Source organism: Pilosibacter sp. NGB245, from assembly GCF_057397225.1.
Map to the genome: position 1 here is coordinate 222,672 of NZ_CM171584.1, position 115,343 is coordinate 338,014.

The following is a 115,343-nucleotide window of genomic DNA, read 5'->3' on the forward strand; positions in this document are numbered from 1 at the left end:
GGTTCTGCAAAGAATGCCGCTTCCGCGCCGAACATTGCAGGCAGCAGGAACAGGGAGACGAAATATAAGCCCTTTCGGAAGAATGAGAGCGGCAGAGCGACCTGTACCTGACCGAGCCCGGTGAAACCGTCGACGATCTCATACTGGAACGCCAGCGGGATGATCGCCAGCGTGAAGATCCGGATCGCCCGGAGCGCCTCAGCGGAAACCGTCGGATCGGATGTAAAGAGACGGACGAACAGGCCGCCGACGGTGCGTGCGAGGATAAACAGCAAGGTGGTGTACGCCGCTGCCAAGATAAAGATATATTTCTGGGCACCTTTTACGCGGTCGGTGTTTCCTGCTCCGAAATTGTAAGCGAGGACCGCCTGGGTTCCGCTCGTGATGCCCCCGAGAGGCATAGTGACGACCAGCATGAAGCTCTGCGCGATCGTCGCGCAGGTGATGAGAAGATCGCCGCGTGCCGCACCGCCGTATTTCTGAAGGATCGCGTTCATCGTGATGATCATGACATTGTCCATCGCGATGATGATGAATGGGGTGAAGCCGATCGTCAGGATCCTGCGTATCAGCCGCCAGTCATAACCGCCGAAAGTGATGCGTACCGGCACAGTCTTTCCGAAGAGCGTTTTCAGCACGAAGGCGCAGCTTGCCGTCTGGGAGAGGACTGTTGCCGTCGCGGCGCCGGAGACACCCATGTGAAAACCGAAGATAAATACAGGATCCAGGACAATATTTAACACCGCACCGATGATGACGGAGTACATACCGGTTTTCGCAAATCCCTGACAGATGATAAACTGATTCATGCCGGTTGACATGAGCGCGAATACGGTCCCTGTCAGATAGATCGTAAAGTACGCGTTTGCGTAGGGCAGTGTGGTGTCGCTCGCACCGAAATACCGCAGCATCGGGATCCGGATCGGGTAGATACAGGCGACCATGAGGACAGAACACAGCGCGAGCATTAAAAAACAGTTGGCGAGGATCCGTTCGGCGGCCTTGTTATCGCCTTGTCCCATCTTCATGCTCATAAGCGGGGCACCGCCGATCCCGACGAGAAATGCGACGGAGCCGATCATCGTCACAACGGGACCGCAGACACCGGCCCCGGCGAGCGCCATATCGCCGGAAACAGGGATGTTTCCGATATACATGCGGTCAACGATGCTGTAAAGAACGCTGACAAACTGCGCCAGCATACTGGGGACCGCGATGCGGATCACAAGTTTTTTTATATTGTCACGGCCGAGATCATTTTCTGCTGCCATAATTACCTCCTGATGATTTACTCCAGGTCGAAAACAGGATGTGTGTAAGATCTGGTGTGATCCTGATCAGTGCAGGCTGAGATCAGCTGCATGTGGCTGTAAAAGACCTCTGAATGTGTCGGAACATGATCTTTTTCAGGATCACAGCCCATAGAGTATAGCACGATTTCCGGAAGCGGTAAATGGAATGAAAGAAGATTGTAAATTACTTTTTTCCGGGAAGAAGGATCTGGATGCGGCGGCATTTGTCAACAATGGGACAAAGAAATGTAAACTATAAAACAAAAACAAGTTGACAAATGGACGAAACATGCGTATGATATGGGAAGAGTCAATCATAACAATTCCATCTTGAGATACATATGCCGGAATGCGAATCCAGAAGATCCACAGTTCAGATCACGGCAGCGGAAACGATGGATGTTGGGAGGAAAATAAAAATGGAAAACACAGCAGCAAAACACCACATGTCAACTGCACAGATGACGGTGACAGCGCTGATGACAGCGATCACCTGTATTCTTGCCCCGATGGCACTTCCGATCCCGGTAAGCCCGGTACCGATCAGTCTGACAAACCTGGTGATCTTCTTTATGGCATATATTCTTGGAACAAAGCTTTCCGTAGTGAGCTATGTCTTATATCTGCTCCTGGGAACCGTAGGGCTTCCGGTATTCTCCGGATTTTCCGGCGGTGTCGGCAAGCTTCTCGGACCGACCGGCGGATATCTCATCGGTTTTATCTTCCTTGCAGCGATCTCCGGCTTCTTCGTTGAGAAGTTCCCGGCAAAGATCTATATGCATGTGATCGGCATGATCCTCGGTATGGCAGTCTGCTACGCGTTTGGTACAGCATGGCTTGCAGGTCAGCTTGGAATGAGCTTTGTCGCAGGACTCGGAGTCGGCGTGATCCCGTATCTTCCGGGCGATACCGCAAAGATCATCATCGCGATCATCGCAGGACCGCAGATCCGCAAGGCAGTATCCAGATTCATGTAGGTATTTCATAAAACTCATATACATCTAAAAAAGTCCGCAGCAATTTTTATGCTGCGGACTTTTTGATGACCGGGGAAATTCGCGGAATCTCCGATCCGGACAAAACCGGATCAATATCCGTAAGCCAGTGCGCCTCCATCAACCGCGAAATCCTGCCCGGTGATGTAGGTGGCACCATCGCTGATCAGGAACTTAGCCATTGCACCGAGATCCCTGGTATCGCCGAACGCATGAACCGGCATTCTTGCGAGGATCGCGGCTTTTCTTTCTGGAGTCATGACCTGCTTGTTCATCTCACTCGGGAACCAGCCCGGCGCGATGCTGTTGACACAGATGTTGTCGTTTGCCCACTCGATGGCGAGCCCGCGTGTCAGACCGCAGACCGCAGATTTGCTGACGCAGTACGGAACGACTTCGGTGAAGCCGAGATGCGCGGCCATGCTGCTGATATTGATGATGCGTCCTTTATGTTTGCTCTCTTTTAAATACGGGTAGCAGATCTGGCTCAATGCGAACAGACTTGTCACGTCCACATCCAGGATCTTTTTAAAGTCATCCATCGGGAAAACTTCCGCGCGTGCCTTTTTGGTGATCCCGGCATTGTTTACGAGAAAATCGAGACCGGATTTTCCTGCGATCTCTCCGATCAGCTTTTTCATTGCATCATAATCCGTGACATCTCCCTTTACATGGATCACGCCGGGAGCAGACGGCGCAAGACCTTCTTTTTCCTTTCCGGTACGGCTGATCACATATACGGTTGCCCCGTTTTCGGCCAGTACATTTGCGATCGCGTATCCGATCCCGCTGCTTCCGCCGGTAACGATACCGGTGCGTCCTTCAAATTCTTTCATGATGATATATGCCTCCTCAAAATCATAAAACAGATCGAAGATCTGTAGTTATAAGCTCTGGCAGCGATAGCTGTGACAGTTTTCGTTGATCAGATCCCAGTCGAGCTCGGCCCCGACACCAGGTTTGTCAGGTACATAGATATATCCGTCGCGGATCGGCAGATCACCTTTCATGGGAAGTCTGTAGTTATCTTCCGGGACAAAGTACTCGAAATATTTACAGTTCCGGATGCTGCAGCTTACATGCACGTTTGCAAGATCCATGTAATTCATGGTCGTTGTGTGGATCTCACAGTTTAATCCGAAGCTGTCTGCCATGTGAGCGATCTTTAAAGTCCCTGTGACGCCGTCCTTCCAGCTTACATCTGCGCGGACGATATCGGCTGCATGCTGTGCCACACTCTGCGCAACGCCCCAATGACAGCCTCTGGTCGTCTCTGTAGCGGCGATCGGGATGTCTACGGTCTTGCAGAGTTCGGTGTATTTGTAAAGTTCGAAATCGCGGAACGGCTCCTCAAACCATTCATATCCAAGCCGCTCCAGCTGTCTTGCGACACGGATGGCATCGTCCAGCGTATACTCGCCGACCGGGTCACTCATGAGCGTATAATCCGGACCAACGGCTTCCCGGACAGCTTCGTGGACTTTCATGTCAAATTCGACCGGTCCGCCCGGATGTGCCTTGTATCCTAAAATCCCTTTGCTCTTATAATAAAGTGCTTCATCGACATATTCCTGCACAGTGGCGTGGAAATTTCCGCTGGCATATACCGGAAGCTTTGTGCGGTAAGCGCCGATATATTTATAAAGCGGAAGACCGGCTGCTTTTGCACACATATCCCAAAGTGCGACATCCACCGGACCCGGAAGAAATACGGGAAAAAATGCTTCATGACGGTCAACATTCCACAACTCATAAAAGATCGCCTCATGATCGTGCGGATCACGTCCGAGCAGGATCGGAGCGATACTGTCGTGGAGATAACTTTCGGTTACACCGCCGCTGCGGGCAGCCATACAGGTTGCGGTCCCTTCGGTTCCGTCATCTGCGGTCAGCCGGATCGCGAAAACATCCCAACCCATTTTGGCGCCGCCCTGACGTTTTTCGTCGAAGAGACATTTATCGCGGGTTACCCACCATGTCTCGAACTTTGTAATGATCATAATGATTCTCCTGAAATGAATAAAGTCTCTGCACTGTAAGATAAAAACTCCATTCCGGAAGTTTTCAGCGCAGAATGTCACAATTACACAACATAGATATATCACAACGCCGAATTTGATGATTGAATTATATCACATATTGCACTATAATACAAATATAATATAGAAAATAAAGGAGAAAGTGCACAATGAGCAAGTGGAACGACGACAAAGAACTCTTTAAGCTTATGAAAGAAAAACTCTATACTCCGGTCGTAGGAGACATCCTTGATACCATGGGATATAATCACCAGTTCCTGCCTCCGGAGATCATGCCGTTAAAAGATGACATGAAACTGGCCGGGAGAGCGTGTACGATCCTGGAACATAATGTATATGAAGCACAGAAAAAGCCGTTTGGACTTCTGACGGAAGCACTTGACCAGCTGAAGGAAGATGAGATCTATATAGCGACGGGAGCGGGAAACAGTGCTCTCTGGGGAGAACTCCTCACGGCGACAGCCAGGACACGCGGAGCTGTGGGAGCAGTTCTTGACGGATATACACGTGACACTCCGCAGGTCCTTGCACAGAATTTCCCGGTATTTGCAAGGGGACGCTGGGCACAGGACTCTTCGATCAGAACGAATGTGGTGGACTTCCGCTGCACGATCGAGATCGGCCAGGTTACGATCCACGATGGTGACATTGTGTTCGGAGATATGGACGGTGTGCTGATCATTCCGAAAGAAGTGGAAAAAGAATGTATCGAGAAGGCGTTTGAAAAAGCAGCGGGTGAGAAAAAAGTCCGCAGTGCGATCGAAGGCGGGATGAGCGCGACGGAAGCGTTTAAAGTATTTGGCATCCTGTAATAAAGCGGACGAATATTAAAAACGAAGACAAAAAAGACGGGCTGCCGTGATCCGGAATCGGATAATCCGATACGGGATCACGGCAGCCTTTTGGTTTTATTGTCAGTTATCGTTTTCCATCATTTTCAGTGATTTGATCAGGGAGTGGTTGATGTGCAGGATGATCGCGTCCTGGACGGCATCTTCGTTCTCCCTTAAAAGCGCATCGATAATGGCGCGGTGCTGTTCAAGGTTGTCAACACGGTTCTGGTCATCCTTCAATGCGGCGTAGACGGCGAGACGCATCTGCTGGATCATCACAGACTGGTACAGGTTGATCAGGATCTCGTTCCCGGTGATATCGACCAGATAGGAATGAAAAGAGGTATCGATCTGAAATTCATCATAATCCGGACCGGCGGCCGCCTTTTCAAACTGCTTCAGATATTCTAAAAGTCTGCTCTTGGAGTACATGGAGATATATTTCCTACAGACAGTCGGCTCGATCAGCTTACGTGTCTGATAGAGATCGTCGATACTTTTTTCGGTAAAAGGAGTGATCCGCATTCCCTTGCGCGGGAAAATGTCGATCAGATTCTCTGCCTGCAGCATGAGCAGCGCCTCGCGGAGTGGCGTTCTTCCAAAGGATGTCTCTTCCAGAAGCTGCTTTTCATTAAGTTCCTGTCCCGGCAGGTATTCACAGGATACGATCTTGCGATAGAGATATTCATATGCCTGATTTGTCAATGCTTCTGCCATTGTTCTCCTCCTTTTTGGTAAATATGCTGTAACAAGCATATATAATTTTGTGACAAATTGCAAGTGAAAATTCACAGAAATCCATTGAAATATATCACAAAATAGTGTAATATGATGATAGATATATCACATAGCAAAAACAAAGACAAAATAATAACGGGAGGAACAGGAAAAATGAATGAAAATGAGACATATATCAAAGATATACGAATCTACCAGGCTGTCAGCAAACTGAGCCATCCGATCGCAGATTCCACTCATGATATCAGCAAGATCGCGTTTTACGTTCTTGAGGTTGAGACAAAGGGCGGAGTGATCGGTCAGGGATATCTTTTAAGCTTCCATTACAGCCCGAATGCAATTGAAGGCGCCTTAAAAGATATGAAGAATTTCGTACTCGCGAAAGATTATCATGTATATGAGGCCGCACAGGTCCAGAAGGATTACGAGATCGAAAGTGAGTATTTCGGAATCGTCGGACTTCAGAGATGGGCACTGGCGACTTTAAACGTAGCAATGTGGGATGCATGGGCAAGAACCATGGGACAGCCGATCTACCGGATGTTCGGATGCCACAGAAAACCGATCCCGGTATACGGAAGCGGCGGATGGATCAGCTACACGGACGAGGAACTTGTTGATGAGGTCGTAAACTATCAGAAACGTGGATTTACAGCAGTCAAGATCAAAGTCGGAAGTCCGGATATGGAGCGTGATATCCGCAGATTAAACCTTGTAAGAGAGGCAACCGGTCCGAATATGAAGATCATGATGGATGCGAACCAGGGTATGGACGTTCCGTCAGCCGTTAAACTGATCAGCAATGTAGAACATCTCGGAATTTTCTGGTTTGAGGAGCCGGTCGTTAATACAGACTTTGAAGGATATGCAACGATCCACTCAAAGACAAAGGTCAGCCTTGCAATGGGTGAGAGAGAGTACTCCACAGTTGCTCTCCGCGAACTGATCGGAAGACGTGCCCTTGATCTCTGGCAGCCGGATCTGATCCGTCTCGGCGGTGTTGAAGCATGGAGAGACAGCGCGGCACTTGCAAACGCTTACAATATTCCGGTACTTCCTCACTACTATAAAGACTATGATGTACCGCTTCTCTGCACAGTTGCAAATCCGTATGGCGCAGAGAGCTTTGACTGGATCGATGCGATCATCGATAATCCGATGGTCATCGACAATGGTTTTGCCCGTCCGCGTGAAGGCGAAGGCTGGGGCTTCCGCTTCCTGCATGAGTTCATGACAGAGGTAAAATAAGGAGTGATCTGAAATGAGAGCGATCGTTCTTCCGGAACCGTGGAAGGCTGTGACAGCCGAAAGAGAAATTCCGGTTCCAAAACAGGGAGAGGCATTACTGAAAATGGTCTGCGGAGGGATCTGCGGAAGTGACCTGGCTTCCTACCGCGGCCAGTCCGCATACGTCAGCTATCCGCGTACGATCGGACATGAATTCGCTGCCGAGGTTGTGGAAGTCGGCGAGAATCCATATGGGATCAAAAAAGGAATGCTGGTGACGGGAAACCCGTATTTCAACTGCGGGACCTGTTATTCCTGCCGGCGCGGTTATGTGAATGCCTGCATCCACAATGAGACGATGGGTGTCCAGAGGGAAGGAGCTTTCAGCGACTACTTCACGATGCCGGTCGAGCGGCTGTTTGACGGCGCAGGGATCGATCCGAAGGAGCTGGCGCTCGTTGAGCCATTCTGTATCAGTTACCACGGTGTGTCCAGAGCGGAATTAAAACCGGGGGACAAGGTGCTGATCTTTGGCGCGGGAGCGATCGGGATCCTGGCCGGTGTTGCGGCAAAAAGTTTCGGAGCGAAAGCTTATATCACGGATATTGCCGAAGAAAAGGTAAAAAAAGCAGTCAATGATTTCGGGCTGGACGGCGGATTTGTCAATGACAGCCCGGAAAAACTGACGGAATTTATCGGGACGGTCACAGGAGGAGACGGATTCGACGCAACGGTGGAAGCTGTTGGCGCCCCGGCAACATTCTTAGCTTGTGTGAAGGCAGTTGCCAGCCGCGGAAAGATGGTTGTGATCGGTGTCGCGAAGAAAAATGCGGATTTCAATTTCCTGGAAGTTCAGAGAAAAGAATTGAATATGTATGGATCCAGAGGTGCAACCTCAGACGATTTCCGGGCAGTATTAAAACTTGTCCGCGAAGGATTTGTGGATCTTACAAAACTGATTTCCAGAACATATTCCGCAGATCATGCGGAAGAAGCATTTGAAGATCTCGATAAAAATTATGGGGAAATCGTAAAAGCTGAATTCGAGTTTTAAACAGAAACTGTAAAAATGTATTTTATTTATGGGAGGAAAAAACTTATGAAGAAAAGAGCAATGGCAGCCGTATCAGCAGTAATGTGTGCATCCATGGTACTCAGCGCATGTGGCAGCAGCGCATCCACAAGCACAACCGCAGCACCGGCAGAGACAAAAGCAGCTGAGGAGACAAAAGCAGAAGAGACGACCGCAGCGGCAGCATCCGGAGACGTTGTAACGATCAACATCGGTTTTGAGAACACGACCGAGGAGCCGATCGGACAGGCTGTTGAAAAATGGGCAGAACTCTTAAAAGAAGAGAGCAATGGCACCATGGAACTCAAAGTATTCGCAAACAGCGCACTCGGAAACAAGAGTAAACTGATCGACCAGATGGTCATGGGTGAGAATGTGATCACGATCGCAGACGGCGCTTTCTATGCTGATTACGGTGTTCCGGATCTTGGTATCCTCTATGGACCGTTCTTCTTCGATAACTGGGATGAGGTTTGGAAACTGATCGACAGCGACTGGTACAAAGAGCAGTGCAGCAAGCTTGCGGATAAAGGACTCACCGTTCTTGGTTCCAACTGGGTCTATGGAGAACGTGAGTTAATGACAAAAGACAAAGCTGTTGTACCGGCAGACATCAAAGGTAAAAAGATCCGTCTTGCAAACAGCCAGATCTATGTAGAAGGCTTCAATGCATTAGGCGCTACCGCAGTGCCGATGGCTCTTGGTGATGTATACACAGCATTACAGAACGGTACTCTTGACGGCGTTGAGAACCCGCTTTCCACATTATACGGACAGAGCTTCCAGGAAGTTACAAAGAATATCCTTATGACAGGACATATCTTAAACTTCACAACATGGTGCATCGGAACAGATTACCTCAACACCTTAACACAGGAGCAGCAGGATCTGTTATTCAAGACATGTGAAGAAGCTGGTCTCTACAATAACGAGAAGCAGGAAGCAGCTAACGACGACTACAGAAAGAAACTGGAAGATGCAGGCGTAACATTCACAGAGCTTACAGACGAAGAGAGAGCGCAGTGGAAAGAAGCAAGCCTTTCCTTCTATGAGAAAGGTTCCCAGTTTGGCTGGAGTGATGGTTTGTACGATACAGTAAAAGCTGCAATCCAGTAGAAAGAGATCTGTCAGGGGCTGTCATTTTTGACAGCCCTGTAGATAAGGATGGTGAAAACAATGAAAAAATTCCTGGATATCCTAGACAGAATCGAGGTTGCAGTGGCATCTCTGGTGCTGGCAGTGCTGATTGGCGTTACATTTGTTGGAGTACCAATGCGTTACATATTCAGTCGGCCATTTACGTGGGAAGAAGAATTTCAGCTTGCATGTATGGTGTGGATCACATTCCTGGCAGCACCTGCAGCGTTCCGCACGAAGAGCCATGTGGCGATTGAAATTTTGGTGGACGCACTTCCCAAAAAGATACGTAAAGGAATAGAACTTTTAATTCCTGTAATCGTGTACGCAGTACTGATTTATTTCCTGTTTAGGAGCAAAGACTATATCAATGTTATGCTGCGTACAAACCGTAAGACGCCAATCCTTATGATCCCGTATGCATGGATCTATGCGATTGCTCCGGTTTCCATTGTACTTATGTTGATCAGCTATACAGAAGAAAAATATTATGAATTAAAGGAACTGTTTAAAGACGGTGGAAAGGGGGAGAACGTATGAATTCAGCTGTTGGTATTATGGCGATCATTCTCCTTGCCCTGCTGTTTTTTAAAATTCCGGTATTTGTGGCAGTGCTTGGAGCTTCCGTTGTTTATTTTATACTGACTCCGGGTATTAATCCGGCTGTATTTGCACAGCAGGCGATTACCGGTTCCGAGAGTGTGACACTTCTTGCAATCCCGTTTTTCGTATGTGCAGGTGTTCTCATGAACTACACGGGGGTTACAAAGAGAATCATGGATTTCTGTGCGGTCCTGACCGGAAGAATGTACGGTGGACTTTCACAGGTAAATATCCTTCTTAGTACATTGATGGGCGGACTTTCCGGTTCCGCACTTGCGGATGCCGCGATGGAGGCAAAGATGCTGGTTCCGGAGATGGAATCCAAAGGGATTGGCAAAGCATTTTCCACGGTAGTAACTGCGGCTTCCAGTATGATCACACCGTTAATCCCGCCGGGAATTGGACTGATTCTCTATGGCTGTATTGCGAATGTATCAATCGGTAAATTGTTCATTGCCGGTTTTGGTCCGGGTATTCTTCTTTGTATAACAATGATGTTTATGGTGTCCAGAATTTCAAGAAGACGCGGTTATCTTCCGCTCCGCAAAGACAAAATGACGGGGACGATGTTCTGGACATCCTTTAAGCCGGCAATTCTCCCGTTATGCCTTCCGATCATCATCATCGGCGGCGTTCGTCTCGGTATATTTACGGCCACAGAGGCCGGTGCTGTTGCAATCGTATATGCAGCTGCCCTCGGATTAGGCTACAGAGAGTTGGGACCGAATGAAATTCGTCAGGGCTTAAAAGAGACTCTTATGACAACGTCATCCATCATGCTGATCGTTGCGGCGGCGTCTACATTCTCCTGGATCCTCACAAAAGAGATGATCCCGCAGATGTTTACCCAGTGGATGATCTCTGTGATCCATAATAAATGGATTTTCCTTGTTGCTGTTGATATCTTCCTGATCTTTGTCGGCATGTTCGTAGAAGGAAATGCCAGCATGATCGTTCTCGTGCCGTTATTTGCGCCGGCCGCGACAGCATACGGAATCGATCCGATTCACTTCGCAATGGTATTTATTTTCGCAAACGCCATCGGTGCTTTCACACCGCCGATGGGAACATTAATGTTTGTAACCTGCGGTGTTACAAAGTGTTCCACAAAGGATTTCATCAAGGAAGCCGTTCCGTTTTATGCACTGTTATTCGGCTGCCTTCTGATCCTTACATTTATCCCGATTTGCTCGACCGGACTCGTAAACATCATTTATTAGGCGCAGAAATCATAAAAACTGATAGAAAACACGCTGGTTTCATGACCGCGCTTATCAGTATATGGAGCCGGATATGAAGGAGATGGAACATATCCGCCGGCAGGGATATACGCTCGTTGACTGCGAAGAGCAGAGCTACAAGCAGGAAGCGGCATGCCCGATCTTTGATTTTTATGGTGATATCATGGCAGCGCTGACATTTGTGTCGATCAAAGATGGAAATACGAGAGAACTGGTCAGAAGGATCTGTCTTTTACGACAATTTGCGGAACAGATCTCCAAGTCAGTGCGACAGAGATAAAAAGACCGGAGAATACAGTTGGCAAGTGGGCTGCTGCATGAAATGTGCGGCAGCCTGCTTTTTATTTACCAGGAAAAGAAATATTCTTGACATTTACCTATAAAACTATGTATGATAAGTTCTGCACTATACCAGTAGATCATGAATGATCAGAGGGGTCCGCAGACACAAAACAGAGCACTGGTCCGGGAAGGGACAGTCGATGGGCAGATCCCGCAAGTGTAGTGAAGGAGGAAACAAAAGACCATGAAACAGGTTCATGAAACATTAGACCGGATCCTTCCGGAGATCATCGCGATGAGTGAGGACATTTACCGCCATCCGGAACTTGGATTCAAGGAATTCAGAACGAGAGAAAAAACGATCGAGGCTCTGGATAAAGCAGGGATCCCGCATGAGGATGTTGCTTACACGGGAATCCGCGCTGTGCTGGATTCGGGAAAACCGGGTCCGAATATCGGTCTGATCACGGAATTTGACGCAGTTCCGACTTTCGGACATCCGTATGCCAGCGAGGACAGCTATGCCGCCCATACATGCGGTCATTACGGTCAGCTCGGCGTCATGATGAGTTTATTCCTGGCGATCAAAGAATCAGGGATGTTGAAAGATCTCTGTGGCAAGGTTACACTTCTTGTAACGCCGGCAGAAGAATTCTGCGATATGGATTACCGGAAAGAGCTGATCAGAGAGGGAAAGATCTCCCACCCATCAGGAAAACAGGAAATGATCGCCACAGGCGTGTTCGACGATGTGGATCTCATGCTTTCCTGCCATGCAATGGGGATCGACATGACAAAATATCATGCGGAGATCGGCTCCAGCTTAAACGGTTTCATCATGAAACGCGCGATCTTTACTGGAAAGGCGGCGCATGCGGGCGCAAATCCGGAAGGTGGTGTAAATGCATTAAATGCAGTCAATCTCGCAATGACCGGAATCAACTTCCTGCGCGAGACATTCCGCGCTGATGATGCGATCCGTGTCCATTTCTTCGTTCCGGAAGGCGGACAGTCCGTCAACACGATCCCGGCAAGAACGCAGCTGGAAATGTATGTCCGGGCGAAAACCGTTCCGGCGATCTTCGAGACGAACGCGAAAGTAACGCGTGCGATCCGCGCAGGTGCACTTGCGATCAACTGTGATCTGGAGATCCAGGATACTCCGGGATACTTCCCGCTTCATCAGGACGAGAACCTGACAGCGCTTGTGAAAAAACATATTCTGGATTACATCGATGAGAGCATGATCGCCCAGGGAACCCACGGATTTGCTTCCGGTGATATGGGAGATCTGTCACTGATGTGGCCGATCGTCGAGATCGGAGTTGCCGGATTTGAAGGCAGCATCCACGGAAAAGATTTTAAGACGGTGGATCCTGAACAGGCATATTGTGTTCCGGCACATTATTTTGCGGACACCGTGATCGACCTGCTGTCTGACGGCGGTGCTTCTGCATGGAAGATCAAAGAGGCATTCCAGCCGGTAATGAACAAGGAGAACTATCTGGAGACCCTGGACAGTTTGAATAAATCAACGTTTTACGAAAAGGAGAACAACTAATTATGAGAAAGAAAATCGTATGCAGCACACTGGCTATGGCACTGGCAGCTTCCATGCTGTTCGGATGCGCGAGCGAGAGCAAGACTGAGACAACAGCCGCAGCAGGAGAGACAACTGCAGCTGCTGAAACAACTGCGGAGGCAGCAAAGGCAGAGACAAACGGTGAGAAGTTAAAAGTGACACTTCTTGTTACCGGTTCTTTCGGCGATAAGGCATTCAATGATTCCGCGCAGGCCGGCATGGAAAAGCTTGAGGCTGAGCTTGGCGACAAGGTTGAAGTAAACATGGTCGAGATGGGCAGCGACAAGACAAAGTTTGAAGGTTCCATGTTAGACGCTTGTGAGTCCGATGCAGACCTTATCATCACAGGTCTCTGGGATATGAAGGAGATCACAGAGAAGGTTGCTCAGGAGTTCCCGGAGAAGAAGTTCATCATCTTTGATACAGATGTTGACTACACCATCGGCGACTTAAGCAACGTATACTCCATGAGCTACAAGCAGAACGAGGGCGCATTCCTTGCAGGTGTTCTTGCAGCAAGTGCGACAAAGTCCGATATGGAATACGCAAACGAAGACAACGTGATCGGTTTCGTAGGTGCAAAGGATACAGCAGCTGTTATCAACGACTCTGCAGTCGGCTTCATCGAGGGCGCTCAGTTCGTAGATCCGGATGTGAAGGTACTTGTTTCCTACGTTGGTTCTTATGTTGACTCCGCAACAGCAAAAGAGCTTGCGATCACTCAGTACTCCAACGGCGCTGACGTTGTATTCGTAGCAGCAGGTCCGGCATCCGTAGGTGTTATCGAGGCAGCTGCAGAAAGCAAGAAGTACTGCATCGGTGTTGACTCCGACCAGGCACTTGCTTACGAGGGCAAGGACGAGGCAAACTTCATCATCTCTTCCGCGATCAAGGGCGTTGGCGACAGCATCTACAATGCAGTTGAGAAGGCAGTTGATGGAACACTTCCGTATGGTGAATATCAGACCCTTGGTATCGAGGACGGCGTTGTAGGTCTTGCTGACAATGATATCTATCAGTCTGTTGTATCTGACGATGCAAAGAAGGCAGTCGAGGACGCAAAAGAGAAACTGCTTTCCGGCGAGGTCAAGGTTGATTCCGCTTACGGCATGGATGAGGCAACCTTAAAAGGCATCATCAACGGAGCACAGTAAAGGAAAACAGCTGAGACATGCACCCATAGTTTAGTTCACATCTCCTGTATCAGGCAGAAATGAAGCAGCAGGCGGAAAATACTGTTCCCGGGGTCATCCCGGAGCAGACCGCCCGGCGCTTTCCCTGTCCGCGGATCGCAGGAGATGTTGCTTTTTATCATCATGCATAACGGTGGGACAACTGCCGGAACATACAGGCGGATAAGAGCTTTACCTGGAGGAGAATGAATGGAGCAGGAGATCATTTTAGAGGCCCGGAATATCACAAAAGTATACCCGGGCGGCGTTGTGGCAAACCATAATGTCAATCTGCAGATCAAAAAAGGTGAGATCCATGCGCTGGTCGGAGAGAACGGTGCAGGAAAGTCAACTTTGATGAAAATGCTGTTTGGTATGCTGGCACCGACGGAAGGCCAGATCTTTGTGGATGGAAAAGAAGTACACTTCTCTTCATCCAGCGATGCGATCGCGGCCGGACTCGGCATGGTACACCAGCACTTTATGCAGGTCCCGTCCATGACTGTGGCGGAGAACCTGATCCTCGGTGCAGAGCCGGGAACCGCACTGAAAGTAGACAGGAAAGAAGCAGTGCGGATCACGACAGAACTTTCCGACAAATACAATCTGAAGGTAGAGGCAAAAGAAAAGGTCGAAGACATTTCTCTTGCCATGCGCCAGAAACTTGAGATCTTAAAGGCACTCTACCGGGGCGCGCATATCCTGATCCTGGATGAGCCGACAGCTGTGCTGACACCGCAGGAAACAGAGGAACTGTTTGAACAGTTAAAACTTTTAAGAGAACATGGCCACACGATCATCTTCATCTCACACAAACTAAATGAAGTCAAGGCACTCTGCAACCGCATGACGATCCTCAGGGACGGAAAGACCATGGGAACGTATGAGATCTCAGATCTTGATGAGAGGGAGATCTCCCGCCTGATGGTCGGCCGTGATGTCAGCCTGGATATTGAAAAAGAGGAGATGGAGTTTGGAAAAACCGTCTTTTCAGTAAAAGATCTTGTCTATGTGGACCAGTTCGGAAAGACGAGACTGGATCATGTCTCGTTTTCCATCAAAGAGGGCCAGATCCTCGGAATTGCCGGTATTGATGGAAACGGACAGTCGGAGCTCGTTGAGGCGATCGTCGGAACCTTAAAGCAGCAGCAGGGAACGATCACGATGAATGGAAAGGATATTTCTAATGCTTCGGTACTCGCCCGTCAGGAAGCAGGAATCTCCCATGTCTCAGAAGACCGTATGAAATTCGGAACGGCTCCGAAACTTTCCCTGGAGGACAACACGATCTCAAAGGTTTACTATACGGATAAATTAAAAACACACGGACTTCTCGACAGCAAAAAGATCAGCGAGTTTACAAACAGGATCTTAAAGGAATTCCTCGTAAAATACGATAATTCCAAACAGTCCATCGCGGAACTTTCCGGTGGTAATGTCCAGAAGGTCGTTGTTGGCCGTGAGTTTGACTATGAACCGGATCTCCTGATCATGAACCAGCCGACGCGCGGAATCGATGTCGGTGCGATCGAGTTCATCCGGAAAAAGATCGTTGACATGAGAAGCAGAAAGAAAGCGATCCTGCTCGTCTCCGCGGATCTGAGCGAGATCCTTTCCCTGAGCGACACGATCCTCGTCATGCATGAAGGCCGGATCGTCGGACATATCGCGGATGTGAAGAAGACATCGGAGAACGAGCTTGGTCTTTACATGCTCGGTGTAAAAGAAGATTCCAAAGAGCAGATCGGAGGTGCCTGCTGTGAATAAGAAATTTACCATCGTAAGACTGCTCTGTGCATTCGGGATCGCCATTGCCCTGTCTGTGGCAGTCATCTTCGCAGTCAGTGAAGAACCGGTGACAGCGATCTACAACCTGTTTTTGGGACCGCTGCAGTCGAAACGTCACTTTTTTGAAGTATTTGCGAGCAGTGTGCCGCTGATCTTTACAGGACTTGCGCTGGGACTTGTCTTTAAGTCCGGAAACTTCTCGATGATCGCGGATGCATGTCTGTATACAGGCGCGGTCGTGACCGCGGCGCTTGCCATCAAAACATCTCTTCCGTTTGCAGTCCACCCGATCGTCATCATGATCGCGGCAGCGGCAGTCGGTGGAGTGATCGGCAGCATCCCGGCTCTTTTGAAAGTGTATTTCCACACAAATGAACTTGTAACTTCCCTGATGTTCAACTATGTATTCTTCTATCTCGGGATTTACAATGTGACAAAATTCCTGGCAGACCGCGAGGCGGGAACCTTTGCATCAAAGAAATATCAGGCGACGGCAGCACTCGGAAAGCTGATCCCGGGGACAAATTTCCATGTTGGATACCTGATCGCGATCGCGGCCGTGATCGCCTTATACATTTTTGTATACAAGACGAAATTCGGATATGAAGTGCGCATCTCCGGAAGCAATCCGGAATTCGCAAAATATTCCGGGATCAGGACAAGCCGTGTCATCATCATGACCCAGATCATTGCAGGTGCTGTTGCCGGTCTCGGCGGTGCCGTGGAGCAGATGGGAATGTACCAGCGTTTCAACTGGCAGGATTCCCCGTCTTACGCATGGGACGGTGTCATCATCGCGATCCTGTCCGGCAACAATCCGAAAATGGTCCCGTTTGCCGCGTTTTTCCTGGCATACATCCGTGTCGGTGCGGACCTCATGTCACGCCGCTCTGATGTACAGAATGAGCTCGTTTCGATCATCCAGGCCGTTCTGATCCTGTTTGTAACGGCAGAGCGGTTCATGGCGGGATGGAAACAGCGCGAAGAAGCGAAAAAAGCACTGAAAGGGGAGGCGTAACAGATGAATCTTTTACAGGAAATTTTAAAAACATTAAGTCTCCCGGAGTTCTACTTCGCGATGTTCCGAAGCGCGACGCCGGTGCTCTTAACAACACTTGGCGCGATGATCTCGTCCAGATCGGGGACAAGCAATATCGCACTGGAAGGAACGATGCTGATCTCCGCGTTTGTCGGCGTTGTCGTCAGCGCCTTTTCCCACAGCGCATGGATCGGATTCCTGGGGGCGGTATTTGCAGGATTTGTTGTCAGCAACATTCTCGCCTACTTTATCCTGAAATTAAACTCCAATGCGGTCATTTCCGGTATCGCATTAAACACGTTTGCATCAGGAGGAACGATCTTCGTCCTCTATCTGATCACGGGGGAAAAAGGCGCATCCACATCCCTGGAATCTTTAAAACTTCCGAGTTTAACGATCCCGGTCGTAAAAGACATCCCGGTGATCGGTGCTGTCCTTTCCGGACATCATGTCCTGACATACACAGCACTTGTTTTAGTGGCAGTTGTATGGTATATGTTTAAGTACACAAGACTCGGTATGCATATCCGTGCGGTCGGGGAATCTCCGGATGCGGCGGAATCAGTCGGCATTCCGGTAAAGCGGATCAAATATATCGCACTCTGCCTGAGCGGGATCCTGACAGGTATGGCGGGCGCCTTCCTGTCCATGGGATATGTAGGACTTTTCTCATCCGGAATGACTGCCGGACGCGGTTATATCGCACTGGCGACGCAGGCGATCGCGGCGGGAAATGCAGTGATCGGAATGCTTGCATCCCTGCTGTTCGGATTCTGCCAGAGCCTTGCGAACTATCTGCAGAATTCTTCCATTCCGCTTCAGTTTATCCAGATGATGCCTTATCTCATCATCATCATTGCCTACACGATCTACTGCGCGATGGTAGAACATAACAAGAAAAAGAAACAGATGAAAGCTGCGGCTGGGAAGTGATCCCGGCCGGAGAGGAAACAGCTCCTGGGAACGGGAGCTGTTTTTAGAAGACAGAAAGGAGAATGAATCTATGGGTCATGTAACAGAACTTCACCTACATCTGGACGGCTCACTCCGCCCGGAGACAGTCTGGGAGCTTGCGAAAGAACAGGGGATCAGGCTTCCTGCGGAGAGCGCGGAAGAAGTAAAGTATAAAATGGAAGTGCCGGAAGACTGCAGGACACTGGAGGAATATCTGGAGCGCTTTGATCTTCCGCTTCTTGTCCTTCAGAGAGCAGACGCGATCGAGCGTGTGACTTATGAGCTTGTGGAAGATCTTGCAAAGGAAGGTGTGGATTATGCGGAGATCCGCTTTGCACCGCAGCTTTCCGTAAATGGCGGTCTGACGCAGGATGAAGTTGTCGAGGCAGCGATCCACGGTGCGGAGCGCGGCATGAAGGCCTATCCGGAGATCCGTGTCGGACTGATCCTCTGCTGCATGCGCGGAGCAGACAATGAAGCGTTGAACATGCAGACGGTGGAGACAGCGAAAAAGTATCTTGGACCAGTCGTGTGCGCGGTTGACATTGCCGGCGCGGAAGGCCTGTTCCCGACGGAAAACTTTGCACCTGTCTTTGCGAAAGTCCGTGAATACGGAATCCCGATGACGATCCATGCAGGAGAGGCTGCCGGACCGGATAGCATGAAGACAGCGCTTTCCTTCGGGACAAAGCGCATCGGACATGGAGTTGCGGCGATCAATGATCCGGAACTGATCCGGAGACTGATCGACGAGAATGTGACACTTGAGGTATGTGTGACGAGCAATTACCACACAAAAGTTGTCCCGGCGATCGAGATGCATCCGATCCACAAGCTTCTCGATGAGGGAGTCCATGTGACAGTAAACTCTGATAACCGGACATGTTCCAGAACGACACTTCAGAAAGAGAAGGAAGTCTTAAAGGAACAGCTCGGATTCAGCGACGAGGAGATCGAAAAGATGCAGGAATATGCCTGGGAGGCAAGATTCCTGAAATAAAAGGAATAAGATACAGGAAAGCGACAGAATGAACGAAAAAACTCCGGAAATTCTGTCGCTTTTTCTGTACTAAAAAATATATATTCCATTAAACGGAATGAAAATCGTCAAAAATATACAAAAATTGCCCCATGAAATTGTAGTGTATGCCAAAGATGGGAGGAAAAGTCACTTGACATTGCATTGAAGTGCGGAAAATGTTAAAATAGATAAAACTAATTTCAGTTTACGGAATACAATTCCACTACACGGAATGAACAAAACAAATGACGAGCGATGCTATACGGCAGCTGTTTGAACGCAGATAAGCATTCCCCCGCTTCAAGTGCGCGGAGCACTAAGCGGTGGGTGAGTGGGATGCTTATGTCAGTGGGAGTTGAAAGCTCCCACTGACAGATCGCGAAGCGACTGCGTTCATGAGCAAGTAGCGAAGCGGATTGCGAATGTCCGCTTTACTAGCTGCTGCTGCGACAACAAGTGGAGGCAATTATGCAGTTAGTTGATCGCGCACTGAGTGCGCTGGAGGTCCTGAGCCGGAACATGGATGGCTTGTCCGTTACGGAACTTGCAGAACAGCTGAATATCCCGGCAAGTTCTACCCATCGGATACTCACAAGTCTGAAAGGAAATCACCTTGTTGTTCAGGATGCACAGACAAAAAAATATCGTCTGGGATATAAAATCTGCGGTATTGCGGCAGGTGTTGTAAAGGGAAGTGCACTCACACAGACAGCACAGACATCGATGCAGAAACTTGCAGAAAAAATTGACAGGAATGTAGTCCTCTGTATCATGGAGCACGGCGTCGCCATGAACATTGCATGCAGTGAACGCGGCGATTCCAATATGTACATGATGAAGATCGGTCATGTGATCCCGTTTTATTCTACCTCTGCCGGCCGTGTGTTTATGGCGTATATGGACAGGAAACAGGCGCTTGAGATCCTGGAAAAAGAGACGAGAACAAAGACTACGCCGAATACAAAAACAGGGCTGCAGGAGTTAAATGCAGAGCTTGACCGCATCCGCGCCCAGGGATATTCCGTGATCGATGAAGAACTGCAGCTTGGTATCCAGGGCGTGGCGTGCCCAATCTTTGATATCAACGGGGAGCCGGCGGCAGCACTGGCATTTACTTCGCTGAAAGACGGAAATGAAGAAGAGATGCAGGAACGGATCCGCCTGTTAAAGGCATATGCGGAAGAAATTTCTGAGGCAATCCGGTAAAGAAAAAGGAGGAACGTTATGAGTGAGTACAGCGTAGAGTTAAAAGGCTTAAACAAGGTATACAGCAACCTCTTAAAAGAGGATACAGTAGCGTTGAAGGATATCAATCTTCAGATCCGGCCGGGTGAGTTTATCTCGATCATCGGTCCGTCCGGATGCGGAAAATCAACACTTTTACGGATCATCGGAAACCTCGACAAACCGACATCCGGCACGATCGAGTACCGTGACGGCGCAGACCAGCAGATGGGCTTTGTTTTCCAGGATTCTGTCCTGCTTCCGTGGAAGAATGTAAGACAGAATGCGGAATTTCCGCTTGTGATCCAGAAAAAACAGACGGAAGAGAATGAAAAAAAGCTCGATGAACTCTTAGAACTTGCAGGACTTTCCGAGTTCAAGACAGCGCTCCCGCGAGAACTTTCCGGCGGTATGAAACAGAGGGTTTCCATCGTCCGTGCGCTTTCCTACGATGCGCCGCTGCTCCTGATGGATGAGCCGTTCGGTGCGCTGGATGCCCTGACGCGGGACCATTTAAATGAGGAGCTGCTGAAGATCTGGCAGAAGACGAAAAAGACGGTCATCTTTGTCACACACAGCATTGAGGAAGCGACGTTCCTGTCAGACCGGGTGCTCGTCATGTCGGCGAGACCGGGACGCGTAAAGGAGATGGTCGAGATCGATCTGCCGCGCCCGAGGGGAGAAGCGACAAGAAATGATCCGAAATTTACAGAATACAATAAGTACCTGAGGGGGATCATCGGATGAAGAAAAATGGAAAACTTCAGGGTGTCTTAAGAACGATCGGGGAGTATGCACTTTCCGTCGGTGTCTTTATTGCGATCTGGTGGATCTACGTTGCAGTGAAACATGTACCGGCGTACATTCTGCCATCGCCGCCGAAAGTATGGAACAGTCTGGAAAAAATGTTTGTAAAGGGAACGGTTTATCCCCATCTCTGGACGACAACATATGAGGTCATTCTCGGGTTTGTGATCGGAGCGTTTCTCGGGATCGTACTTGGATATATATTTATCAAGGTCGATGCGTTGAAAACGATGCTGATGCCGTATCTGATCTTTCTGCAGACAGCGCCGAAGATCGCTCTTGTTCCGCTGTTCGTTATCTGGTTCGGGATCGGACTTGTATCAAAAGTTGTCCTGATCATTTCCATGGTACTGTTTCCGGTATTGTCAGGCATGATGCTGGGATTGGAATCGATCCCGCCGGATGTCAGAAACCTGATGAAGATCTTAAAGGCATCAAAATGGCAGATCTTTTCACAGGTTGAGATGCAGTATTCACTTCCGGCACTTTTTGCGAGCATGAAAGTGGGGATCGTCCAGGCAGTCATCGGAGCGATCGTTGCAGAATGGATGTCGGGAAAACAGGGCCTTGGCTACATTTTAACATATGCATCATCGACATATGACACACCGATGCTGCTCGCAGGCATCATCGTAACGATCATCCTGGGAATCGCGACATACCAGGTGATCAGCGTGCTGGAAGATAAATTCCTGTACTGGCATGAGTCAAAGAACTGATAAGGACTGCGCCTGTTCGGAAAAGACAAAGGAAGAAAGTTTTTGGAGGAGATTTGTGTGAATTTTACATCGGCTTCATCACCGACGATGAATGGAAAAATGCCGCATATCCAGTGTACGGCAGATGATATTGGAGAGATCGTGCTGCTTCCGGGGGATCCGGCGCGCGTATCGATGTTTGAGGATCTGCTGGAAGATTACAGGATCGTCAGCAATTACCGGGAATACGTGGTTGGGACAGGATATTACAATGGCATTAAAATTACAGTGTGTTCCACAGGGATCGGCGCACCGTCAACAGAGATCGCTGTGATCCAGCTGATCGCGCTCGGAGCAAAAGCATTGATCCGGATCGGCGGAACAGGTGTCCTGAAGGAAGAGGTGCCGTGCGGCGCTATGGTATTAAACACAGGTGCTGTCCGGAGAGGCGGTTCATCGTGCTTTTACGCACCATCGGAATACCCGGCGCTGGCATCGTTCGAGGTCCTGGACTGTCTGAAACGTGCGTGTGAAGAGAGAGAACAGCCATATTCCATGGGAGTCTGCATGTCGGTCGGCTCTTTCTACCATGGTCAGGGACGTCAGATGCCGTTTGAAACGGGATATGATGAAAATGCGGTCCTGGAACAGTATAAAAAATGGAACATCCTGAACATGGAGATGGAAGCGGAGACGATCTTCACGCTGGCGTCATTGAACAATGTTTTCTCGGGAAGTATCTGCGCGGTACACTGCAACCGGATCACGGACCAGTGGCTGGTGGATTTTGAACCTGCGCAGAAGGAAATGTGCAGAACGGCACTGGCAGCAGGAGAAAAATTATATAAGGAATATCTTCACAGAAAATAGCGGAAAAAGATACTGCGGATAACGGATCTATGATAATGACCCGGCCGGAGACGGCAGGGAAAATTATAAATGCCGGGAATATCACCCGGCGGGAGCAAATGTATCATCCATTATGAAAAGGAGAAAGAGAGTACTATGAGAAAGAAAATTCTTGCAACCGTACTGACAGCAGCCATGGCAGTGTCCATGCTTGCAGGATGCAGCTCTGACAGCGCAAACAAAGCGAGTGAGGCAGCCGCAACAACAGCAGCAGAGACAACTGCTGCGGAAGAGAGCAAAGCAGACGAAACAACAGCAGCCGAGGCAAAGGATGCAGGAGACTTAAAGACTGTTTCCATCCAGATCGACGGTTCCGCTGTTCCGTATTACGCACCGTTATATCTTGCACAGGAAAACGGATACTTCGCAGAAGAAGGTCTGAATGTAGAGTTTTATTATGCAGCAGCTGCTGATATCGTAAAGAATGTCGCAGCAGGAAATGTTGAGTTCGGTTTCCCGAATGCAGATGCAGTTGTAGCTGCAAAAGCACAGGGAATCCCGGTAAAGGTTGTTCACACAACATACCAGGAAGGTCTTGGAGCGATCATTTTCGGAAGTGATTCCGGAATCAGCACACCGGCTGACTTAAAGGGCAAAAAAGTAGCGGTAACAAGCCTTGGAAGCGCAAACTATTTCCAGCTTCAGGCAGCTCTGGAGTCCGCAGGACTTACCATCGACGATGTTCAGGTTGAGATCGTTGGTACAGGTGCGATCCTGACAGCTCTCACTGAGGGTCAGGTCGATGCGATCGTATTCTCCAAACTCAGAACGATCGAGTTAAACAACTCTGGTTTCGCTGCAAGCGAGATCACATGTGACCAGTTCCTTCCGTCCTTCGGAAACGTATTAGTTGCAGGCGACGCACTTGTTGAGAAAGATCCGGAAACAGTTGATGGCTTCTGCCGCGCATTAAACAAAGCGATCGAATACATCATCGACGGCCATGTAGAAGAGGCAGTTGATATGTCCATCGAGAAATATGCACCGACATTCGCAGAAAAGAGAGATGTTGTTGTCCAGATCTTAAATGATGTATTCGTAAAGACATTATGGCAGAGCGACTACACAGCAGAGAACGGAATCGGCGCATCTAATCCGGAGAAGTGGCAGGCACTCATCAATAAATCCAAAGAGATCGGCAACATCGATGAGACCTTCGATGCAGCAGAGCTTCTTTATACACCGGCAAAATAAGAGAGAACAAAGATTTCCCAGCTCCGGGCTGGAAGAGTTATGAGGTGAGAGATGTTTTACAGAAAATACAGAAAAATCATTCTTCCGGCATTGTTTCTGCCGTTGTTTCTGATCGTGTGGGAACTGTATATCCGGCTCTTTCATGTACCGAATTATCTGCTTCCCGGCCCGGCAGAACTGGCAGATTCAATGGTAAAGCTGTTCGTCAGCGGTGATATCATGAAACATATCCGTGTCACGATGGAAGAGATCCTTATGGGAACCGTGATCGGTATTGTGATCGGACTGATCCTCGGGTATATTATGGCGAAGATCCGGTTTATTGAACGCCTGATCATGCCGTTTGTCATCATTATCCAGACAGCGCCGAAGATTTCCCTCGCACCGTTATTTATCCTGTGGATGGGACTCGGCATCGAATCAAAGGCAGCCCTTGTTATCCTGGTCGTATCATTCCCGATCATGATCAACGAGGTGTCCGCGATCCGTTCCATTGAAGATAATGTATACAATCTGATGAAGGTGCTCAAAGCCAGCAAATGGCAGACATTCTGTAAGATCGAGGTTCCGTATTCCATCGAAATGATGCTGTCCGGTATCAAGCTTGCCCTGACACAGGCGATGACAGGTGCTGTTATCGGCGAGATGATCGGAGCCAAAGCGGGACTCGGATATCTGCTGACACTGGGAAGCGAGACATATGATATCAAGATGATCTTAAATGCAGTCATCCTCTTAAGCGTGATCGGTCTGGCGCTGTATCTGATCTCGGAATTTGTCGAGAAAAAGGCGCTTTACTGGAAAGTCATCGATAAGAGTGTGGTCGGTTAAAAATCAAAAGAAAAACAGGCAAGGTTCCCCTGCGGCGCATGATGCTGCAGCGGGGACCTTGTTTTTTCTTTAGCCGGCCATCATGTGGATGGGGAGAGATCGTTACTGCTCGCGTTATTCACCGGCTGCAGTCCGGAGTATTTTATGATGGTAAATCATATGGAATGATGATATACTTAACTTATATGCGGATCGCAGAATATCTGTAATTTTTCATGTCTGCAGGATACAATTCAGAACGGTCCATGCAAGAGTGCGATAGAAATGGAGAACGAATCTATGAAAAAAATGATTTCCTGGAACGTAAACGGCCTTCGTGCCTGCCTGGGAAAGGGATTTTTAGAATATTTAAAGGAGACGGACGCAGATATCTTCTGCATCCAGGAGAGCAAGCTGCAGGAAGGCCAGGTAGATCTGGATCTTCCGGGATATCACCAGTACTGGAATTATGCGGAGAAAAAAGGATATTCCGGAACGGCGATGTTTACGAAGGAAGAGCCGGTCGCAGTGACTTACGGACTCGGGATCGAGGAACATGACCATGAAGGCCGCGTGATCACGGCAGAATTTCCGGAATATTACGTGATCACCTGCTACACGCCGAACTCCCAGGACGGGCTGAAACGTCTGGATTACCGGATGCAGTGGGAGGACGCGTTCCGGACGTACCTGAAAGAGCTGGAGAAAAAGAAGCCGGTGATCTTCTGTGGCGATCTCAATGTAGCCCACAACGAGATCGACCTGAAGAATCCGAAGACGAACCGGAAAAATGCGGGATTCTCCGATGAGGAACGCGCGAAATTCACGGAGCTCCTGGGCGCCGGATTTATCGATACTTTCCGGTATTTTTACCCGGATCAGGAAGGGATCTACTCCTGGTGGTCTTACCGGTTCTCGGCGAGAGCAAAGAACGCGGGATGGCGGATCGACTATTTCTGCGTTTCCGAGGGCTTAAAGGACAGGCTGGTGGGCGCAAAGATCCATACGGAGATCATGGGAAGCGATCACTGTCCGGTGGAGCTGGATATCGACTGATAAATAGTGGAATGCTGAACGTCGGAAAATCAACGACGATAGATCGAAATAAAACAATGGCAGGTTGACATAACATGAACTTAGTAACGGCAGAACATCTGACGAAATCATATACAGAACGATTACTCTTTGACGATACCGATTTTTCCATCAACGAAGGCGATAAGATCGGTCTGATCGGGATCAACGGAACAGGAAAATCCACCTTATTAAAGATGGTGGCGGGACTTGAGGAGCCGGACTCCGGCCGGATCGTCCGGGGAAGAAATCTGGACATCCGCTATCTTCCGCAGAACCCGGTATTCCACCCGGGAGAGACGGTGTTAGAGAGTGTTTTAAGGGAAAATGAGGGACATGAGCACGTCTGGGACCTTGAGAGCCAGGCGAAATCCATGCTGAACCGCCTCGGGATCCCGGATTTTAACGAGAAAGTGGAACATTTGTCCGGCGGACAGAAGAAGCGCGCGGCATTGGCATCGGTGCTTTTATCGACAGCGGAGCTTCTGATCCTGGACGAGCCGACGAACCATCTTGACAGTGAGATGGCGGACTGGCTGGAAGATTATTTAAAGAAATTTAAGGGCGCGCTCCTGATGATCACCCATGACCGGTATTTTCTTGACAGCGTGACAAACCGGATCGTGGAGCTCGATAACGGAAAACTCTACAGCTATCAGGCAAACTATGAGGGATTCCTGGAACTGAAAGCGGAGCGCATGGACATGGAAAAGGCGTCCGAGCGCAAGCGCCAGTCGATCCTGCGGACCGAGCTTGCCTGGATGCAGAGAGGTGCGAGAGCACGTTCCACAAAGCAGAAAGGCAGGATCCAGCGCTTCGAGGCACTGCGGGACAAAAAGGGACCGGTGGAAGACGGAAAAGTCGAGATGGAGTCGATCTCCAGCCGCCTTGGGAGGACGACGATCGAGATCACGGATCTCTGTAAATCATACGGGGACAAGGTCCTGATCAAAGATTACACCTACTTTTTCTTAAAAGATGACCGGATCGGTTACATCGGACCGAACGGAAGCGGAAAATCGACGCTGATGAAGATGATCGCGGGTTGGGTAAAACCGGATTCCGGTACGATCGAGATCGGGCAGACCGTAAAACTCGGCTATTTCTCCCAGGAAAACGAGGACATGGACACGAGTCTCAAGGTCATCGACTACATCAAGAATGTCGCAGAGTATGTAAAGACGAAGGATGGCAGCATCAGCGCATCCCAGATGCTGGAACGGTTCCTGTTCCCGCCGTCTGTCCAGTACACGGTGATTGAAAAACTGTCCGGCGGCGAGAGAAGACGTCTGTATCTCTTAAAGATCCTGATGAGTGCACCGAATGTCCTGATCCTGGACGAGCCGACGAATGACCTTGATATCCGCACCCTGATGATCTTAGAGGATTATCTTGACAGCTTCCAGGGAATCGTGATCACGGTTTCCCATGACCGGTATTTCCTGGATCGTGTGGTCGGAAGGATTTTTGCGTTTGAAGGAGACGGAAAACTCCAGCAGTACGAAGGCGGATTCACGGATTATCAGGCAGCGAAGGCGGAGCGGGAGGCGAAGCTTGCGGAGAGCACGGCGGAGAATCCGGCATCTGCGAAGAAGTCTGCGGATAAGGGGAACGGGACAGCCGCAGAGGGCGATCCGGAAGGAAATGCGCCGCGGACAAACGTGAAACCTAGGGAAAAGAAGCTGAAATTCAGCTACAAAGAGCAGCGGGAGTGGGATACGATCGAGGACGATATCGCGAAGCTGGAAGAGGCGGTTGAGAACCTGGAAAAGGAGATCGAGGCGTCCGCAACGAACTTTACGAAGCTCAATGAGCTGATGAAGGAAAAGGAAGAGAAGGAAGCTGCGCTCGAGGAGAAGATGGACCGCTGGGTATATCTGAACGACCTGGCAGAGCAGATCGAGGCGCAGAAGAATAAATAATACTCATGTCGGGGAAAACGGGGGATTTAAAATGGCAGAATATCGAAACAGTAACAGAATCCTGTATCCACTTGGTGTCACGCAGGAAGAAAAAAGCGCTCATATCCTGGTACAGGGACACGGAGAGGAGGTTTTCCTGCTCTTATACCGGCCGGGCGAGAAGAAGCCATGTGAGAAGATCCCGTTTGATCCGAAACACCGGATGGGAGATGTCTGGTCACTGGAACTGGATCGGGCTGATCTTGCATCATTTGAATATAATTTCATGATTGATGGAAAAATTGTGGCAGATCCCTATGCGCGGATCCTTACCGGGCGTGAAAAATGGGCGGACCGGAAACGTGCCGGAAAGCCGGTGCAGTGCCGGGTATTGTCGGAAGCGTTTGACTGGGAAGATGATGCAAATCCGGAAATTCCGTATGCCGATACGATCCTCTACAAACTTCATGTCCGTGGATTTACAGCGCATGCGTCCTCGAATGTTTCTGCCCGCGGAACGTATGCAGGCATCGTGGAGAAGATCCCATATCTGAAAGACCTCGGGATCACGGCGGTGGAGCTGATGCCGGTGACGGAGTTTGACGAGGTCATGATGTCGTCATCCGGAAATGGATTTCATGATGCGAAACCGGAACCGACGGGATATATCAATTACTGGGGATATGGACCGTCATATCTCTATGCGGTGAAGTCGGCATATGCGTCTCACGGGGAGATGTCGGCGGAGAGCGAGTTTAAAACGCTGGTAAAAGAGCTGCACAGGGCCGGGATCGAATGTATTCCGGAACTGTATTTTACCGGAAAAGAACTTCCGGGGGAGATCGTATCGGTCCTTCGCTACTGGGTAGAGGAGTATCATGTGGACGGCTTTCACCTGTTGGGATTCCCGAATCTTTTGCTGGCGGCGGAGGACCCGTTCTTAAAGAGGACGAAGCTTTTTGCGGAAAACTGGAACGAGGTGATGGATCGCCGCCCGAAAAAGGGCTATATCACGCCGGGAGACGGTCCGGTTTCCGTTGCGGAAAAGAATCTTGCCGAGTACAACATGCAGTTTATGGAGGATATGCGCCGTTTCTTAAAAGGTGATGAAGGAATGCTCCAGGCGTTCGAATTCCGGAACCGCAGGAATCCGGCGGAGTATGCGGTTGTCAACTACATGGCGAACACGAACGGCTTCACACTGATGGATGCGGTCTCCTACGACCGGAAGCACAATGAGAAAAACGGTGAGGAGAACCGGGACGGAAGCGATTACAATTATTCCTGGAACTGCGGAGCGGAGGGACCGACGAGAAAGAAAAAGATCGTGGAGCTCAGAAAACAGCTGATCAAAAACGCATATCTGCTCCTGTTTTTGAGCCAGGGAGTACCGCTTTTGATGGCTGGCGATGAGTTTGGAAACAGTCAGGACGGCAACAACAACGCCTACTGTCAGGATAATGCGGTCTCATGGTTAAACTGGAAGCTCCTGGAGACGCATAAGGACCAGGTGGAGTTTGTGAAACGCCTGATCGCCTTCCGGAAATCCCACAAGATGTTCCACATGGACCGGGAACCACGGATCATGGACTACAAGTCCTGCGGCCGTCCGGATGTCTCCTACCACGGCGAAAACGCCTGGAAACCGGAATTTGAAAATTTCCGGCGGCAGTTCGGGATCCTGTACTGGGGCGCTTACGCAAAGAAACCGGACGGGACGGATGACGCGAACTTTTATGTCCTCTACAACATGCACTGGGAACCGCATATGTTCGGGCTTCCCCATCTGCCGAAAGGCGCGAAGTGGCATGTGATCTGCAGCACGGCGGATCCGGATGTGGAAGATCTGCCGTCTGATGGAACCGGAGAAGTCCTGAAAAACCAGATGATGCTGGCAGTGCCGCCGCGCGGGATCATGATCCTCGAAAGTGTTGCGGATCCGGATGAGGGGAAGGAGACGAAAAAAGGAAAGAGCGGGAGCAAAAAAGAGAAGAATGAGAAGACAGATCTGGTCGAAAAGTCCTGTGAAAAGGAAGAGAAAAGTACACCAGAAAATGGAAAAGAGCTGTAAAAGTAAATAAACTGAAAATTGTGCACTGCGTTCCTGGATATAAAAAATCCCTGCCATGAGATGAGAACCGCCGGAAGCTTAAGAACTTCTGTTTTGCGGTATCATTTCAGTGGCAGGGATTCTGCTTATTCCGGATAAACCAGCTGCTCTTCCCGGATATTCTCAAGGACCTCATCATAGAACTTTCCGGCAAGATATTTTGCCATCGGAAGGTTCATATCGAGATAGTTTCCGCAGTCGCGGGCAGCGGCACCCGGAACATCTCCCTCAAAATCGCGGATGAAGAGGAACATTTCCTGGAGGAGCGGCACGATATCTGCGGATTCGTAATCACCCACGAGGAGCAGATAGAAGCCGGTCCGACATCCCATCGGTCCGAAGTAGAGAACTTTATCTTTGTATACGCGGTGGTTTCTTAAGAAAGTCGCACCGAGATGTTCAATTGTATGGATCTCAGCAGTATTCATGACCGGTTCGTAGTTTGGACGGGTCATACGGATATCGAAGGTGGTAACATGATTGTCTCCGGCGATATCTCTCCGGGATACATAAACACCCGGAACCAGTTTCAGATGATTGACAGTGAAGCTTGTGATCTTTTCCATAATAAGATACACCCTTTCATGAGTTTTACAGATTGTTGTCCGCAGACGTGATGATGTCTGCCTGTATCAGTTTTATTATAAAGGGAATGGGGAAAGAATGCAAGTTACTGTGCGATGGCAGAAATTTCCCCTAAAATGAAAATTTAAATTCCACTTCTCCAAAGGGCGGTGGAGTTTACTCTTGCACAGTTGATATTTACTCATGCATACTGATATGATACTTTAATCGTCCTTCTGACAGCAGTAGAAGGAGTTTGACTATGAGTAAATATATCCCAGGCAACCAGAAGCATCTCACCATAGAGGATCGTATCTATATCCAGAATGAACTGGATAAGGGTACATCCTTTAAAGATATTGCCCGCTTTCTCTGTAAGGACCCTACTACGATTTCAAAAGAAGTGAAGGCCAGAAGAGCCTCCGATTGGTTTCACAAAGGGACTTTTCTTAATGCGAAGAACTTCTGTACCAAGCGTTTCCGTTGTAAGAAAACGAATGCCTGCAATAAGATCCTTCTTTGCGGCGTTAAATGTGCTTCCTGTCCCACCTGTAACCAGACCTGTCCGGATTTTCAAAAAGAACGCTGCAGCAAACTTGATCGGGCTCCCTACGTCTGCAATGGATGCAGTAAAAAGATCAATCATTGTACGATTGCCCACAAATATACCTACAATGCCAGGTTCGCTGATCGGAAATACCGGGAGTGTCTCAAGGATTCCAGGTCCGGAATCGCTATGACCAGACAGGAACTCCACAAAAAGGATAAGATCATCACTCCTCTGATCGATCAGGGCCAGTCTCCTTACCAGATCGTTGCAAACCATCCGGAATTGAATCTTTCCGTCCGCAGCGTTTACAACTACCTTGATATGGGACTTCTGACTGCCAGAAACGTTGATCTGAAACGTAAAGTGAAGTTTAAACCCAGAAAAGTCCATAAATCACAGATATCTGACCGCCGTGTCTTTAATGGCAGAACTTACGCTGATTTTCAACAGTTGCACCTGGAATCTTTTGTAGAGATGGACACCGTCCACTCCGCTGTTGGTTCCTCTAAAACACTGCTTACCTTCTTTTTTACAAGGGAAAAGCTGTTTCTTGCGTTCCTCATGAACCGGAATACGGAAGGATCTGTACGACTCGTTTTGGACCGTTTAGAAAAGCGTTTTGGTACCTTCGATTTCCTGACTCTGTTTGAATATATCCTCACCGACAGAGGCGCTGAATTCGGTGATCCTGATTCTCTCGAAACCGGTGTTACCGGTATCCAGAGAACCAACATTTATTACTGTGATCCCATGAGAAGCGGACAGAAAGGCGGCATTGAACAGGCACACACCATGCTCCGCATGATACTGCCGAAACGAACTACCTTTGAATTCCTGACTCAATGGGATGTGAATCTAATCACCAGCCACATCAACTCAACACCGCGGGAGAGTTTGAATGGGCGTACACCGTATGATGCCGCCCTGGAGGCTTTTGGGGAAGACGTCTTAAAAGCGTTTCAGCTTAGGCGTATTGACCCTGACAAAGTCATCTTAACACCTAAGCTGATCCGCTATAACCACTAACCCATGAAGAAATCTGCTGTCAGACTGGAAGTAAACTTTTCACATTTTTCAAATGTGGCTGGTGGAATTTAGTCGTGCACACCGACCTCCAGCAGCTTGTTTGCCATACAGAAAAACAGAAAATTTCGCCATAGATTACTTGTATTATAGCATAGATTCCGCTTTTCTTCTTAAAAATCACTAGATTATAAGCAGCTTTTAAAAGAACGGTGGAATTTACTTTTACACTGGAATTTACTTTTTCAAGTCAGCGGCAGAAATTTCCCCCCAATTTTTGGAAACAAAAATGTCGTATGATCCGGTTATGAGCGCAGATTTTGCCGCTCCGGAATCCAAAGCATCGGCAAGATCCCGGGGAGATATTGCGCTTCAATTTGACCTTGTTTCGCAAGAATATTTGTACTATAATAACTGTTAACGGGATTTTGGGTAACTAGAATAACGTCCCATAAGGAGTAGTTATGAAATTACTGGCATATGAAGTAGACAAAAGATCATTTTTAGGTATTTTCAATGAGGATGAAACCTGGGTTTATCCGATTTCGGCAGCGGGAATGGAATACCGGTCCATGAAGGACCTGATCCGCGAGGCAGGACCATCTGAGATGGAAATGCTGGATTATATTTCAAAAAAGGCACCGGGGGATGTGACCGGAGCAGCACCAGTGGAAGAAATCAAGATAGTTTCTCCGATCCCGGAGCCGGATCAGGATATTATCTGCCTGGGGATCAACTATATGGATCATGCGGCGGAATCTGCGAGGTTCCAGAAAGAGGAGTTTGCGAGACCTGAGAAGGCAATCTATTTCTCCAAGCGCGTCAACCGGACGAATGATCCGGACGGGATCATTCCGGCACATAAAAATTTGACGAACCAGCTGGATTACGAGGCAGAGCTTGCGGTCATCATCAAAAAAGATGCGAAAGATGTGAAGCCGGAAGAAGTAAAAGACTATATTTTCGGATATACGATCATGAATGATGTCAGCGCCAGGGAGGTGCAGACGGAACATAAACAGTGGTACTTTGGAAAGAGCCTGGATGGTTTCACACCGCTCGGCCCGTGTATCATGACGGTCGATTCCACTGCGTTTCCGCCGGTGTTAAAACTCCAGTCAAAAGTAAACGGAGAACTCCGTCAGGATTCCAACACGGGACTTTTTATCCATGGAATTGAAGAAGTGATCTGCGAACTTACAAAAGGAATGACATTAAAGGCAGGAACGATCATCGCAACAGGAACGCCGGCAGGAGTCGGCATGGGATTCGTACCGCCGAAATTCCTTAAGACAGGCGATGTTGTGGAGTGCATTATCGAAGGGATTGGAACTCTTAAGAATACTGTTGGGGAGTAAAATGAGAGGGGATTGCTTCATGCATGATCGAATGCGGCAAGAACCGGTGTGACGATAAAAAAGCACATCTCATAAAATGAAAAGTTGCCATGAAGGGAGCAAAAAAGTCAGTCAGAATGAACTGCACCCCATTTGTTAGACAGTATGGTATACTATCTAACAAGTGGGGTGTTTTGTTATGCCAAAAGGAGTACCAAACAAACGATATACGCCGGAATTCAAAAAACTGGTGATTGAAACTATGCAGGAAGAGAAATTAAGTTACAGCGAAACCTGTCGTAGATTTGAGGTAAACAGCAGAGATCGAATCAAATCATGGGAGCGAATCTATCTGGAGGAAGGGCCGGAAGGCTTTGCCGTCGAACGGCGTGGCCGCAGCAGTAAGGGTCGTCCGCCAAAGCAGCTGCCGAAGCAGGTAGAAGAAGATCTGCTGGCCGAAGTGCAGCGACTGCGTGCGGAGAACGATTACCTAAAAAATTTGCAAGCCTTGGTTTTGGAAGACGAGCGACACCAGCACAAAAAACGCTGGTAGTTCAGAAGCTAAGGCAAAAACACGCACTCAGTATTCTGCTCTCAATCGCTCAACTGCCCCGTGCAACTTTCTACTATCATTTGAAGCAGATGCAGAAAGAAGACAAATATGCATCTGTTAAGGAAGAAATCACAACGATTTACCATGAAAACAGGGGTCGATACGGCTATCGCCGGATCACGGCAGAACTTCGCAAGCGTACATTCTCTGTGAACCACAAGACTGTCCAGCGGCTTATGAAAGAGTTGGGCTTAGTTTGCCGTGTCAGGATGAAGAAGTATCGCTCTTATAAGGGAGAAGTGGGCAAAATCGCACCAAATCTGCTAAATCGGGATTTCCATGCCGAAAAGCCGAATCAGAAATGGGTCACGGATGTGACGGAGTTCAGCCTGTTTGGAGAGAAGCTCTACCTGTCCCCGATTCTCGATCTGCACAGCAGCGATCTGGTCAGTTACACCATATCGGATCATCCTGTACTCAGCATGGTAACCACCATGCTGGACGAGGCGTTTGCAAAGATCCCGGCCGGAACACGCCTGATTCTCCACTCTGATCAGGGTTGGCAATATCAACACAAGCAGTACCAGCGGATGCTTCGCGAGAAGGGGATCCGACAGAGCATGAGCCGCAAGGGAAACTGTCTGGACAATGCTGTGATAGAAAATTTCTTCGGACTGCTCAAAAGTGAACTGTTATATCTGCAAGAATTTCAATCCATGGAACACTTCAAACAGGAACTGATCGAATATCTGGATTACTACAACAACCGCAGGATCAAGGCAAAGCTAAAGGGCTTGCCGCCTGCAATTCACAGACAGCAAGCCCTTTCGGCTGCTTGAACAATTTTTACTTCAAAATATTGTCTAACTTTTGGGGGTCACTTCAGAATGACTGGCTGCTCTTTTCGTGGCTTTTTGTTTCATAGGGAAATTCCGGAGGAACTTCCTGTGAAACAAAAAGACATTGTGCGTCTAAGATGCGCACTCGCGTGAAAGAGAAAGATTGTCGCAAACGACCGCGCGGTACAGGACTATGCCGGAGCATAATCCTTTCGGGCATCCAGCTGCCGGTAAATGCCGTCGCAGCAGCAGACTTTGACATAAGGAGAGAACAAAAGTGGAAGATATACGCGAAATGTTGAAAAAGGTGGCAGCAGGCGAATTGTCTGTGGATAACGCTGTCCTGGAACTGAAAAAGGAGCCGTTTACGGCGGCGGGATATGATGATCTGGGATTTGCAAAGCTGGACACGCACCGGAAACTGCGCCAGGGCGCGGCGGAAGTGATCTACGGGGCGGGAAAGACCCCGGAGCAGATCGCCGGGATCGTGGAAGCAATGAAAAAACGCGGGCAGGAGACGATCCTGATCACGCGGGTGGATGAAGAAAAAAGTTTAAAAACAGAGAAACTGCTGTCGGAAATCTATCCGAACGGCAGCGGATACCGGTATTTTAAGGATGCGAAGGTCGCGATCTGCGGAAACTTCCCGGAAAAAGACGGCGTCGGCACGATCGTCGTGGCGACCGGTGGGACCAGCGATATCCCGGTGGCGGAGGAAGCCGCGCTTACGGCCGAGGCACTCGGAAATCAGGTGGAGCGCCTCTATGATGTGGGAGTTGCGGGACTTCACCGCCTGATGTCCCATATGGATTCGATCATGAATGCCCGCGTGATCATCGCGATCGCGGGGATGGAAGGCGCACTCGCAAGCGTGATCGGCGGTCTTGCGGACTGTCCGGTGATCGCGGTGCCGACGAGTATCGGGTATGGGGCGTCCTTCGGCGGTGTTTCCGCACTGCTTTCCATGCTGAACTCCTGCGCGAGCGGCGTCAGCGTGGTAAATATTGATAACGGATTCGGAGCCGGGTATCTGGCGAGCATGATGAATCATATGCGTGGATGATATTGGAGATAAGCGGAGGTATTTCGAATGAAAACATTATATTTTGACTGCGGAATGGGCGCTGCGGGAGACATGCTGATGGCGTCCCTCTATGAGATCTGCCCGGACAAGGCAGGATTTTTAAAGACAATGAATGAGATGGGGGTGCCGGGACTCTCTGTTGAGGCAGAACCGGCTGTGAAGTGCGGGATTACTGGAACGCATATGAAGGTGACGATCCACGGAGAGGAAGAGGAGAGCGTGGATGTGGATCTGCAGGAGCATGTACACGACCACGCAGAGCAGCATGACCATGATCATCACGAACATTGCCACGACCACGAAGCGGCGGGGAACCATCACCACCATGAGACTGAGGCCCATCACCATGAGATGGCCGCTGATATGGCGGACAATACTCACATACATGCATACGACCATGATCACCAGCCCGATCATGACCACCATGATGAGCACGACTTCCATCACACTCATACCCACGAGGAAACTCATACAAAAGAGGATTCCGGCCACCCACACCATCATCACACAAGCATGGCTGGGATTTCTCACATTATTGAACATTTAAATCTGCCTGATGAGGTCAAAAAAGATGTTGTTGCGGTTTACCACTTGATCGCCGAGGCAGAGTCCCACGTCCACGGTAAGACTGTCGAGGAGATCCATTTCCACGAGGTCGGCACTGCGGACGCGATCGCGGATATCGCCGGAGTCTGCCTCTTAATGCATATGATCGCCCCACAGAAGACCATCGCATCCCCGATCCATGTCGGAAGTGGAAACGTCCGCTGTGCGCATGGAATTCTGCCGGTCCCGGCTCCGGCAACCGCCTTTATTTTACAGGGACTTCCGATCTACAGCGGTACGATCAGAGGAGAACTCTGCACGCCGACGGGCGCAGCGCTCTTAAAACATTTCGTGACAGAATTCCGGGAAATGCCGGTGATGCGGACATCCGCGATCGGCTATGGTATGGGAAAGAAAGACTTTGAGCGCGCGAACTGTGTGCGCGTCCTTCTCGGTGAGACGGAAGAGAGCGGAGATGAGGTAGCAGAGCTTTCCTGCAATCTCGATGACATGACCCCGGAAGCGCTGGGCTTTGTTCAGGAGATCCTGTTTGCAGCAGGCGCCCTGGAAGTCTATACGATCCCGATCGGCATGAAAAAGAGCCGCCCGGGCATTCTCCTGACCTGCATGTGCCGCTGCGGAGATAAGGAGAAGATGATCTCATTGCTCTTTAAACACACGACAACACTTGGAATCCGTGAAAATATCAGCAGACGCTATACTCTTACAAGAACCATGAAAGAACACGAGACTCCGTATGGCGTGGTTCGCGAGAAGATCGCGGAAGGTTACGGCGTGAAACGCGGAAAACTTGAGTATGAAGACCTTGCGAAGATCGCGAGAGAGCAGGGGATGAGTCTTGGTGAAGTCAGGAAGATCGTAAAAAATAATCAGTAGAGAATGACAATAATAGTGAACTACATCGGCAATTGAATAACCGAGGATTCCGGCTTATTATCCTAAGCGGTGATTCCGGAATTATTACAGTGCATGGACTTCCTCAGCCCATGCACTGTCGATCTTTTGTTTCACAAATTGGAAATATTAAGTCCAACATTGTATCTTGCGCGGCTTTTGTGTCGGGTAGTTTACCATTTTTCTCTATAACCATAAAAGATAGATTCATAGCATAGTTTTTAAAGTTAAACCTGAAAACTATGAAAAAACAGCATGATACAGGATCCGTAGCGCCAACAAAAAAGAACCGGCATCTCATCCGCAGATGGAATACCGGTTCTTGTTACATGACGTTGTTATAACGCGCTTATTATAAATTAGCCAAAATATCTCTTTAAGAGACCAGCAAATGCCTTACCATGTCTTGCCTCGTCTCTTGCCATCTCGTGAACAGTGTCATGGATTGCATCAAGACCAGCGGCTTTTGCTCTCTTAGCGAGGTCTGTCTTACCAGCTGTTGCGCCGTTCTCAGCCTCAACTCTCATCTCAAGGTTCTTCTTTGTGCTGTCTGTAACAACTTCGCCGAGGAGCTCTGCGAATTTAGCAGCGTGCTCAGCCTCTTCGTAAGCTGCTTTCTCCCAGTAAAGACCGATCTCCGGATAACCTTCTCTGTGAGCAACTCTTGCCATAGCGAGGTACATACCAACCTCAGAACATTCGCCGTTGAAGTTTGCTCTTAAATCTTCAAGGATATCTTCACTTACGCCCTTTGCAACACCAACTACGTGCTCGGAAGCCCATGTCATATCGCCGGACTGCTCAGTGAACTTGGAAGCCGGAGCGCCGCACTGCGGACATTTTTCCGGAGCAGCCTCGCCCTCATATACATAACCACATACAGAACATACAAATTTCTTCATAGTATTTTTCTCCTTTTTAAGATTTATTATCTGGGATCAGGGAGTATCAAAATCTCTGATCATAAATGATGCAACATGGATCACAGTTATTTTTTAAAAAATAATAGTAACTGTTATCGTTATTATATTCTAATTGACAACGAATGTCAATAGAATTTTTGAATTTTTAGCTTTTCTTTTTCAGACAGTCCTCGCATTCGCCGTAAAAGAAAACAGTGTGGGAGTCAACGCGTCCCGGAAACGGGGCGGAGAGAAGATCCGATGTATCATGAACCAGCTCGAGAGGCATATCAATGATCGCTCCGCAGGTCCTGCATACAAAATGGTAATGTGGATCAGTATTGTAGTCAAAGTGCTCTGAGCCGTCCCCGCTGGAAAAACGCTGGATCTCGCCCATATCCGCCAGAAGATTTAAATTGCGGTACACAGTCCCCAGACTGATTTTTGGATAGTCTTTGCTGATCGTCACATAGACGGCATCGGCGGTAGGATGATCAGTGCGGTTCTTCAGGCATTCCCGGATGGACTCACGCTGGCGGCTGAATTTTAATGCTTTCATGGGAAACCTCCTTTCTGGATCATTTCTAAATTTAAATAGACAATAATAATGATAATTGTTACTGAAATAATAACATCATAACTTTTGAAAGTCAAGTATCTGTGATAAAAAGTTACAAAACAGAAGAACAAAAATTCCTTGAAAATGAAATGTGAGGTGTTTATACTATTTCTATATCATATTTTCATAAATCAGACATCAACCCCACGAAACGGAGGTAGCTCCATGTATAACAGACACATCCGCCATCTTGTGACAGAGCTTGGAAACCGCCTGTCAGAGAAAGAATTTTTAAAAAAGATCGGCCTCAGCCGCCGCAGTATGCAGCAGCTGTTTGATAAAGACCGCTGGGAAGTGATCTTCGAGAAAGCCTTTCCGGTGACGAGACGCTTTTCCTGCGCGGAAATCCTGGAATTCTGCCGGGAAGATATGGAAAAGCTCGGAAATGAGCCGGAAGAGGGCTGGCTCTCCTTCACTTATAAATATGTGACACACATCCTGTATCCGGATGATGAATTCTCTGCGTCCGCGGCTCCCTGTGCGCCGTCTGCGCTCTACTTCTTAAATGTTCTCCAGTATTTCTTTGATGAAGAACGGAAAGTGATGCCGTTCGATCCATATGATGATTTCCGCTTTTTAACAAAAGAAGAATATGCGCATTTTGAGCGTGCGGATGAATATGAGCACTTTATCCGTGAGTTCCGCGACCAGTACGTCTACGAGATGATGCGGTTAAACCGTGAGGCGACGCCTTTCGAGACACTCGGTCATATCGCGGGTGTCCACTATGTTGCCATGACGGTAGCCCAGGGACTTTATGCGGCAGGCGTTCCGATCGATCTGGCGCTGGCATCCGGCGCGGCGGCCGGCCATGATCTCGGAAAATTCGGGTGCAAACCGAATGAGCGGGTTCCGTATCTGCACTATTATTATACGAACCAGTGGTTTACCGCCTACCATATGGAAGGGATCGGTCATATCGCTGCCAACCATTCAACCTGGGATCTGGAGCTTGACAACATCTCCGTGGAGTCCCTGGTGCTGATCTATGCGGACTTCCGTGTCAAGCAGATGCGCGGCGAGGACGGAAGAGAACTCACGAAGATCTATACACTGAAGGATTCCTTCGACGTCATCCTGTCCAAGCTCGACAACGTGGATGAAAAGAAACGGAACCGCTACCGTGTCGTTTACTCCCGTCTGTACGAATTTGAGCGCTACATGCGTTTAAAAGGCGTGGATGTGGACCTCACAGGCCATCCGGACCCGGCAGAAAAGCCGGTGGACATCGTCCTGCAGTCCGGAAAACAGGTGGTGCGCTCGTTTGTATTCTGGGGGATCGAGCACAACATCGACGTCATGCACCGGCTCGGCACCGAGCGCCAGTTCGGAAACATTCTCGAGGCGGCGCGGAGCGAGAAAGACTGGAAGAATGTCCGCGCATATTTAAACATGTTCAATGAATATTCGATTCACCTGAACCACCGCCAGAAAGAGCAGACGATCAGCTTCTTATATGAGCTCCTGTTAAACAGAGAGGGAGACATCCGCAGGCAGGCGGCGGCCCTGGTCGGAAAAATGTTCGCGGACTTCAACGCCGGATACCGGAAAGAACTTCCGAAAAACATGCCGGATCCGGATGACAAGACGGCTCTGACGCTCTGGGAAGAATACATGGCGCAGCTCGTATGCCCGGACTATCGCCTGACATTACAGCAGAAGCACCGGATCCAGAACTCCTTAAAATTTGTCATGATGTCTGCCATGGAGCGAAGCTCGGAGAAGGTCCGGGAGGAGCTGTTCGGGGTATTTATGAAATGGTTTGACAGAAAACACCGCCTCGTGGGGGATCCGGTCTTCTACCTTTTAGACTGCATCTTTTCCCTGCCGCTCGATCTCAGCAGCAAGGATGGACATCTGGAGAGCCTGATCAGTTTCGCGATCGAACACATGGAAGACGAGGATGAGAAGATCCAGATCGCTGCGGTCCGTGTCCTGAAAGTTTTGACGCAGGCGGTGACACCGGAGAGCGCGTGCTACCGGCTTGCCTGCGATGCGGCGAAAAAGATCGATCCGAAGACGATCACACTCCTCTTCCTGCAGTACCGGATCTTTACAAATCTGCGCCTTGATACGAGCAGACAGAGAGAAGTCCTGTACGGACATGACGTGGTTAGCGATATCTTCCTTGAAAACCTGAAATCGGCGACCCCGTGGATCTTAAAATCCGTCAATATCAAGTTGCTGGCAGATCAGGTGGACCATGGAAAACGAGAGCATCTGCTCCATATCTGTGCCCACTTCTCGAACCTCATCAAGGTCAGTGAGCAGGTCGGAGTCCGCCACGATGCGGGACGTGCACTCCTGCGCCTGGCCCACCTTCTGACGACGGACCAGAGGAACGAGATCGCGGTCGAGCTATTAAAAGGCCTGGAAGTCGGCGAGTACGAGTTCTCGAAGTATATTCCGGAATATCTCGGCGAATTTGCCTTGTGGCTTCCGCCGGAACAGCTCGATGACATTATTGAGCGCCTGCATATCCTGCTCGCGAACGGAAATGAGCGGATCGTGTCCGTCGCACTCGACACACTGGGGATCATTCTGGAGTGCTATTCCAGATATCCGGTCCGCTTCCAGGAGCCGGATGAGATCGCCGAGGACCGGAGGATGAAGATCCTGGGACTGATCTTAAGCTGCCTTGCAAACTACAGAGAACAGGTCCGCCAGGAGGCGCTTCTTGTGATCGGGCAGCATATTTTCGGCTCCCAGATCCTTGCAGAGCGCGATAAGAACCGGATGTTCTCTCTGTGTGCGAAAAAACTGCTGTTCCTCCTGAATGAGAATAAAGGCGGAGAGCTCAGCCTCTACTACCGTGCGGCGACCTTGTCCCACATCGGACGTTTCATCTCCCGCTACCAGCTCTTCGGCGGTGACGTGGAGACCATGACGAGAAATAAAGTGGCATTCTTCCCGGGGACCTTCGATCCGTTCACCCTGTCCCACAAGGAGATCGCCAGAAAGATCCGTGAACTCGGATTTACGGTATTTCTCGCGGTGGATGAATTTTCCTGGTCGAAGAAGACCCAGCCGCATCTGGTTCGCCGCCAGATCGTGAACATGTCGATCGCGGATGAATTTTATGTGCATCTGTTCCCGGACAACACGCCGGTCAATATCGCGAACCCGGCGGACCTTCGCAGATTGAAGGAAATGTTCCCGAATGAGGAACTCTACATCGTGGTCGGATCGGACGTCATCCACAATGCAAGTTCCTATAAGAAAGAGCCGGAAGAAAATTCGATCCATTTCTTCAATCACATCGTATTCCGACGGGCCGGAGAAGCACATCCGACCGAGGTCTACAATGAGATCAGGGGAAAAGTCGTGCAGCTGGAGCTGCCGCGCGAGCTGGAAGATATCAGCTCCACAAAGATTCGAGAGAACATCGATAACCACCGTGATATTTCCAGCCTGATCGATCCGGTTGTTCAGGAGTACATTTACCATAAGGGAATGTACCTGCGTGAGCCGGAGTTCAAGCCGATCCTGAGAGCGAAAGCGATCGCTTTTGAGAATGCCTCCGGAAGAGACCATGCGGTCCTGGACGAGCTCGGAAATACCGTCCTCTACGGACATCCGGATGCCCAGGCGATTTTCACGAGGATCCAGGTGGAGAACGACAGCCTGCTGATCCTGAGGAACACCGTGGAAGGCGAGCGGCCGGTCGGTTTTGCAAGCTACCGGGAGATCGGGAATGATGAGCTGTACGGAGTCTTAAAGGACATGGAGCTTGCGAATCTGGTGCGCGGAAAGAGCAGCCGGGAGATCCTCCTGATCACGGGGATTTACGCGAGAGAGGAGAATACCGGGGACAGCGAGATGATCCGGGATGCCGCACAGCAGCTCCTGGTGGAGGTCGTTGCGAAAGAGCTGGAGAAGAATTACAGCTTTGCGCTGTTCGTGGCAGAGCGCGGAACGGCGGCGAAGCATGTCGTGTACGCGCTGGAAAGACAGGGCTTTGTGCGTCCGCACCTGGCAGACGAAAATGACAAGAGGACGATCTACCTGGTCGACATGCATGAACCGCTCATGTTCCTGCATAACCTGGAGACAACGATCAAGGAACCGTTTGCCAGCAATCCGGCGGTCCTCAGGGCAATCGAGAAGAATCATAAGAAACTGCAGATCGCGATGACGAAGCTGTATCCGGGAAATCTCGTCCTTTCCTTATCCTCCGGAGTCATGCATCACCGCCTTGTGGACAGGATTACGTCGCTGAACGATGTGCCGAGAGAACCGCTCGTTCCGAGACGGCTCGGAAAGAACATGTGCGTTCCGTTCGGCAAGATCCTCAGAGGAAAAGTTGTCCCGAATACGGTGACAAAGACGCTGCACACGGATAAGGTCTATGAGCCGGATCTGGAAAGCTACACGATCGAGCCGTTCCCGTATTATTCACCGTTAAACAGTCAGATCGAGACGATCCGTTCCTTCGACCGTCCGGTAATCCTGGTCGACGACCTTGTCCACAAGGCAGACCGTCTCCGGGTACTCGTTCCGAAGCTCAGGGAGACGGGGATTCCGATCAAAAAAGTCGTTGTCGGAGTTCTGTCCGGCTACGGGCGGGATCTGATGCAGCAGCTGAAGGTGCCGGTCGAGAGCATCTACTCGATGCCGAATGTGCGCCAGTGGTTCGTGGAATCGACGCTGTACCCGTTTATCGGCGGTGACACGGTGCGCCGGGAGGAAATGAAAGTTGCGGGACTTCAGCCGTCCATCAACATGATCCTGCCGTATGCGACACCGAAGCTCTCCGGCTGCAGCAGGGAGGCACTGGTGGAGTTTTCGGCCTGCTGTATCGAGAATTCCAGGGATCTTTTACAGGTCCTGGAGGCGGAGTACCGGAAACAGTACGCGAAGAACCTGACGCTGTCGCGCCTCTCCGAGGCAGTCATCCTGCCGCTCTGCCCGGATAAGGGAAGCTGCATGGAGTACGATGAGAATCTCGCGGCATCGGTTTATCTGGAAAATGATCTGGAGATGCTGCAGAGGATGAGAAAGTTTATGGTAACGATCCAGTAGGTCTGTGTATTGACTGTACTGACTGTAAAAACGGACTTGCAGGAAAAAGTCTTGTTGACGGAAGGTGTTATGAACCAGAGATACACACCGGCATCGACCGGGGCAGAGATATCTTAATGGAGTTCTGCCTGCAGATATGAAACTCGCGAAGCGTGTTTTCACTTGTTGATAGTAAAATAGAGAGGGGCATCATAAAATGGTTACATATTATAAGATCGGGGATGCGTTCTGCGCGTCCGTTCACGGCAATCTGCCGTATGAAAAAACAGAAAAACCGGCAGCGGGAACGAAGCTTACCTGGCTGTTTACCGGAGATCCGGGAAGCCGCCGCGCGTCATTTCTTGTCGATCACCCGGCGGAACTCTTTGCAGAAAAAGAGGATGTCAGCTGGTTAAATACAAACAGATTGGATGCGTCCGCAACTGACGGACAGATCGGGGAGCTCCCGCAGGAAGTCATGGACCAGATCAAGACCGGGACACTCCGCGCGGTCAACGCATCCCATCCGAAATTTAAGGAAATCCTGGCATACGAGCCGAAAGACGGCAAAAAGCGTGTCCATGTGCTGGCGATCGGCGATGTCGGAAGCATGCTTTTGACAGGACTTCACCTTCTCGGCGGAGATGTGATCTCCTCGATCGGGATCTGCGATATCTCCGACAAAGTGACCGCCCGCTGGGAGTTTGAGGAGAACCAGATTGCATATCCGTGGGACTACGACGCGATGCCGGAGGTGGATGTCGTGGCCCCGGAACATCTCTTTGACTGCGATGTGTTCGTATTTGTCGCGTCAAAGGGAATCCCACCGGTCGGCTCCGGCGTCAAGGACGTCCGCATGTACCAGTTTGAGAATAACTCGAAGATCATCGGCCATTACGCGAAGATGGCGAGAGAGAAGAACTTTAAGGGACTTTTCTGCGCGGTATCTGATCCGGTCGATCCGCTTGCAAAGACCGCATTTCTCGAGAGCAATAAGAATGAGGCCGGGGAATATGACTGGATGGGACTTCTCCCGGAGCAGATCCAGGGATTCGGTCTCGGAGTCATGAATGCCCGGGCTGCATATTATGCAAAACGCGATCCGAGATTCAAACAGTTCCTGACAGAGGGGCGTTCCTTCGGACCGCACGGACAGGACCTTGTCATTGCGGATTCCATCGAAAATTACAACGATGAGCTCTCGAAAGAGCTGACAAACCTGACTGTCACCGCAAACCTTCACATGCGCGCCATCGGCTACAAACCGTTTGTCGCACCGGCATTCTCTTCCGGCGCGATCTCGATCTTAATGACGTTGAGAAAACAGTGGCACTGCGGATCCGTCTTCCTCGGCGGCGTCTACATGGGCGTGAAGAACCGCTATACGGATCATGGGATCGAGACGGAGGCACTGGCGCTGCCGGAAAAGCTGTACGAGAGGATCGAATTTGCGGCGGAGAACCTGGCGAAGATCGTGTAGAGGATGGGGAACGCATATTGTTTCTTTTTTATAGGAGAGTGAGACATCATGGAGAACGACAGATTACTTGTATTGTACCCGCAAAAACGTGGTTCGGAGAAAGAGCGGGCGCGGCTGGATGAGGTTTTAGAGGCGGCACTGGACGGGATCGATGCAGAGATCGTAGAGAACATGGATCTCCTGGAACAGGATCCGGAAAGATACCGGGGACGGCGGCTCCTGTTCACAGTTCCGCTCGGAAAAAACGGCATCAACCGCGGTTACTATGAAGTCCTCGCCTGGCTGCGCGGCGGTGAACAGGTCCTTTCCGGTGCTGTCGGCGGCATGATCATCGATGCGGAGAGTGAATTTTACACGAAAGCGACGGCGCGGGAGCTGGCGGTCGCGGCGAACCGTGCCGGCTGCGCGTTTGTCGGACGGCCGCTGGTGGAAGGAACTGCCTCTCTCGACAACTATCTGATCCAGGCTGCGAACATGAACACGGACCGGTTCGGTGCCTATAAAAAGAGTGCGCAGATCCTGGCTCATGAGATCCTGGAGACAGAGTGGGAGCCGAAGAAAGAAGCACATCTGCTGGTGCTCCACGCTTCCAACCATAGAACGTCCAATACGCTGGCGATCTGGCAGAAGGTGAAGGAACAACTGGATGATCGGATCAAGATCCAGGAGGTCAACCTGCGGAACGGTACGCTTGTGGACTGCTCGGGATGCCCGTATCAGATGTGTCTGCATTTTGGTGAACAGGGAAAGTGTTTCTACGGCGGAGCCATGGTGGAAGCAATCTATCCGGCGGTCAAGTGGGCGGACGCGATCCTGCTCCTCTGTCCAAACTATAATGATGCGCTTTCGGCCAATATGACGGCCTTCATCAACCGGCTGACGGCGTTGTTCCGTACAACGAGATTTTACGATAAGGCGCTGTTTGCGATCATCGTATCCGGATATTCGGGGAGTGATCTCCTCGCCGGTCAGCTCGTCACGGCGTTAAACATGAACAAGACGTTCTATCTCCCGGGCAACTTCTGTATGATGGAGACGGCGAACAACGCCGGAGCGGCGATGAAGCTGCCGGGGATCGAAGACAGGATAAGGGAGTTCAGTGAGAGAGTCACGGATACATTGTTGGAGAAAACGCAGAAATAAAGATAAGTGAAAGGCAGACTGAAAATAGAACTGTATAGGTATGGCGGCACAGAAGAGAAAACTGTGCCGCCATATTTTATCTCAGTCAGATAAGACTTCCGCTTTTTTGGATGGTGGATAATACAGATTCATCTTAGTGGGAGGAGTATGATTTCTGCTCGACATGAATTTTGAGATATTGTAATAATTGCACAACATATGCATATATGTACAATTTAAAAGTATAATCATGCACAAATAATCGCAACAATTTTATAATTTTAAGTAATTGCACATCAATACTTTATATTATGGAAGCAAACACGGCTGATTGCGATAAAGATAAGAAAAGAGTCGAAATTTCAGACGTTTACCAAAATTAACAAAATTTGTTGCAAAAGTTACAGACGCGCTGTATAATAAATTTGTAAGCTTCCTTTGTTAAAAACTGAACAAAGGAACAGAAAAAAGGAGGTAGAAAGATATGAGAAAGAGATTTTCCGCAGCAATTGCCCTTGCACTGTCCTGTGCGATGATGTTGACCGCCTGCTCCGGCAGCAAACCGGCAGAGACAACCGCAGCCGCAGCTGATACAACAGCAGCCGCAGCAGAGACAACCGCAGCCGCAGCTCCGAGTGGTGACGTTCAGAAGCTGACAATGGGAACCGGCGGTACAACCGGTACATATTACGCGTACGGCGGCGTAATCGCGAATGTCCTTAACAGCAAAGACATCGGTGTAAACATCAATGTACAGTCCACCGGTGCTTCAAAAGCAAATATCTACCTTGTAAATGACGGTGAAGCAGATCTCGCAACGGTACAGAACGACGTTATGGATTATGCTTACAACGGAACCGACCTTTTCGCAGAAGAAGGTGCAGCAAAAGACTTTACAGCAGTTGCAGCCCTCTACGCTGAGGTTTGCCAGATCGTTACATCCGGTGATATCAAATCAGTCGACGAGTTAAAAGGCAAGAGAGTATCCGTTGGTGACGCCGGATCCGGTGTTGAATTCAACGCTCGTCAGATCCTTGAAGCTTACGGCATCTCCTTCGACGATATCCAGGTCAACAACCTTGGTTTCGGTGATTCCGCAGATGCATTAAAAGATGGCAAGATCGATGCTTTCTTCTGTACAGCAGGTGCTCCGACAACAGCGATCGTAGAGCTCGCTACAACAAACACGATCAACCTTCTTACTGTAGACGATGAGCATGCAAAGATCCTTGCTGATGCACATCCGTTCTACACAACTTATAGTATTCCGGGCGGCTCCTACAAGGGCGTTGACGACGATGTACAGACTGTAGCGATCAAAGCTACTCTGATCGCATCTCCGAAGCTTTCTGAAGAGACCGTTTACAATATCACAAAAGCTATCTTCGAGAACAAAGATGAAATCGCTGCTACCCATGCAAAGGGCGAAGAGCTTGATCTCGATTATGCAGTTTCCGGTATTTCTGTTCCGTTCCATCCGGGTGCTGAGAAGTACTTCAAAGAAGTTGGAGCGATCAAGTAATTACCTTGAAAAACAGGAAAGCAAGATTCTTTACAGCGGCGGCAATAATCACGGCAATTATTGCCGCCGTTCTTGCATATACCTTTCGAAGCGGGGACTGTCTGGTCTTAAGGAACGGGGACACGAATGAAGAGCTTGCCCGCTTCCGGGTAAAAGAGGGGGATGAATTCTCAGTGACGTTCATCCACTCGGTCAATCAGTATCCGCTGACGGATGTCTACCAGATCCGCGACCATAAAATCTATGTGGTCCGCACCATCTACAACAACTTTGGCGCGGGCGTCCAGACGGAGCTCGAGGATGGGCAGACACTGACGTATGATGAAAACGGGGAGATGGTCATTTCCGGATTTGATAAGGAGATGCCGTATCTTTCGTACATCGTGGGTACGGTCTCGGACCATACACTCACGATCCATGGAAAAGAAATCAGTCTGAGGGAACTCTGCGGGCGAAACAGTAAAGTAGAGTTCTCGTGTGAACATAAAGGACTCTGAGACAGAAAACGTGAACAAAAGGCAGAAAGCATTCCGGAACTCTTCAGGGGTGTGAGGGAGGAAGAACGGAATGTGAAAAAAAGGAGGGATTTGTATGGCAGAGAAAGACAATATGAAAGTCAACACATCTCCTGTTTCGGATGTTGAGACCGGTACCGCGGAAGACGTCGAAGCCATCATGAAAAAGTATGATCGTGAATCGAATACCCGAGTCTGGGAAGGCGTTCCAAAACAGGTGATCCGCTATCTTCTGGCAGCATTTTCACTGTTAATGCTCTACATGAACCTGTTTGCAAACTGGGATGAGCGTGTGCGCCGTTCTCTTTTTGTAGGCGTTGTTATCATCCTTTCGTTCCTCATATATCCGATGAAGAAAGGCAGCACAAAGAAAAATTCGATCCCGATCTACGATATTATCCTCATGGTACTCGGAGCGGGTGCTTATTTCTACTTCGTTATCAACTTTAAAACGATCATCGGTCATGCGACCCGAATCAGCCAGACGGAGGTTATCGTCGGCGTGATCGGTATCCTGATCCTCGCAGAGACCTGCCGCCGCGTTGTCGGTATCCCGATCCTCTGTGTAGCGACATTCTTTATCTGCTACGCATTCTACAACGGACTCGGACAGGGCAGAGAATTTGCAGTCGTTTTAAAATCTGTTGTATACAACCTGTTCTACACGACAGGCGGTGTCATCGGTACTCCGATCGGTGTCTGCTCGACGTACATCGCACTGTTTATCCTGTTCGGTGCCTTCCTTGAGGCGACGGGAATTTCCGAGTTCTTTATCCAGCTCGCAAACTCCTTAGCAGGCGCTTCCACCGGCGGCCCGGCAAAGGTAGCCGTTATCTCCTCCGCTCTCTGCGGTATGGTATCCGGAAGCTCTGTTGGTAATACCGTAACAACCGGTTCCGTAACGATCCCGTTAATGAAAAAGACCGGTTACGAAGGCGAATTCGCAGGAGCCGTTGAGGCAGCTTCCTCCACCGGCGGACAGATCATGCCGCCGATCATGGGTGCCGCTGCATTCTTAATGGCTGAGATGGTAGGCGTCCAGTACGGCGAGATCGCGATGAGAGCGATCTTCCCGGCACTTCTTTATTTCACAGGTATCTTCATCACAGTACACCTGGAAGCAAAGAGACTTGGTTTAAAGGGTATCCCGAAGGATGAGCTCCCGAAATTCGGACCGTTATTCCTTCGTCAGGGTTATCTTCTTATTCCGCTGGTTGCCCTTGTTGCAATGGTTATGATGGGCTACACGATGTCCCGTGCAGCGATCATCGCTACCGCCCTTGCAATCCTTGTCAGCATGCCGAATAAAGAAACAAGAATGAACCCGACAAGATTCATCAACGCGTTGGAGGCAGGTGGTAAGAATACACTTTCCGTAGCTGTTGCCTGCGGCGTTGCCGGAATCATCGCCGGTGTCGTAACAATGACCGGTCTTGGACAGCTTCTGATCTCCGCAATCGTCGGTGTTGCCGGTGACCGCGTGATCGTAGCTCTGTTCCTTACTATGTTAACCTGTATCGTTCTTGGTATGGGCGTTCCGACAACTGCAAACTACATCATTATGGCTACCACATGTGCACCGATCCTTGTAAACGGTATGGGAATCAACAAGATCGCTGCCAACATGTTCGTATTCTACTTCGGTATCGTAGCAGATATCACACCGCCGGTTGCTCTTGCAGCTTACGCAGGATCCGCGATCGCGAAATCTAACCCGATGAAGACCGCGTTAAACGCATCCCGTCTTGCGATCGCAGCGTTCATCGTACCGTATATCTTCGCATTCAACCCGGCAATGCTCTTCATTGATACCGGTGTTCTCGGAGTTGTGACGATCATCATTACCTCCCTGATCGGACTGTTCGGTGTTGCAGCAGGTCTTGAAGGCTACATGTTTGCGAACCTGAATGTGATCGAGAGACTCTTATCCATCGTCGGAGGTCTCTGCCTGATCATTCCGGGAACCGTGACAGACCTTGTCGGCATCGTTCTCGTCGGAATTTCAGCGGCACTGCAGATGATGAAAAAGAAGAAAGCGGCTGTGGCATAGAAGAAATGGATGAAAGTTATATCGGAGTATATTGCAAAGAAAATTTGCATATGATATAATGGCTAAGAAAGAAATAGAACATAGTTCAAATTTACACAAAATGAAACCCCTCAGAGCGGCATCTCTGAGGGGTTTCTTCTCGTTTTATGTAGTTGAGCATCTACAGGTTAGTTACCGATCCAGTTTACTGTTTAACCATTTGATGATGTAGTGACATACCACACCAGCCATGACAGCAACTATAAAAGAAAAAACATAATCCAAATTTACACCTCCTTTCTGTCACCAGATTGGAGTGGGTAACGAGACGAGTATATCATAGGCAGGAGAAAATTGATAGTTACTCCAGTATAAAACAGAGATAAAAAATAGACTTTTGTGAGGAAGATTTGTGTATGAGGAGATCCCTGTTTTCATTGATTTTATCTTGCAAGCGACATTAAAGTATGCTACACTTTCCGTAAAGTTTACCACTGTATCTGCGTAAAGAGAGGAAGGAAAAACGATGGAATTATTATATGGAAGTACCCGCGGCGGGGAGACTGGCGTGACAGCATCCCAGGCGGTATTAAAAGGACTTGCAAATGACGGCGGTCTCTATGTTCCGGAGCGCATTCCGACACTGGATGTGACGATGGACGAGCTTGCCGGAATGACATATCAGGAGACTGCTTATGCGGTAATGAAGCAGTTCTTAACAGACTATACGGAAGAAGAATTAAAATACTGCATTTCCCGTGCTTACGATGAGAAATTCGACACCGAGGAGATCGCTCCACTTGCAAAGGCAGACGGAATGTATTTCCTGGAGCTGTTCCACGGAAAAACGATCGCATTCAAGGACATGGCACTCTCGATCCTGCCGTACCTTATGACAACAGCTGCAAAGAAAAACCATGCGAAAAATGAGATCGTGATCCTGACAGCAACCTCCGGTGATACAGGAAAAGCAGCGATGGCCGGCTTCGCCGATGTACCGGGAACAAGGATCATCGTATTCTACCCGAAGAACGGTGTCAGTCGCGTCCAGGAACTCCAGATGCTGACCCAGAAAGGTGCAAACACATCCGTAGTCGGGATCGAAGGAAACTTTGACGACGCCCAGACCGGCGTCAAGAAGATCTTCGGAGACAAAGAATTCGCGAAAGAACTGGATGCAATGGGATTCCAGCTCTCCTCCGCAAACTCCATCAATATCGGCCGTCTCGTTCCGCAGGTTGTTTACTATGTATACGCATATGCGAAACTTCTCGCAAACGGCGAGATCGCAAAGGATGAGAAGGTCAACGTTGTTGTGCCGACCGGAAACTTTGGAAATATTTTGGCAGCATATTTCGCAAAACAGATGGGCGTTCCGTTTGGAAAGCTGATCTGCGCGTCCAACGACAATAAGGTCCTGTATGATTTCTTCCAGACAGGAACCTATGATAAAAACCGCGAGTTTATCCTGACCACATCCCCGTCCATGGACATCCTCGTTTCCAGCAACTTAGAGCGCCTGCTCTACTTAAGCTGCGGAAGAGATGCCGCAAAGACAAAGGAACTGATGGAGCAGCTCTCAAAGAACGGAAAATACGAGATCACACCGGAGATGAAGGAGTTCATGAAAGACTTCTCCGCCGGTTATGCAGATATGGAAGAGAACGCGAAGGAGATCAAGAAGGTATTCGACGATACCGGATATCTGATCGATACCCACACAGGCGTTGCAGCAGCCGTTTACGAACAGTATAAGGCGAAGACCGGCGATGCCACAAAGACTGTTATCGCGTCCACGGCAAGCCCGTACAAGTTCTCCAGAAGCGTTATGGAGGCAGTTCTCGGAAAGAAAGAGGATGCCGACGAGTTCGCTCTGATCGACGAGATGGAGCGCATTTCCGGCGTGAAGATCCCGCAGGCGATCGAGGAGATCCGCGATGCAAAGATCCTCCACAACCGTCAGTGCAAGCCGGAGGAAATGGAAGAAACTGTGAAACAAACCTTTTCAAAGTAGGGTAAATCGGTTATAATAAAATTATCATGACAACAGTACCTGTTGGGAATAGATGGCATCTGCTCCGCATATAAATGGAAACAGACGGAAGATCCGGCGGGACAGGCTGTTCTGTCAAAATAACGATTCAAATGGAGGCCTATATGTTAGTAACAGCGAAAGAAATGCTTGAGAAAGCAAGAGATGGCAAGTACGCAGTAGGACATTTCAACATCAACAACCTTGAGTGGACAAAAGCAATCCTGCAGACGGCAGAAGAGCTGAGATCCCCGGTTATCCTGGGTGTTTCAGAGGGCGCAGGAAAATATATGACAGGCTTTAAGACCGTAGTAGGAATGGTAAACGGAATGTTAGAAGAGATGAAGATCACTGTTCCGGTTGCGCTTCACTTAGACCATGGTACTTACGAGGGATGCTTAAAGTGCATTGATGCCGGATTCTCCTCCATCATGTTCGACGGTTCTCATTACCCGATCGAAGAGAACGTTGAAAAGACAAAAGAACTGATCCGTATCTGCCGTGAGAAGGGAATGTCCCTTGAGGCAGAGGTTGGCGCGATCGGCGGCGAGGAAGACGGCGTGATCGGTATGGGCGAGTGCGCAGATCCGAACGAGTGTAAGATGATCGCTGACCTCGGCGTTGATATGTTAGCAGCAGGTATCGGCAACATCCACGGAAAATATCCGGCAAACTGGAAGGGCTTAAGCTTTGAGACACTTGCAGCCGTAAAAGAAAAGGTTGGCGATATGCCGCTCGTTCTTCACGGCGGTACCGGTATTCCGGAAGATATGATCAAGAAAGCAATCTCCCTCGGCGTAGCAAAGATCAACGTTAATACCGAGTGCCAGCTTGCGTTCGCGGACGCTACAAGAAAGTACATCGAAGCAGGAAAAGACCTTGAAGGAAAGGGATTCGACCCGAGAAAACTTCTCGCTCCGGGCTTCGACGCAATTAAAGAGACCGTTAAGACAAAAATGGAGTTATTCGGTTCTGTCGGCAAAGCTGACTGATCCGTTTAGCTTGCATTATCATGCAGTTAAAGAAATGTTCTCCCTCGCAGCAGGGAGAACATTTTTTCAAGCCAGTATTTTCCTACTGATCAGTGCAGTAGATGCGCAGACTTGCTGAATCGTTACGATTTTTGAACCAAATCCGTCTGATCCTGGTCTTTTTGCGGAAAGAGCCGGAGTATCAGGTAATTGCATACAGGATAAAACGTATGATTTTTCCGACAGCCGTGATCAGCTGTAGCCGTGTGTTTTACGCGCGTGACGCAGCAAAATGCCCCATACGGCGGCTGGCTATTTATACAGAAACGAGGAGGAGCAGTTTATGAGTGAAAACATCAATGTAGAAGCGATCTTCGGAGAGAATGTGTTCAACGACTCCGTGATGAAAGAACGTCTCCCGAAGAGTGTCTACAAAAAGTTAAAGCAGACCATCGAGGATGGCAGCGAACTGGACCCGACGATCGCTGACGTGGTTGCCCATGCGATGAAAGACTGGGCAGTCGACAACGGTGCGACCCATTATACCCACTGGTTCCAGCCGCTGACCGGCGTGACCGCCGAGAAACATGATTCCTTTATCGGAAATTTTGATTCCCAGGGAAAAGTTCTGATGGATCTTTCTGGAAAAGAACTGATCAAGGGTGAGACCGACGGTTCTTCTTTCCCGTCCGGCGGTCTGCGCGCGACCTTCGAGGCCCGCGGATATACTGCCTGGGACTGCACTTCCCCGGCGTTCTTAAAGAAAGACGCAACTGGCGTAACACTCTGTATCCCGACCGCGTTCTGCTCCTACAGAGGCGAAGCGCTCGATAAAAAGACCCCGCTTCTCCGTTCTATGCAGGCCATCGACAAAGAGGCGACAAGAATCTTCCACCTCTTCGGACACGCAGAAGTAAAGCGTGTCACTCCGTCCGTAGGACCGGAGCAGGAGTATTTCCTGATCGATCGCGACAAATATTTAAAGAGAAAAGACCTGATCTACACCGGACGTACCTTATTCGGCGCGATGCCGCCGAAGGGACAGGAGATGGATGACCACTATTACGGTGTTATCCGCGAGCGGATCGGTTCCTATATGAAAGAGTTAAATGAAGAGCTCTGGAAGCTGGGCGTTACCGCAAAGACCCAGCACAACGAGGTCGCTCCGGCACAGCATGAACTCGCAACGATCTACACAAAGGCAAACCTTGCCGTTGACCACAACCAGCTCGTTATGGAAACAATGAAAAAGGTTGCAAGCCGTCACGGAATGGCGTGCCTGCTCCATGAAAAACCGTTCCAGGGCGTCAATGGTTCCGGTAAACATAACAACTGGTCCCTGGCTTCCGACACCGGCATCAACATGCTGGATCCGGGCGTGACTCCGCATGAGAATATCCAGTTCCTGCTTGTTCTTGCCTGCATTATGAAAGCAGTTGACCGCCATGCGGATCTGCTCCGCCAGTCTGCGGCTGTTCCGGGCAACGACTACCGTCTCGGCGCTCAGGAGGCACCGCCAGCGATCATCTCCATCTTCGTAGGTGAGCAGCTTGAGGATGTGATCGACCAGCTGATTTCTACAGGTTCCGCGACTCACTCAAAGATCGGCGGTACCTTAAAGACCGGTGTTACGACACTTCCGGATTTCGATAAAGATGCGACAGACAGAAACCGTACATCCCCGTTCGCATTCACCGGAAACAAGTTTGAGTTCCGTATGGTCGGTTCCTCCGACTCCGTTTCCTCCGCAAACGTTGTGTTAAATACGATCGTTGCAGAGGCATTCAAGGAAGCTGCCGATGAACTTGAAAAGGCAGAGGATTTCGACCTTGCGGTTCATGATATGATCAAGAAACTTCTCGCTGAGCACCGCCGTATCATCTTCAACGGCAACGGCTACAGTGAGGCGTGGGTGGAAGAGGCAGAGCGCCGCGGACTCCCGAACTTAAAGTGCATGGTGGATTCCATCCCGGCACTTGTGACCGAGAAAGCGTTCAAACTGTTCGGCGATTTCGGTGTATACACGAAGGAAGAGCTTGTTGCGAGAGCGGAGATCGAGTATGAATCCTACGCGAAATCCGTCAATATCGAGGCGAAATCCATGATCAACATTGCCGGAAAGCAGCTGATCCCGGCGGTTGTCCGCTATACGACAGTTCTCGCACAGTCCTTAAGCGCTGTGAAGACTGCATGCCCGGAAGCTGACAACAGCGTCCAGACAGAGCTTCTCATCGAAGTTTCCGACCTGCTCTCCGACATGAAAGTTGCCCGTGCGAAACTTGAGGACCTTGTAGAAGAGTATCAGCACATCGACAGCATGGAAAAACGCGCCCACTTCTGCTACGACGAGATCATCCCGGCGATGCAGGCACTCCGCAGCCCGGCCGACCAGCTCGAAATGATCGTCGACAAAGAATACTGGCCGATCCCGAGTTATGGGGATATGATCTTTGAGGTGTAAAAAACCTTGGAGAAGGATAGATAGAAGATAATAAAAGCGCCGTCTCACTGGATTTTTACCAATGAGATGGCGCTTTTTTCGTCTTATTTCGGCCCACCCGTCTGATATTCAGTCAGATTCGATGATGAAGAGGAAGAACCTGAACTTCCCGGAACGGTCGTACCGGAAGAACCGGAACTATAGTTATAGTTTGTATTGGAGCTTCCCGGCCCGGTCATGCTGCCAGTGTTTGTATAATAATTGTTGCTGCCGGTTGTATTGCCGCTCGGGGCTGTAGTTGATGCAGAGCCAGAGCTGGAGCTGGAAGTTCCCGGTCCGCCGGTCTGGTAATTACCAGCCGACATACCCGTATTCGTCTGGGAAGATCCAGGGGTCGTGGAACCAGTCGTAGTCGTTGTCGAACCGCCCGGCGCGGATCCCGCCGCAGCATTTCCGCTTCCGCTATTACCCGTGGTAATGCCGTTCTGCGCATTCCCCGCCGCCGGAGTACCCATATAATTTCCGTTTGCCACAATTCCGCCTGTTCCCGGTGTATAGACACTGCCCGCGGAACCACCGTCGATCGCGGATGTCTCGCTCAGGCACACACCGCTCTGATTGAAGGTATAGTTTACATTATTTACAACAAACGATCCGTTGGCGATCATCTTTCCATCTGCCGGATTCAGATAATAATATTTTCCGCCGTCGTTCAGCCAGCCCGTGATCATATGTCCGGCCTGATTGAAATAATACCAGCTCTTATCGATCTGCTTCCAGCCCACCGCCATCACACCGGACACGGTGTCCATATAATACTTGTTCGTTCCGTCGCTCTGCCAGCCGATGACCATCCGCCCATCTGTGTGGAGATAGTAGAACTTTCCGTCAAGCTGCATCCATCCGGTCATCAGCTTTCCTTCGTTATTGAAGTAATACCAGTAACCGTCAAGCTTCGTCCACCCGGCCGCCATCGCGCCGCTGGCGTCAAAGTAGTACAGCAGTCCGTCGATGGTCTGCCAACCGGTCACCATTGTTCCATCCTGCTGGAGGAAATACCGCTTTCCATCGATATCCGCCCATCCGCGGACAAGCTTTCCGTTGCCGTTAAAGTAGTAATACTTCCCGTCCATCTTCCGCCAACCGGTCACCATAGAGCCGTTGCCGCGCATATAGTAATAATCGTTTCCGATCCGCAGCCATCCGGTCACCATCGCGCCGTTTAACAGGTAATAATACGTTCCATCAACCTGAATCCAGTCCTTCGCCATCGTACCGTTGGAGTTTAAGTAATACCACGCGTCCTCCGCCTTCAGCCATCCGGTCTTCATCTGTCCGGTAGTAGGGAGAAGGTAGTAATACTGGTTGTCGAGAAGCAGCCAGCCCTTAAACTGGGTTCCGTCCGCGTTCAGATAATACCAGCTCTGCCCGTCATTGATCCAGCCTGTCTGCTTTACATAATTCTTATAATAATACCATTTATCCCCGATCAGCCGCCACCGGTTCGCCGGAAGCTTGCTGCTCAGATCCTTAAAGGTAAAGTTGATATCCACATTTCCGCTGATACCATTTACCGTTCCCTGGTTCGACGCCTGCCACATTGCCGCACCCTGGTAAGTCGGCTTCGAATCATAACGGGCAACCCACACGTCATAGTGGACCTTCGTCATGTCGATCTTATTGCTGATCCAGTAATCATTCGTGTAGACCATCGGATAATATCCAGCCGTCTCCACCTTCTTACAGAATGTGTTGATAATATCGGAGACCTGTGCCGGAGTCAGGCTGTTCATTTCCTGCGCCTCCACATCGAGAACTACCGGGTAGGAGATTGGATAATCTTTGATGAGATTCAGGACAAAATCCGCGTCAGATTCCGCCATCGCTGTAGTCGTCGCGTAGGAATAAAGGTAAACACCGACGCGGAGTCCCGCCGCCGCTGCTCCACGCACATTCGTATCAAAATACGGATCCACCGCATTGTTGTACCGCGTTCCGATCATCGCAAACTGGATATCATCAGCGGCGACCGCGGACCAGTTGATATTCTGCTGCCACTGGGAAACATCGACACCCCGGGACAGGATACCGGTAAGCACGGAACCATCACTTCCAATATAGGAGCCGGACGCGTTCTTCTGCCAGGAAGCCGCCCATACCGGAACCGCCGGACTTACCGCGGAAAAAGCCATGACGGCACTTAAAAGAACCGCCGCCGCTCGTTTCTTTTGTCTCATGGAAATCCCCCTTTAAAAGTTGTACATTAAAATTCTTATCTTGCAAGCCGACAGACCTGATGCCGGATGTAGCTGCCGGTACCAGGCAGCGCTGGACTTCCGAAACCGTCGATCAGCTATAAAAAAGATCCCGGGATAACTGTATTTCTGTCACAGCTTCATCCCGGGACTCTATGGACGTTATCTGCGTATTTTCAGTATAGCATAAAAATACACATACGTCTTGCAAAAATTCAATTGAAAATGTGGCGATTATTCGGCTTTTCCGGACCAGTTCCCTGACCTGCGTTCTTACGAATGCCGCACCAGGAAAGCCGCAGACCGCCAGTACGGTTATCTCAGTGTCCCGCCGTCTCCGATTCCAAGAAATTCCGGAGAGGTAATAATCTTCTTATAAAACCGCTTCGCATACCGGTACATCACGATCGTATAATCGCCAAACTCCTCGCCGACACTGCTCTTATACACCGCCCACAAACACCACAAGAATCCGCCGAGGGCAATATAAGCGTAGTACACAAACCGCTCCTCGGAGGTCGGTTCCCGGTGCAGGTAGAGCTTGATCAGCTTCTCGACCTCAAAATCATTATAATAAGAATAGATCGCGCACATGCTCACATCGATCAGCGGATCGCACATGCCAGAGTACTCCCAGTCGATCAGGCGGAGATCCCCGTCCGGCAGGAACAGGAAGTTGTCGCACACGCTGTCGATATGGGACAGGACCTTCGGTCGGTTCAGACGGTCGAGACGGTCAAGCAGCGTGGTCATATGGGACTTCACTTCCGGATAATCCTCAAAAAGCTTCTTCTCATATCCGCGGCACAGCGCCTCATAGAAGCCGATCCGCTCCCGGATATCAAAAGAATGGTCCACATGGAGCTTCGAATCATGGAGCTTCTCCACAAGTGCCATGCACCGTGCCACATCATCCCAGTCGCGCGGATCGCTGTTGCGCGCCCCCTCATAATACTCGGAAATCTTGTAGCCGGTCTCCCCGTTCATGTATACAACATGTTCGGTGATGCCGTAATCCTTTACTGCGTCATAGACCGCCTTTTCCTGCTTTCGGTTGATCAGAAGCTCGGTTCCCGGACCAGGAATCCGGCAGATATAGGACTTGTCGTGAACCTTAAACAGGAAAGACTTGTTCGTCATGCCGGTCTTCAGGCATTTAATGCCCGTGATCTCAGACTCCGGAACCTGCAGCACCTCGGAGATCAGCTCCATGGCGATATTGTCGGAATGGTTCTGGTAGCGCTCATCGAAGAGGCGGAGCTCCTCAAGATTCTCGAACTCATATACCTGGTTGTCCGGCTGTCTGTTGATATACATCTCCGGAACCGGGAAATGGTGTTTTCCGGGAAGATGGCTGTCGACCTCGCCGTTTAAGAGGTCCGCCAGAACCTGCTCCCAGTACATCTGCTCCGTTCCGGGAGTATGATAATACTCCTCGAGGACCGGGAAGAACTTTTCCGAGAATTCCTTCGAGAAGAACACCGGTCCGTACATGACCCAGGAGTCCTCGCCGCCGACCTTTACGCCGGTGAGCAGCCCCTTTTTGCTTGTCTCAAGACACCACTCGGAAGTCTCGCCCTTCATATATACAGAAGAGTACCATGCGCCGCACTCGTAGGTGTGGTACATATTGTTGCGCATCCAGTTGTCGGAAGAGAGAAGATAAGTGTTCCTTCCGATAAAACACTCCCGGGCACGGTAGAGTGTCGTCAGCGTATTCTTATTGTGATATTCCGGGTTGTAGAGAAGCTTCACGCCGAACTTGTCGATCAGATACTCGAACTTCTCCTTCAGATATCCCACGACGATGGTGATATCCGTGACGCCCGCTTCATGCAGCTGCTTGATCTGCCGCTCGATCATGCGCTCGCCGTAGACCTCAAGAAGTCCCTTCGGCGTCTCGAAGGTCAGCGGTACAAATCTGGACCCGAATCCCGCCGCGAGGATCACGGCGCTGTCCATCCGGTAATTTCTTAAAAGATCCACACCGCCTTTTAATAAGGAATAAGATCCGTCCACCGGATCAAAAGAAAAAAGCTCCTGGTCCAGACCTTCCTTCACGAGATGGTTGCAGGTCCCAAGGGAGATATCCATCGCCGCCGCCAGCTCCCGCTGTGTCATCTTGTTGTTCTCATAAATATTCCTGCAGAGTAATCCCAAACGATCCATAGTCGTCCTCCGAATCAAAGATGTTTGCATCGCTTATTATTACTGTTTAATAATAAGGAAGAAACTGATAAAAATGAACATGTTCAAAACGAAAAAATAAATAGATATATATGAACATTATAACACGTACTTCTGATAATACAAGATGATATTTTGAACATGGAATTATCACGTTCAAAATATCTTGAAAAACATATAAAAATGAACACTGTGTAATGACACATCCTTGCCACAAAGCTGCCACAAAGTGGGAAAACGGGCATATTGTACTAATATCTATACAATAGCGGCTAAAAATAGCATTCGCGTAAGGATTTCGTAAGAAAATAAAAACAAAAAAGATATGGAAATTCTTAAGAAAATATACTATAATACCAGTGTATTCGAGGTACAGAGTATTTCTGGAAGCGAAGTAAGATAGTTCCCTTTATTAAAAAATCTTCATTTTTTGTAAAAAAACTATTGATAATTTTACTTATCGGAAGTATAATGCTCTCGTAATGCAATTGGGATTTTTAAAACAATTTCAAAAACACAAAAAGGAGAGTGCATTCATTATGAGAAAGCAGACTAAATTAGTAGCAGTTGTTTCTGCATCTGCACTTCTTGCATTAGGCGCTTCCCTCACATCTTTCGCAGCTTCCAAGGGAACTTGGATGATGGTTGATGGTGAGTGGTATTGCTATGACAAGAACGGCGATGCTTACGAGAACACATTCTGCACAAGCAATGGTAAAGATTACTATGTAGGAGATGACGGACAGCTTGTTCGCTCCGCGTGGGTTGAAGATGACGGAAATTACTATTTCGTTAACAGCGCTGGTCAGAAGATCACAAACGACTGGAGATTAACTGCTCCGTATGATGATGATTCTGCTGAAGAGCAGTGGTATTATTTCAAATCCAACGGTAAGAGAGCCGAGGATGAGAAGATCACTTACAAAGGAAAAACATATTTCTTCGACAGCGAAGGCGAGATGCTCACTGGTTGGGTTCAGAAGAGCGGTGACGGCTGGGACGAGGCTTCCACTGCTGATGTTAAGGGAACCGAAACATATTACTGTGACGAGACAGGTGTGCGTCTTGAAAATTCATGGGTATATGACTATGCTCCGGATGTAGATCAGGACGATATCAACTCTGATGATGATGAACACTGGTATTACTTAAAATCCAGCGGTAAGGCAGCAACTGGCAAAAAATCAAACGTTAAAGGTCAGACATATTTCTTCGATGAGGAAGGAAAAATGCTTACAGGCTGGGTAGTAAAGACAGGTTCCAACGGCTATACACAGGCATGGAATGACGATGACGATACAGATGGTCATTTTGAGACAACTCTTAGCGAACTTAATGCATCTGAGATCCACTTCTGCGGCGATGAAGATGACGGCCACATGAAGAAGGACAAGTGGGTCAAAGCATACAGCAACACTCAGTACGGCGAAGATGACGATGACAATGATAAATATTGGTTCTGGATCAACAAGAGCGGTGATGTTTACGTTCCGGATGATTCCAAGGAGACTGGCATCGGAGCTACAAGATATAAACTGGATGATTGCGAAGGGGATACGTTCGACGATCAGTTCAAAGAAGACAACTATGATGATGATGACAACACGATTGGTCTGACAATGTATGAGAAGAAGATCAACAGCAAGACTTACTACTTCAACGCAAATGGTCAGATGCTTTCCAAGTTTGTAAAGACAGATGCTTCTGACGAAGAAGATGGTGTTGCAAAGATGTACTATCTTGGTGGTTGGGATGACGGCTATAGAAAAGACGGTTCTCAGACAATCAAAGATGAGGCTGGTACCGCAGCACGTTTCTACTTTGCTACAAGCGATAACAAAGATGAGGGCTACTTCAACGCTGCTGGTATCAATGGTGCTAAGAGCGGCAAGCTTTACAGCGATGGTCTCCTTGTGACAGCAGATGATGATAAGTATGAGATTAAGGATGTAACAATTTATACTGTAGCAGAGGGTCAGACTACAGCTACAGCTCAGGTAGCAAGCTACATCGTTAATAAGAGTGGTTCCATTCAGACAGCTGCAAAAGAATACAAAGATGATGATGATGTTGTAGTTGATGCTACTGGTTTCTCATTTAGCGGTACAAAGGGCGCACTTTACAAAAGCTTTAACACAAGCACAGTAGCTACAGGTTCTAACGCTACAAAATAATCTTCCCTATTAGCTCTTTTCTATCGCCCAAATCAGCACAATTGCTGATGGTGACAACCTAAAAATCCGATTGCAGATAGGAGGCCGGTACGTTTTGTACCCGGTCTCCTTTGTGTAAATAGCAGTGTAAATAAAAACAATTACCTATGCTTTACATCAAAAAATAGCAATGCATTCAGAATTGTTATAAGCTCAGTAATCTTGGCAAGGAATATCCTCCGCATCAATTGGACTAAAGCCCATAACAAAAACGGACGGGAATTTCTTCCCGTCCGCGCTTTGCAATTAGAATTTCGTAAAATTCGAAATTAGTTCTGCGGCATTACGTCGTAGATGTCGATCGGAGTTGTAATATCATCCTCAACAGTTAAGCCATCCTTAAGGCTATACTTCCAAGCTGTACTATCTGTTACGAAAGCATCTTTAGGAAGGTTCTTTGTTGTGAACAGAACTTCATTATCTTCTTTGTAATCTACACGATTCTTCTGGATAGAACCGTTCTTGTTAACGATAAATGTATGCTCAACACCATTCTCATCTGTAATAGTAGCTAACTGATACTTGTAATCATCAGCCTTGATTAAGAGACCCTTGAAGTAGAGGTATCCAGACTTGTTACCTGTAATACCAAGACCCTTAGTGTTACCTGTTGTCTTGTTCTCGAAGAAGAACTTGTAGGAATCACCGTTGTCATCTTTTACAGACTGGGAACCTGTCTTCATGGAACCATCATCGTCTCCACCGAAGTAGTACATACCAGCCTTAAGTCCGCTGTCTGCACCAAGGTTATCTGCAGAAACTTCGATGAACTGGCTAAGCATCTCACCATCCTGGTTGAAGAAGTAAGACTTAGAATTTACGTTCTTCTTTGTGAACTCGATTGTTGCGCCGCTATTCTGAGCCTCAAGCTTAGCATCTTTTAATTTGTACTTAACGCCGTAAGCTAACTTAGAAGCGTTAGACTGGGACGGGATGTAAACCTTACCGTTCTTATCGATGGAGTACCAGTACTGATCGTTGTCATCATCCTCAGCATCGTACTCAGACGGTCTCCAAGTCTTGAACCATTTGTTCTTCTTAGCGTGTCCGTCATCCTCATCACCACAGAAATAAACATCTGAAAGCTTTTGTCAAGGGGGTGCATGGATATTTTTCATATTACTTACGCAGATTCTCTCTCTGCTTCTGCCTGAATAATGCGTTTCAATCTGTCCTCAGCAGTCAAACCGCTACTATGGTCAAAAAACACTTTGACTTTATAATTTGTTTTGCCTTGCTTAATCACAAAAACTCCATCCGGTTTATTTTTCTCCGAATGGTTATTTGGGGTGGGTAGTGTACTGTTCACGATATTTGTCATACGATATTCCTCCTAATTAAATGAAAAAAGCCCGACAAGGAAAGGTCTGACAACGAAGTTCCGACAACGGACATCAGAAAACCTTTTTTCTTTATCGGGCGATACTATTTTTTTACTATTTCCTTTTTCTTTATAATATTGGTTGTCATGGTTGTCAGAGAGGGAAAAGTGCCGCAATATCAAGGCTTTCGGGATTTTTGCCCGACAACCAGACCGACAACCGGCTCGACAACCGAAGCGACAACGGGCTTTTATTTTTGCTTCAACCATTCCTCCGGAAGTCCTAACTGTTCCATTTCCTCTGTCGGGATTTCCTGAAAACCATCCATGCTGTTGTCAGGCTCGTTGTCGTTCCTGATACGCTCCCAGCCCTTTTGTCTGCGGTAAGGCTCTGGAAAATATCTCGGATTGCTGAACGCCCTCCAGCCTGTGACAGCGTTATTCATAATGTCGTTGATCTCTCGCAGCTCCCATTGTTTCGGTTCGTCATAATCATGCCCCAGTGCTTCCTTGTAAAGCTGCTTAGAGCAGACTATGCTGCCGGAATAGCGTTCCAGATAGTCTAAAATCTGTCCTGCCTTTGTGTCCTCCGGCATAAAATCCTTTTGGTGGGCTTTCAGATAATCGTTCATAGCCGGACTGAATCTCAGACGGAAATTGCCGCTTCTGTAAATCTCCATAGCTTCTGCCCACATCTGATTGATATACTCTCTGGAAGCCTGTTCATCCGCCAAAATATGAACCTCAGCCCTTTCAGGATAGACCATAACCGGAACGAAGCGGCGGTTGCCTGTTCGGTCAAGGGGAAGAAAGTCAAGGGTATTAGAAGAACCTCCAAACACACATTGTCGTTTTCTGTCTGCCGGATGTGTTTCATAGGGTATCTTATAGGTTTCCTTTTGTCGGCTCAGAAAGGACTTGATTTCTTCAATGCTCTTAGCGTTGGCGGTTGCAATCATTTCCGACATTTCAATAATCCAATGCCCCTGCATTTTGCGGTACACATTTTCATCATCCAGCTTTTTCAAGTCATCAGAGAACCAATCATCATTGACCGCAAGCAAACGGAAGAAAGAGGACTTTCCGGCTCCCTGACCGCCTACAAGACAGAGCATTACCTCAAATTTACACCCCGGCTTAAAGGCTCGTGAGATAGCACCCAGTAGAAACAACTTCAATGCTTCATAGGTGTAATCATCTGTATCAGAACCGAGAAAGCGGTGCAGACAGAAGCGTATGCGTTCTGTTCCGTCCCATTGCAGGGCATTGAGAAAATCACAGACAGGGTGGTAACGATTTTCATTGGCAATAACCGCAACTGCGTCTATGATTTTCTTCTCTACGGTCAATCCATAGTTTTCTTCAAAATATAGGAGCAGATATTTCACATCCACATCCGTCAATGTCGGGCTGTCACGATACCAACCGAGGGGCTTCACAATGTCGATTCTTTCGGTCAGAAGATTTTTTCGGATAGCCCCTTTCAAAAGCGGGTCATATTGCAGAACACGCTTATAATTTGCGGCAGTATTATAAACCTTACCTTTCTCGCTCTGCTCTAAGCTGTTTCGGATTTCTTCTACTGTGCATGGTTCTGTCTGCTGACAGTTCTGCAATTCGCTGTTCAAGTTTCAACACCTCCTTTCTCTGTTCTGCCACAAGTGCTTTTCGTTCCTCCAATGAACCATACAGAAGAATATCAAGCAGATATTCGATATAGTTCTTCTTATGCAGTGCTTCTGCAAACAGGGGATTCCATTCCTCATCCGGCTGTTTGGGAGCGTATTTCTTTTCCCATTCTCTAAGAAGATGAAAATAATCTGTCAGCACCTTGTAGCAATGATTTTCTTCTTTTTGATACTTCTGTTCCGGTGTCGGCTCACGAATACGAGGGCGGACACTGGGCTTTTGTCGGCTGTCATAGTTAAGACCAAAATCTTCTGTAAGTTTGACAGCAGCTTCCCTCAGCCCGATACCGAATAGCTTCGCTGTGAGATCAACAGCGTCTCCGGTCACTCCGCAGCCAAAACAGTAATAGCGTTCATCCAGCTTCATACTGGGGGACTTATCCGAGTGAAACGGACAGCACGCCATACCTGTGCGACCCACTTTCAAGCCATAGGCTTCTGCGGCTTGTCGGGCAGTAACATTTTCTTTTACAACTTCAAATACATTCATGTGACTCCTTTCCTGAAACAAAAAAAGCACCTGTCATTTTCAAAACGAAAACAGCAAGTGCCTTAGAGTTTCATATTCATTTTTGAGTGCAAAAAAGCAGGAGACCTTTTCAGATTTCCTGCTTAGTAAAGCTGTGAAGATTTTATTATGGATTTTCTTTCTTCCATTTCCACTTGAGTAATTTCGGTAACTATTCAATACACTTTTATAATTGTTTGTCCAAATAAATCGTTGCAACCAGTTCAATTAAATTGCGTATTCCAATATAGAGCAAAGCCAAAATTGAAACTCGTTGGAGTGTAACTGTTGTTTGCATATTTATAAAAAATGGTAGAACAGCAATTAAAACTATCAAAATCGAATGTGCAAGATTTGCGGCATTATTCGCTTTTAATTGTATTAGTTTCCAACGCTCATCACCTTTATAGTTCACCTGTTTTATAGCTTTTAGAATATATAGCCAAAGAGTTATACCTAATGCCATAACAAGAAAAATCAAAATAATTGTTTGTTCGTTCATTTTACTTCTCCTCTCCATACTTAAAAACTTCATCAATAGATACACCAAATGTTTCTGCTATCTTGAAAGCTAATTCCAAAGAGGGCGTATATTTATATTTTTCTATTGATATGACTGCTTGTCGTGAAATACCAACCCTATCTGCTAAGTCAGCTTGCGTCCAATCTCTTTCAGCCCTCAACACCTTAATCCTGTTCCATATCAAAGTAATCTCTCCTTTCCTAAATGTAATGAACCGATTACATTTTTATTGTAATTAATTCATTACATTTTGTCAATAGAGTAATACATGATTTCAAACTGAAAACAGCAAGTGCCTTAAAGTTCCATATTCAATTTTAGGTGCAAAAAAGCAGGAGACCTTTTCAGATTTCCTGCTTCTTCTAAATGATAATTATTTCGTCTAATTACTGAAAATCGGGAATTTCCTCACAAGGTTCTTCGTTATAGTAAGGTACGCCATTTTTGATTCCCATGCTGATTTTCAAATCCAAATCTTGATAGTAGCCTTCATACTGATAATCCGCCACTTCTTCTGATTCCTCTATCAATTTCTTCAGAGTTTCAGCAGCTTGCAAACTCTCAGCATTGTTCAGACCACCAATCGCCGGTCCGCTGCTTCCCTCATACACTTCCAAGTAAATTTTTTCAGAAGATTCCGGCTCAACAAACAGAATATAAGAGTAAGCATCTTCAGAATTCTGCGTTTCATAATTAGGTTCTCCAAATAATGCACGCAGTCTGCCATAGGCGATGACCGATTCTAAATCTAAGTTCAAAAGCTTTCCGTTGCTTTCCGGTATACTTGTCAGGCTTGTGTCTTTCTGGAAATCAGATATTGTCATAGCATTTTCTTCTTCCGATACATTGTTCCCTAATGCACAACCGCTTAAGCATAGTGAAACAAGTAACATCAATGTTAATAGTTTTTTCATGATAGCTGTTACCCCTTTAAGATTCTCAAATAGTGTATCTCCATTATACTTCATCAACCTAAAGAATGGAAGATATTTTCTTGTTTCTTAAAGCAAAAGCACCTGTCATTTTCAAAATAAAAACAGCAAGTGCCTTAGAGTTCCATATCCTGTCTTTTGCTTTTCGTCGGAACTGTCCGGCTGACTTCACGCTCTGCAATTTCTTTCTTTTTGCGGCTCAACTGCTCTATAATAGAACTTTTGGCTTTCTTCTTGATTTGCTCCGTTCCGGCTTTTTTGACCTCCGGTTTCATCAGCGTGGTTTGGATTTTCTGAATGGTTGATTTCATAGCGTTTGTGATTCTGGCAATCACTCCATCCAATCGTTTCACTGCATACTCAACTTCTTTCTTTGAAGCCTTACGCTCAGGGGAGAGAACCCATGACTTAGACTGCTCCACCAGCTTAATATCCTCCTTGTGCGTTTCCAGTTTCACAGTATCAGCAACGACCTCAACCGCCTTGTCATAGGCAATATCGGCAACCTCGTCCACCAGAGCTTCCACATCCTCAATCTTCATCGTGAGTTCTTCCAGCTTTTTCTCCTGTGCTGCCAGTTGCTCCTTTTGCTTGAAAAGAATATAGTCCTGTTTTTCCAGATAGGCACGACCACCATATTCCGGTTCTTCTTCCAGTTGTAAGCCATGCTTTTTCGCCACATCAAACAGCAGCACTCGGCAAGCTGAATCGAAAGTTATCTTGCGGTTATTTTTTCTTCCGACTGGCTTATCCGGTTCCGGCAGTTCAAACCCCAGTGCTTCCAAAGCCTTTTCCTGTTGTGGGGCAATCTCCCCATATTGATTTTCACAGTCAAACACATGACGCTCGTGAATATGAGGGGTGCTTTCATCCAAGTGCAGCGCCCAATTCAGGATATGGACATGAGAGCCGAAACGCTCATTTACGATTTCCATAAATTCTGTGACGATCTCAATGAGCAGTTCCGGTGAAACATGATTATCAAGCGTTCCAATCTGATAGACCGTTTCCTCTGGACAGGTCTTTTTGCTTTTGAGTAAATCTCCGGTTTCCTTATTTCTTTCAGGGTGTCGGTTCTTCACATTTCTTTCATTCTGTCCGGTCACAAAATCACGATACCGCTGACGATAAAAAAGCTGTTCCACATCTTCAAAAGTGGCAGACAGCTCATTTTCCTTTTCGGGATTTTTGAAATTGCGGAAGCCATTGTAACAGTCCCAATAGAGATTTTGTTTGGCTCGTTCTTCGTCAATGTGTTCGCTGTTGGCAATGTCAAAACTGCGGTCATTGTGCTTCGGATTATAAACGCCATTCTTTCCGGCTCGTCCATTGTGCCTTGTTAATTTCACATGAGTTCCTCCTTTTCTTTTTGATTTCCCCGACAGGGGAGAAGGGCAGCGAAGCTGATTCCTTGCGGCTTTCTGCGTCAAGTAATACCCAGTACTAAGTGGCGAAACGCCACTTAACTGGGCAAGGCTGCCGCCCTTGACCTGCACAGGGATATTGCATTCCCTGTACCCATGCACAAAGGGTTGCACCCTCTGTACTCCCGCCCGAACAAACTGACTTCGCCCCATCCCAAGCTCTGTCAGTTCCTTCGGTTTTACAAAACAGTCCACCGGACTATTTTGCAAAAAGAAAAACCGACGCATGATCGCTTTACGCTCAATACATCGGTTTCTTCATCTGACCTTAACGGTCATATTCAGTTGTGGCAGATTAGACAATTTGAAAAATTACTCTGGCATATCTACTGAATAACTTAGATTGTTTCCTCTCTTGTCGCTCTTTAAATCATCATAATACCATAGATACATCGTTCTGTCATATACATTGATTTCAATAACACCATCTGGCTTTTGACCTTCTACTTCTAATGAGTAAATTTCCTTATCATGTGCATAGCCAAAAACAAATCTGGTATCTGGATAATTTGGATTCAAGTCCTGTTGAAAATCACTTAATTTTAAAGATGAATGAATTAGTTCTGTAATATCAGATATAAGAATGCTATCCGCTTTAGTTGTAACCGGTGTAGCATTCATAAACGCATATTGTACAGTTGCTTCCTCCACCTGTTTTTTGCAGCGTGCCATCACAAAACCTTGAACGGGATCATTATCGCTTCCTGCCCGATAGAAAATCGTATCATACTGTTTGCCATTCCATATATGCAATATTTCATCAACATGATTAAGAAAATCTTCTGGAACAGAAAATTCTTCATTTTCAGTATTCAAAGGAGAATTCAAAATAGCTTCTTCGACAGAACTATAATATATGAGTTCAGAATCCTTTTTATCGTAATCGCTCAAATTGAATTCGACATATGCATTGTCTTTATTGTCATCTTCCGGAACATAAGTATAGCGACCATTTTCAATATGGTCATCATAATCAACAAACAGTCCAATACATATCAGTGCTGCAAAAATCAAAAAGACTATTCCTATAATGATTAGCAATATTTTCAAAAATTTTTTCATACAAAAGTCCACCTTCTTGCTTCATTTCAGTAAATTATATCATACCGATATGAACAATTCAATTTACACTCTATCAAGTAGTTTTTTTACTTACCTGTAACGCACATTTCTGCAAAATCCATAGTCCCCGATACTTTCCTCACAGGCGATAGGCAACGGTCAAAACATCAGGTCTGCACCTGACATTTTAACCGCATATCAGCCCTGATTATCACATTATCCCTGCTGGCTGTTCAGCCCATGCTTTTTCGCATATTCGCTGGCTTTCTGTCTGCGTTCCTCACTGTAAGGCGGCAAGAAACGGATAGACAGACGGGACTTTGCCAGCTCATAAGAAACACCGCCTTGAACATTGGATTTTTCCAGTCGGCAAAGGTCAGGGTACTTCTTAGCAAAAGCAGCCAACCTCTTTTTCAATCCGGCGTTGTGGGTGTAGATATTTGCCTTGTCCTCGCCCTCATTAAAGAGAACGATTGTTTCTTTCTCAATCTTCGTCAGTCTCGCCATAGCAGCCCTCCCTATGGTTTTTCAACACACGCAGCTTGCAGTAAAAGCAGCGATACCACCTTTCAACACCCTCAGCACTCAGCTTGACGGAAAGCATATAAAACAGCTTCTTCGCCACTGGATCGGGTGCAAGGGCAGCCACCATACGCAAACGCTCAACAGTTGCTTTCAGGTTCGGACAGCCAAAGGCATAAAGGGCTTCCATTTCATTCCGGTTCATCTTCATTGTGTTTTCCTCCTTAAAGTTTGATAAATGAAAAGCGACAGACACTTCATAAGGAAATACCTGTCGCTTCGTTTACGATATAAATTTGTTGGTTTTGGACTTGATAAAATCAGCAGTAAATCATTTCCTGTCTGATGATTTCTTCGGCTCGGTTACGGATAGAGTTCATGGACTGTACCCACAATATCTGATTGTCTGCTTTCATGGTTTCGGTCACACCCTCGGCTTGTTTCATCTGCTCAATGATAAGGCTGCACCTTTCCGTTGCCTGTTCGTTCAGGTCAGCAAGGTAAGTATGCAGTTCGCCGGATAAACAGAGGGCAGAGAACCTTGCAGGGTGGTACTGCTCTAAATATGTCCTGTGCAGTCTGCCCCACATACCGATAGGGCGGTGTTCCTCCGGCAGCTTCAAGTCCGGCACATAGTAATCGCCCACAAGAACATAGTCCAGACCGTTGCTTTCGTCATGGATTCGTGGTTTCAATTCTGTCATGCTATTTTTTCTCCTTTCACTTTTTGCCGATTTGATTTGCTTGTGGCGTTCTGTTCAGCACACAGCTTGCTATCAGAATTATTTTCTTCTGCTATACGCTCATGCTCCGCAAATTTTTTTGATTTCTCACGAATCTTTTTCATATACTTACGATTGGATTCTCGTTTTCTGCGAAGTCGATCTGCTTCTTTTTCAGCAGCAATCCTTTCTTCCTCTGTTGGTTCATGCTGCTCCACAGGTACTTGAAATTGCCCGACATAGTTAAGATATATCTCCACCTCTGTGGTGCGGTCTGCACCTTTTCCCTGTGGCTCGTGAACCAGTATTTTATCTATAAATTCATTTATCATGGCAGGAGTAAGCTCTGTAATGTTCTCATACTTTTTAACCAGCTTTAGAAAACGCTCCACATTATTTTGACCGCCTATAATTCGTTGCATATCAGCGGTGTCAGTCTCAATAATCTTGTTTAGCTCGTTCTGCTCATTTTCATAATCAGTAAGCATACTCTGAAAAAGCCTGTCCGGCAATCTTCCAATTACGTTATCTTCATAGATTTTCCTGATAAGCATATCCAGTTCGTGAACTCGCTTCTGATTTCTTTCAATGCGTTTTTTTACAGTTTCAGAAACAGCAATATCTTTCATCGCCGATTCTTCTTGCAGAGAATAGACAAACTCCTGCTCATTCAAAGAAACATAATGGCAAGTCTCTTGTATGGTTTTCAGAATGATGCTTTTAAGTGCTTTTGTTGAAATATGGTGGCAAGTACAATGCCGGTCATACTTCTGATAAGCAAGATTATATGTGGAACATTCATAACAATCTGCCGGATTGGAATAACTTGTCCTTTTTTCGCCTTTGGCAGTATAGTATATTCTTTCTCGCCCTTTCCGCTGCCTGTGATTATACATCGGCGCACCACAATCAGCACAGTAAATCTTTCCGGTCAGAACATTAGGCTCGCCCATAGGATCTGCTTTTCTTACATTCTGTCTTAACTTTTGAGCAAGCAGCCATGTTTCTTCATCGACAATAGGCTCTTGTGTATCATCAAAAACCACCCAATCTTCCTTATCTGCCCTTTTCGTCTTTTTGTCCTTATAGGAATTTTTGAATGTCCTGAAATTGACAGTCTTTCCGATATACTCTGGTCGGGCAATCAGAGTAGTAACCTGATTTCCTCGCCACATATACGGATTTTCTTTGTCATAGTTGCTTGCATGATTTCCAAGTCCCTTTTTGCCAAGATAATAAGATGGTCTTTCAATTTTTTCTTCTGAAAGTTCTCTTGCTATCTGATAAGGTCCTTTTCCCTCAATAGTCATGCGATAAATTCTGCGGACTACTTCAGCAGCTTCTTCATCAATAATCCAATGGTCGGGGTTTTCGGGGTCTTTCAAATAGCCGTATGGTGGGATATTACTTGTATGAGCGTTGCCGGAAGAACCTCTGGATTTCAGTACAGCTTTAATTTTCTTACTTGTGTCCCTGACAAACCACTCATTCATGATATTCAGAAAAGGGGCAAACTCACTGGTTTCTTGACGGTCACTGTCAATACCATTATTGATTGCTATAAATCGAACTTCCTTTTCTCTAAACAGAATGTCAGTGAAAAAACCTACTTGCAGATGATCTCTGCCGATTCTGGACATATCTTTGCAGATACAGGCAGTGATTTCTCCGTTTTTAACACCTTCAACAAGTCTGTTCCATGAAGGTCTGTCAAAGGTCGCTCCACTCCAACCATCATCGGTAAAATGAACAAGATTCGTAAAACCATGTTTCATAGCATAATCTTCAAGCATTTGCTTTTGATGAACTATACTGTTACTCTCTCCAGCATTATCATCATCACGAGACAGTCTTTCATACAAAGCAGTAATGCCATTGCTTTTATCTTTTTTTCTTCTCATGCTGAACTCCTTTCTTCAATTCCTATCCACTCCTTACGCTCACAAAATATCACATCTGTGAACTGTTTAAGGTAGTAGTCGCTGTTCTCATCACCAATCTCAAGGTAAGCATTAGAATCAGTATCTTTTGCTACCCAACCAGTAAGCATACGTCCTCTGTTATCGAAGATATATGTCTGACCATTGATGTTTGTACCTTTCTTAGTCTGAGCTTTACCAGAGGACTTGAAGTAGTACCAGTAATCATCAGCATCAGCGTTGTCATCGTCGACATCTGGCTCTGTGGTCTTAATCCAAGCTTTCTCTAAGCGAGCACCTGTCTCATCACAGTAATATGTCTTATCTGAATCGAAGTCGTTAGCTTCATCAACGTTGCCTTCGCCGTCTTTATCATAAGTTACCCAGCCTGTGAGCATCTTACCTTCGCCATCGAAGTAGTATGTTTTATTTTTGTAAGTGATCTTCTTGTCATGAGCCATCTTACCGTTGGACTGGAAGTAGAACCATTCCTCATCAGCACTGTCATCATCGATCGGAGTTGTTAATCTCCAGTCGTTTGTGATCTTTGCACCGCTGCTGTTTACGAAATACTTGTCAGCGCCGTCCTCAACCCACTGGGAACGAACAAGCTGTCCATCATCACCTACGTAATATTCTTTTCCATTGCTGGAGCAGAATGTGTTCTCGTATGCGTCACCGTTCTTGTCGTAGCAATACCACTCGCCATCAACCATCATCCAGGTTCCCTTTGCTGCTGCGAAGGAAGTGATGGAAGCGCCTAATGCTAACAGAGCTGCTGCGGATACTACTGCAGCAATTTTAGTCTGCTTTCTCATAATTAATGCACTCTCCTTTTGTTTTTTTGAAACGCTTTTTGAAATTCCTAATTGCATTACGAAGCCATTATACTTCCGATAAGTAAAATTATCGCAAGTTACGGGAATGGGGATAAGAAGTACGGAAAGCAATGATTAGTAATGAAAACTTTAAGGAAAAGGGAAAAGAAAAATCGGAGAAAGTACAAAAGAAACGGCATTTCCTGGAGAAATTCGGCTGAAAATAAGCGGACTTAAGAATAAATTCATGAAAAGGAAACAATTTCCCTATTCGGCGAGTTGCGCGAAAAGTAGAAGGATGTTATAATAAAATAGATTTTTTATGATGTGCGAAAGGAAGTATTTTCATGGCGAATAGGATAAAGAAACAGGAAGATACAAAGAGCAGCTATCAGGATAATGTTGCGCTGATTATGGGTGTGTTCACACTGGCGGTGCTTTGCCTGCTCCCGCTAGTGTTCCGGGATTATTATTTTAATATTCTGGAAACAAAGTATCAGTTTTATTCGATCATCGCAATTGCGGCGCTCGTGGTGATGGGTGGATATGGACTTGCAAGCGGAAAAATGCTCGAATGGTTTTCAAAGTTTGACTTTAAGACCTGGAGAAAGAGTATGAGCGTTGGAGACTGGGCGATGATAGCGTTCTGGCTTTGCAACGTGATTTCCTGGCTTCTCTGCAAAGACTGGAAATGGGAGGCGTTCTGGGGGACATCCGGAAGATATAATGGTGTATTTCTTATGACCATTTATATGGCAGTATATTTCCTTGTTACCCGTTTCTTTAAATTGAAACAGTGGTATCTGGATGCGTTCCTTGCTGTGGGGATTTTCGTCTGCGTATTTGGCATCACAGATTATTTTCAGATGGATGTGCTTGGATTTAAGGTAAATATGGTGGATGCGCAGAAAGCACTGTATACATCCACATTTGGAAACATCAATACATACACCATTTATGTGGCTGCCCTTATGGCAATATCCATGATACTGTTTACACAGGAGAAAAATCAGAAGAGAATGCTCTGGTACTATGGAAATATGGTTCTGACCAGTTTTGCGCTGATCATGGGTACGAGTGATAACGCGTATTTGTCCTTAGCGGCAATTTTCGGTTTCTCTCCACTGTGGCTTTTTAAGACAAAGACTGGTCTTAGAAGATATGTGATTTCGCTTGCAACATTTTTCACTGTTGTTTTGTGCATCAACCAGATCAATATTGCCTATGCTGACAGTGTGCTCGGTATAGACAGTGCGTTTGGTCTGATCGCCAGATTGAGCGTTCTTCCGGTTATTATTGTTCTTCTTTGGATCGCAGCAGCTGTTTTGACTGTGATGGCATCCAAAGACTCGAGAAAGAGACCGGCGGATCGAAAAGAAGAACTCAATAAGACATTTGTATATGTTTGGATCGGAATTATTGCGGTGGTATGCCTGGCTGTTATCTATGTTTTATATGACGCGAATGCAGCAGGACATGCGGATAAATACGGCGCAATCAGTTCATATGTTGTTTTCAATGATGATTGGGGTACACAGCGTGGTTATGTCTGGAAACGTGCGGTAGATCTCTTTGCGAATAAACTGAATTTGCTTCAGAAACTTTTCGGATATGGACCGGATACATTTGCTTTGCTGATGCAGTATTATTTCCCGGCAAGTCAGGATAATGGTACTCTGGTAATCTATGATAGTGCCCATAATGAGTATCTGCATTATCTTGTTACGATTGGTGCGGCGGGAATGATTTCCTATATCATATTTATGGTTTCATCCGTTGCGGCGATGGCAAAGCGCATGAAAGAGGAGCCATTAGCGGCAGCGATTATGCTTGTAGTATTAGCATATATGACACAGGCAATCGTAAATATCAATCTTCCGATTGCGATGCCGATTATTCTTCAGCTCCTTGCAATAGGTGTGGGAAGAACAAAAAAGGCCTGAGGAAAGAGTATTATGAGGGATTATACCCAGTATAAGCGAATTATTAAATGCCTGTCATCGGCAGTTATTGTAGCATTGGAAGCAGGGATATATGGTTTTGTCTGGACGATGCACTATAATAAAATTATCGTAGCTCCATTCTGGCGTCGCGGTAACTGGCTGATGATCGCTATTTATATGATTCTCCTGCTGTTCTTTGAGCAGACGTATGGGGGATTTAAGGTTGGTTTTTATAAAAAATGGAATGTAATTTATTCACAGATCCTTTCCCTGTTTATCGTGAATGTGATTACATACTTTCAGATCGCATTGCTTGACAAGAAATTTCATACCCCGTCGATCATGGGCGGGGTATTTCTTGCGCAGGTAGTCGTTGCAGTAATTTGGGCGTTTGGGTTTCAGTTTATCTACAGTCGCCTGTTTCCACAGAGAAGAATGCTGCTGGTCTACGGAGAACGGCCAATTTTTCATCTGATGCAGAAGATCAGCACCCGAGAGGATAAATATCAGATCTGCAATATTATTCACTATGGTGAGGGACTTGATGCAATTATGGATCTGATCCATAATTACGACGCAATGATCATCGGAGATATCCCGGCGCATGAACGAAATCAGCTTTTGAAAATGTGCTTTGGGCAGGGAATCCGCACCTATACGGTACCCAAAATCTCTGACATTATCAATCGCAGTTCAGATAACCTGAACCTGTTTGATACACCGCTGCTGCTTTCCAGAAATGAGGGTCTGAAGATCGAGCAGCTTTTCTGCAAACGTTTTCTCGATATTGTATGTTCAGCAATTGGATTGATTTTAACATCTCCATTTTTCCTTGTAATCGCAATGATGATCAAGGCAACTGATCGCGGTCCGGTATTCTACAAACAGGTGCGTCTGACAAAAGATCGCAAAGAGTTTATGATCTATAAATTCCGCACGATGATTCAGGACGCAGAGAAAGATGGACATGCCAGACTGGCGGCGAATGACGATGACCGAATCCTGCCGGTTGGAAAATTCCTTCGCGCGACCCGCCTGGATGAGCTTCCGCAGCTGATTAATATTTTAAAAGGCGAGATGTCGTTAGTTGGACCGCGTCCGGAACGTCCGGAGCTTGCAGCGGAGATCGAGAAAGAACTTCCGGAGTTCGCGTACCGTCTCAAGGTAAAATCTGGACTTACCGGATATGCGCAGATCTATGGAAAATACAATACGACTGCGTATGATAAACTGAAACTTGATCTTACTTATATTAGAAACTATTCGTTTTTCCTGGATCTGAAGCTGATGATCATGACACCGAAAATTATGCTGATGAAGGAGAGCTCCGAGGGCGTAATCGAACATGACGCAAGTCTTCAGAGGCAGGAGATTGCAGCGGCAAAGATGAATATTAAAATCGATGACGCGGGGATAAGAAAATAAAATATAAAAACCGAAGAGATCGGTTGTACAGAGAAAGGAGCGCAGACATGCAGGCAGTAATCATGGCCGGAGGAAAAGGAACCAGACTTGCGGCGCTTACAAAGGATGAAATTCCGAAGCCGATGGTTCCGGTTGCGGAAAAGCCGCTGCTGTTGTGGCAGGTGGAGCGCCTGAAGGAAAATGGGATTACCGATATTATTATGGTAACGGGGCATCTCGGGAATAAAATCCGGGAATACTTTGAGGACGGAAGCCGGTTCGGCGTGACGATCCGGTATTTCGAGGAAAAAGAACCGCTGGGAACGGCGGGATCCTTTTATTACCTGAAGGATATGCTGCATGAAGATACCTTTATTATGATGTCCGGGGACTTGTTCTTTGATATTGATTTTGAGAGAATGATTCGGTTCCATCAGGAAAAAGGCGCTGCAGCAACATTATTTGTCCATCCGAACGGACATCCGTTTGATTCAGATCTTCTGGTCTTGGACAGCAATGACAGGATTACAAAGTTTGACTCCAAGCACAATATGCGGGATTACTGGTATGAGAACTGTGTGAACGCTGGAATCTTTGTATTTGACCGCCATATCTGCGATTACGTTCCGGAGCCGGTAAAACGGAATCTGGAAAATGATGTGATCAAGGGAATGATAGAGGCGGGAGAGCCGGTTTACGGATATCGGTCTCCGGAGTATGTAAAAGATGTCGGAACTGTTGAAAGGATCAATCAGACTCTGGCAGATATCGAGAGAGGCGTGATCAAGGGAAAATGCCTGCGGAATCAGCAGAAATGTATTTTTATGGATCGCGATGGCACCGTTAACCAGTACCGTGGACTTATCTATAAGGAAGAGGATCTGGATCTGGAAAGCTGTGCGGTGGAGGCGATTCGGAAGATCAACCAGTCAGGCCGCCTCGGAATCATCGTGACAAACCAGCCGGTGGTTGCGCGCGGACTCTGCGAAGTAGAGGATGTCAGAGAAATTCACAGAAAACTGGAGACGCTACTTGGACGTGAGGGCGTTTATCTGGACGATATCCTGTTCTGCCCGCACCATCCAGACAAAGGATATCCGGAGGAAAATCCGGCATATAAGATTCCATGTGAGTGCAGAAAACCGAAAATTGGTATGCTGAAGACGGCGGCAGAGAAGTATCATATTGATCTGAAGGAATCCTGGATGATTGGGGATACAACGATCGATGTTCAGACTGGAATCAATGCAGGAATGCGTACAGCCCTTGTATTGACCGGAGAAGCTGGAAAGGACAAGAAATATGATGTGAAACCCGATCTCATCTGCAAGAACCTTTTGGAGGCAGTAGAGAAGATTCTGGAAACGGAATAAAGGCTAACTGATACAATCCAAGTCTGGATGCCTGCCGGGTAAGGCAGGGGACAAGCACAGGCTGGTACACGTAAGAAATGAGGATTTGCAAATGATTATTACACAAACTCCGTTCCGTATGTCATTTTTTGGCGGCGGCACGGATTTCCCGGATTTTTATAAAGAACATGGCGGCGCGGTCATTTCTACAACGTTTGACAAATATTGCTATGTGAATGTGCGCCATCTCCCGCGATTTTTTGATTATTCCACAGAGCTTTCCTATTCAAAGCTTGAGCGTGTGACAGATGTAAACGATATTGAGCATCCGGCGATCCGTGAGGCAATGAAGTATCTGGATATGCAGGAAATCCGCCTGACCTATGAGGCAGATCTTCCGGCGCGTTCCGGACTGGGAACCAGCAGCTCTTTTGCGGTTGGAATGTTAAACGCATTCTATGCATTAAAGGGAAAATATGCGGATAAGAAGAAACTTGCCGATGACGCAATTTATCTGGAGCGTGTGCTCTGCAACGAGAGCGGCGGTGTCCAGGATCAGATCGCAGCGTCCTTTGGAGGCCTGAACCGCATTAATTTCAACGCGGACGGCTATGAAGTAAATCCTGTTATTATTTCTCCGGAGAGAAAGGCACAGCTCAATCAGAACCTGATGCTGTTCTTTACAGGGTTCTCAAGATTCTCCTCCGATATTCAGCAGACGACGGAGAAAGCACTTGTAGACAAGCAGAAACAGCTCTTAGAGATGCTTTCCCTTGTAGATGATGCGGAGAAGGTCCTGACATCAAAAACGGATCTGAACGAGTTTGGAAGGCTCTTAGATTATACATGGAAGCTGAAACGGGGAATCTCCAGCCGGATCTCCACAGATTCCATCGATGGCCTCTATGCAAAAGGAATAGAAGCCGGTGCGCTCGGCGGAAAACTTCTCGGTGCCGGCGGCGGCGGATTCCTGTTATTCTACGTAGAGCCGGATAAGCAGGAGAGTGTGCATAAGGCGATGGAAGAACTTTTGTATGTGCCGTTTGAGTTTGAGAACAGCGGTACGAGAGTGATCCATTATACGCCGGAGACGTATGAGAAGAGATAAGCTGAAAAGCAAGAAATCCCAGTGGTTAGAAACTGCTGGGATTTTTTGATGGATTTACCTGCGAGGTTAACACAGATATTGACTAAAATCGAACATTATGTTAATATTAATTTACCTAAAAGGTAAACAATGAAAGAAGTGATGCATTGGAAATTTCGTATAAAACTAAAAAATTAGAGAAAATATGTACGAATGCCAAGGTTTCAGATAGAGCCTATGGATGTGAGATGTCAGAAAAGATACAAATGAGAATAGATGAAATTAAATCGGTAGATACAGTGGAAGAAATGATACAGTGTCATATTGGGCGGTGTCATACACTGAGAAATAACAGAAAAGGTCAATATGCAGTTGATTTAGTACATCCGTACCGGTTGGTCTTTGAAAAGCATGATAATAAAGTCCAGATAGCTCATATAATGGAGATTATAGATTATCATTAAGAATGGTAGAAGAATAGGAGGTAGCACTATGGTGAGAAGTCGCAGCTTTATTGCAACACCACCTGGAGCGACAATAAGGGAGCAGCTTAATGAACGTGGGATGAGTCAGAAAGAGTTTGCAGCTAGAATGGATATGTCTGAAAAACATATCAGCAGACTCATTAATGGAGAGGTACAATTGACTCCAGAAGTGGCTATTCGATTGGAAATGGTACTGGGAGTACCGGCAAAATTTTGGAACAACCTTGAGACAATTTATAGAGAGAAATTGCTTAAGGTAAAGCTTGAAAATTCTATGGATGCTGATGAAGCGTTAGCAAAACAGCTTCCATATAATGAAATGGCTAAATATGGATGGGTAGAAGAGACAAGAGATTCGAAAGAGAAAGTAATAAATCTCCGTAAATATTTTGAGGTAGTAGAACTTTCTCTATTGGAAAATGATCAAATAACAAGAATTGCATGCAGAAGGCTGGCAGTTACCGAAAAGAGTGACCTTGCACTGCTTGCATGGGCGCAGGAAGCCAAAATTGAGGCCCGCGGCATTGAAACAGATCCGATCAATATAAAACAGCTTACTAAGATTATTCCGGAAATAAGAGAAATGACGGTTTTGAAGCCAAATGTATTTTGTCATAGACTTAAAGAAATGTTGGCGTCCTGCGGAATCGCACTCGTTTTTTTACCGCATCTAAAGGGTCCTTTTTTACAGGGAGCGTCATTTATTGATGGCAATAAAATTGTATTAGGCCTTACAGCGAGAGGTAAAGACGCAGATAAGTTCTGGTTCAGCCTGTTTCACGAACTGGGACATATCATCCTTGGACATGTTGGACAGGCTGGCGGAACGACAGAGCAGGATGAGGAAAACGCGAATACCTGGTCTAAAAACAAATTGATTCCACCAGAAGAATTTCAGATATTCAAAAATCGGGAGATATTTACAAAAGCAAGCGTAGAAAATTTCGCCAGAAGCATTGGAATCGCCCCAGGAATTGTTGTTGGAAGACTTCAGAAGGAAGATTATATTTTGCATAGTATGCTTAATGAATTGAAAGAGCATTATATTATTGGCTGATTATAGAAGATCCCAGCAGTAAAGCACTGCTGGGATTAAAATTAAAATTCTTTTTTACACATATCAAGAGCAGATGCAATCACAGCATCCATATCATAATACTTGTATTCACCCAGACGTCCGCCAAAGACCACATTCTTTTCCTGTTTGGCAAGTCCTTTATATGCTGCGTAGAGCTTTCCGTTCTTCTCATCATTCACCGGATAATACGGTTCATCTCCAGGTTTCCATTCGGAGCTGTACTCACGGCTGATTACAGTCTTCGGAAGATCATTTCCATCATCATCTTTTCCAAACTCAAACCATTTGTGCTCAATGATTCTGGTCCATGGAGTCTCGGAATCTGTGTAGTTTACTGCCGCATTTCCCTGGAAGTTTGGTTTATCAAGGAGCTCTGTCTCGAAGCGGACAGAACGGTACTCAAGAGCGCCGAGCTTAAAATCAAAGTATGCGTCGATGGCACCGGTGTAAATGACTTTTGAGGCCATTGCATCAAATTCAGCCTTATTTGTCAGATAATCAACACCGAGCTTCACTTCAATTCCCTTTAACATATTCGCAACCATCTTTGTATAGCCGCCCATCGGAATTCCCTGATACAGCGCATTAAAATAGTTGTTGTCGAAAGTAAGGCGGACCGGAAGACGTTTAATAATAAAGGATGGAAGCTCAGAACAAGGTCTTCCCCACTGCTTTTCGGTATAACCTTTTACAAGCTTTTCATAGATATCCGTACCAACCAGGCTGATCGCCTGCTCTTCCAGGTTCTTCGGCTCTGTGATTCCAGCAGCCTTCTTCTGCTCCTCGATCTTCGATGCAGCCTCTTCCGGAGTCACAACGCCCCACATCTTATTGAAGGTGTACATATTAAACGGGAGAGAGTAGAGCTCCCCGTGGTAATTTGCTACTGGGGAGTTTGTAAAGCGGTTGAATTCCGCAAACTGGTTGACATATTCCCAGACTTTACGGTTGTTTGTATGGAAAATGTGGGCTCCGTACTTATGTACATGGATCCCTTCCATATCCTCTGTATACACGTTTCCGGCGATATTTGATCTCTTATCAATTACAAGTACAGATTTTCCGTGTTTCTTTGCCTCGTGGGCGAATACAGCACCGTAGAGTCCGGCACCGACAATAAGATAGTCATACATATTTAAACATTCTCCTTCATTCATTTTTTGATTTAGATATTGTGATACTTTGGAATTTAGACAAGCTATTACATATATAAATTCTTTCCATAAGTGCCCTGTTCGATTAAAGAACGAATTGCCGCAGCTACTGCAGGTTTATCCTCTTTGTATGTAACTCCAAACCATTTATCATTTGTCTCCAGAACCTTTACGCTGGCTTTATTCTCAGATAACAGCCTGTCAATAATCTTCGGAAGCAGATACTCGCTTTTCATACCATCATCCCCAAGCTGATCCAGAAATTCTGAAAAACCCGATTCCAGCATATCCAGAAATTTTGGTGGCAGTCCCCACATATTCATCGACACATGCATATCTTCATTGACAGAAACCGGCTGTTTTTCCTCATTGCAGGCTGTGAGAATCCCATTTTGTTTCTGGATCTCATAGGTCTCAGTGACACGCTGCAGATAACCATCCTGATCCACAGTACAGATACCGCGGGTAACACCGCCGTTTTCACTCAATGTATTTTTAAGAATAAATCCCGCCATGCAGATATCATAGAATGAACGGTCAGGCTCCATCTTGGTTGTCATATATTGGTAAAGTTTTTTGAATGCCTCTTTCCCATAATAATCGTCAGCGTTGATAACGATAAATGGATCTTTTATTACATTTTTTGCGCAGAGAACAGCTTGTCCGGTTCCCCATGGTTTTGTCCTTTCCCAGACATTTCTATGCCCGGCAGGAAGTTCATCCACAGACTGGTAAGCATATTCTACGGGAACGATCTTCTCGATCCGCTTTCCGATGATCTCTTTGAAATCTTTCTCGATGTCTTTGCGGATGATAAAAACAACTTTATTGCAGCCTGCCTCCAGCGCATCATGGATCGAGTAATCCATGATGATCTCACCATTTGGGCCAACCGGTTCCAACTGTTTAATCCCTCCGCCGAAACGGCTGCCGATTCCGGCGGCCATGATGACTAATGTGATGTTTTTCATGTTCAATTCCTTCCTAATATGCAACGAATGACGATATAACCATAAGAATTATTTACGCTTGAAAATAATCATCTTACTAAATATATAGTTTAAAACTACAACAAGAACATTTGACGCAATTTTAACGAAAAGGTCGTTCACCCCCAGGCAGTCCACAAATATAAACATGATAAGCAGATCACAGGCACCTGTGAATAATCTGCAGCCTGTAAATGATAAAAATTCCTGTAGAATTGCTTGCAGACAAAGACTTTTGCTCTTAAAAACCCACCATTTATTAGTTATATAAGCAAAAATCACGGAGATGATCCACGCCAGGCAGGTACTGAGAATAACCGATAAGGAAAGTATATGTGCGCTGATATAATATGTAATAATATTGACAGCTGTGGTACATACTCCGAAGAATAAATACAGGATCGGCTGCTGATATTTCTTAAATAACTGGTTCATGATTTATCCTCGATCTTACTACTGTACTCTTTAGATTCTGTTCGTTCGCTGATAATATATCTCGGTCGGTGTTTGACTTCCATGTATATTTTTCCAATATACTCGCCCAGAACACCAAGACACATCAGCTGAACACCTCCTAGCAGGCAGATGATACAGGTCATGCTGGACCATCCGGCAACTGAACGGTTCATGAAATGCATAATGACAGACCACACGATTCCAAGGAAACTGAATCCGGCAATAATCGTTCCAAGAGCAGTAATGATTCGGATAGGTTTAATACTGAGACTTGTAATTCCATCAAAAGCAAGTCCAAGCATTTTTGATAATGGATAGTGGCTTTCTCCAGCAATCCGCTCGTGCCGTTCGTAGTAAACACTAGTGCTCTTAAAGCCGACCAGCGGGAACATTCCACGCAGAAACAGGTTGACTTCTTTAAAGTTGGCAAATTCCTTTAAAACACGGCTGGAAACCAGGCGGTAATCTGCATGATTATATACAACCTCGGCACCCATCCAGTTTAAAAGTTTATAAAATCCTTCAGCCGTAAAGCGTTTGAAAAATGTATCAGTATCACGTTTACTGCGTACACCATATACGATCTCACATCCTTGAAGGTACTGATCAACCATTTCGTCCATCGCATTGATGTCATCCTGACCATCACAGTCAATAGAGATCGTAATATCGCATTTATCTTTCGCTTCCATCAAACCCGCAAGAACCGCGTTCTGATGTCCGCGATTACGGCTTTGTGAGATTCCAATAAAATGTTCATCCTGTTTTGCCAGTGAGCAGATAATTTCCCAGGTTTTATCCTTGCTGCCATCATTGACGAAAAGAATCCTACTGTTATTGGAAATTTTTCCAGACTCAATAAGTGAGTTTAATTTGCTTAAAAATAATTTTGATGTTATTGGAAGAACGGTTTCTTCGTTATAGCATGGGATAATAATGTATAATATATTCATTTCAATATACCGCCTTATTAATATTATTAGTATTATTATTCAATAATATTTCACATATTAAATAATCATCCATGTTCCTATATAAATTAATCTATCGAGAACTAGATTAATATTTAATTATTACTAAAGTATCTCCCTTAAATATCAACTGCTCATCTGGTACAAAGTCATTCCAATTATAGTCATGCGGGTTAAATTCTAACATAGAATTTACAAATGGTACTTTTTTATAATTTGTTTGATTATAAAAATTAATTGTATTTACATCTCCCCAATCAACACTAAATGCTTTTGTATTTGTATCATACTTAACATACTTAATTCCTGGATAACTATATGATGGTGATGCATCGAAAACTGTTGCAATTTTGGATATTGAAGTATTGCTCTCTGCTTCGTATTTTTTTATATTTTTCTCAATTTCTTCAGAATATTCTCTATCTAAATAATTAGTGATAAAATGGTTCACTCCTATTGAATGTATTAAAAAGACATTACATACCAGCAGAATCATCATAGTTATAAGCGTTATTATTCGATAACTCCAGGACGTAGATATCACGATTATAATGATAGATATCATTGAAAATACTGTCCAAAATCCTACCATGGTTCTTGGCGCAAACCATAATGTACTTGTGAATAAATGGGGAGTAAATACCATGCTATAGCAAATCCCAATACAACCTAAAATCAACAAGAATATGTTTATTGGATTATTAGTAAATTTACCAACAACTTGGCACAAACAAAGTGACAGTACTATAAGACCTACACCTAAGATAAATTGGATAAAAAAGCCATTTCCATCATATAACAATTGTAATTGTAATTGTATTATCTGTTTGATATTCTGTATTACGGTATAAAAAGACAAGTTAGCGGTTCTTGCTTCTATTTCTCGGGTAAAAATTTTTTGTAAAATCAACATTGCGCTACAGCTGAGAAATATAATACAAAACGTACATACAATTCGTTTGAATAATATTTTAGTATATTTTAAATCCTCATTTATTAACATATAGAGAATACAAAAAAAGCCGAAATAAGCGAATGCAGCCTGATAGCATAGCAATGAACAAAGCAATAGTACAGTTGCACTAACTGCATTAGGTATTCTTTGATTTAAACACCAAATTTTAATTTACTAATAAAAGCTTCGGCTATTTCTTTTAGAATTTCTCCATCACGAGCTAAAAAATAAAGATCAGATATGCCCTTTTTAATTGAAAGCTTTAATATCCAAAATACATAGGCGGATAAAATAGGTCCTACTACCACTGAACTAGTATTGTAAATAACAGTCTCATCTTCATATAGTATTTCAGCCATCTTCGAGGCCTGGAGCATACTCTGTGATGCTTCATAAAATGCAGAAAACTCACTTTTGCTTTTTAGTATTTTTATATACTTTGCTAATTTATTCATTCATCTTCCTAACAAATGTTTAAAAAATTTTCGCATTATCACTGATATATATATTAAATTAACATTTTTAGTTTTTATGATTCCATAATATATTTCAAATTCTATATTTACTTTATATTTTGTAAGAACCTCAATAGCCTCTTTAGTTTCTTCAAAAAGAAGGGTCTGTCTAATTATTTTGTTTCTTGCTGGATAGTCAAACTTTTGATTATAAGTTGCCTTTTCCCATGCTAAAAAACAACTACGCAAATACATTCCTGCCGCAACTTTTGAATCTAAGATCTGCCATTTTATATATTCATGTAGTCTAATTCTTTTATAAATCTCGCAATTGTAATTCAAAAGATTTTCATTCCATCTATTTGTCAGTCTTGCAATATTATGACAAATATAATGATACCCTGATAATTCCAAAAACAAGATGGATTCTGCCGTTGTTAAGGCTTGGATGTTGTATGGAACATCTTCTCCATAACGTATATTCTCATCGAATCGAATATTATTTTCTATTAGCTTTTTTCTTTTATAAATTTTATTCCATACATGAATATAAACATTATAGAAATATAGTTTCTGACTTTCCGCTCTGATTTCATCAGCGGATTGCAAAAAATGTCTGTCCCATCTGGTTTTTGTGATATGATTATTTCTTCTGTCATGTATAAATTCACGTGTAAAACCTGTAACAATAAAATCTGCTTGCTCTTTTTCTGCTTCACTCACAAGCTGTTCATAATAGTCTCTTTCTACATAATCATCCGCATCCAAATACACAACATATGTTCCACGGGCAATAGAAAAGCCAGTATTTCTGGCCGCACTTAAGCCCAAATTATCCTGGCTAATATAATGAATTCGATTTTCTTTACGACAATATTCCTTGCAAATTTTTTCTGACATATCCGTGGATCCATCATTTACAAGAATAAGCTCCCAGGAGTGTAGCGTAGATTTAAGAACACTTTCTATAGCCTGCGTTAAAAAATTTTCTCCGTTATATATAGGGAGTATAATGCTTAACTTTGGACAATCCATATAGTACTTACCTTCCATTTGAAATGCTTCCGATAATCAAGGTTATACCAACCACAAGCAAAAATCCTTGAAAATCACCGGGATTCCGGCATGAAATCTACAAAACTGGGAAATATTTTAAGGAAATGTTATAGATTAAAAGTTGCCTTATTTAGGCAAAGATGTTATACTAGCAGAAGCTAGTTGGTATAACCTTGATTATAGGAAGAGAAAGATACCAGGGCTTACGGAGGGTATGTGATGATTAAGGTCCTACACTTTGTTTCAGTCCCGGCGAGATGGAGCGGGGTCATGAGTGTCATCATGAATTATTATCGGCATTTAGACCGGTCGCGGTCCAGTTCGATTTTCTCGACTTCATTCATCCAGTGAAGGATTCTTATGAGGTGGAAATCAAAACACTGGGAGGACGGGTCTTTTTTATGTCTAATCCATGGCGAGGAATGGAAGCATAGAACAAATAGAGAAATTTTTACAGGAAATTAGATGATGGAAAAAATATTGACGGTAGTCGTACCGACTTACAACGCGGAAAAATATCTTCGTGATAACCTGGAGTCCTTTGTGATCCCGGAAGTGCTGCAGGATATTGAGATTCTTATTATTAATGACGGATCTACAGATCAATCTTTAATTATCGCTGAAGAGTACGCCAAACGTTATCCGGAAAGCTATCGAGTGATTACTAAAGAAAATGGGGGGCATGGGTCGGGAATCAATTGCGGAATTGAACATGCGCAGGGCACCTATTTTAAAGTTGTCGATGCGGATGACTGGGTAGAAAAAGATGCATTTATCAGTCTGGTAAAAACGTTAAAGATGAAAAATGCGGATATCGTACATTCTGGATTTTTGTGGGCTTACGATTGCGGAGAAACAGATAAAACGAAATTTCAGACTAAGGCTGAGATCACAACACCTTTTAGGGAAGTGGAATATCAGAAAGTATACCGGTTTGACGACATTGCGGACCGGCTGTATATGAAAATGCATAATATGACAATCCGAACGGAGATCCTTCGGGCAAATCAGATATGGATCGATGAACATTGCTATTATGTAGATACAGAGTATATTACCTATCCGATTCCTTTTGTTGAGACGATCTGTTTTATAGATGAGTTTGTCTACTATTATCGTCTTGGGAGAGAAGGACAGAGTGTCGGTCTTGATAAGATGCAGAAAAATGAGCGGAACTATGATAAAGTCATCAATTCTCTGCTGAAATTTTATAAAAAACTGGGTCGGGAGATCACATGCTCTGATGAGAAGAAAAATTACATAGCAGGGATTATCGCAAGGGTAATTGCTGGAAAAATAAAGATTATGCTCAGCTTTCCAGCGTCCAGACAAAAGAAAAAAGAACTGGTTCAGTTTGAACGAAAGATCCGATGTGAGTATCCGGAAATCTATTCGCGTAATAAAAATAAGGCATTATCGTTACTGCGCATGAGCGGATATCTTTTGTATTACCCGGCCAGCAAAATGGTCAGACAAATGTATTGATAAAAGTCATGAGACAAAGCAACTTCTTATAAAGTTGGAAAGCTGCAATGAAACAAGATGGAGGAGCGATGATTCAGTTACAAAGCATTTTGTTCCCAAGCAGCAATGTATGCCAGGTGGAGGAATTATATTTTCATCGGTATGATCAGGCGCAAAAAGGGGAACGAATTGATTTTGATGGATATTTTAATCTCTTTTATATAGAAAAAAGGAAAAAATATACAAGAATCGAAGATTTAAGCCTGCAATTAACTCTTTACGGATATAAGGAACTGATTCTGGTTCATGATGGAACTGATATAAAAACATTCCCTTTATCACCGAAAGAAAAGCAGAGTTATTCTGTTGAATTTCCCTATAAGGAAGTGAACAGCGGTGCTTTCTGGTTTGCGTTAGTCAGAGATTCATCGGTTAAGGATTCCTATGTGTCTGGTTCTTATATTACGCAAAAAACATGGAATCCTGTTTATATAGGAATTGATATCTGTACGTTCCGACGGGAAGCTTATGTTCAGAGAAATCTTCAGCAGCTAAAAGAACGTATTCTGGACAATCATACGCTGGAAGTATCAGAACATGTGGCGGTATATGTGATTGACAATGGAAAAACGTTGGACAGCATTGAAAGTATACAAGAAATCCAGAAAACGTCCAGTGGAAAAATTCGTATTTTTGAGAATAAGAATGCCGGAGGAGCTGGCGGATTTACCAGGGGGATGATTGAAGTCCTTCAGGCACGGAAACGCGGGGAAACCCCATTTACACATGTCCTTTTAATGGATGATGATGCTGTTGTAGAACCGGACGCTTTAGTACGGATCTATGGCTTTTTGGCAACAGTCCGTGAGGAGTGGAAGAATATAACACTCGGCGGTACGATGATGCGGGAAGATTTCCCATATATGTTGTTCTGCGCGGGAGAATGGTGGGAAAATGGATCAATTGTGCGCCCGGACATGAATCTGGATGTTCGGAATAGAGCAACAGCTACAAGCAAATATTTAACAGGAACAGGACGTGAGAATGAACTCTATTCCGGATGGTGGTGCTGCTGTTATTCACTGGCGACTGTCAGGGAAGACAATCTGCCTATTCCGTTTTTTATCCACTGTGATGATATTGAATTTGGAATAAGAAATAAGGAACAGGGAATCGTGTTTCTTAATGGTGTGGGAGTATGGCACAAGGGATTTGAACTCCTTTTTTCGGGCTCTAATATATATTATGATACACGAAATAATCTAATACAAATAGCACTTCATCAGGAGAGCGGGAAAAAACGATGTGCCGTGAAATACTACTTGAAAATGTTGACGGCAGCGATGTTCAGAATACGATATAAAGATGCAGAACTGATCTTTCGCGGACTTCAGGATTTCCTTAAAGGACCGGAATGGCTTCATGCACAGGAACCAGAACTTCTGAATAATGAAATACGCGGGCTCACTTATCAGATGAAGCAACTGGAAGATTGGAAATCTGAATTGACAGACGAGGAAATGTCCGCTATTCGACAGCAGATCACTACATGGACAGAGCATTTTTCGCTGGAAGAAATCATTAAAAAGAATGCAGAAAAGAAGAAGGCAACGCTGGTCCATTATCTTACATTGAATGGCTGGCTGCTTCCTGCTGATGCGGATAAGATTACATTGATTTTATCAATGGATTCCCCGTTTGCAGCGTTCCGTAAGAGAAAAATCGCATGTTATGAACCGGCAAGTGGACGACTTTTTCTGACAAAAAAGAGTTATAAAAAATTAGTCTGGTTATTTACCGTTTATTGGAGATCATTTTGGATGATTCTCTTTCAATTGGGACCTGCGATGCGGGATTATAAGGAGCATATACAGAAAATAACGAACCAGAAGGCTTGGGAACAATATCTGAGAGAAATATAGGGAAATGTTCTTTGCCTGAATGATATAGCGGATTCATATATTCGCGTTTGAGAGGAGTTATGAAAAAACATAATGGATAAATTTATGAGAAGACTGGCTGTATTTCAACATTACAGACCTTTGCTATCGCAGCTTGTCGTGAAAGATATTAAATTAAAGTACCGAAGAAGTTTTCTTGGGTATCTGTGGAGCATTCTGAACCCATTGATGATTATGGGAATCATGGTGCTGGTATTTTCAAGTATGTTTCGGTTTGACATACAAAATTATCCGGTATATCTCATCATCGGACAGACTATTTTTAACTTTGTATCTGAAGCAACAAATCAGGCAATGTGGTCGATTACCGGAAATGCAGCATTGATGAAGAAAACATATGTACCGAAATATATTTTTACTTTATCAAGAGTAACCAGTTCGTTCGTAAATATGATTTTTGCATTAGGAGCAATGCTTCTTGTATTTATTATCTGCAGAATCCATTTCAGTCTGAATATGCTTTTTATTCCGGTTATTTTAATTCAGGTATATATTTTTTCAATGGGACTTGGATTATTTCTGGCGGCCGGAACCGTGTTTTTTAGAGACATTCAGTATATCTATAGTGCGTTCCTGACCGCATGGATGTATGTGACGCCGATCTTTTATCCGATCAGTCAGCTGCCGGAAAATCTGCAGAGATGTATTAAGCATTTTAATCCGCTGTACGCATATATCACACAGTTCCGTACAATTGTACTTGAGAGCATGTGTCCGGATATGAGATTAGTTGTATATGGATTTGTTGTTGCTTTTCTTATGATGGGATTTGGTACACTGGTATTCATGAAGAGCCAGGATCGCTTTATTCTGTATATTTAATCGAATGAGGGTAGAAAAATGGAAAATGAATATGCAGTGCGTGTGGAGCATGCCGTAGTACGATTTAATATGGCATCGGAACGGATTGACAATTTAAAAGAATATTTTGTAAAGCTGCTGCGCAGAGAATTAATGTTTAAAGAGTTCTTTGCACTGAAAGATGTGAGCTTTGAGGTCAAAAAAGGCGAAGCCTGGGGAATTATCGGAACAAATGGTTCCGGAAAATCAACATTGTTGAAATTAATATGCGGTATTTTAAAGCCGTATAAGGGAACCGTGACGATCAATGGAACGATAGCTCCGCTAATTGAACTCGGTGCTGGATTCGATGGTGATTTGACGGCAAGAGAAAATATTTTCTTAAATGGAGCTGTTCTTGGATATGATAAAAAATTCATGGAACAACACTTTGACGAGATTGTGGATTTCGCGGAATTATGGGATTTTCTTGACATGCCGATAAAGAATTACTCTTCCGGTATGGCGGCCAGATTGGGATTCGCTATCGCAACGATCGTAAGACCGGATATATTGATTTGTGATGAGGTTTTGTCAGTAGGAGATTATGCGTTTCAAAAGAAATGTGAACGAAGAATGGCTGAAATGCGGGAAAGCGGAACAACACTTTTATATGTGTCGCATTCTATAGAATCGGTTAAAGAGATCTGTGACCATGCATTATGGTTAGACAAAGGCATTGTAAAGAAGTATGGAGATGTTGATACAGTAGCTGAGGCGTACATCGAAAAATTAAAACAAAAAGAAAAGAAATAATAGAAGTATAAAGAGGGAAAAATGATTATTCAAAATGTATTATGGCCAAAGGCAGACGTTTGCACACAGGAAGAAATGTATTTTCGAAAAAATAAGTTTGCTACACGCGTAAACCAGACTTTTGTACTGGATAAACATGGGAAAATAAGTTCGGATACATATTTCAATAGTGTATCGGCTGATAAATGGAAAAAGTACACAGATGTATCAGCCATCAGCTTGACATTAAAAATCAAAGGACAGTGTTACGTCCGGCTATATTATAAGAAAAAAATACATGACAAGATTTATGAAAAATGTGTATTTGAACAAGTGTATCAGATGGACGATATATCAGAAATTGCTTTAGAGTTCCCGGCCGGTGAAGGAATGGCATATTTTTTAGTAGAGGCGTTGGAAGATGCGTGCGTATTCTATGGAGGATATTATTCAACTGATTTAAAAGAAGAATACACTTCTCCTGTAAAAATAGGAATTGGCATTTGTACTTTCAAGAGAGAAAGCTTTATTGAGCATAATTTGCATATATTAAATAAATATATATTAAATAATCCATCATCTGAATTATATGGTCATTTGGAAATATTTATTTCTGATAATGGAAAAACATTAGATATAAATAAATTATCTAGTGATCACATTCATATTGTGCAGAACAAAAATACAGGAGGAGCAGGTGGATTTACCCGTGATCTGATTGAAATTCTTGATGCAAATAATGCAGGAATGGAAATTACACATGTTTTGTTAATGGATGATGATATTATTATTGATCCGGAATCATTATTGAAAACATATAGAATTTTATCTGTATTAAAAGAAAAATTTAAGGATTCATTTATCGGTGGAGCAATGTTGAGAAATGATGCTCAAAATATACAGGTGGAATCGGGAGCATCATGGAATGCCGGAAAACTTATTTCCCTGAAATCTGGACTTGATATGAACTCATGTGATGCTTGTCTGTACAATGAGATCGAAGAATATAGAGAGTATAACGCATGGTGGTACTGCTGCTTTCCTGTTAAGGTAGTTTCAGAGACTAATCTTCCGATGCCAATATTTATAAGAGGAGATGATCTGGAGTATGGATTGAGAAATATGAAGAATCTTATTTTGATGAATGGAATTTGTGTATGGCACGAACCATTTGAAAATAAATATTCTTCATTTTTATCATATTATATTTTAAGAAATCAGTTTATTGATAATGCGCTTCATTTTCCTGAGTACAATAAACGCGATGCAAAAAAACAATTAATGTTAAGTGTTGTCCGGGAGGTTTTCCATTACAGATACAAAAATGTTGATTTATTATTGCGCGGTGTGAAAGATTATCTTGCGGGAATTGATTGGCTTATTAACTCAGATGGTGAAAGTTTACATAGAGAAATCATGGCTGCCGGATATAAGGCTATACCAATAGATGAAGTGGATATGTCTTTTTCATATCCGAATTATGAACGTAGTTGTCAGGAAAACGATTCAAAGCTACATAGAATTTTGAGACTAGTCACATTTAATGGATATTTGCTTCCAACAAAGCGTGATAATATTGCACCTATGGCGAGTATTCGACCGTTTAATGCATATCGTGTAAAGCGCATTCTTAACTATGATGTAGCTTCTCAGAAAGGTTTTATCACTGAACGTAATACCAAGTTAGCAGTTAAAAATATACTTGCAACATTTGCGGTAATGTGGGAGATGGACAGAAAATATGAGAAGATAACCAGGGAATATCGACAGCGTTGTGGGGAAGTACAGAAATTGGAATTTTGGAAGAAATATTTGAATATTTAGTAATAGAATATATGTATGAGTGATACTTTTTTAATCATAAACTATCAATGAGCAAATTTGAAAACTGTACAATTAAATCAATGATGTACGAACAATGCAGAAATTAAAAAGTTCAATGCTTTCGTCATGTACACAAATAGCTGTAGATTTTGTACACTTTTCGACATTTGATTATTGATAACTAATAAATATAAGAAAACACTGTATATATTGAAAAATATTATAAAACATCAGTTTATTTCATTGTAATATGAATTGTGAGAACTGTGGAGGATGATATAGTGATATGGATGGAAAAAGTATTTGATAAGAAACGTCAAATCAACATTTTTTTTGAAAATTTAATATGGTGGATTGCAATGCCTTTTTTTTCAATCATTTCCTTTTTGACTTTTTTCTTCACAACAGAGTTGGCAGATGGATATAAAGGCGCCTATGATGTGAAATTTTCTCCTCTAATAGTCATTGTGTTAATACTGATTACTGTGGTAGTGATTTTTCTCTTTTGCTACGGCAAGGAAAATGAACTGAAGCGAAGCAATATTGTTAAGACAGTTTTTTTTATAGGATTATTTGAATCAATGCTATGGATTTTTATTGCGGATGTAGGTCCAGCCTTTGACTCACTTGATTTGGTGTATGCTACAGAAGCACTTCGAGGTAGTACGGATGGACTCGCAATCTGCAAATGGGAATATGCTAATTACCTCTCTAGATTCCCATTTCAAACAAGTATTGTTTGTTTACTGTATTTATGTATGTCAATCGCTGGTGAAAATTATATAATATTTTATGAAATCATAAATTGTTTTGCATGTGCGTTTGCAATGGCAGGAATAGTAATACTTACAGGTGAGATATCCGACAATACGATGAGCATTGCACTCTCTGGATTAATGACAATACTTTTTTTCCCAATGGTATTATATTGTACATTTATATATGGAAATATTATTGCGTTACCCTTTTTGATTTATAGTTTCTATTGGCAGAAGAAAGCCTTAAGTGGAGAAAAAAATGTATGGTGCTGTCTTGCTATATCAATTGGTTTGATGGGAATTTCCATTTTTATTAAGTCGACGATGATTATAGGAGCTCTAGCAGAATGTTGCGTTTACTTATTTCAGATACTACAAGGCGTAAATAAGAAAAAGTTTCTAATCTATATATTATGTATGGTGTGTACATTAAAAGCGAGTACATTGTTTTCAGCACCAGTTAATTCATTTATAGAAAAGAAAGTGAATATTGATTTAGATGAGGGCGTGCCAAGTATTGCATGGATTACCATGGGCTTAGGAGGTGGAAAAGAATATCAGGCGGATATGGAAAATGATGATATTTTGGCAACAGATATAAAAAATGCCGGATACTATGATGGGTTTGTATGGGCCTTGTCAAGTGAGGAGTATTCTAGGAAAGCCATGAAATCTATTTCGATAAAGTATTTGCTTCGGAGAATTCAACACTTTGTGAGTGATCCAGATTTGATGCTCAGGTATATCGCAGAGAAGTTTGCAATTGAATGGACAAATCCGGATTTTGAGTCTTTTCTTGCTAGTAATTGGGATTATTTGCAGGTTAATGGATATAATCAAGCCAAACGATCAATGACAAAGCTTACAGCAAGTTTTTATTATGGAACGGTACATGATGTGTTATTTAATATGATGGATATTATGCAAACATTATTGTCGATGGGGACTTTATGGTGGCTTATATTTAATAATAAAGGAAAAATTGCACGATGTGTAGAACTTATAGTTGTGCTTGGCTATGCGGCTGTATTTCTTTTGTGGGAGAATAAAACTCAGTATATGTTTCCTGCATATTTATTGATGATTCCAATGGCGAGTAACGGCTGGAGACTTATGTGTTGTTTGATAATTGATTTAGGTACAAAGGTTAGATAATGTTGTTAAAATAAAGAAGTTTATATGTATATGAAGGATCTTTTTGTAAAATGAATGTATTATATATTATTATCCCATGCTATAACGAAGAAACTGTTCTTCCTATAACATCAAAATTATTTTTAAGCAAATTAAACTCACTTATTGAGTCTGGAAAAATTTCCAATAACAGTAGGATTCTTTTCGTCAATGATGGCAGCAAGGATAAAACCTGGGAAATTATCTGCTCACTGGCAAAACAGGATGAACATTTTATTGGAATCTCACAAAGCCGTAATCGCGGACATCAGAACGCGGTTCTTGCGGGTTTGATGGAAGCGAAAGATAAATGCGATATTACGATCTCTATTGACTGTGATGGTCAGGATGACATCAATGCGATGGACGAAATGGTTGATCAGTACCTTCAAGGATGTGAGATCGTATATGGTGTACGCAGTAAACGTGATACTGATACATTCTTCAAACGTTTTACAGCTGAGGGATTTTACAAACTCTTAAACTGGATGGGAGCCGAAGTGGTTTATAATCATGCTGATTATCGCCTGGTTTCCAGCCGTGTTTTAAAGGAATTCGCCAATTTCAAAGAAGTTAACCTGTTTCTGCGTGGAATGTTTCCGCTGGTTGGCTTTAAGAGCACAAGTGTTTACTATGAACGGCACGAGCGAATTGCCGGAGAAAGCCATTATCCATTATCAAAAATGCTTGGACTTGCTTTCGATGGAATTACAAGTCTCAGTATTAAACCGATTCGAATCATTACTGCTCTTGGAACAATTATTGCCGGATTCAGTTTCCTTGGAATTGTGTGGTCTGTTATCATGCATCTGATGAACCGGTCGGTTGCCGGATGGTCCAGTATGACCTGTATCATCTGCCTGCTAGGAGGTGTTCAGCTGATGTGTCTTGGTGTTCTGGGCGAGTATATTGGAAAAATATACATGGAAGTCAAACACCGACCGAGATATATTATCAGCGAACGAACAGAATCTAAAGAGTACAGTAGTAAGATCGAGGATAAATCATGAACCAGTTATTTAAGAAATATCAGCAGCCGATCCTGTATTTATTCTTCGGAGTATGTACCACAGCTGTCAATATTATTACATATTATATCAGCGCACATATACTTTCCTTATCGGTTATTCTCAGTACCTGCCTGGCGTGGATCATCTCCGTGATTTTTGCTTATATAACTAATAAATGGTGGGTTTTTAAGAGCAAAAGTCTTTGTCTGCAAGCAATTCTACAGGAATTTTTATCATTTACAGGCTGCAGATTATTCACAGGTGCCTGTGATCTGCTTATCATGTTTATATTTGTGGACTGCCTGGGGGTGAACGACCTTTTCGTTAAAATTGCGTCAAATGTTCTTGTTGTAGTTTTAAACTATATATTTAGTAAGATGATTATTTTCAAGCGTAAATAATTCTTATGGTTATATCGTCATTCGTTGCATATTAGGAAGGAATTGAACATGAAAAACATCACATTAGTCATCATGGCCGCCGGAATCGGCAGCCGTTTCGGCGGAGGGATTAAACAGTTGGAACCGGTTGGCCCAAATGGTGAGATCATCATGGATTACTCGATCCATGATGCGCTGGAGGCAGGCTGCAATAAAGTTGTTTTTATCATCCGCAAAGACATCGAGAAAGATTTCAAAGAGATCATCGGAAAGCGGATCGAGAAGATCGTTCCCGTAGAATATGCTTACCAGTCTGTGGATGAACTTCCTGCCGGGCATAGAAATGTCTGGGAAAGGACAAAACCATGGGGAACCGGACAAGCTGTTCTCTGCGCAAAGAATGTAATAAAAGATCCATTTATCGTTATCAACGCTGACGATTATTATGGGAAAGAGGCATTCAAAAAACTTTACCAATATATGACAACCAAGATGGAGCCTGACCGTTCATTCTATGATATCTGCATGGCGGGATTTATTCTTAAAAATACATTGAGTGAAAACGGCGGTGTTACCCGCGGTATCTGTACTGTGGATCAGGATGGTTATCTGCAGCGTGTCACTGAGACCTATGAGATCCAGAAACAAAATGGGATTCTCACAGCCTGCAATGAGGAAAAACAGCCGGTTTCTGTCAATGAAGATATGCATGTGTCGATGAATATGTGGGGACTGCCACCAAAATTTCTGGATATGCTGGAATCGGGTTTTTCAGAATTTCTGGATCAGCTTGGGGATGATGGTATGAAAAGCGAGTATCTGCTTCCGAAGATTATTGACAGGCTGTTATCTGAGAATAAAGCCAGCGTAAAGGTTCTGGAGACAAATGATAAATGGTTTGGAGTTACATACAAAGAGGATAAACCTGCAGTAGCTGCGGCAATTCGTTCTTTAATCGAACAGGGCACTTATGGAAAGAATTTATATATGTAATAGCTTGTCTAAATTCCAAAGTATCACAATATCTAAATCAAAAAATGAATGAAGGAGAATGTTTAAATATGTATGACTATCTTATTGTCGGTGCCGGACTCTACGGTGCTGTATTCGCCCACGAGGCAAAGAAACACGGAAAATCTGTACTTGTAATTGATAAGAGATCAAATATCGCCGGAAACGTGTATACAGAGGATATGGAAGGGATCCATGTACATAAGTACGGAGCCCACATTTTCCATACAAACAACCGCAAAGTCTGGGAATATGTCAACCAGTTTGCGGAATTCAACCGCTTCACAAACTCCCCGGTAGCAAATTATCACGGGGAGCTCTACTCGCTTCCGTTTAATATGTACACCTTCAATAAGATGTGGGGCGTTGTGACTCCGGAAGAGGCTGCAGCAAAAATCGAGGAGCAGAAAAAAGCTGCTGGAATCACGGAGCCGAAGAACCTGGAAGAGCAGGCGATCAGCCTGGTTGGCACGGATATCTATGAAAAGCTTGTAAAGGGCTATACCGAAAAACAGTGGGGAAGACCTTGTTCTGAGCTTCCGTCCTTTATTATTAAGCGGCTCCCGGTCCGCCTTACTTTCGACAACAACTATTTTAATGCGCTGTACCAGGGAATTCCAATGGGCGGCTATACAAAAATGGCTGCGAATATGTTAGACGGCATTGAGGTCAGACTTGGCGTGGATTATCTGGCGGATAAGGCTGCTCTTGATGCGATGGCATCGAAGGTTATTTACACTGGTGCCATTGATGCATACTTTGATTTTAAACTTGGTGCGCTGGAATACCGCTCTGTCCGTTTTGAGACAGAAGTGCTTGATAAACCAAACTTCCAGGGAAATGCGGCAGTAAACTATACAGACTCTGAGACTCCATGGACTAGAATCATCGAGCATAAATGGTTTGAGTTTGGAAAAGATGATAATGGGAATGACCTTTCGAAAACCGTGATCAGCCGTGAGTACAGCTCTGAGTGGAAACCTGGGGATGAGCCGTACTATCCGGTAAATGACGAGAAGAACGGGAAGCTGTATGCAACGTATAAAGAACTTGCGGAACAGGAAAAGAACGTCATCTTTGGCGGTCGTCTGGGTGAGTATAAATATTACGACATGGATGCAGTGATTGCTTCTGCACTGGATATGTGCGAAAAAGAATTAAAGTGAATGGAATCATATAGCAGTCACTGTCCATAGTGCTTTTTACTGTATATGGTTCATTGTAGCATTAATACTGGATATGTGGCAAAACCTGCAGCAATATAGGGAAATTTGTGGCAGATATAGAAAAAATCATAGGTCTCCTGTATAATAAGCATATTCCTACTGTGGAAGTTTATAAAGGAAGAAGTACGAAAGATAAGGCAGGACTATGAATAGATGGAAGCGATAATCTGGATTACGGCAGCGGTTGTCATATATTTGATGGGAAGAAAACATTGCAATGAAGAAAAGAATCATGCCGAGTGGAAATGGAAAGCGTATATTGCTGGTTCCCTTCTGGCGGCAGTGCTCTGCGAGATAGGGATAAAAGCAGTATTCCATATTCACTATCTGTCGGTCTGGCTTGTTCTTACGTATGCATTGATCGCGTTGCAGTGCAGCCGGATGTTGTGGCTTGTGATTTTTAAACCGGAAGAGTGGAGAATGCTCTGCTCCATGGGAATAAAGATGGCGGTTGGAATGGCGATCCTCGCGGTTTATTATGTGAATCTTGGGAATCATGTGATCGGTGTATCGAGGATTGCAAATCAGTTTCCGCCGGTCAGCACGGGAATAGCGGATCTTATGATCCTGTTATCCTGTACGCTGTGGATCTACGGTGCAGATCTCATGAAACGGTTTCCGGACTTTTGCCGGGCGGTTTATTGGATCCTTCTGACATTGACTCCATTTCTGGTATTCCTGATCGTGGAGCTTTGCTGGAATTCTTCGGTCACAACGATCAGCCTGCTGAACGGTGAGCTGAATGTCCTGATCTATCTGATCCTTGAGGTGTTCTTTGTAAGCCTGATGCAAAAGGGCATGCTGGGACTGCAGCTTTTGTATATTTTTGCATGGCTTACCGGGGCATTGAATTATTACCTTCTGAAATTCCGTGGACAGCCGTTTCTGGCAACCGATATTTATGCGATCCGTACAGCGATGGCGATAGCAGGGCAGTACACATTTGAGATTGCGGAGGAGCTTGCGTTTACATTCCTCATTCTGTTTTTCCTGCTGACCTGTACATGGGCAATAGGAAAGTCTGGGGTTTTCCAGAAAAAGACAGGGAAAAAGCATGTATTGATCCGAAGTTGTGGTGCTATTGGCGCAGCCGGGGCGTTATTTTTCTGGGTCGGAAATTATGATTTCCCGGATACATATAATATCGGTGTTGATTTCTGGTGGCAGGCAAACACATACGAGGCGAGTGGGTTTGCCCCGGCATTTATCTCATTCTGGCAGCGGATGAAGATCAGTAAGCCTGATGGATATACAGAGCAGGAGGCAGAGAAGCTTCTTGATGAGTATGGGGTGCCGGAAAGTGCAAATGAGGACGGAGATGGAGTGGGAAACGTAAAGCCGACGATCATTACCATCATGAACGAGAGTTTTAGTGATCTCAGTGTACTCGGACCGCTCTCATGTACGGAAAATGATCTGGAATTTTTCCGTTCGCTTAAGGATGATTCGCATACGGTGGAGTATGGTTTGAATTATGTTTCAACCAGGGGCGGAGGAACTTCGACTACAGAGTTTGAATATCTGACTGGAAATTCTATGGCATATACAAATGGAATCAATCCGTATTCCAGTTTTGATTTTACGAATGTGCCGTCCATGGTCTCGCTCCTGAAAGAACAGGGATATCATACAATTGCGATGCATCCGGAGAATCCAGGAAACTGGCGCAGGAGTATTGTTTATCCGAAGCTTGGTTTTGATGAGTTTTTATCCATAGATGCGTTTGAAAACAGTGAACGGACTGTATGGAACCGGGTATCTGACCTGGGGGATTATCAGAAACTGATTGAGGTTTTTGAAGCACAGACGGAGCCGAGCTTTATTTTTAATGTGACAATGCAGAATCATGGCGGATATGACGGAATCGGGGAATTGAAGCCGGAGGAGATCGTAAGTGTCGATGAGGAATACAGCGGTTATATGGATCTCCAGATGTATGAATCTTTGATCGCAAAGTCCGATCAGGCGTTGTCGTATCTGATATCCTACTTTGAACAGGTGGATCGGCCGGTAATTATCTGCTTTTTCGGTGATCATCAGCCGGCGTTAAATTCTGAATTTGAGGATGTACTCAAAGAGAGTGGGAGACAGGATACGGATACAGATCTTACTCTGACGGAAAAAATATACACAGTGCCGTATTTTATCTGGAGCAATTACGATATTTCAGAGGATTACTCGAAGAAAAATTCTGCTGGAGAAGATGTGATCAGCACAAATTATCTTGGAACGCTGACGAGAAAGTATGCAGGATTACAGCTTTCAGTGTATGACGAGTATCGGATGACCCAGAGAGAACAAATTCCCGTGTTTAACTTTGCAGGATACATGGCAGAGGGTGGAAAGTGGTATGATCTTTGGGCAGAGAATGAATATGGAGAATGGATCGGACGGTATCGGATCGTGCAGTATTATGCACTGTTTGATAAGAAGAGAGACAGGAAGTATTTCAGATGATTCCCAGGGCACGTGTTTATGGAACATGTGCCCTTTGGCATAGCGGGACGAAAAAGTGCCGGTTTCGTTACCAGACAATAAGTGTATCAATAAGATCATGCTGTTCAGAGGAAGTTTTTCTCAAATAGATCCGCGTGGTCTCAATACTTTCATGTCCCATAAGATCGGCAAGAAAGGCGATATCGTTACACTCGTTCAAAAAACTCTTCGCAAACCGATGGCGGAAGGAATGTGGATAGACAACAGCGGGGTCAATATGATATCGTACAGCCAGTTTCTTTAGCTGACAGGAGATTCCGCGGGTCGTGATCCGATGCCCCTGTTGATTTAGAAAAATGAAGCCGCTCTCCTGATTTTTGGATGTAAGCCAGGAGAGTGCTTCTTCCTGCAGCATTTTGGGAAAATAAATTCGGCGGAGTTTTCCGCCTTTGGAGTAGAGATCTAAATGCCCGAGCTTTACATGTTCGGCTTTGATCTGTATTAATTCGCTGACACGGACACCGGTGGCAGCCATAAAGCGGATGACAAAATACCAGAAGAGTTCATGATCATTCTTTAGACATGTCTTAAAATATTCATAATCAGCTTCACTGATAACATTTTCAAGAAACGTTTTTTGCTGAATTCGAATGGAGGAGAGTTTCCATTTTTCATATCCGGTATATTCGAGATAACTATTGAGGGCGCGTATTCGGAGATTTACAGTTTTGGGTTTATAATGGTCGATCAGCCAGGTTTTATGTGTTCGGAGATTTTTTTGCGTGACAGACTGGTGGTGGGAATAAAACTGCCTGACGGCAAAAGAGTAGGATGCAATGGTATTGTCTGCAAGGTTTAATTTTCTCAAATGGTTTTCGAAATTTTTTGTCATGACGGGGTTCTCCTTTGTATTTTGTGTTCAAAATAATTATAGCTTATTGACCGAATGCGGGATATGAGGAGGAAAGCGGATACTGAGGAAGAGTTACAGGTTTTGGCGGATGAAAATGGAAAAGATAGGGAAAGTATGTTATGCTATAGAAAAATGAGGGAGCAGGGAATCTTATGAAAAACGAGCCATTAGTTTCGGTGATTATACCGGCATATAACTGTGAGAAATATATAGGAAAAGCAGTTGAATCCGCATTGGAGCAGGATGTTCCGTTAGAAGTCCTGATCATAGATGACTGCTCTGCGGATGGTACAGAGAAGGAAATTAAGAGGTATCTGGATATTCCGTATCTTCATTATTATAAAAATGAGAAGAATCTTGGAGCTGCTGCGAGCCGGAACAAGGGTGTTAAATATGCGGTTGGAAAGTATGTTGCGTTCCTGGATTCAGACGATTGGTGGGCGCCCGGGAAGCTGAAAAAGCAGCTGAAAAAAATGCAGGAGGAAAAAGCGGTCATCTGCAGTACAGGCAGGGAGCTGGTTGACCTTGAGGGGAATTCTTTAGGAAAATACATTCCAGTGCATGAGAGGATTTCGTACCACATGATTCTGAAGCAAAACGAGATCAACTGTTCTTCGGTCGTGCTTCGCAGGGATGTGGCACTGGAGTTTCCAATGGAACATGAGGAGTGCCATGAGGATTATTTTACATGGATGAGAATTTTAAAGAAGTATCAGTTCGCGTGTGCGGTGAATGAACCTCTGCTGAAGTATCGGCTGAGTAACCAGGGAAAGTCCGGAGGGAAGCTGAAGTCGGCGGTGATGACGTATAAGACGTATCGTGCGGTGGGGTTTGGACGGGTGAAGTCGGCGGTGTGTTTTGTTAGTTATGCGGTGTGTGGTGTGTGGAAGTATAGGTAAAAAGTATAGCATAAAGCTCTTGAGAAGGCATTGGATATCGGCAGGACGGATAAACTACGGAATATTCTTGGAAGAATAGAGATTGAAAATATAAGAATTTTTGAGAAGATTATCATTCCATGTATGTTGAAGATTTATTCGATAAATTTAGTGATGAATATGAGAGCAAAGCAATCAAATGGGAAAAATATACGGAACCAGAAAAATTGAGAATTTGGGAAATATGGGCAAAACTATTTTCGCGCTGGTTAGTATGTTTCCCGGCGAGATTTATGATAATGAATGAAGGACGCATGTGTTTAAATGGAGACAAGGCTTTAAAGTATTTAAGTAATAGACAAGCGAACATAGATACCGAGAGTTGAATCTTGAAATGAACATACTGTATGATGCATTGGAAGAACTGAAAAAGTCTCCGAAATCAGTGATTTTATCCAGAAAAGTGCATGCATTATTGCACAGAGAATCGAGGTTCGCAGCTTTCAAAAGAATTATGTGCGAGATAATAAAAAATATTATCCAGAGGCAGAAAAGTGGCTTGAATAATTGCTTTATGATCTGGAGCTGTCCGCGGATAACCGTTACCGGATGAACCAGAGAGCGCAGATCCCGGTGTTTAATTTCGCCGGATATGTGACCGCGGATGGGGACTGGTATGATCTCTTGGCAGAGAATAGTTACAGGGAATGGATCGAGAGGTACCAGACGGTGCAGTATTATGCATTGTTTGATCGGAAGAGGAATGGGAGGTATTTTGTGGGAGAGTGAGGCCCACTGCTTTCAGCTCCTGAAAAAGCAATGGTCAAAGCTTGACTACACAGCGATATTGACGTATGCTGAATGTGGAAGACAATACCATGGTTGATATCAAAGAGTGGAAACAATAAATGGAACCTATAAAATGGTTTCGGAACTTTTGAAGGAGGAATTGGCATGAGTGGCGTAGCAACTCTTAGCAATGAGAAAAACTATACCGTGTTCCGGTTCGGAAAACATGTGATCCGGTTCGCTGCTCCGTATTCGTTGGAACGATATACAGCAGTGAAAGAGTGGGACAATGGATATCTTGTTGTTATGGCAAAGTATAAGCACAATGAGAAACCGGAAGAAGAATATATTGATTTAGTTCCTATTCTCCAAAATTTGTATTTCGATGTCGATAAGTTCTTAAATCCAATTAAAGGCGTGGAGGTGGCAAATGGTTGATGTGAAGCAGGTTGCAGATGCGGCAGATATGATTGTAAATGGTTATGCATTTACCCGTTGCGCTGAGGGATTCCGTGTTTTGAATTTGAATCGTCCTGATCGGGCCGTAGTGTTTTCAAGTGATGGCAAGGTTTTGGAGACCAGTATGGATGATATTGAGGTTCGGATCGCGAGAGACTATCTGGAAAAGAACCGGAAGTTTATGGAGGACTAAGATGCCGAAGTATTACGAATACAAAATTGCAGGGTATTATCTTTACTTCACATCTTACTGCGTTATTGAGTGTATGCATGTGCACGCCAGTGACCGTAAACTGACGGAAACTGGCTCTGCAAAGTTCTTTGTGAAAGATAACGGTGACACCCTGGTACAGAATCGTGGAATTCTGAATGATAGAGAAATTCGAAAAATCCAGGAGTTCATCAAACAGAATTATCAGGAAATGTACCTGAAATGGTCAGAATACAGTCGGGAAGGATTCTACGAGAAAAATATTTGATAACTGTATTCTGCTGAGCCCAGTGGACTGACAACAATAAACTAAGACTTTCCATTTTAGACTTGGAAAGTCTTAGTTTATATATAGAGAGACTTACTATTGGTGGAAAGGTAAATCAGAATTTGAAATGATTAAAGAACTTGATACAGCAGGAATGAAGATTGAAATGAATAAGCTTCTGGGAGAGCTTATGTTAACAGAAATGCCGTTAAACTACAGTTTGACGATATCTGTGTTATTTGCGCAATTCGAGCGAATGGAGCGAAAGCGTGGTTAGAAGATTATCTCAGAAATGTGGTAAAATGGAAAAGGCACTGGTGGTTGAGGGCTAACTTATGTGCTAAAGGAGGGAGTATATATGCCGACAGCTTCACTTACACAACTGCCTAAAAGTCGATCTGCTGAAGAATTTGAAAATATGTGTGCAGACGTTTTGACTATGATATATAATGTCCCTTTTTCAATTTATGGTAGGCCGGGTCAAAAGCAAAATGGAATTGATTTGTTTGCCTCAAGTACGCAAGGGCATTATATTGTAGCACAGTGTAAGAATTATTATGCTTGCTCGTATGAAAAACTGCAGAAACAATTATCGAAAGATATTGCATCAGTAGGTAATTTACATTTTACAGTTCGTGAATTTATTGCAATGACGTCATTGGATAGAGATGTTGCAACACAAAATTTCATATTAAATCTAAATACTATAGTTAATGTCAGAATCCTTTTTTGGGAAGATATTCAGAAAGAAATTAGTGGAAAACCGAACATTTTGTATAAATATTATCCGCAGTTTGCTGTTGATTCAAGAGTTCCTATTGGATACAGAAATGAGTTGATTTCAAATGTGATCATGATAAGGAAAGGAATCACAAGACTAAATTCTGATTTTTCGCAGTATAGACCTGCATATCAATATGCCGATGATTGTACCGTATATAATACGTGTGTTTCTGTGATGAAGGCTATGTTGAAATTATATCAGATACAACAGGAATGGTATCTTCAATTAGAAGAAAAACATATAACAGGATATATTGACAAAATTGTTGAGAATATGCCGAAGTTTTATGATGAAGCAAATGATGGAACAGGCATGACAATGATTTATACGATAACGGAGTTCCTAAAGTATTTCACTGATGTTGAAAAAACAGAAATGTTTGTTAAGTGGTGTGATGAAATAATCAGTCTAACAAAGAAAATGTGAAGAGAGTAAATCCTCAAACATGAGTAGTGTTATCGTGCAGCGGCACAGATCGCACAGGAAGTTTTAAACGAAGTGAATGCAAAATATGTCTACGGGATTACTGCTACACCGAAGAGGGATGATGGGCAGGAATAGAAGATATTTATGCAGCTTGGACCAATTCGTTATGAATATTCCGTTGCGGCGAAGCCGCCTGTCCGGAAAAATGGAAACCACCTGTCCGGATAGGCGGAAACCGCTTTAGGTTATTGCTATGTGCAGCGAAGCCGCCTGTATGTTATTGTGCCTGAGATGGATCCAGTCCATAAACCTCCCTCATGGAAAGATCCTTTTCTGGGTCAAGACTCATAATCGGAATCTTGTATGAATCGAATGAGATTCGATCCATGATGGCATCTGTGAGAGGGTTGTCCTTACCACCAAGCTTTTGGTACCAGTCTTCCTCAAGATACTGGGAGCAGAAGATCGTGGATGAGTGCTTGCGACGCTTATGAATAAGCTCAAGCAGATTGGCTGAGTCTTTTTCAGTAACTCTCATGAGCAGCCACTCATCCAAGATTAGAAGGGTGGGATTGGTGTATTTTTTCAATGCATCTTTAAAGCAGCCTTCATCTCTGGCCTCTTGTAAGTCCAGGAGCAGATCTGGCACACGGACGTACTTAACGCTGTAATAACGCTTACATGCCTCCATTCCAAACGCACAGGCCAGATATGTTTTTCCACTGCCTGTTGCGCCGGTAATGAAGATGTTACGGTATTCTGTGATGTACTCACAGGTTGCCAGCCGTTCGATCAGGTGGCGGTTTATTTTGCGGTTATGACCGTAATCAACTGCCGCAATCGTTGCGTCTGGCTGCTCGAACTCTGCATTCTTAATCAGTCTTTTCAAACGGCTGTTTTTACGGGATGTATATTCGATATCAACGATCATCCCAAACCGATCCTCGAAAGGGATCTCCTTCATGGAGATATCCTGCATCTGGTTACGGAATGCATCGGCCATCGATGTCATGTGCATTTCAATAAGTTTGTCAATTGTACTCTGATTTGTCATGATCTCTTACCTCCGTAATAACGGGCACCACGGGTGATGCCGGACTGGGAACTCTCGTTTGTCGGCTTCTGAGGTGCCTCAGATTTAGTTCCACGATCCGCAGCAAGGATGTTCTTGATACTTTTATAGCTGGGTGAATTCGAGTACTGCAGAGCCTTTGCACAGGCGTTTTCAAGCTGCTGTGAAGACTTCCTCTCAGCAAGCTTCAAAAGGCCCATACAGGCCCTGTAAGACTGCTGCTCCACTCTGCCTGAGGTAAGGATACTGTTTACAACTTTATAGGTATTGATTCCGATTGTTTCTGCCCATTTGCGGAAACGGTCACCGTTCCACTCCATATATTTCTGGTGATCTGGTGGCATATGTTCGAGTACTGTGGAATACTGCCCAGGACGCCCGTACAGGCGTTTGTGGGAAGCAATTCTCCTGAAATCCTTAAAAATTTCAATTGTGGTATCTGTCACTCGCACATCGACCTTATCTTTGATATACTGATAAGGCACCGAGTAGTACATTTTGTCTACGGCGATGTGATAGTTGAACTGTACTGTGGCGGTACGATGTTCAGCTAATTCAAAGCGGGTGGCAGGCAGGGGCATGAGCAATGGCTTCTCATCTTCGAGAAACAGCTTCTGTCGGCTGCCTTCTTTCTTTTGAAAAGAAGCCGCGTTGTACTTTTTGAGCTTTTTCCTGATTTCCTGGTTCAATTCTTCCAGAGAGAAAAACTGTTCATTACGAAGCGCAGCTATGATCCATGTAGAGACGTGGCCAACATTTCCTTCTACACTTGGCTTATCCTTCGGGGCACGTACCCGGGCCGGAATGATAGCAGTGTTGTAATGCTGTGCCAGTTCCTCATAGGACTTAATCAGGACAGACTCATATTTGTCACTCTGTTTACGGTTCGTTGCTGTAGGAGCATTGTCTGATACCAGAATCGGCGTAACGCCGCCAAAGAACTCGTACATATGGACATGAGCGGTAATCCATGACTTTTGTTGTTCATTGATGAACGCTTCGACAAAAGCATACTGGCTGTAGGTCATAACACCAACAAAGATCCATGCTTCGGTAATTTCACCGGTATCCGGATCAATAAGCTTTGCCGGATCACCAGCCCAGTCAACCTCGATCTGCTGGCCTGCTTTCCGCGGGATGTGCATGGTAGCACGGCTTTTTTGCTCGTTCTGCTAAATGTAATAACAGAACTGGGAATACATCAAAGCATCATCACCATTCTGACTGCATTCTTCGAGGTATTCTGTCCAAAGGAACTTCTTGTTGACACCATTTTTGAGCAATTCCTTACGGATGTAGTCGAAGTCAGGCATCCGCTTGGTGGATTTCGGAGACAAATCTTTTGGAAACATCCGCTGCTCCAACGTAAACGCTCCATAGCAAGTACCTGTTCCTCTACTCCTTTTTCTGCCATAATAGTCTCACACTATACAGAGTCAAAAAAGTTAAGTACTCAACTTTTTTGACCGCCTATGGAGGTCTATCTATGAGCAGTCAAACAAGTTTAGTTGCTGAACAGGTTCGGTTGCAGCAATGGGCGGCACAGATCCAGGATTGTAAAAACCGCCCTGCAGATATGAAAGTAGAAACCTGGTGCAGTGAGCATGGCATCACAAAAGCGAATTATTATTATCGTCTGAAAAGAGTCCGCAAAGCATGTTTGGAGGTCTACAATCCAGAACCGGCGTTTGTGGAGCTTCCTCAGCCGACAGAGAAAGCTCTGCCCCGGGAAGACAGCAGCTTAAAACCGACAGCTATTCTGCGAAATTCCAGAGGATTGGCACTTGAAATTTATAATCCTGTCTCTAAAGATATGCTTCAGTGTATCCTGGAGGTGCTGTCTAATGCTGAATGACGCCACAGGTCTGAAAAAGATCTATCTTGCAGCTGGTTATACCGATCTGCGGAGAGGAATGGATGGTCTCGCAACGATCATCCGGTTCCGGTTTCAGCTCGATCCGTATGATAAAAATACGCTCTTTCTTTTCTGCGGGAAGAAGACGGACCGGATCAAGGGACTCTTATGGGAAGGGGATGGGTTCCTGCTTCTTTACAAGAGACTGAGCAACGGTGCCTTCAACTGGCCACGTTCCGTAGAAGAGGCGTTGGAAATATCCCCGGAACAGTATACGATGCTGATGCAAGGGCTTGAAATTCTCCCCAAACATCCGATCAGGCCAAATGATCCGCCTAAAAGATTGATGTAACATTTGTGCATTATGGAGAAAAAATTTCTATATTTCACAGAAGAAAAGAGAATCTCTTCCGTTTCATAAAGCTTATCCACAGAATTCAGTCCGCAGGAATCAAACCACACGGTTTCGGGCAGAAAAATCGTTCTGAATCTGTGGATAGCAGTACAGAACATCTGGAATCCTGAAAAGCTATCCCAGGTGCTCTGTACTGTTATCCACCGTCATTATGCCGAAAGGAAAACAGGCGCCAAGTGGCAGAAAACGTACAGATCTGGTACAATGGACTCATTAAGAAAAGGAGTTCCTGCCATGGCGATGAAGTTCACAGAAGAACAGTTAAACAGCTTTGATAAATCTATGCTGATCCAGTTATTTTTGAATCAACAGGAACAGTTAGAAAAGGTCAGTGCCGACCTGCATTCCCTGGATACGAAGATGCAGGCAATGATGGAACAGCTGATCCTGGCTAATAAGAACCGGTTTGGACGTTCCTCTGAAAAAATGGAGGATGCCCAGCAGCTCCGTTTTGCTGAAGTGGATGGAACCATTGTGTTTTTTAATGAAGCCGAAGCTGTCTGTGATCTGGAGGCACCGGAACCAGAGACTCTGGAGCCGGCACCGGAACGCAGAAAAAAAGCAACCGGTAAGAAAGCACAGGATATGTCCGGGCTTCCTACAAATCGGATCAACCACTACATGACCGAAGAAGAATTAACAGCAGAATTCGGTGAAAACGGCTGGAAACAGCTTCTAGATGCTATTACACGCAGATATCGTTTCATTCCGGCAAAAGTCGAGGTGGATGAGCACCATGTTGGTGTATATGCCAGCAAAACAGACGGGCACATGATAAAAGCAACGCATCCCAAAAGCCTGCTTCATGGAAGCCCCGTATCCGCTTCGCTCGCTGCTGCGGTCATGAATGGAAAATACGTAAACGCGGTCCCTCTTTATCGCCTTGAACAGGAATTCCTTCGATATGGCCTTGCCATAACCAGGCAGAACATGGCGAACTGGATGATCCGGCTGGGAGAAGAATATCTCGCCGTTTTGTATGATCACCTTCATTCGCTGCTTTACAGCTATCATGTCATCCAGGCTGATGAGACACCGGTATTGGTAAACCGGGATGGCCGCAGTGCCGGTTCCAAGAGTTATATGTGGGTGTACCGTTCTGGCCACATGTATCCGGAAAAACAGATCATCCTTTATGAGTATCAGCGGACAAGAAATGCCTCTCATCCCCGGGAATTCCTAAAGAATTATTCCGGCATTTGCGTGACGGATGGCTATCAGGTCTACCATACACTGGAAAAAGAGCGTGAAGACCTGACGATAGCCGGGTGCTGGGTCCATGCCCGCAGGCGCTTTGATGAAGCGCTTGCAGTAGTACCGAAAGAACGCCAAAAAGAATCCGCATCCTATCTGATCTTAAAGCAGATCCAGACGATCTACAGAAAAGAAGGAAAGCTAAAGGATCTCTCATCGGAAGAACGGCTTTCCCAGCGTCAGGTGGCTATAAAGCCACTGGTAGACGCTTTGTTTGCGTACCTAAAGCAGCATGAAAGCGAGGTCGGAACAGAAAAGCTAAAAGATGCCTTCAGTTACGCTCTGAATCAGGAAAAATATCTCCGGGTTTTCCTGACAGATGGGGATGTCCCTATGGATAATAACGCCTCTGAGCGCGCGATCCGCGGATTCTGTGTTGGAAAGAAGAACTGGCAGATGATCGATACGATCAATGGTGCGAAATCATCCGCGATTGTTTACAGCATCGCAGAGACGGCAAAAGCGAATAACCTAAAACCATACGAATACTTTGAACACCTTCTGACAGAGATCCCCAAGCGCATGGATGACAGCGACCGGTCATTCTTAGACGACCTGCTTCCATGGTCGGAAAAGTTGCCGGACGTTGTCAGAAAACCGAAAAAGCAATGAAGCAGAGCCGCGGAAGCGGCTTTTAGCTTATAGGGTACTTGGTATGGAGCGTTTACAATGCTATGGACAAGACAAGTAGTATGGTGTATAGTTTAAAAACGTATTAGGTAAAAGAAATCTAGTGTTTTACTCTAGCTTGGTCAATAAAAAGTTTGTTTAAACAGCAACCAATAAAAAATAAGGTCAAATATGACAGTATTGACGTTCCGTTTTTTTCCTGTGTAAGGTATAATCTAAACTACAACCAAAGCGGGTGACAGGGGGTATAAGAAATGATCACAGGAGAAGAAATAAAAAATGCGAGACAGAGAATAGGAAAGACACTGGAAGAATTAGCGGATGAAACGGACTATTCACCAAGGCAATTAAGTTGTTTTGAAAAAAATGAAAATTTAGTACGCTATGATAAGTTTCTTCAGCTTATTGTAGCTTTAGAATTATATAAACCAGTTCAGAAGAAAAATCAGAAGGTGGATTTATAGAATGATATCAAAAACAGCAAAGACAAAAAGCATTATATTAGATTTATTATCAGATGGAATGGAGCATACTTCAGATGAAATGAGAAGTCGCTTACGCGAAGAAGGAATAGAAGTCGATAAGCAAAGTAGCACTTTAAAAATGGCTATTTATCAATTAAGAGTTAATGGCAGTGAAATATATTCACGAGACAGAGGAGTTTATCAGTTGAAAGAAGAAAAAAAACAGGCTATGTTAGCGGAATTTATAACACTGATGCCGGAAGAAAAGAACACTTCATATTATACGTATATTCATACAGACGGAAATATTGTTTTAAATGGTAAACTTAACAGAGAAATAGACAGCAGACAGATTGAAATTAAAATAACTAATGATGGGATGAAAATAGCACTTATTCCCAATGGAGAGAAGAACCATAGATTTACTAAAAGTGGAAAAACTAAGAATATGGAGCTCTTAAAAAGACTAAAGAGTAATCATATTAGTGTTCCGACTGCATATGAGATGAAATTGGATAAAAAAACAGGAGTATGGATTGGAACAGTAAACAAAAATAATGTAAAAAAGGGAAAGCAAATTACAAAAAAATAAATTTAAATATATTCATTTATTATTGCTGCATTGCGAAGTTGGTTTCAATCCTGAAAAAGCAAGAAGATTAAAGTAGTATGCATTAGTTTATTAAAGTGTGATTCTAAGAAAAGAATTAGGAAGGCAGAAAGATTTAGGAAATTCATCATTTTTCTAATATTATTGTATGGACCGTCGGAAAATGATATAATCGGGATAACTGTCGTCGGACAGGAAATAAAAATTTGAAAGACAGGAAGATTTACATATGTGTGGAATTGTTGGATTTACAGGACATAGACAGGCGGCCCCGATCCTGCTTGAGGGACTTGCGAAATTAGAGTATCGCGGATATGACTCTGCGGGAATCGCAGTACGTGACGGAGAGAAAGACGTGGAGATCGTCAAGGCGAAAGGCCGTCTCCGCGTTCTCGCAGAGAAGACAAATGATGGAATGGCGATGCAGGGAACATGCGGGATCGGGCATACGCGCTGGGCGACGCACGGGGAGCCGAGTGAGCTGAATGCGCACCCGCATTGCAGCGATGACCGGAACGTCGTCGGCGTTCATAACGGAATTATCGAGAATTACCAGGAACTCCGGGAAAAGCTTCAGAATAAGGGATATACGTTTTATTCCGATACGGATACAGAGGTTGCAATCAAGCTGATCGACTATTATTATAAGAAATATGAGCATACTCCGGTGGATGCGATCAACCACGCGATGGTGCGGATCCGCGGTTCCTACGCGCTTGCAGTCATGTTCAAGGATTATCCGGAGGAGATCTACGCGGCGAGAAAGGACAGCCCGATGATCATCGGCGTGGCGGATGGCGAGTCGTTTGTCGCTTCGGATGTTCCGGCAATCTTAAAGTATACGAGAAGTGTTTATTATATCGGAAATATGGAGATGTGCCGTCTTCAGAAGGGGAAAGTGACCTTCTATAACCTTGACGGGGACGAGATCGAAAAAGATCTGGTGGAGATCCAGTGGGATGCCGAGGCGGCAGAGAAAGCCGGCTATGAGCACTTTATGATCAAGGAGATCCATGAGCAGCCGAAGGCGATCCGTGATACGATCAATTCTGTTGTGAAGGACGGGAAGATCGACTTGAGCGGAGTCGGGCTTTCAGAGGAGGAGATCGCAAAGCTTGGACAGATCTATATCGTGGCGTGCGGATCGGCTTACCATGTCGGCGTTGCGGCACAGTATGTGATCGAGGAACTGGCGCAGATCCCGGTCCGTGTGGAGCTCGCTTCGGAATTCCGGTATCGGAGACTCTTGTTTGCACCGAATTCCCTGGTGATCATCGTGAGCCAGTCCGGGGAGACGGCGGACAGTCTTGCGGCGCTGCGTGAGGCGAAGGCACATGGTGTGAAGACGTTGGCGATCGTCAACGTGGTCGGTTCCACGATCGCGCGTGAGGCGGATCATGTCTTCTATACACTTGCAGGTCCGGAGATCGCGGTTGCGACGACGAAGGCGTACAGCACACAGCTGATCGCCTCGTATCTTCTTGCAACAGAGTTTGCGCGTGTCCGCGGTGTGATCGATGAGGACCGGACGGCGGAGCTTCTTGCGGAGCTGCAGACAATCCCGGAGAAGATCGAAAAGCTTCTCGAGGACAAGGAGCGGATCCAGTGGTTTGCCGCAAAGCAGATGAATGCGCAGGATATGTTCTTTATCGGGCGCGGGCTTGACTATGCGGTCAGCATGGAAGGCAGCTTAAAGATGAAGGAGATCAGTTACATCCACTCTGAGGCGTATGCGGCCGGGGAGCTGAAACACGGGACGATCAGCCTGATTGAGCCGGGAACGCTTGTGATCGGCGTTCTGACGCAGCAGAATCTCTATGAGAAGACGGTCAGCAACATGGTCGAGTGCAAGAGCCGCGGGGCGTACCTGATGGCGCTCACGACGTATGGAAACTACAGCATCGAGGACAGCGCTGATTTCGTGATCTACATTCCGAAGACAGAGCCGTTATTCACGGCGAGTTTGGCGGTGATCCCGCTGCAGCTGCTGGGATACTATGTATCTGTCGCAAAGGGACTGGATGTGGATAAGCCTAGGAATCTGGCGAAGAGTGTGACGGTGGAGTAAAGAAAATAAAAAGTGTCGAGTCGTAAAGGATAACTTTTGACTTGGCACTTTTTTTAGTTTATCTGTTCAGCTTCTCAACAATTACATTACACCGTTTCTTGCAAAATGCAACCCCGTAAGCAAGAATCTCTTCCTGGTCAAAAAAATTCAACTTTTTTCATTTT

101 protein-coding genes (1 of these 101 only partly in view) are annotated in these 115,343 nt (G+C 45.5%); 68 read left to right on the forward strand and 33 right to left on the reverse strand.

Going from position 1 to position 115,343, the window contains the following annotated elements; translation table 11 throughout:
• Positions 1-1,271, reverse strand: partial view of an MATE family efflux transporter gene (locus ACXMYH_RS01015; protein ID WP_486555337.1) — the 5' portion only. The gene continues 88 nt to the left of window position 1, outside the view; only the first 1,271 of its 1,359 coding nucleotides appear in the window; its start codon is at positions 1,269-1,271; its stop codon lies beyond the left edge, outside the window.
• Positions 1,272-1,711: 440 nt separating this feature from the next.
• Between ACXMYH_RS01015 and ACXMYH_RS01020 the strand changes: the two genes are divergently transcribed.
• Entirely contained in the window at positions 1,712-2,269 is a 558-nt protein-coding gene (locus ACXMYH_RS01020; RefSeq protein WP_118297532.1) for a biotin transporter BioY, read from the forward strand.
• A 110-nt stretch (positions 2,270-2,379) separates the two neighbouring features.
• Here ACXMYH_RS01020 and ACXMYH_RS01025 read toward each other — a convergent pair whose 3' ends face one another.
• Positions 2,380-3,123 carry an SDR family NAD(P)-dependent oxidoreductase gene (locus tag ACXMYH_RS01025; RefSeq protein ID WP_118298404.1) on the reverse strand — a complete coding sequence of 248 codons (744 nt, stop codon included), beginning with the start codon at positions 3,121-3,123 and terminating at the stop codon, positions 2,380-2,382.
• A 48-nt stretch (positions 3,124-3,171) separates the two neighbouring features.
• Entirely contained in the window at positions 3,172-4,287 is a 1,116-nt protein-coding gene (locus tag ACXMYH_RS01030; protein ID WP_118532631.1) for an enolase C-terminal domain-like protein, read from the reverse strand.
• A 188-nt stretch (positions 4,288-4,475) separates the two neighbouring features.
• Between ACXMYH_RS01030 and ACXMYH_RS01035 the strand changes: the two genes are divergently transcribed.
• Complete coding sequence (locus ACXMYH_RS01035) at positions 4,476-5,138, forward strand: RraA family protein (protein ID WP_118298402.1); 663 nt, start codon at positions 4,476-4,478, stop codon at positions 5,136-5,138.
• A 102-nt stretch (positions 5,139-5,240) separates the two neighbouring features.
• On the opposite strand, the gene ACXMYH_RS01040 is transcribed toward ACXMYH_RS01035, so the two are convergent.
• Positions 5,241-5,876 (reverse strand): GntR family transcriptional regulator, encoded by a 636-nt coding sequence (locus tag ACXMYH_RS01040; RefSeq protein WP_118298401.1) that lies wholly within the window; start codon positions 5,874-5,876, stop codon positions 5,241-5,243.
• A 174-nt stretch (positions 5,877-6,050) separates the two neighbouring features.
• Between ACXMYH_RS01040 and ACXMYH_RS01045 the strand changes: the two genes are divergently transcribed.
• The 21 genes from ACXMYH_RS01045 to ACXMYH_RS01145 all read left to right on the forward strand — a co-directional run bounded on the left by ACXMYH_RS01045 (position 6,051) and on the right by ACXMYH_RS01145 (position 29,703).
• Positions 6,051-7,145 carry a mandelate racemase/muconate lactonizing enzyme family protein gene (locus ACXMYH_RS01045; protein ID WP_486555338.1) on the forward strand — a complete coding sequence of 365 codons (1,095 nt, stop codon included), beginning with the start codon at positions 6,051-6,053 and terminating at the stop codon, positions 7,143-7,145.
• Between the two features lie 13 nt (positions 7,146-7,158).
• Complete coding sequence (locus ACXMYH_RS01050) at positions 7,159-8,178, forward strand: alcohol dehydrogenase catalytic domain-containing protein (RefSeq protein WP_215702581.1); 1,020 nt, start codon at positions 7,159-7,161, stop codon at positions 8,176-8,178.
• 45 nt (positions 8,179-8,223) lie between these two features.
• Complete coding sequence (locus tag ACXMYH_RS01055; protein ID WP_118298398.1) at positions 8,224-9,312, forward strand: C4-dicarboxylate TRAP transporter substrate-binding protein; 1,089 nt, start codon at positions 8,224-8,226, stop codon at positions 9,310-9,312.
• A gap of 60 nt (positions 9,313-9,372) precedes the next feature.
• Positions 9,373-9,873 carry a TRAP transporter small permease gene (locus ACXMYH_RS01060; protein ID WP_118532625.1) on the forward strand — a complete coding sequence of 167 codons (501 nt, stop codon included), beginning with the start codon at positions 9,373-9,375 and terminating at the stop codon, positions 9,871-9,873.
• The gene (locus tag ACXMYH_RS01065) at positions 9,870-11,156 is read left to right on the forward strand and encodes a TRAP transporter large permease (protein WP_215702583.1); all 1,287 of its coding nucleotides are present in this window, start codon (positions 9,870-9,872) and stop codon (positions 11,154-11,156) included. The genes ACXMYH_RS01060 and ACXMYH_RS01065 overlap by 4 nt, the downstream gene beginning before the upstream one ends.
• Positions 11,157-11,229: 73 nt before the next feature.
• Entirely contained in the window at positions 11,230-11,457 is a 228-nt protein-coding gene (locus ACXMYH_RS01070) for an IclR family transcriptional regulator domain-containing protein (RefSeq protein ID WP_182426840.1), read from the forward strand.
• 246 nt (positions 11,458-11,703) lie between these two features.
• Positions 11,704-13,020: an amidohydrolase gene (locus tag ACXMYH_RS01075; RefSeq protein WP_118298395.1), complete on the forward strand. Its 1,317-nt coding sequence runs from the start codon at positions 11,704-11,706 to the stop codon at positions 13,018-13,020.
• A gap of 2 nt (positions 13,021-13,022) precedes the next feature.
• The gene (locus ACXMYH_RS01080; protein ID WP_118532619.1) at positions 13,023-14,195 is read left to right on the forward strand and encodes a BMP family ABC transporter substrate-binding protein; all 1,173 of its coding nucleotides are present in this window, start codon (positions 13,023-13,025) and stop codon (positions 14,193-14,195) included.
• A gap of 228 nt (positions 14,196-14,423) precedes the next feature.
• Positions 14,424-15,980, forward strand: coding sequence for an ABC transporter ATP-binding protein (locus ACXMYH_RS01085; protein WP_405578722.1), 1,557 nt, complete (start codon positions 14,424-14,426; stop codon positions 15,978-15,980).
• Positions 15,973-17,019, forward strand: a complete 1,047-nt coding sequence (locus ACXMYH_RS01090) for an ABC transporter permease (protein ID WP_486555339.1) — start codon at positions 15,973-15,975, stop codon at positions 17,017-17,019. Before ACXMYH_RS01085 ends, ACXMYH_RS01090 begins: the two co-directional genes overlap by 8 nt.
• A gap of 3 nt (positions 17,020-17,022) precedes the next feature.
• Positions 17,023-17,973 carry an ABC transporter permease gene (locus ACXMYH_RS01095; RefSeq protein WP_118298391.1) on the forward strand — a complete coding sequence of 317 codons (951 nt, stop codon included), beginning with the start codon at positions 17,023-17,025 and terminating at the stop codon, positions 17,971-17,973.
• Between the two features lie 70 nt (positions 17,974-18,043).
• A complete protein-coding gene (add, locus tag ACXMYH_RS01100) occupies positions 18,044-18,994 on the forward strand; it encodes an adenosine deaminase (protein WP_486555340.1) in 951 nt (316 codons plus the stop codon).
• Positions 18,995-19,483: 489 nt separating this feature from the next.
• A complete protein-coding gene (locus ACXMYH_RS01105) occupies positions 19,484-20,221 on the forward strand; it encodes an IclR family transcriptional regulator (RefSeq protein WP_118532617.1) in 738 nt (245 codons plus the stop codon).
• Between the two features lie 18 nt (positions 20,222-20,239).
• Positions 20,240-20,986: an ABC transporter ATP-binding protein gene (locus tag ACXMYH_RS01110; protein WP_118298388.1), complete on the forward strand. Its 747-nt coding sequence runs from the start codon at positions 20,240-20,242 to the stop codon at positions 20,984-20,986.
• Positions 20,983-21,765 (forward strand): ABC transporter permease, encoded by a 783-nt coding sequence (locus ACXMYH_RS01115; protein ID WP_118298387.1) that lies wholly within the window; start codon positions 20,983-20,985, stop codon positions 21,763-21,765. Before ACXMYH_RS01110 ends, ACXMYH_RS01115 begins: the two co-directional genes overlap by 4 nt.
• 57 nt (positions 21,766-21,822) lie before the next feature.
• A complete protein-coding gene (locus ACXMYH_RS01120; RefSeq protein WP_243016026.1) occupies positions 21,823-22,614 on the forward strand; it encodes a nucleoside phosphorylase in 792 nt (263 codons plus the stop codon).
• A gap of 135 nt (positions 22,615-22,749) precedes the next feature.
• On the forward strand, positions 22,750-23,847 hold the full coding sequence (locus ACXMYH_RS01125) for an ABC transporter substrate-binding protein (RefSeq protein WP_118298386.1): 1,098 nt from the start codon (positions 22,750-22,752) through the stop codon (positions 23,845-23,847).
• Positions 23,848-23,898: 51 nt separating this feature from the next.
• The gene (locus tag ACXMYH_RS01130; RefSeq protein WP_118298385.1) at positions 23,899-24,678 is read left to right on the forward strand and encodes an ABC transporter permease; all 780 of its coding nucleotides are present in this window, start codon (positions 23,899-23,901) and stop codon (positions 24,676-24,678) included.
• A 279-nt stretch (positions 24,679-24,957) separates the two neighbouring features.
• Complete coding sequence (locus tag ACXMYH_RS01135; protein ID WP_118532611.1) at positions 24,958-25,713, forward strand: exodeoxyribonuclease III; 756 nt, start codon at positions 24,958-24,960, stop codon at positions 25,711-25,713.
• A 74-nt stretch (positions 25,714-25,787) separates the two neighbouring features.
• Entirely contained in the window at positions 25,788-27,653 is a 1,866-nt protein-coding gene (locus ACXMYH_RS01140; protein WP_486555341.1) for an ABC-F family ATP-binding cassette domain-containing protein, read from the forward strand.
• Between the two features lie 31 nt (positions 27,654-27,684).
• Complete coding sequence (locus ACXMYH_RS01145) at positions 27,685-29,703, forward strand: alpha-amylase family glycosyl hydrolase (RefSeq protein ID WP_486555342.1); 2,019 nt, start codon at positions 27,685-27,687, stop codon at positions 29,701-29,703.
• A 125-nt stretch (positions 29,704-29,828) separates the two neighbouring features.
• Here ACXMYH_RS01145 and ACXMYH_RS01150 read toward each other — a convergent pair whose 3' ends face one another.
• On the reverse strand, positions 29,829-30,308 hold the full coding sequence (locus ACXMYH_RS01150) for an S-ribosylhomocysteine lyase (RefSeq protein WP_118298381.1): 480 nt from the start codon (positions 30,306-30,308) through the stop codon (positions 29,829-29,831).
• A gap of 260 nt (positions 30,309-30,568) precedes the next feature.
• Here ACXMYH_RS01150 and ACXMYH_RS01155 point away from each other — a divergent pair, with 260 nt between their 5' ends.
• The 6 genes from ACXMYH_RS01155 (at position 30,569) to larC (ending at position 37,135) form a co-directional block, all read left to right on the forward strand.
• Complete coding sequence (locus ACXMYH_RS01155) at positions 30,569-31,882, forward strand: IS30 family transposase (RefSeq protein ID WP_486555343.1); 1,314 nt, start codon at positions 30,569-30,571, stop codon at positions 31,880-31,882.
• A 461-nt stretch (positions 31,883-32,343) separates the two neighbouring features.
• A complete protein-coding gene (locus ACXMYH_RS01160; RefSeq protein ID WP_486555344.1) occupies positions 32,344-33,237 on the forward strand; it encodes a fumarylacetoacetate hydrolase family protein in 894 nt (297 codons plus the stop codon).
• A 178-nt stretch (positions 33,238-33,415) separates the two neighbouring features.
• Entirely contained in the window at positions 33,416-33,769 is a 354-nt protein-coding gene (locus ACXMYH_RS01165) for a helix-turn-helix domain-containing protein (RefSeq protein ID WP_118655571.1), read from the forward strand.
• Positions 33,763-34,608, forward strand: coding sequence for an IS3 family transposase (locus ACXMYH_RS01170; protein WP_118655573.1), 846 nt, complete (start codon positions 33,763-33,765; stop codon positions 34,606-34,608). Before ACXMYH_RS01165 ends, ACXMYH_RS01170 begins: the two co-directional genes overlap by 7 nt.
• A 295-nt stretch (positions 34,609-34,903) precedes the next feature.
• Positions 34,904-35,671 carry a nickel pincer cofactor biosynthesis protein LarB gene (gene larB, locus ACXMYH_RS01175; protein WP_329752571.1) on the forward strand — a complete coding sequence of 256 codons (768 nt, stop codon included), beginning with the start codon at positions 34,904-34,906 and terminating at the stop codon, positions 35,669-35,671.
• Between the two features lie 27 nt (positions 35,672-35,698).
• The gene (larC, locus tag ACXMYH_RS01180) at positions 35,699-37,135 is read left to right on the forward strand and encodes a nickel pincer cofactor biosynthesis protein LarC (RefSeq protein ID WP_486555345.1); all 1,437 of its coding nucleotides are present in this window, start codon (positions 35,699-35,701) and stop codon (positions 37,133-37,135) included.
• 377 nt (positions 37,136-37,512) lie between these two features.
• Here the strand turns inward: larC and ACXMYH_RS01185 are convergent, their stop codons facing one another.
• Both ACXMYH_RS01185 and ACXMYH_RS01190 read right to left on the reverse strand, forming a co-directional pair.
• A complete protein-coding gene (locus ACXMYH_RS01185; RefSeq protein WP_118298377.1) occupies positions 37,513-38,055 on the reverse strand; it encodes an NADH peroxidase in 543 nt (180 codons plus the stop codon).
• 166 nt (positions 38,056-38,221) lie between these two features.
• Positions 38,222-38,614, reverse strand: coding sequence for a Fur family transcriptional regulator (locus ACXMYH_RS01190; protein WP_118603999.1), 393 nt, complete (start codon positions 38,612-38,614; stop codon positions 38,222-38,224).
• Between the two features lie 225 nt (positions 38,615-38,839).
• On the opposite strand from ACXMYH_RS01190, the gene ACXMYH_RS01195 reads away from it, so the two are divergent.
• The 9 genes from ACXMYH_RS01195 to ACXMYH_RS01235 all read left to right on the forward strand — a co-directional run bounded on the left by ACXMYH_RS01195 (position 38,840) and on the right by ACXMYH_RS01235 (position 55,807).
• Positions 38,840-43,696 carry a nicotinate-nicotinamide nucleotide adenylyltransferase gene (locus tag ACXMYH_RS01195; protein WP_405578701.1) on the forward strand — a complete coding sequence of 1,619 codons (4,857 nt, stop codon included), beginning with the start codon at positions 38,840-38,842 and terminating at the stop codon, positions 43,694-43,696.
• 196 nt (positions 43,697-43,892) lie between these two features.
• Positions 43,893-45,155 (forward strand): lactate dehydrogenase, encoded by a 1,263-nt coding sequence (locus ACXMYH_RS01200; RefSeq protein ID WP_118513678.1) that lies wholly within the window; start codon positions 43,893-43,895, stop codon positions 45,153-45,155.
• 48 nt (positions 45,156-45,203) lie between these two features.
• Positions 45,204-46,298: a flavodoxin family protein gene (locus tag ACXMYH_RS01205; protein WP_405578698.1), complete on the forward strand. Its 1,095-nt coding sequence runs from the start codon at positions 45,204-45,206 to the stop codon at positions 46,296-46,298.
• Between the two features lie 463 nt (positions 46,299-46,761).
• A complete protein-coding gene (locus ACXMYH_RS01210; protein WP_118298372.1) occupies positions 46,762-47,799 on the forward strand; it encodes a TAXI family TRAP transporter solute-binding subunit in 1,038 nt (345 codons plus the stop codon).
• A gap of 5 nt (positions 47,800-47,804) precedes the next feature.
• Positions 47,805-48,296: a DUF1850 domain-containing protein gene (locus ACXMYH_RS01215; protein ID WP_182426839.1), complete on the forward strand. Its 492-nt coding sequence runs from the start codon at positions 47,805-47,807 to the stop codon at positions 48,294-48,296.
• Between the two features lie 94 nt (positions 48,297-48,390).
• A complete protein-coding gene (locus ACXMYH_RS01220) occupies positions 48,391-50,364 on the forward strand; it encodes a TRAP transporter permease (RefSeq protein WP_118532596.1) in 1,974 nt (657 codons plus the stop codon).
• Between the two features lie 505 nt (positions 50,365-50,869).
• A complete protein-coding gene (gene thrC / locus ACXMYH_RS01225; RefSeq protein ID WP_486555346.1) occupies positions 50,870-52,357 on the forward strand; it encodes a threonine synthase in 1,488 nt (495 codons plus the stop codon).
• 143 nt (positions 52,358-52,500) lie between these two features.
• On the forward strand, positions 52,501-53,367 hold the full coding sequence (fba, locus tag ACXMYH_RS01230; protein WP_486555347.1) for a class II fructose-1,6-bisphosphate aldolase: 867 nt from the start codon (positions 52,501-52,503) through the stop codon (positions 53,365-53,367).
• A gap of 322 nt (positions 53,368-53,689) precedes the next feature.
• Positions 53,690-55,807, forward strand: a complete 2,118-nt coding sequence (locus tag ACXMYH_RS01235; protein WP_486555348.1) for a glutamine synthetase III family protein — start codon at positions 53,690-53,692, stop codon at positions 55,805-55,807.
• Between the two features lie 83 nt (positions 55,808-55,890).
• Here the strand turns inward: ACXMYH_RS01235 and ACXMYH_RS01240 are convergent, their stop codons facing one another.
• Complete coding sequence (locus ACXMYH_RS01240) at positions 55,891-58,023, reverse strand: glycoside hydrolase family 25 protein (RefSeq protein ID WP_486555349.1); 2,133 nt, start codon at positions 58,021-58,023, stop codon at positions 55,891-55,893.
• A gap of 333 nt (positions 58,024-58,356) precedes the next feature.
• Positions 58,357-60,210 carry a sugar phosphate nucleotidyltransferase gene (locus ACXMYH_RS01245; RefSeq protein ID WP_486555350.1) on the reverse strand — a complete coding sequence of 618 codons (1,854 nt, stop codon included), beginning with the start codon at positions 60,208-60,210 and terminating at the stop codon, positions 58,357-58,359.
• A 557-nt stretch (positions 60,211-60,767) separates the two neighbouring features.
• Between ACXMYH_RS01245 and ACXMYH_RS01250 the strand changes: the two genes are divergently transcribed.
• Complete coding sequence (locus ACXMYH_RS01250) at positions 60,768-62,402, forward strand: hypothetical protein (RefSeq protein WP_486555351.1); 1,635 nt, start codon at positions 60,768-60,770, stop codon at positions 62,400-62,402.
• Positions 62,403-62,710: 308 nt separating this feature from the next.
• Here ACXMYH_RS01250 and ACXMYH_RS01255 read toward each other — a convergent pair whose 3' ends face one another.
• The 14 genes from ACXMYH_RS01255 to ACXMYH_RS01320 form a co-directional block, all read right to left on the reverse strand.
• Entirely contained in the window at positions 62,711-63,223 is a 513-nt protein-coding gene (locus tag ACXMYH_RS01255; protein WP_486555352.1) for a hypothetical protein, read from the reverse strand.
• A gap of 341 nt (positions 63,224-63,564) precedes the next feature.
• Positions 63,565-63,762: a hypothetical protein gene (locus ACXMYH_RS01260; RefSeq protein ID WP_005335835.1), complete on the reverse strand. Its 198-nt coding sequence runs from the start codon at positions 63,760-63,762 to the stop codon at positions 63,565-63,567.
• Between the two features lie 251 nt (positions 63,763-64,013).
• Positions 64,014-65,378, reverse strand: a complete 1,365-nt coding sequence (locus ACXMYH_RS01265; RefSeq protein WP_486555844.1) for a virulence-associated E family protein — start codon at positions 65,376-65,378, stop codon at positions 64,014-64,016.
• Positions 65,302-65,940 carry a CHC2 zinc finger domain-containing protein gene (locus ACXMYH_RS01270; RefSeq protein WP_349096756.1) on the reverse strand — a complete coding sequence of 213 codons (639 nt, stop codon included), beginning with the start codon at positions 65,938-65,940 and terminating at the stop codon, positions 65,302-65,304. Before ACXMYH_RS01270 ends, ACXMYH_RS01265 begins: the two co-directional genes overlap by 77 nt.
• A gap of 205 nt (positions 65,941-66,145) precedes the next feature.
• Positions 66,146-66,460, reverse strand: a complete 315-nt coding sequence (locus ACXMYH_RS01275) for a hypothetical protein (RefSeq protein ID WP_349096754.1) — start codon at positions 66,458-66,460, stop codon at positions 66,146-66,148.
• Between the two features lies 1 nt (position 66,461).
• Positions 66,462-66,665 carry a helix-turn-helix transcriptional regulator gene (locus ACXMYH_RS01280; protein WP_117750748.1) on the reverse strand — a complete coding sequence of 68 codons (204 nt, stop codon included), beginning with the start codon at positions 66,663-66,665 and terminating at the stop codon, positions 66,462-66,464.
• A 202-nt stretch (positions 66,666-66,867) separates the two neighbouring features.
• Positions 66,868-67,395 carry a hypothetical protein gene (locus tag ACXMYH_RS01285; RefSeq protein ID WP_349096751.1) on the reverse strand — a complete coding sequence of 176 codons (528 nt, stop codon included), beginning with the start codon at positions 67,393-67,395 and terminating at the stop codon, positions 66,868-66,870.
• Positions 67,396-67,529: 134 nt separating this feature from the next.
• Positions 67,530-68,762 carry a plasmid recombination protein gene (locus tag ACXMYH_RS01290; RefSeq protein WP_486555353.1) on the reverse strand — a complete coding sequence of 411 codons (1,233 nt, stop codon included), beginning with the start codon at positions 68,760-68,762 and terminating at the stop codon, positions 67,530-67,532.
• Positions 68,763-69,149: 387 nt separating this feature from the next.
• Positions 69,150-69,899, reverse strand: a complete 750-nt coding sequence (locus ACXMYH_RS01295; protein ID WP_050006303.1) for a hypothetical protein — start codon at positions 69,897-69,899, stop codon at positions 69,150-69,152.
• 216 nt (positions 69,900-70,115) lie between these two features.
• Positions 70,116-70,406 carry a hypothetical protein gene (locus ACXMYH_RS01300; RefSeq protein ID WP_007488503.1) on the reverse strand — a complete coding sequence of 97 codons (291 nt, stop codon included), beginning with the start codon at positions 70,404-70,406 and terminating at the stop codon, positions 70,116-70,118.
• The gene (locus ACXMYH_RS01305; RefSeq protein WP_007488504.1) at positions 70,384-70,632 is read right to left on the reverse strand and encodes a hypothetical protein; all 249 of its coding nucleotides are present in this window, start codon (positions 70,630-70,632) and stop codon (positions 70,384-70,386) included. Before ACXMYH_RS01305 ends, ACXMYH_RS01300 begins: the two co-directional genes overlap by 23 nt.
• Before the next feature lie 109 nt (positions 70,633-70,741).
• A complete protein-coding gene (locus ACXMYH_RS01310) occupies positions 70,742-71,125 on the reverse strand; it encodes a TnpV protein (RefSeq protein WP_007488505.1) in 384 nt (127 codons plus the stop codon).
• Positions 71,122-73,044: a DUF4368 domain-containing protein gene (locus ACXMYH_RS01315; protein WP_349096748.1), complete on the reverse strand. Its 1,923-nt coding sequence runs from the start codon at positions 73,042-73,044 to the stop codon at positions 71,122-71,124. Before ACXMYH_RS01315 ends, ACXMYH_RS01310 begins: the two co-directional genes overlap by 4 nt.
• The gene (locus ACXMYH_RS01320; protein WP_486555354.1) at positions 73,041-73,880 is read right to left on the reverse strand and encodes an N-acetylmuramoyl-L-alanine amidase family protein; all 840 of its coding nucleotides are present in this window, start codon (positions 73,878-73,880) and stop codon (positions 73,041-73,043) included. The genes ACXMYH_RS01315 and ACXMYH_RS01320 overlap by 4 nt, the downstream gene beginning before the upstream one ends.
• A 347-nt stretch (positions 73,881-74,227) precedes the next feature.
• On the opposite strand from ACXMYH_RS01320, the gene ACXMYH_RS01325 reads away from it, so the two are divergent.
• From ACXMYH_RS01325 to ACXMYH_RS01345, 5 genes are all read left to right on the forward strand, one after another.
• Positions 74,228-75,823 carry an O-antigen ligase family protein gene (locus ACXMYH_RS01325; protein WP_486555355.1) on the forward strand — a complete coding sequence of 532 codons (1,596 nt, stop codon included), beginning with the start codon at positions 74,228-74,230 and terminating at the stop codon, positions 75,821-75,823.
• Between the two features lie 12 nt (positions 75,824-75,835).
• Positions 75,836-77,248 (forward strand): sugar transferase, encoded by a 1,413-nt coding sequence (locus ACXMYH_RS01330; protein WP_486555356.1) that lies wholly within the window; start codon positions 75,836-75,838, stop codon positions 77,246-77,248.
• A 47-nt stretch (positions 77,249-77,295) separates the two neighbouring features.
• Entirely contained in the window at positions 77,296-78,600 is a 1,305-nt protein-coding gene (locus tag ACXMYH_RS01335) for an HAD-IIIA family hydrolase (protein ID WP_486555357.1), read from the forward strand.
• A gap of 91 nt (positions 78,601-78,691) precedes the next feature.
• Entirely contained in the window at positions 78,692-79,687 is a 996-nt protein-coding gene (locus ACXMYH_RS01340; RefSeq protein WP_486555358.1) for a GHMP family kinase ATP-binding protein, read from the forward strand.
• Positions 79,688-80,158: 471 nt separating this feature from the next.
• The gene (locus tag ACXMYH_RS01345; RefSeq protein WP_486555359.1) at positions 80,159-81,208 is read left to right on the forward strand and encodes a HigA family addiction module antitoxin; all 1,050 of its coding nucleotides are present in this window, start codon (positions 80,159-80,161) and stop codon (positions 81,206-81,208) included.
• A 41-nt stretch (positions 81,209-81,249) separates the two neighbouring features.
• On the opposite strand, the gene glf (ACXMYH_RS01350) is transcribed toward ACXMYH_RS01345, so the two are convergent.
• The 7 genes from glf (ACXMYH_RS01350) to ACXMYH_RS01380 all read right to left on the reverse strand — a co-directional run bounded on the left by glf (ACXMYH_RS01350) (position 81,250) and on the right by ACXMYH_RS01380 (position 87,262).
• On the reverse strand, positions 81,250-82,362 hold the full coding sequence (gene glf / locus ACXMYH_RS01350) for a UDP-galactopyranose mutase (RefSeq protein ID WP_486555360.1): 1,113 nt from the start codon (positions 82,360-82,362) through the stop codon (positions 81,250-81,252).
• A gap of 68 nt (positions 82,363-82,430) precedes the next feature.
• Positions 82,431-83,354, reverse strand: coding sequence for a nucleotidyltransferase family protein (locus ACXMYH_RS01355; protein ID WP_486555361.1), 924 nt, complete (start codon positions 83,352-83,354; stop codon positions 82,431-82,433).
• A gap of 48 nt (positions 83,355-83,402) precedes the next feature.
• Positions 83,403-83,807, reverse strand: a complete 405-nt coding sequence (locus ACXMYH_RS01360; protein WP_486555362.1) for a GtrA family protein — start codon at positions 83,805-83,807, stop codon at positions 83,403-83,405.
• The gene (locus tag ACXMYH_RS01365) at positions 83,804-84,781 is read right to left on the reverse strand and encodes a glycosyltransferase family 2 protein (protein ID WP_486555363.1); all 978 of its coding nucleotides are present in this window, start codon (positions 84,779-84,781) and stop codon (positions 83,804-83,806) included. Before ACXMYH_RS01365 ends, ACXMYH_RS01360 begins: the two co-directional genes overlap by 4 nt.
• Positions 84,782-84,887: 106 nt before the next feature.
• Positions 84,888-85,712, reverse strand: coding sequence for a hypothetical protein (locus tag ACXMYH_RS01370; RefSeq protein ID WP_486555364.1), 825 nt, complete (start codon positions 85,710-85,712; stop codon positions 84,888-84,890).
• A gap of 194 nt (positions 85,713-85,906) precedes the next feature.
• Entirely contained in the window at positions 85,907-86,209 is a 303-nt protein-coding gene (locus tag ACXMYH_RS01375; RefSeq protein WP_486555365.1) for a hypothetical protein, read from the reverse strand.
• Positions 86,210-87,262 (reverse strand): glycosyltransferase, encoded by a 1,053-nt coding sequence (locus ACXMYH_RS01380; protein ID WP_486555366.1) that lies wholly within the window; start codon positions 87,260-87,262, stop codon positions 86,210-86,212. It lies immediately after the preceding gene.
• Between the two features lie 471 nt (positions 87,263-87,733).
• Between ACXMYH_RS01380 and ACXMYH_RS01385 the strand changes: the two genes are divergently transcribed.
• The 11 genes from ACXMYH_RS01385 to ACXMYH_RS01435 all read left to right on the forward strand — a co-directional run bounded on the left by ACXMYH_RS01385 (position 87,734) and on the right by ACXMYH_RS01435 (position 102,104).
• Positions 87,734-88,750 (forward strand): glycosyltransferase family 2 protein, encoded by a 1,017-nt coding sequence (locus ACXMYH_RS01385; RefSeq protein WP_486555845.1) that lies wholly within the window; start codon positions 87,734-87,736, stop codon positions 88,748-88,750.
• Between the two features lie 47 nt (positions 88,751-88,797).
• On the forward strand, positions 88,798-90,651 hold the full coding sequence (locus ACXMYH_RS01390) for a glycosyltransferase family 2 protein (protein ID WP_486555367.1): 1,854 nt from the start codon (positions 88,798-88,800) through the stop codon (positions 90,649-90,651).
• 72 nt (positions 90,652-90,723) lie between these two features.
• A complete protein-coding gene (locus ACXMYH_RS01395) occupies positions 90,724-91,512 on the forward strand; it encodes an ABC transporter permease (RefSeq protein ID WP_486555368.1) in 789 nt (262 codons plus the stop codon).
• 18 nt (positions 91,513-91,530) lie between these two features.
• Positions 91,531-92,286, forward strand: coding sequence for an ABC transporter ATP-binding protein (locus ACXMYH_RS01400; RefSeq protein ID WP_486555369.1), 756 nt, complete (start codon positions 91,531-91,533; stop codon positions 92,284-92,286).
• A gap of 21 nt (positions 92,287-92,307) precedes the next feature.
• A complete protein-coding gene (locus ACXMYH_RS01405) occupies positions 92,308-94,089 on the forward strand; it encodes a glycosyltransferase family 2 protein (RefSeq protein WP_486555370.1) in 1,782 nt (593 codons plus the stop codon).
• A gap of 290 nt (positions 94,090-94,379) precedes the next feature.
• Positions 94,380-96,002: a hypothetical protein gene (locus tag ACXMYH_RS01410; protein WP_486555371.1), complete on the forward strand. Its 1,623-nt coding sequence runs from the start codon at positions 94,380-94,382 to the stop codon at positions 96,000-96,002.
• 50 nt (positions 96,003-96,052) lie between these two features.
• Positions 96,053-97,030 (forward strand): glycosyltransferase family 2 protein, encoded by a 978-nt coding sequence (locus ACXMYH_RS01415; protein WP_486555372.1) that lies wholly within the window; start codon positions 96,053-96,055, stop codon positions 97,028-97,030.
• Entirely contained in the window at positions 97,027-97,431 is a 405-nt protein-coding gene (locus ACXMYH_RS01420; RefSeq protein ID WP_486555362.1) for a GtrA family protein, read from the forward strand. The genes ACXMYH_RS01415 and ACXMYH_RS01420 overlap by 4 nt, the downstream gene beginning before the upstream one ends.
• 48 nt (positions 97,432-97,479) lie before the next feature.
• Positions 97,480-98,403 (forward strand): nucleotidyltransferase family protein, encoded by a 924-nt coding sequence (locus tag ACXMYH_RS01425; protein ID WP_486555361.1) that lies wholly within the window; start codon positions 97,480-97,482, stop codon positions 98,401-98,403.
• Between the two features lie 68 nt (positions 98,404-98,471).
• Entirely contained in the window at positions 98,472-99,587 is a 1,116-nt protein-coding gene (gene glf, locus ACXMYH_RS01430) for a UDP-galactopyranose mutase (protein WP_486555373.1), read from the forward strand.
• 213 nt (positions 99,588-99,800) lie between these two features.
• Positions 99,801-102,104 (forward strand): LTA synthase family protein, encoded by a 2,304-nt coding sequence (locus ACXMYH_RS01435; protein ID WP_486555374.1) that lies wholly within the window; start codon positions 99,801-99,803, stop codon positions 102,102-102,104.
• A 67-nt stretch (positions 102,105-102,171) separates the two neighbouring features.
• On the opposite strand, the gene ACXMYH_RS01440 is transcribed toward ACXMYH_RS01435, so the two are convergent.
• On the reverse strand, positions 102,172-102,975 hold the full coding sequence (locus ACXMYH_RS01440) for a tyrosine-type recombinase/integrase (RefSeq protein WP_486555375.1): 804 nt from the start codon (positions 102,973-102,975) through the stop codon (positions 102,172-102,174).
• Positions 102,976-103,148: 173 nt separating this feature from the next.
• Here ACXMYH_RS01440 and ACXMYH_RS01445 point away from each other — a divergent pair, with 173 nt between their 5' ends.
• From ACXMYH_RS01445 to ACXMYH_RS01475, 7 genes are all read left to right on the forward strand, one after another.
• Positions 103,149-103,895, forward strand: a complete 747-nt coding sequence (locus ACXMYH_RS01445; protein ID WP_486555376.1) for a glycosyltransferase family 2 protein — start codon at positions 103,149-103,151, stop codon at positions 103,893-103,895.
• Positions 103,896-104,014: 119 nt separating this feature from the next.
• A complete protein-coding gene (locus ACXMYH_RS01450) occupies positions 104,015-104,260 on the forward strand; it encodes a hypothetical protein (protein ID WP_486555377.1) in 246 nt (81 codons plus the stop codon).
• A 181-nt stretch (positions 104,261-104,441) separates the two neighbouring features.
• Entirely contained in the window at positions 104,442-104,663 is a 222-nt protein-coding gene (locus ACXMYH_RS01455; RefSeq protein WP_486555378.1) for a hypothetical protein, read from the forward strand.
• A gap of 165 nt (positions 104,664-104,828) precedes the next feature.
• Complete coding sequence (locus ACXMYH_RS01460) at positions 104,829-105,101, forward strand: DUF7724 family protein (RefSeq protein WP_486555379.1); 273 nt, start codon at positions 104,829-104,831, stop codon at positions 105,099-105,101.
• The gene (locus ACXMYH_RS01465) at positions 105,094-105,315 is read left to right on the forward strand and encodes a DUF7723 family protein (protein WP_015552320.1); all 222 of its coding nucleotides are present in this window, start codon (positions 105,094-105,096) and stop codon (positions 105,313-105,315) included. The genes ACXMYH_RS01460 and ACXMYH_RS01465 overlap by 8 nt, the downstream gene beginning before the upstream one ends.
• Position 105,316: 1 nt before the next feature.
• Complete coding sequence (locus ACXMYH_RS01470; RefSeq protein ID WP_486555380.1) at positions 105,317-105,601, forward strand: DUF4160 domain-containing protein; 285 nt, start codon at positions 105,317-105,319, stop codon at positions 105,599-105,601.
• A gap of 358 nt (positions 105,602-105,959) precedes the next feature.
• A complete protein-coding gene (locus ACXMYH_RS01475) occupies positions 105,960-106,811 on the forward strand; it encodes a hypothetical protein (RefSeq protein WP_486555381.1) in 852 nt (283 codons plus the stop codon).
• A 277-nt stretch (positions 106,812-107,088) separates the two neighbouring features.
• Here the strand turns inward: ACXMYH_RS01475 and ACXMYH_RS01480 are convergent, their stop codons facing one another.
• Both ACXMYH_RS01480 and istA read right to left on the reverse strand, forming a co-directional pair.
• Positions 107,089-107,865, reverse strand: a complete 777-nt coding sequence (locus ACXMYH_RS01480; protein ID WP_486555382.1) for an ATP-binding protein — start codon at positions 107,863-107,865, stop codon at positions 107,089-107,091.
• Entirely contained in the window at positions 107,862-109,028 is a 1,167-nt protein-coding gene (gene istA / locus ACXMYH_RS01485) for an IS21 family transposase (protein ID WP_486555383.1), read from the reverse strand. The genes ACXMYH_RS01480 and istA overlap by 4 nt, the downstream gene beginning before the upstream one ends.
• Positions 109,029-109,369: 341 nt before the next feature.
• Here istA and tnpA point away from each other — a divergent pair, with 341 nt between their 5' ends.
• The 6 genes from tnpA to glmS all read left to right on the forward strand — a co-directional run bounded on the left by tnpA (position 109,370) and on the right by glmS (position 115,179).
• Positions 109,370-109,738 carry an IS66 family insertion sequence element accessory protein TnpA gene (gene tnpA / locus ACXMYH_RS01490; RefSeq protein WP_118600186.1) on the forward strand — a complete coding sequence of 123 codons (369 nt, stop codon included), beginning with the start codon at positions 109,370-109,372 and terminating at the stop codon, positions 109,736-109,738.
• On the forward strand, positions 109,728-110,090 hold the full coding sequence (gene tnpB / locus ACXMYH_RS01495) for an IS66 family insertion sequence element accessory protein TnpB (protein WP_118468476.1): 363 nt from the start codon (positions 109,728-109,730) through the stop codon (positions 110,088-110,090). Before tnpA ends, tnpB begins: the two co-directional genes overlap by 11 nt.
• Positions 110,091-110,387: 297 nt before the next feature.
• Complete coding sequence (tnpC, locus tag ACXMYH_RS01500; protein ID WP_486555384.1) at positions 110,388-112,019, forward strand: IS66 family transposase; 1,632 nt, start codon at positions 110,388-110,390, stop codon at positions 112,017-112,019.
• A gap of 272 nt (positions 112,020-112,291) precedes the next feature.
• On the forward strand, positions 112,292-112,501 hold the full coding sequence (locus ACXMYH_RS01505; RefSeq protein WP_486555385.1) for a helix-turn-helix domain-containing protein: 210 nt from the start codon (positions 112,292-112,294) through the stop codon (positions 112,499-112,501).
• 1 nt (position 112,502) lies between these two features.
• Complete coding sequence (locus ACXMYH_RS01510; protein WP_486555386.1) at positions 112,503-113,093, forward strand: hypothetical protein; 591 nt, start codon at positions 112,503-112,505, stop codon at positions 113,091-113,093.
• Positions 113,094-113,340: 247 nt separating this feature from the next.
• Positions 113,341-115,179, forward strand: a complete 1,839-nt coding sequence (gene glmS, locus ACXMYH_RS01515) for a glutamine--fructose-6-phosphate transaminase (isomerizing) (protein WP_486555387.1) — start codon at positions 113,341-113,343, stop codon at positions 115,177-115,179.
• The last annotated feature ends 164 nt before the right edge of the window (positions 115,180-115,343 follow it).

Coding starts and splice junctions, on each gene's coding strand:
- ACXMYH_RS01020 (WP_118297532.1), top strand. CDS start 1,712: ATGGAAAACACAGCAGCAAAACACCACATGTCAACTGCACAGATGACG.
- ACXMYH_RS01025 (WP_118298404.1), bottom strand. CDS start 3,123: ATGAAAGAATTTGAAGGACGCACCGGTATCGTTACCGGCGGAAGCAGC.
- ACXMYH_RS01030 (WP_118532631.1), bottom strand. CDS start 4,287: ATGATCATTACAAAGTTCGAGACATGGTGGGTAACCCGCGATAAATGT.
- ACXMYH_RS01035 (WP_118298402.1), top strand. CDS start 4,476: ATGAGCAAGTGGAACGACGACAAAGAACTCTTTAAGCTTATGAAAGAA.
- ACXMYH_RS01040 (WP_118298401.1), bottom strand. CDS start 5,876: ATGGCAGAAGCATTGACAAATCAGGCATATGAATATCTCTATCGCAAG.
- ACXMYH_RS01045 (WP_486555338.1), top strand. CDS start 6,051: ATGAATGAAAATGAGACATATATCAAAGATATACGAATCTACCAGGCT.
- ACXMYH_RS01050 (WP_215702581.1), top strand. CDS start 7,159: ATGAGAGCGATCGTTCTTCCGGAACCGTGGAAGGCTGTGACAGCCGAA.
- ACXMYH_RS01055 (WP_118298398.1), top strand. CDS start 8,224: ATGAAGAAAAGAGCAATGGCAGCCGTATCAGCAGTAATGTGTGCATCC.
- ACXMYH_RS01060 (WP_118532625.1), top strand. CDS start 9,373: ATGAAAAAATTCCTGGATATCCTAGACAGAATCGAGGTTGCAGTGGCA.
- ACXMYH_RS01065 (WP_215702583.1), top strand. CDS start 9,870: ATGAATTCAGCTGTTGGTATTATGGCGATCATTCTCCTTGCCCTGCTG.
- ACXMYH_RS01070 (WP_182426840.1), top strand. CDS start 11,230: ATGAAGGAGATGGAACATATCCGCCGGCAGGGATATACGCTCGTTGAC.
- ACXMYH_RS01075 (WP_118298395.1), top strand. CDS start 11,704: ATGAAACAGGTTCATGAAACATTAGACCGGATCCTTCCGGAGATCATC.
- ACXMYH_RS01080 (WP_118532619.1), top strand. CDS start 13,023: ATGAGAAAGAAAATCGTATGCAGCACACTGGCTATGGCACTGGCAGCT.
- ACXMYH_RS01085 (WP_405578722.1), top strand. CDS start 14,424: ATGGAGCAGGAGATCATTTTAGAGGCCCGGAATATCACAAAAGTATAC.
- ACXMYH_RS01095 (WP_118298391.1), top strand. CDS start 17,023: ATGAATCTTTTACAGGAAATTTTAAAAACATTAAGTCTCCCGGAGTTC.
- add (WP_486555340.1), top strand. CDS start 18,044: ATGGGTCATGTAACAGAACTTCACCTACATCTGGACGGCTCACTCCGC.
- ACXMYH_RS01105 (WP_118532617.1), top strand. CDS start 19,484: ATGCAGTTAGTTGATCGCGCACTGAGTGCGCTGGAGGTCCTGAGCCGG.
- ACXMYH_RS01110 (WP_118298388.1), top strand. CDS start 20,240: ATGAGTGAGTACAGCGTAGAGTTAAAAGGCTTAAACAAGGTATACAGC.
- ACXMYH_RS01115 (WP_118298387.1), top strand. CDS start 20,983: ATGAAGAAAAATGGAAAACTTCAGGGTGTCTTAAGAACGATCGGGGAG.
- ACXMYH_RS01125 (WP_118298386.1), top strand. CDS start 22,750: ATGAGAAAGAAAATTCTTGCAACCGTACTGACAGCAGCCATGGCAGTG.
- ACXMYH_RS01130 (WP_118298385.1), top strand. CDS start 23,899: ATGTTTTACAGAAAATACAGAAAAATCATTCTTCCGGCATTGTTTCTG.
- ACXMYH_RS01135 (WP_118532611.1), top strand. CDS start 24,958: ATGAAAAAAATGATTTCCTGGAACGTAAACGGCCTTCGTGCCTGCCTG.
- ACXMYH_RS01140 (WP_486555341.1), top strand. CDS start 25,788: ATGAACTTAGTAACGGCAGAACATCTGACGAAATCATATACAGAACGA.
- ACXMYH_RS01145 (WP_486555342.1), top strand. CDS start 27,685: ATGGCAGAATATCGAAACAGTAACAGAATCCTGTATCCACTTGGTGTC.
- ACXMYH_RS01150 (WP_118298381.1), bottom strand. CDS start 30,308: ATGGAAAAGATCACAAGCTTCACTGTCAATCATCTGAAACTGGTTCCG.
- ACXMYH_RS01155 (WP_486555343.1), top strand. CDS start 30,569: ATGAGTAAATATATCCCAGGCAACCAGAAGCATCTCACCATAGAGGAT.
- ACXMYH_RS01160 (WP_486555344.1), top strand. CDS start 32,344: ATGAAATTACTGGCATATGAAGTAGACAAAAGATCATTTTTAGGTATT.
- ACXMYH_RS01165 (WP_118655571.1), top strand. CDS start 33,416: ATGCCAAAAGGAGTACCAAACAAACGATATACGCCGGAATTCAAAAAA.
- larB (WP_329752571.1), top strand. CDS start 34,904: ATGTTGAAAAAGGTGGCAGCAGGCGAATTGTCTGTGGATAACGCTGTC.
- larC (WP_486555345.1), top strand. CDS start 35,699: ATGAAAACATTATATTTTGACTGCGGAATGGGCGCTGCGGGAGACATG.
- ACXMYH_RS01185 (WP_118298377.1), bottom strand. CDS start 38,055: ATGAAGAAATTTGTATGTTCTGTATGTGGTTATGTATATGAGGGCGAG.
- ACXMYH_RS01190 (WP_118603999.1), bottom strand. CDS start 38,614: ATGAAAGCATTAAAATTCAGCCGCCAGCGTGAGTCCATCCGGGAATGC.
- ACXMYH_RS01195 (WP_405578701.1), top strand. CDS start 38,840: ATGTATAACAGACACATCCGCCATCTTGTGACAGAGCTTGGAAACCGC.
- ACXMYH_RS01200 (WP_118513678.1), top strand. CDS start 43,893: ATGGTTACATATTATAAGATCGGGGATGCGTTCTGCGCGTCCGTTCAC.
- ACXMYH_RS01205 (WP_405578698.1), top strand. CDS start 45,204: ATGGAGAACGACAGATTACTTGTATTGTACCCGCAAAAACGTGGTTCG.
- ACXMYH_RS01210 (WP_118298372.1), top strand. CDS start 46,762: ATGAGAAAGAGATTTTCCGCAGCAATTGCCCTTGCACTGTCCTGTGCG.
- ACXMYH_RS01220 (WP_118532596.1), top strand. CDS start 48,391: ATGGCAGAGAAAGACAATATGAAAGTCAACACATCTCCTGTTTCGGAT.
- thrC (WP_486555346.1), top strand. CDS start 50,870: ATGGAATTATTATATGGAAGTACCCGCGGCGGGGAGACTGGCGTGACA.
- fba (WP_486555347.1), top strand. CDS start 52,501: ATGTTAGTAACAGCGAAAGAAATGCTTGAGAAAGCAAGAGATGGCAAG.
- ACXMYH_RS01235 (WP_486555348.1), top strand. CDS start 53,690: ATGAGTGAAAACATCAATGTAGAAGCGATCTTCGGAGAGAATGTGTTC.
- ACXMYH_RS01240 (WP_486555349.1), bottom strand. CDS start 58,023: ATGAGACAAAAGAAACGAGCGGCGGCGGTTCTTTTAAGTGCCGTCATG.
- ACXMYH_RS01245 (WP_486555350.1), bottom strand. CDS start 60,210: ATGGATCGTTTGGGATTACTCTGCAGGAATATTTATGAGAACAACAAG.
- ACXMYH_RS01250 (WP_486555351.1), top strand. CDS start 60,768: ATGAGAAAGCAGACTAAATTAGTAGCAGTTGTTTCTGCATCTGCACTT.
- ACXMYH_RS01255 (WP_486555352.1), bottom strand. CDS start 63,223: ATGCTTAGCCAGTTCATCGAAGTTTCTGCAGATAACCTTGGTGCAGAC.
- ACXMYH_RS01260 (WP_005335835.1), bottom strand. CDS start 63,762: ATGACAAATATCGTGAACAGTACACTACCCACCCCAAATAACCATTCG.
- ACXMYH_RS01270 (WP_349096756.1), bottom strand. CDS start 65,940: ATGAATGTATTTGAAGTTGTAAAAGAAAATGTTACTGCCCGACAAGCC.
- ACXMYH_RS01275 (WP_349096754.1), bottom strand. CDS start 66,460: ATGAACGAACAAACAATTATTTTGATTTTTCTTGTTATGGCATTAGGT.
- ACXMYH_RS01285 (WP_349096751.1), bottom strand. CDS start 67,395: ATGAAAAAACTATTAACATTGATGTTACTTGTTTCACTATGCTTAAGC.
- ACXMYH_RS01295 (WP_050006303.1), bottom strand. CDS start 69,899: ATGAAAAAATTTTTGAAAATATTGCTAATCATTATAGGAATAGTCTTT.
- ACXMYH_RS01300 (WP_007488503.1), bottom strand. CDS start 70,406: ATGGCGAGACTGACGAAGATTGAGAAAGAAACAATCGTTCTCTTTAAT.
- ACXMYH_RS01305 (WP_007488504.1), bottom strand. CDS start 70,632: ATGAAGATGAACCGGAATGAAATGGAAGCCCTTTATGCCTTTGGCTGT.
- ACXMYH_RS01310 (WP_007488505.1), bottom strand. CDS start 71,125: ATGACAGAATTGAAACCACGAATCCATGACGAAAGCAACGGTCTGGAC.
- ACXMYH_RS01315 (WP_349096748.1), bottom strand. CDS start 73,044: ATGAGAAGAAAAAAAGATAAAAGCAATGGCATTACTGCTTTGTATGAA.
- ACXMYH_RS01320 (WP_486555354.1), bottom strand. CDS start 73,880: ATGAGAAAGCAGACTAAAATTGCTGCAGTAGTATCCGCAGCAGCTCTG.
- ACXMYH_RS01325 (WP_486555355.1), top strand. CDS start 74,228: ATGGCGAATAGGATAAAGAAACAGGAAGATACAAAGAGCAGCTATCAG.
- ACXMYH_RS01330 (WP_486555356.1), top strand. CDS start 75,836: ATGAGGGATTATACCCAGTATAAGCGAATTATTAAATGCCTGTCATCG.
- ACXMYH_RS01335 (WP_486555357.1), top strand. CDS start 77,296: ATGCAGGCAGTAATCATGGCCGGAGGAAAAGGAACCAGACTTGCGGCG.
- ACXMYH_RS01340 (WP_486555358.1), top strand. CDS start 78,692: ATGATTATTACACAAACTCCGTTCCGTATGTCATTTTTTGGCGGCGGC.
- ACXMYH_RS01345 (WP_486555359.1), top strand. CDS start 80,159: ATGGTGAGAAGTCGCAGCTTTATTGCAACACCACCTGGAGCGACAATA.
- glf (WP_486555360.1), bottom strand. CDS start 82,362: ATGTATGACTATCTTATTGTCGGTGCCGGACTCTACGGTGCTGTATTC.
- ACXMYH_RS01355 (WP_486555361.1), bottom strand. CDS start 83,354: ATGAAAAACATCACATTAGTCATCATGGCCGCCGGAATCGGCAGCCGT.
- ACXMYH_RS01360 (WP_486555362.1), bottom strand. CDS start 83,807: ATGAACCAGTTATTTAAGAAATATCAGCAGCCGATCCTGTATTTATTC.
- ACXMYH_RS01365 (WP_486555363.1), bottom strand. CDS start 84,781: ATGAATATATTATACATTATTATCCCATGCTATAACGAAGAAACCGTT.
- ACXMYH_RS01370 (WP_486555364.1), bottom strand. CDS start 85,712: ATGTTGATTTTACAAAAAATTTTTACCCGAGAAATAGAAGCAAGAACC.
- ACXMYH_RS01375 (WP_486555365.1), bottom strand. CDS start 86,209: ATGAATAAATTAGCAAAGTATATAAAAATACTAAAAAGCAAAAGTGAG.
- ACXMYH_RS01380 (WP_486555366.1), bottom strand. CDS start 87,262: ATGGAAGGTAAGTACTATATGGATTGTCCAAAGTTAAGCATTATACTC.
- ACXMYH_RS01385 (WP_486555845.1), top strand. CDS start 87,734: ATGGAAAAAATATTGACGGTAGTCGTACCGACTTACAACGCGGAAAAA.
- ACXMYH_RS01390 (WP_486555367.1), top strand. CDS start 88,798: ATGAAACAAGATGGAGGAGCGATGATTCAGTTACAAAGCATTTTGTTC.
- ACXMYH_RS01395 (WP_486555368.1), top strand. CDS start 90,724: ATGGATAAATTTATGAGAAGACTGGCTGTATTTCAACATTACAGACCT.
- ACXMYH_RS01400 (WP_486555369.1), top strand. CDS start 91,531: ATGGAAAATGAATATGCAGTGCGTGTGGAGCATGCCGTAGTACGATTT.
- ACXMYH_RS01405 (WP_486555370.1), top strand. CDS start 92,308: ATGATTATTCAAAATGTATTATGGCCAAAGGCAGACGTTTGCACACAG.
- ACXMYH_RS01410 (WP_486555371.1), top strand. CDS start 94,380: ATGGAAAAAGTATTTGATAAGAAACGTCAAATCAACATTTTTTTTGAA.
- ACXMYH_RS01415 (WP_486555372.1), top strand. CDS start 96,053: ATGAATGTATTATATATTATTATCCCATGCTATAACGAAGAAACTGTT.
- ACXMYH_RS01420 (WP_486555362.1), top strand. CDS start 97,027: ATGAACCAGTTATTTAAGAAATATCAGCAGCCGATCCTGTATTTATTC.
- ACXMYH_RS01425 (WP_486555361.1), top strand. CDS start 97,480: ATGAAAAACATCACATTAGTCATCATGGCCGCCGGAATCGGCAGCCGT.
- glf (WP_486555373.1), top strand. CDS start 98,472: ATGTATGACTATCTTATTGTCGGTGCCGGACTCTACGGTGCTGTATTC.
- ACXMYH_RS01435 (WP_486555374.1), top strand. CDS start 99,801: ATGGAAGCGATAATCTGGATTACGGCAGCGGTTGTCATATATTTGATG.
- ACXMYH_RS01440 (WP_486555375.1), bottom strand. CDS start 102,975: ATGACAAAAAATTTCGAAAACCATTTGAGAAAATTAAACCTTGCAGAC.
- ACXMYH_RS01445 (WP_486555376.1), top strand. CDS start 103,149: ATGAAAAACGAGCCATTAGTTTCGGTGATTATACCGGCATATAACTGT.
- ACXMYH_RS01450 (WP_486555377.1), top strand. CDS start 104,015: ATGTATGTTGAAGATTTATTCGATAAATTTAGTGATGAATATGAGAGC.
- ACXMYH_RS01460 (WP_486555379.1), top strand. CDS start 104,829: ATGAGTGGCGTAGCAACTCTTAGCAATGAGAAAAACTATACCGTGTTC.
- ACXMYH_RS01465 (WP_015552320.1), top strand. CDS start 105,094: ATGGTTGATGTGAAGCAGGTTGCAGATGCGGCAGATATGATTGTAAAT.
- ACXMYH_RS01470 (WP_486555380.1), top strand. CDS start 105,317: ATGCCGAAGTATTACGAATACAAAATTGCAGGGTATTATCTTTACTTC.
- ACXMYH_RS01475 (WP_486555381.1), top strand. CDS start 105,960: ATGCCGACAGCTTCACTTACACAACTGCCTAAAAGTCGATCTGCTGAA.
- ACXMYH_RS01480 (WP_486555382.1), bottom strand. CDS start 107,865: ATGACAAATCAGAGTACAATTGACAAACTTATTGAAATGCACATGACA.
- istA (WP_486555383.1), bottom strand. CDS start 109,028: ATGCACATCCCGCGGAAAGCAGGCCAGCAGATCGAGGTTGACTGGGCT.
- tnpA (WP_118600186.1), top strand. CDS start 109,370: ATGAGCAGTCAAACAAGTTTAGTTGCTGAACAGGTTCGGTTGCAGCAA.
- tnpB (WP_118468476.1), top strand. CDS start 109,728: ATGCTGAATGACGCCACAGGTCTGAAAAAGATCTATCTTGCAGCTGGT.
- tnpC (WP_486555384.1), top strand. CDS start 110,388: ATGGCGATGAAGTTCACAGAAGAACAGTTAAACAGCTTTGATAAATCT.
- ACXMYH_RS01505 (WP_486555385.1), top strand. CDS start 112,292: ATGATCACAGGAGAAGAAATAAAAAATGCGAGACAGAGAATAGGAAAG.
- ACXMYH_RS01510 (WP_486555386.1), top strand. CDS start 112,503: ATGATATCAAAAACAGCAAAGACAAAAAGCATTATATTAGATTTATTA.
- glmS (WP_486555387.1), top strand. CDS start 113,341: ATGTGTGGAATTGTTGGATTTACAGGACATAGACAGGCGGCCCCGATC.